The sequence below is a fragment of the Paraburkholderia lycopersici genome (genome assembly GCF_900096975.1).
GTDB classification, from domain to species: domain Bacteria; phylum Pseudomonadota; class Gammaproteobacteria; order Burkholderiales; family Burkholderiaceae; genus Paraburkholderia; species Paraburkholderia lycopersici.
The window spans coordinates 57,672-141,378 of sequence record NZ_FMYQ01000020.1 but is presented as its reverse complement, the minus strand read 5'-3'; the positions used below and the strand labels follow the sequence as shown (position 1 = coordinate 141,378).

The following is an 83,707-nucleotide window of genomic DNA, read 5'->3' as shown; positions in this document are numbered from 1 at the left end:
TGGCACCCGTGACCGTGATGGCCAAAGGAACGCCGCGCGCATCTACGACGATGTGCCGTTTCGACCCGAGCTTGCCCCGGTCTGTCGGGTTGGGGCCGGTTTCCTGGCCCCCCGGGGGCTGGAAACACTGGCGGCATCAAGACTCGCCCGTTCCCAATCAATCTGGTCATGCTCACGCAAGCGGCGAAGCATCGCCCGATGCAGCTTCTCCCACACGCCTGCGGCTTGCCAGTCGCGTAGTCTTCGCCAGCAGGTCATCCCGCTGCCGAAGCCCAATCCTTTCGGCAAGTATTCCCATGGAATACCTGTTTGCAGGACATACAGGATGCCGTTCAATGCTGCGCGGTCGTCCACCGTCCGGCGGCGGCCTCCTTTGGGCGACGGCGTGAACACCGGAATCAGCGGCTCAAGCGCTGCCCATAACTCGTTACTGATTTTTCGTCTGGCCATACCGCCAGGATATGGCTTTCATGGCTTCACGTCCAGGTTGTGTTAGCCGCTCTTAGTCCCGAGCCTTTTCCGCCTCCTGATACAACTCGCGCAGCGACTGCCCGAAGGTGGCGTCGACATCGCGCAGCACGCCCGCGCGCGTGAACATGGCCACGGGTGGCAGCGTCCAGTCAAGCGTGTAAGGCACGATCGCCACGCCCGCGAAGTGCACGAGTTCCTCGGCAATGTCGGCGGGTACGATCGACACGGCGCTGTCATTGGCGACGATCATTTCGCCAATGAGCCGCGCCGTGTAGCTCTCCACGATAGGCACGGGCGGCGCGACGCCCGCGTGCAGAAAAAGATCGGAGATCTGTTCGCGTATGGGCGTGTGCGGCGCGCCGAGTATCCAGTCGAGTTCGACGAGCTTTTGCCAGTCGAGCTTGTTGCGCGCGAGACGCGCAGCAAGCCGACGGCTCGCGATGAGCCGCGGCTTTTGCTGATGCAATACCTCGAAGCGCAACTGTGCGACGTCGACCGCGGACGAGGCGCGCCCGATCACGATATCGAGCGTGTGGTCGCGCAACTGCGGCAGCAGCGCATCGCTCGTGCCTTCGTGGATCGTCATGGTGATGCGTTGCGGCAGCCGCGACTGCGTGAGGCGGATCGCGGACGCGAGCGTGCGCCCCGAGATGAAAGGAATCACGCCCACGTGCAGCCGCGCGGCGTGGCCCGCCACCACGGCTTCGATGTCGCGCGCGAGGTGATCGAGGTCGTGCAGCATGGCCTGCGCGCGCGCGAGCACGACGTTGCCGAGCGCCGTGGGCGTCATGCCGCGCGACGAGCGTTCGAAGAGCGGCGCGCCGAACATGCTTTCCAGTTCGGTAAGCGCGTTGGTGACGGCGGGCTGGCTCGTTGCCATGTGCTCCGCCACGCGCGTGAGCGAGCCGTGCTGGCGGATCTGCAGGAGCAGGACCAGATGGCGCATTTTCAGGCGCGTATTCAACCGCCTCGTTACTTCGTCGATGCTGAAAGACACGATACCCCGGGTATCAGAAAAAAATGATGGCGCCATACTAAATCAAAATGGCGGGCTTATGACGGCACTCTAGAATCGCCTCATCCGAACACGCCGCAGTCGCGCCGGCCTCCAGCCGTGCGAGCCGGCTCCATTATCGAGTGAGGAACATGAACAAGACCGATCGTCAGGCCGCTCTGGAATATCACGCGTTTCCCACGCCGGGCAAGATCTCGGTGACGGCCAGCAAGCCGCTCGTCACCCAGCGCGACCTCGCGCTCGCCTATACGCCGGGCGTGGCCGTCGCCTGCGAGGAAATCGTCGAAGATCCGCAGAACTCGTTTCGCTACACGAGCCGCGGCAATCTGGTGGGCGTCATCACGAACGGCTCGGCCGTGCTGGGCCTCGGCAATATCGGCGCACTGGCCTCCAAGCCGGTGATGGAAGGCAAGGCAGTGCTCTTCAAGAAGTTCGCGGGCATCGACGTGTTCGACATCGAGGTCACCGAAAGCGATCCCGACAAGCTCGTGGACATCATCGCGAGCCTCGAAGCGACGTTCGGCGGCATCAATCTGGAAGACATCAAGGCGCCCGACTGCTTCACGGTCGAGCGCAAGCTGCGCGAACGCATGAAGATTCCCGTCTTCCACGACGATCAGCACGGCACGGCCATCACCGTTTCGGCCGCGTTCCTGAACGGCCTGAAAGTGGTGGGCAAGGATATTTCGAAGGTCAAGGTCGTGACATCGGGCGCAGGCGCCGCGGCGCTCGCGTGTCTCGATCTCATGGTCGATCTGGGTCTGCCGCTCAAGAACATCTGGGTGACCGATATCGACGGCGTGGTCTACCAGGGCCGCACGACGCTGATGGACCCGGACAAGGAACGCTTCGCGCAGGACACGTCCGCGCGCTCGCTTTCCGAAGTGATCGAAGGCGCAGACGTGTTCCTCGGCCTTTCGGCCGGCGGCGTGCTGAAGGCCGACATGGTCAGCAAGATGGCCGACAGGCCGCTGATTCTCGCGCTCGCGAACCCGACGCCCGAAATCTTCCCCGAGATCGCGCTCGAAGCGCGCCCGGACGCGGTGATCGCCACGGGCCGTTCGGACTTCCCGAACCAGGTCAACAACGTGCTCTGCTTTCCGTATATCTTCCGCGGCGCGCTCGACGTGGGCGCAACGACCATTACGCGCAAGATGGAAATCGCGGCCGTGCATGCGATCGCGAAACTCGCCGAAGAGGAACTGAACGACTCCGTGGCCGCCGCATACGGCGCCTACGATCTGCGGTTCGGCCCGAAGTACCTGATTCCGAAGCCCTTCGATTCGCGCCTGATCGTGCGTATCGCGCCGGCGGTGGCAAAGGCCGCCATGGAAGACGGCGTGGCCACGCGTCCTATCGACGACTTCGGTGCGTACACGAACGAGCTGCAGCAGTTCGTCTATCACTCGGGCGCGTTCATGAAGCCGATCTTCGCGGCCGCGAAGCAGTTCGTGCGTGACGGCGGCAAGTCGCGCATCGTGTTCGCCGAAGGCGAGGAAGAGCGCGTGCTGCGCGCGGTGCAGGTGATCGTCGACGAGAAACTCGCGCGCCCGATCCTGATCGGTCGCCCCGAAGTGCTGCTCGCCCGCATCGAGAAGTTCGGTCTGCGCCTGAAGCTCGGCGAGGACGTCGAGGTCACGAATCCCGAGTACGACGAGCGCTTCCACCAGTACTGGACGACTTACTGGGAACTGCGCTGCCGCGACGGCATTTCGAAGGAAATGGCGCGCGTGGAAATGCGCCGCCGCCTCACGCTGATCGGCGCGATGCTGGTGCGCCTCGGCGACGCGGACGGCATGGTGTGCGGCACGGTCGGCGCGTATCACGATCACCTGCGCTTCGTCGACGAAGTCATCGGCATGCGCCCCGACGCGAAGACCTACGCGGCGATGAACATCCTGCTGCTCGACAAGCGCACGGTCGCGATCGTCGACACGCACGTGAACGACAATCCGAACGCCGAGCAGATCGCGGAATTCACGCTGGCGGCGGCGCGCCAGATGGAATGGCTCAATCTCGCGCCGAAGGTCGCGCTGCTTTCGCGTTCGAATTTCGGCTCCGGTAGCTCGGCTTCGGGCGCGAAGATGCGCGAAGTGCTCAAGCTCGTGACGGAAAAGAATCCCGATCTGGAAATCGACGGGGAAATGCACGGCGACTGCGCGCTCGACGAAGCGTTGCGCCTGCGCATCCTGCCGCATTCGAGGCTCAAGGGCGCGGCGAACCTGCTGGTGTGCCCGAACGTGGACTCGGGCAACATCGCCTACAACCTGCTCAAGACGGGCGCGGGCAGCAACGTGGCGGTCGGACCGTTCCTGCTGGGCGTGAACGCGCCTGTGAACGTGCTGACGTCGAGCTCGACGGTGCGCCGCATCATCAACATGGCCGCGCTGACCGTGCTGCAGGCCAATCGCGACTGAGCGTGAAAGCGTGAATGGGACGCATGTGACGCGTCCCGACGAAAGCGCGCGATGGCCCGAGGCCATCGCGCGTTTTTTTTTGCGCCGAAGGTTCAGGCCGCCGATCCGGCGAGCTTGTCGTCGATCAGCCGGCAGGCGGCGCTGTAACCGCCCATCAAGGCGTCGATATCGGAATTGAATGGAAGTCCGGCGGCGTCGCCGACTTTCAGCGCCTGCGCGGGAAAGACGGAAGGGTCGTTCGCGGCGATTCTCACCATGGCCGCGTAACGCGGGTAGAGAGGGCGTTTGATTTCGGAGCGTTCGAGCGGGACCGAGCCATTCGCTTCGACGCTGACCTGGATCGCGTAGCCGCGATATTCGTAAGTGCGATTCATGACTGCGTTGCCGTGCTGGTTGCAGCTTGCAAGCGTACGGAAGCCGGCTTAAGTCAAGCTTACGAAAATATTGAATAAACCGGAATGGACCTTTGCTTCGTTACGCATGAATCGAAGCAAGGCGAAAGGTAGCGAAAGGAACGGGTTAGACAGGACCGCAAAGGATTCCATCCTGCCAGGAAAGTTGTGCGCATGCTCTCCGGCTTAAGGTTCTCTTCAGCCAGGTGCTGGCACGATCGTCTAACCCCACGCAGCTTCGCGTGTTGCCATGTGCCGGACATTTGCATGGCGTAGGGTGGAGCCAGCCAGACTGGATATCGTTGTCCAAGTAACTTGCTGGAGCGCAGCCCCATGAAGCCGCCGACCGTTCGCCTGCAAGCGTACCTGTTCGTCGCTTCGCTTTCGGCGATGCTGATTCAGGTCGCCGTGTTCGTTTCCATCATGCTGTTGCACGTGCCGGAGCGCGCCTTCGAATCGACGCCGTTTCGCGCGGCCGTGCTCGCCGCGCTGGGCTGCGCGATGCTTGTCGTGCGCAGGCAGCGTCTGCGCGTCGCGCGGGAGGCCGATTCCCGCAGCCGCAGCCAGGCGAAGCTGCGCGCCGCACGGGCAGCGCGCGCCTCGATGCGCGCGGCTGCCCAGCCGCTGCGCGCTCGCCACCCCGCGCCCGCGGCGCGTACCGGGGCGAGCTTCAGCCGTCGACGGGCGGTGCGGGCATTTCCAGGTTGAGCTGATAGAACGCGGCGTCGAGCCAGCGGCCGAATTTGAACCCCACTTCCTTGATCGTGCCCGCGTGCGTGAATCCCAGTTTGGTATGGAGGGCGATGCTTCCGGCATTGGCGGCGTCGATGCAGCCTACGACCACGTGAATCTGGCGTTCGCGGGCACGCCGGATCAGTTCGTGCAGCAGGCGCTCGCCCAGCCCGCGGCCGCGATGGTCGCGGTGCACATAAACGCTGTGCTCGACCGTGTACTTGTTGGCGGGGAATGCGCGGAACGTGCCCCAGCTCGCGAAGCCGAGCAGCGTGCCGGCCGCGTCGACCGCGCCCACTACAGGAAAGCCGTTTGCGCGCTTGGTGCCGAACCAGGCGGCCATCGCCTCGGGCGGACGCGGCTTGTAGTCGTAGAGCGCCGTTGAGTTGACGATCGCGTCGTTGAGGATCTCGAGAATCGCTGGCGCATGTTCCGCTTCGTGACAGTCGATGAAGCGCACGTCATCGTTGCGTGACTTCGAATTCATAGGGAATCCTGTTTAAATGAAAAGGGTGGCGGTTTCGCCATATGGCGTCGATTTGGCGTCCATTCAGGTGCGGCCCATGTCGCAGATGGCAACGACGTAGCGCGCGGCACGTATGCCTGGATTGCTGAAAATCAGCGGGTGTTCGAGCCGCATGGCGAGGCAGTCGCCTGGATGAAGCGAATGCCGTTGATCGCCTAGCTCCACATCGATGCGTCCTTCCCTCACCCAGACCTGCTGGTGAATCACATTTTCGCGGCCGCCGGTTTCGTAGGCAACGCGCGCGCCGGCCGGGAAATCCACCTCGACGAGCTGGATCGGCGACGGCCAGTTGGGCGGCGACACGCTCCTGCGCGTGTAGCCCGACTGCGGATCGCGCCACTGCGCCTGCTGTTCGCGCCGCACCAGGGGCTCCGCGGGCGCGGTTTCGCCGGTCGCGCCAAAGAGGCTCGCCATCGACACGGAGAGACCCGCCGCGAGCTTCTCGAGCACGACCGCGGTGGGGCTCGCGCCGCCGCGCTCGATCATGGAGATCATCGAGCGGCTCACGCCGCTGCGCGCGGCCAGCGCATCCAGCGTCAAGCCGCGGGTGGAGCGCAAGTCGCGCACGCAGCGGGCGATTCGCTCGTTGATTCCCGTGTCGGTCGAATTGTCCATCGGCTCGAATTCCAAGATAATGGATTGATTGTCCATCAAAATGGAAATTGAGGTCAAGAAAAAGCGCGCGACCCGAGACCCGGGCCGCGCGCTCAGGGCGTCACGGCTTTTCCGGCAAGAACCAGTTCATCACGAGCGCGCAGATGCCGCCGGTGGCGACGCCCGACTCGAGCGCGTTCCTGAGCGCGTGCGGGAGGCTCGTCAGGATTTCCGGCACCTGGGAGACGCCAAGGCCCAGCGCCAGCGAAACGGCGATGATGAGCAGGGCGCGGCGGTCGAGGCGAACGCCCGCGAGAATGTTGATGCCCGACGCGGCCACCGCGCCGAACATCACCATGGCCGCGCCGCCCAGCACGGGCTCGGGCACGGCCTGCAACACGCCGGCCACGGGCGGGAACAGGCCCAGCAGAACGAGCATGCCCGCGATCCAGAGGCCCACGTGGCGGCTGGCGATGCCGGTGAGCTGGATCACGCCGTTGTTTTGCGCGAACACGGAACTCGGGAACGTGTTGAAAACGCCGGCCAGCAGCGAACTGAAACCGTTGACGAGCACGCCGCCCTTGATGCGGCGCATCCACACGGGGCCCTCGACCGGCTCCTTCGAAATCTTGCTGGTGGCCGTGACGTCGCCGATCGCTTCGAGCGAGGTGACGAGGTAGACGATCAGCATCGGCACGAAGAGCGGCCACGAGAAGCCCAGGCCGAAGTGCAGCGGCGTCGGAATCTGGAACAGCGCGGCTTCGCGCGCGCCCGTGAAGTCGAGGCGGCCAGTTGCGCCCGCAACGATATAGCCGATGGCGAGCGCGATGACGAGCGCGGTGCTGCGCACCCAGACGACAGGCACGCGATTGAGCGCGATGATGGTGCCGAGCACGAGGCCGGAAAGCATGAGGTTCCCGACGCTGGCGAAATTGCCCTTGGCGATGGCGCCATAGCCGCCGCCCATGCTGACGAGGCCGACCTTGATGAGCGTGAGGCCGATCAGCAGCACGACGATGCCGGTGACGAGCGGCGTGATGAGGCGCTTGATGAAGGGCAGGATGCGCGAAACCGCCATTTCGACGAACGAGCCCGCGATGACGACGCCGAAAATCGCGGCCATCACGGTTTCGACGGAGGTGCCCTGTTTGACCATCAGGCTGCCGCCCGCGATGAGCGGGCCGACGAAGTTGAAGCTCGTGCCCTGGACGATGAGCAGGCCCGCGCCGAGCGGCCCCACGCGCTTGCACTGAAGAAACGTGGCGATGCCGGAGATGACGAGCGACATCGAGACGATGAGCGTGGTGTCGCGGCTGGAGACGCCCAGCGCCTGGCAGATCAGGAGCCCCGGCGTGACGATGGGCACGAGGATCGCCAGCAGATGCTGGAGCGCGGCCACGAACGCGAGGGTCGGGGCGGGGTGGTCGTGGCCGTAGACGAGATCGTGGGCAGGTTCAGCGTCGTCGGCGCCGCGGGAAGCGGGCCGGGCGGATGAGGCGGATTGCATTGCGAGACCGGTGAAAAGGGAGGTGAAGCAAGGGAGGTGAAGCGGAAAAGTCCGGCATTTTAACGGATGGCGGTGGCGGACTTTCGGCGCGGCCTCTTCGGGGCGCGCCGTTCGACGGCGCGCCATCGGCGCGTTACCTGCCGTTGCGCGCGCGGGCCTGTTCGGCGAGCGCCTTGTAGTCGTAGGTGGGATAGAACTCGGTGCGGTAGCCGCCCCACGCGGTTTCCTCGATCGCGCGGTTCACTTCGCGCAACCGGTCGGCAGGCACGCGCAGCGTCACGACCTGGCCGATGCCCATCATCACGTACCACGAGACCACTTCAACGCCGGGCGGCGGAAAAGCCTTGTAAAAACCCTGCTCGGCCAGTTGCTGATTGATTTTCGGCAGGGGCTTCGACTCGTCGTGTTTCAGGAATATCGTGAGAAGGAAGGTGCCGTCGCCGGCGGGCGCGGCGGGCGGCGGCCCTCCGGCGTTCGTTTGCGCGGCGGCGGGCAACGGGGCCAGCATGGCGGCGGCGGCGGTCAAGGTGGCGCCGGCAATCCATTTGCGTACGGCATGCATCGGCTTTCTCCTGAATCAGGTGGGCACAAGAGCGGGGAAACCGGTTGCGGCGAACCGGGCAAGTTGCTCGCATCATGCCACCGGCGTTTGCCGCGCGCCGCGACCTCATGCAGTGCCCCGCAACGCACAGGCCCGAAAGCGGGGCCGCGGCAGCAACGCCGATAGCCCTTACAATAGGGCCGGTCCTCACATGCCTGCCAAACGAGCCCATGACACGAGATCCTCGCCTCACCCTGAACGCGCGCCAGCAGGAAATGCTCGAATGGGTGCAACGCGACGGCTTCGTTACGGTCGACGATCTCGCCTCGCATTTCGACGTCACGCCGCAAACGATTCGGCGCGACGTGAACTGGCTCGCCGACATGAATCTGCTGCGCCGCTATCACGGCGGCGCGAGCCTGCCCACGAGTTCGGAGAACGTCTCGTACAGCGCGCGTCAGCACATGTTCCATGAGGAGAAGCGGCGTATCGCGGCGCTCGCGGCTCAGCAGATTCCCGATCAGGCGTCGCTTTTCATCAATCTGGGCACGACGACCGAGGAAGTCGCGCGGGCGCTCAATCATCATCGGGGCCTGCGCGTCGTCACGAACAACCTCAACGTGGCGAGCCTGATGAGCGGCTATCCCGACTGCGAAGTGATGATTACGGGCGGCGTCGTGCGGCCTTGGGACAAGGGCATCGTCGGCGAGCACACCATCGACTTCATCCGCCAGTTCAAGGTGGATTACGCGATCATCGGCACCTCGGCCATCGAAACCGACGGCACGCTGCGCGACTTCGACACGCGCGAAGTGCGTGTGGCGCAGGCCATCATCGAGCACGCGCGCACGGTCTACCTCGTAGCGGATCATTCGAAAGTTGGCCGCCCGGCGCTCGTGCGCCAGGGGCATCTGAGCCAGATCCACGCGCTTTTCACTGACCAGCCGCTGCCCGCCGAAATGAACGAGGCGGTCGTGGCGGCGGGCACCCAGGTTCACGTCGCGGCCTAGCCTCGCGACGGCCGTTTTCCCTCCGCGCCGGCTCGGCGCGTTTTCCCGATTCCCTCTCCCAAGCGCGGCGCACTTCTCGTCCGGGCCTCCCGTCGAACAACGCAAGCGATTCGATCCCTATTTTCGTTTTCGCTCGGATGCGCGCATTTTGGGCGCGGGCGTCCGCCAAATCGAACCTTTACTTTTTCGTTTATGTTCGATAAATTTCGAATTCGAACATTTTGAGGTTCGATTTTCTTTCAGGGACAGCAGGTGACTCAACAGAACCGGTACGATCTGCTCGTCGTGGGCGGCGGGATCAACGGCGCGGGCATCGCGCGCGACGCGGCCGGTCGCGGCCTGTCGGTGCTCCTTTGCGAGCAGGACGATCTGGCCTCGCATACTTCATCGGCCAGCACCAAACTGATTCACGGCGGATTGCGCTATCTCGAGTACAAGGAGTTCGGGCTCGTGCGCAAGGCGCTGCAGGAGCGCGAAACGCTGCTGCGCGCCGCGCCCCACATCATGTGGCCGCTGCGTTTCGTCATGCCGCACATGCCCAACCTGCGTCCCGCATGGCTCATTCGCATGGGCCTCTTCCTGTATGACCATCTTGCGAAGCGCGAACTGCTGCCGGGCTCGCGCGGCATCGACATGCGCCGTCACGCGGCGGGCGCGCCGCTCGTCGATTCGATCCGGCGCGGCTTCGTCTATTCGGACGGCTGGGTGGACGACGCCCGCCTCGTCGTGCTCAACGCGCTCGACGCGAAAGAGCACGGCGCGCAAATTCTCACGCGTACGAAGCTCGTTTCGGCACGCCGCGCGCACGGCGAATGGCAGGCCGTCCTGCGCCGCCCGGACGGCAGCACCTTCGACGTGCGCGCGCGCGCCGTTGCCAATGCGGCCGGCCCCTGGGTGGGCGAGGTGCTGCACGGCGCGCTCGGGCGCGGCGCGCAGCACAGCGTGCGCCTCGTGAAGGGCAGCCACATCGTGACGAAGCGCCTGTTCGATCACGATCACGCATACATCTTCCAGAACCCGGACAAGCGCATCATCTTCGCGATTCCGTATGAACACGACTTCACGCTGATCGGCACGACCGACGTCGAATATCGCAACGACCCCGCGAAGGTCTCGATCGACGGCGACGAAACGCGCTACCTGTGCGAGTCGATCAACCGCTACTTCAAACGCAAGATCTCGCCCGCCGACGTGCACTGGACCTACTCGGGCGTGCGCCCGCTGCTCGAGGAAGAGGGGGCGGTCAACGCGTCCGCGGTCACGCGCGACTACAAGCTCGAACTCGACGACGCGGCTGGCGCACCGCTTCTTTCGGTGTTCGGCGGCAAGATCACGACCTTTCGCAAGCTCGCGGAAGAGGCTTCCGGCCTTCTTTGCCGCGCGCTCGGGCATACCGCGCCTTCGTGGACCGCTGGTGCGCCGCTGCCGGGCGGCGACATTGCCCACGCGCGTTTCGAGCCTTTTGCGCAGGATTTCGCGAAGCGCCATGCGTGGCTGCCCGCTGCGCTCGCGCGCCGCTATGCGCGCGCCTACGGCACGCGCGCAGAGCATCTCGCCGGCAGCGCCCGATCGCTCGCGGATCTGGGCGCCGAGGTCGCGCCTGGCATCTACGAAGCCGAGTTGCGTTATCTGCGCGACGCCGAATGGGCCACGCGCGCCGAAGACGTGTTGTGGCGCCGCTCGAAGCTTGGCCTCCATGTCGCGCCGGGCACGCTCGACAGCGTGGCTGCCGCGATCGACGGCTGGTTTGCCGCAACAAGCGCGACGGCGACCGCGCAGCACTGAAGTTCGCCGGCTTCACGCAACGCGTTTTATGCAACGTCAAGCAGTCCCCACGCGCCGTTCCTTGCGGCGCGTAATCACAACTACGTACAGATGGAGATGAGAGACATGCAGGAACAGTACATTCTTGCGCTCGACCAGGGCACCACGAGCTCGCGCGCCATGCTTTTCGATCGTCAGGGCAACATCGTTTCGATCGCCCAGAAGGAGTTCGAACAGATTTATCCGCAGCCGGGCTGGGTCGAGCACGATCCGCAGGAAATCTGGTCGACGCAGGCCGGCGTAGCCGCCGAGGCCGTCACGCGCGCAGGCCTGAACGGCACCAATATCGCCGCGATCGGCATTACGAACCAGCGCGAAACCACCATCGTCTGGGACCGCGAGACCGGCCATCCCATCTATAACGCCATCGTCTGGCAGGACCGCCGCACGGCCGACTTCTGCGACTCGCTCAAGGCGCGCGGCCTCGAAGAGACTGTGCGCGCGAAAACCGGTCTGCCAATCGATTCGTATTTCTCGGCAACGAAAATTCGCTGGATTCTCGACAACGTAGACGGCGCACGCGAGAAAGCTCGCCAGGGCAAGCTCGCCTTCGGCACGGTGGACAGCTGGCTCGTGTGGAACTTCACGAAGCACGAGCTGCATGTGACCGACGTGACGAACGCGTCGCGCACCATGCTCTTCAACATCCACACGCGCCAATGGGACGACGAGCTGCTCGACGCGCTCGAAATTCCGCGCAGCATGCTTCCCGAAGTCCGTTCGTCATCCGAAGTTTATGGCCCAACCAGGACCACGGTGTTCGCCTCGAAGATTCCGCTTGCCGGCATCGCGGGCGATCAGCAGGCGGCGATGTTCGGCCAGATGTGCACGAGCACGGGCATGGTGAAGAACACCTACGGCACGGGCTGCTTCCTGATGATGAACACGGGCACGAAGCCTATCGAGTCGAAGAACAATCTCGTGACCACGATCGCGTGGCAGATCGGCGACGAGATCAACTACGCGCTCGAGGGCAGCATCTTCATTGCGGGTGCGGTAGTGCAGTGGCTGCGCGACGGCCTCGGGATCATCAAGAGCGCGCCGGAAATCGAGGCGCTCGCGGCGAGCGTGCCGCACACCGACGGCGTGTACCTCGTGCCGGCCTTCGCCGGCCTCGGCGCGCCGCACTGGAACGCGCATGCGCGCGGCACGCTGTTCGGCGTGACGCGCGGCACGACTTCGGCGCATCTCGCGCGCGCGGCACTCGATTCGATCGCGTACCAGTCGCTCGACGTGCTCGCGGCAATGGAAGCGGACTCGGGCATCAGCGTGGGCGAGTTGCGCGTGGACGGCGGCGCGAGCGCGAACAATCTGCTCATGCAGTTCCAGGCCGATTTGCTCGGCGTGAACGCGGTGCGCCCGAAGATCACCGAAACCACGGCGCTCGGCGCGGCTTACCTCGCGGGCCTCGCAACCGGATACTGGCAAAACGTGGGCGAGCTGCAGAACCAGTGGAAGCTCGACCGGCGCTTTGCCCCGGCGATGCCTTCCGCGCAGGTCGATGCGTGCCGCGCGGGCTGGCGGCGCGCGGTGCGCGCGGCCAAGGCATGGGCCGACGACGCGAACTGAGCACCACGTTCGTCGTTTTCAGTCACCAGGCATAACGAACTAACATAACCCGCGACTGGTTTGCATGCGCCTCGTGCGCGGCTGCCGCGCGGGCAGAGAGACACAAGAGACAATTATGTCACCCTATATTGCGGAGTTCATCGGCACGGCGATTCTCGTGCTGCTCGGAAACGGCGCCGTGGCCAACGTGCTGCTCGCGAAAACGAAAGGCAAGGGCGCCGACCTCATCGTGATCGTGATGGGCTGGGCCATGGCCGTATTCGTGGCGGTCTACGTGACCGCTTCGTTCAGCGGCGCGCACCTCAACCCGATCGTGACGATCAGCCTCGCGCTGGCGGGCAAGTTCGCCTGGGCGAAAGTCGGCGGCTATATCGCGGCGCAGATGCTCGGCGGCATGGCCGGCGCGCTGCTCGTATGGCTCGCGTATCGCCAGCACTTCGCGAACGAAATCGACCCGGACCTCAAGCTCGCGGTGTTCTGCACGGCGCCCGCCATTCGCAGCATCAGGCACAACGTACTGACGGAGGCGATCTGCACCTTCGTGCTGATCCTCGGCGTGCTCTATCTGGCCGCGCCCCAGGTGGGGCTCGGCGCGCTCGACGCGCTGCCGGTGGGGCTGCTCGTGCTCGGCATCGGCATTTCGCTGGGCGGCCCGACCGGTTATGCGATGAGCCCGGCGCGCGATCTCTCGCCGCGCATCGTGCATGCGTTGCTGCCCATCCCGGGCAAGCGCGACAGCGACTGGCGCTATGCGTGGATTCCGGTGCTCGGGCCGCTCGCCGGCGGCGCTGCGGCTGCCGGACTCTATCATTATCTGCATGCGATGAACTGATCCCGCCTTCGAGCACTTCGAAAAGAGGTGCGTTGCAGTGCAAAAAAAAGCCCGCGAACGCCGCGCCGTTCGCGGGCTTTTGTATTGATGCGCCACGGCGGCGCACGGAGTGGCAACCACGCGCGATCCGGTTTCGCTATCGCCCCATGCTGCTTTCGGATTGTTCGGCTATTGCGGCGCACCTATATTGGCTGGGCACCGCACATCGGCATCTGGAAACCCCGCATGAAGCGGGCGTCGCTGCACAAGGAGGGAGGCGCAATGAATCAGCTGGACCTGAAGAACCGCGTGATGGTCGTGACAGGCGGCGCGCGCGGCCTGGGCTATGCGGTTGCGCAGCGCGCGCTGCGCTCGGGCGCGGTGGTCGCGCTCTGGGATATCGATGCCGCGCGGGTCGAACGCGCGCGCGTCGAATTATCCGAGCTCGGCAGTGTTTCGGCGGTGGCGGTCGAACTGACCGATGAAGCTTCGGTGGAGGCAGCCGTACAGCAAACCGTGACGGCGCACGGCGCAATCCACGCGCTCGTGAACAGCGCGGGCATTACGGGCGGCAACGGCCTCACGTGGGAACTGCCCGTGGACGTGTGGCGGCGCGTAATCGAAGTGAATCTGATCGGCTGCTATCTCACCTGCCGGGCCGTGGTGCCGTGCATGATCGAGCAGGGCTATGGGCGCATCGTCAATATCGCATCGGTTGCGGGGAAGGAAGGCAATCCAAATGCTTCGCACTACAGTGCATCGAAGGCGGGACTCATCGGGCTCACCAAGTCGCTCGGTAAGGAACTTGCGACAAAAGGCGTGCTCGTCAACGCGGTGACGCCGGCCGCGGCGAAGACCGAAATCTTCGATTCGATGTCGCAACAGCATATCGACTACATGCTCTCCAGGATCCCGATGAACCGTTTCCTGATGCCGGATGAAGCGGCTTCCATGATCGTCTGGCTCACGTCGGAAGACTGCGCGTTCAGCACGGGCGCGGTATTCGATCTTTCGGGCGGCCGCGCGACATACTGAGAGAGGCGGGAAATACGCGCACGCTGATTCACTACAAGGAGCTACGTCACATGGCTATGCCAACCATCAAACACGTGCGAGCCTTCACCGTGCGCGGCGGCGGTGCCGACTATCACGACCAGCCCGACGGCCACTGGATCGACGACCATATCTCCACACCCATGGCGCGCTACCCCGAGTATCGCCAGAGCCGCCGATCATTTGGCATCGACGTGCTTGGCACGCTCGTCGTGGAAGTGGAGGCGAGCGACGGCACGGTGGGCTTCGCGGTCACCACGGGCGGCGAGATCGGGGCGTTCATCGTCGAAAAGCATCTCGCGCGCTTTCTCGAAGGGCAGCGCGTGACCGATATCGAGAAGATATGGGACCAGATGTATTACGCCACGCTTTACTATGGGCGCAAGGGCGTTGTGCTCAACACCATTTCCGGCGTGGATCTCGCGCTTTGGGATCTGCTCGGGCAGATCCGCAAGGAGCCGGTGTATCAACTGCTGGGCGGCCCCGTGCGTGACGAGTTGATGTTCTATGCCACCGGCGCGCGTCCTGACCTCGCGAAAGAGATGGGATTCATCGGCGGCAAACTGCCGTTGCTGCATGGTCCGGCAGAAGGTGAGGAAGGCCTACGGCAAAACGTCGAACTGCTTGCCACGATGCGCGAGCGCGTGGGTGACGACTTCTGGCTCATGTACGACTGCTGGATGAGCCTCGACGTGCGCTATGCCACGCGCCTCGCGCAGGCCGCGCACGAGTATGGCCTCAAGTGGATCGAGGAATGCCTGTCCCCCGACGATTACTGGGGTTACGTCGAACTGCGCCGCAACGTGCCGCGCGGCATGATGGTCTCCACCGGCGAGCACGAGGCTACCCGCTGGGGTTTTCGCATGCTGCTCGAAATGGGCTGCTGCGACCTGATTCAGCCCGACGTGAACTGGTGTGGCGGCATGACCGAGCTCATCAAGATATCGGCGCTCGCCGACGCGCACAACGTACTGGTCGTGCCGCATGGGTCATCGGTGTACAGCTATCACTTCGTCGTGACACGCCATAACTCCCCGTTCGCCGAGTTTCTCATGATGGCGCCGAAAGCCGACAAGGTCGTGCCGATGTTCACGCCGTTGCTGCTCGACGAACCGGTGCCCGCGAAAGGGCGGCTCAAGGTGCCGGACGCGCCGGGCTTCGGCGTACGGATCAATCCGGACTGCAAACTTTCACGGCCGTACACTCACTGAGATACCTTGGGCGCATCAGCCGGGAATCGACGGTCAAGAGGAGAGACACGTGCTGCTCAAGGACAAGGTGGTGATCGTCACAGGCGGTTCGCGCGGCATCGGCCGTGCCATTGCGATTGCGAGCGCCCGCGAGGGCGCCGACGTCGCGATCAACTACTGGGGCGACAACGACGCCTCGTACGGGCGCCGCTCGGCGATCGACGAGGTGCTCGGCGAAATCGGGCGGCTGGGCCGCCGCGCGATCGCGCTGGAAGGCAACGTGGCCGCGCCGCAAACGGGTGTGGACCTCGTGCGCCAGACGGTGGAGCGCTTCGGCAAGGTCGATGTGCTCGCAAGCAATGCCGGCATCTGCCCGTTCCATTCGTTTCTCGACATGCCGCCCGCCGTGCTCGAGCGCACGATAGGCGTGAATTTGAACGGGGCCTTCTACGTGACGCAGGCCGTCGCGCGCCAAATGAAGGATCAAGGAACAGGCGGCGCGATCGTGGCGACGAGCTCGATCAGTGCGCTTGTCGGCGGCGGCATGCAGACGCATTACACGCCCACGAAAGCGGGCGTGCATTCGCTCATGCAGTCGTGCGCGATTGCGCTCGGGCCGTATGGCATACGCTGCAATTCGGTGATGCCGGGCACGATTGCCACGGACCTCAATGCCGAGGATCTGAGCGACGAGCGCAAGCGCGAGTACTTCGAAACGCGCATTCCGCTGGGCAGGCTAGGCGCGCCCGAAGACGTGGCCGAATGCGTGGTGTTTCTCGCCTCGGACCGCGCGCGCTATGTGACGGGCGCAGCGCTGCTGGTGGACGGCGGGCTTTTCGTGAACCTGCAGTGAAACTTCGGTGAACGTATCAATGAGATGCCGGAATGGCAGCGTGGGAACCATTGTGAACGATGTCGTCCCTCTTGAAGGGCTGCGAAAAGCGCCGCAGCAGGCCGACGAAATGTTCGGCGGGCTCGGCGAGCGGTTCGTTCTTGCGCGTGAGCACGCCATAGCCCGGCAAGCTCTTGCCGATTTCGAGCGGCAGCACGACGAGCAGCTTGCCGCGCACGTGGTCGCGTACGACCGACTCGGGCAGCATGGCGACGGCGTCGAAACTTTCGAGCAGTTGCAACGTAGCGAAGATCGAGGCCGACTCGGTGAGATTGACGGGCGTGCCGAGTCCCGCGCGCGCCAGTTCGCCTTCGAAGAGTTCGCGCGCGGGACTGGCGATGGGCTGGGCCACCCATGGCCAGTCCATCAGTTCGGCGAGCGTGATCTGTTCGCGGCGTGCGAGCGGATGGCGGGCGCGCACCACGAGCACGAGCGTTTCGCGCGCGAGCGGTTCGAAGCTGAAATCGTTGTGCTGCAGTGGCGTGGTGAGCCGCCCGAGCGCGAGATCGACATCGCGGCGATGCAGCAATTGCACGACCTGATCGCTCGTTTCGCCGAGAATGCGCACGTGGAGCAGCGGCCGTTCGGTCTTGAGCGTGGCGACGGCCTGCGCGAGCAGATCGGGCGCGGCCCCCATGATCGCGCCTACGGTGAGCTGCCCGTGGCCGCCGCGGCGCTTCACGTCGAGGTCTTCGGCGAAGCGGGTGAGCTCGGCGAGCGCACGGCGCGCATAGGCAAGTGTGACGACCCCGAGTGCCGTGGGCTGCATGCCGCGCGCGTTGCGCTCGAAGAGCCGGAAGCCGAACGCTTCTTCGATGTCGCTCAGCATGCGGCTGGCGCTGGGTTGGGCGACGTTGATGGTATCGGCGGCCTGATGGACGTTGCGTGTGTCGTCGAGTGCGACGAGCAGGGCGAGATGCTTGAATCTGAGCCGGTTGACGAGCGCGACGACGGCAGTTTGATGATTCATGGAGCGATCCGGTTTGTGTATCGCCCGATCCCAACATCGGATTGGTTGGCTATCGATGCGGGAATTATAGTCGGATCACTGCGTCGCTAACCACGTAAAAACGCGCACCGCGGCGCGCAGCGTTGCCAGGGCAAATACCGAGGCGACTTGCGCGCCAACCGCATGCCGACAACAGGCTGGACGGAGACACGATCATGGAGACAATTGCGTTTCGCATGCAGCTCGATCCCGGCAAGCGGGGCGAATACGAGCGGCGTCACCGGGAAATCTGGCCTCAACTCACGAGCGCGCTGCGTGAAGCGGGCATGAACGATTACCGCATCTTTCTCGACGAAGCGACCTATCAACTGTTTGCCGTGATCGAGCGCCGCGACGATCACACGATGACGGCGCTGCCCGAATTGTCCGTCATGCGCAAATGGTGGGATTACATGGCGGACCTCATGCAGACCGACGCGCATAACGTGCCGTTGCAGCAGCCGCTCGTGCAGGTCTTTCAGTTGCCGTGAGCTTACGCGAGGAAGATGCCATGCAGGTCGTCGATCCGCACGTCCACTTCTGGAACCTCGATACGCATCATTATCCGTGGCTTGCGAATCCGGGCACGTCGTTCGCAGGCGATGCGCGCGAACTCAAGCATAACTATCTGCCCACCGACCTGTTGCGCGAGGCGGGCGACATCGACGTGCTCAAGGTCGTGCACGTCGAAGCGAATCATGATCCGGCGGACCCGGTCGAGGAAACGCGCTGGCTGGAATCGATCGCGGACAACGCGGCCCATGCAGGAGCGGCGCGCGCGCTGCCCGACGCGATCGTCGCGGCCTGCGACCTGAGTGCGCCCAATGCGCCCGCGGTGCTCGAAGCGCATGCCGCGTTTGCGCGCACGCGCGGCATTCGGCAGATCCTCAACGTCCACGAGAACAAGCTGTATGACTATGTGGGACGACACTACATGCGCGAGGCCGCGTGGCGCAAGCATTTCGCGCTGCTGGAGCGGTACGGTCTGTCGTTCGACCTGCAGCTTTATCCTTCGCAAATGGAAGAGGCTGCCGCACTCGCGCGCGAGCATCCCGGCATTCAGTTCGTGGTCAATCACGCGGGCATGTTCGTGGACCGCGACAGCCCGGCCGGCTACCGCGCGTGGCGCGAGGGACTGTGCGCGCTCGCGGCGTGCCAGAACGTGGCCATCAAGATCAGCGGGCTTGCGATGTTCGACCATGAGTGGAGCGTCGAAAGCCTGCGTCCTTACGTGCTTGCATCGATCGATATGTTTGGCGCGGATCGTGCGATGTTCGCGTCCAATTTTCCGGTGGACCGTCTCTTCGGCGGGTATTCGAAGCTTTGGCATGCCTATGCGTCGACCGTGAGCGACGCGAGCGATTGCGAGCGCGGAGCGTTATTTCGCGGTAACGCCGAGCGCATTTACCGAATTTGAGTGTGCGCGCAACGACATGGAGACAGCCGTGGAAGCAGAAGCAAAGGTCTGGGCCGAGGGGACGCCGCGTCTCGAACTGCGTCACGCGAGCAAGTCGTTCGGTCGCGTGCGTGCGCTCATCGACGGCAGCCTGAGACTCATGCCCGGAGAAATACATGCGTTGCTGGGCGAAAACGGCGCGGGCAAGTCGACGATCGTGAAGATACTGGCGGGCGTGTACCGGCCCGATGGAGGCGAGCTGTACATCGACGGCGTGGAGCGCCAGTTCTCTACGCCCGCACAGGCGCGCGACGCCGGCATTGCAGTAATTTATCAGGAGCCCACACTGTTCTTCGATCTGTCGATTGCGGAGAATATCTACATGGGGCGCCAGCCCGTGGATCGCTTCGGCCGCATCGATTACGACACGATGCACCGCGAAGTGGCAGCGCTGCTCGCGTCGCTCGGCGTCGAACTGAAGCCCGCGCAGCTCGTGCGCGGCCTCTCGATCGCGGATCAACAGGTGATCGAAATTGCCAAGGCGCTTTCGCTCAATGCGAGCGTGCTCATCATGGACGAGCCCACGGCTGCGCTCTCGCTGCCCGAGGTCGAGCAGCTCTTCACGATCGGGCGCAAGCTGCGCGATCGCGGCGTGGCGATTCTCTTCATCACGCACCGGCTGGAAGAGGTGTTCGCGCTCACGCAGCACGTAACGATCATGCGCGACGGCGCCAAGGTATTCGATGCGCCTACGGCCACGCTCAAGACCGAAGACATCGTTGCGAAGATGGTGGGGCGCGACCTCGCCACGTTCTATCCGAAGGCGGACGTGCAACCCGGCGAGGTGATGCTGCGCGTGCGCGGCCTCACGCGGCGCGGTGTGTTCAAGGACATTTCGTTCGATGTGCGCGCGGGCGAGATCGTCGCGCTCGCGGGACTCGTGGGCGCGGGGCGAAGCGAAGTCGCGCGAGCCGTCTTCGGCATCGACCCGTACGATGCCGGGCAGGTCCAGATCGCGGGAAAGCCGCTCGCGGCTGGCGCGCCCGCTTCCGCCGTCAAGGCGGGGCTCGCGCTCGTGCCTGAAGACCGACGTCAGCAAGGTCTCGCGCTCGAACTGAGCATTGCGCGCAATGCGTCGCTCACGGTGCTCGGGCGGCTGGTGCGCTTCGGTCTCATCTCGACGGGCCGCGAGGTTCAGCTTGCCGGGCAGTGGGGCACACGGCTGCGCCTCAAGGCGAGCGACCTCAACGCGCCGGTCGGCACGCTTTCGGGCGGCAATCAGCAGAAGGTGGTGCTCGGCAAGTGGCTCGCCACCGGGCCGAAGGCGCTCATCATCGACGAGCCCACGCGAGGCATCGACGTCGGTGCCAAGGCTGAAGTCTATGGCGCGCTCGCCGAACTCGTGCGCGAGGGCATGGCGGTGCTGATGATTTCGAGCGAGTTGCCCGAAGTGATTGGCATGGCGGACCGCGTGCTCGTCATGCACGAAGGCCGCATCACGGCCGACATCGCCCGCGCCGATGCCAGCGAGGAGCGCATCATGAGCGCCGCGCTCGGCGAGACCGACATCCACCTGGGGCACGCGGCATGATGCGCCATTCGACTTCCCCCCACCCCTTGCACGGCGGCGAGCGGCATATGCAGCGGCGCAACGCGGGCGCGCTCGCTGAAGCACTGGCGCGCAGCCGCGAGACCACGCTCTTCGTCGTTCTGCTGCTGATCGTTGGCGGCACGGCGCTCGCGCGGCCGCAATTCCTCAACTTGCAGAACCTGCGCGACGTGCTGCTCAACGTCTCCATCGTGAGCCTCCTCACGGCGGGCATGACGATCGTGATTCTGATGCGCCATATCGATCTTTCCGTCGGCTCGACCGTCGGCATCAGCGCTTATGGGGTGGGCAGTCTCTACGTGGCGTTTCCGCACATGCCCGTGCTGGGGGCGCTCGTCGCGGGACTCGCCATCGGGCTCGTTGCGGGCGCAATCAACGCGATGCTCGTGGCAGTGGGGCGTGTGCCGTCGCTCGTCGCGACGCTCTCCACGCTCTACATTTTTCGCGGTGGCGATTACGCGTGGGTGCATGGTGGCCAGATCAACGCAACCAGTTTGCCCGACGCGTTTTCGCGTCTCGCGACCGGCTCGGTGCTCGGCATTCCGGTGCTCGCGCTTATCGCGCTCGTGCTGCTGGCCGTGCTTTCCGTATACCTCAAGCAGTTCCGTCCCGGCCGTGAGTACTACGCGATCGGTTCGAATCCGGAAGCGGCGCGGCTGGCCGGCATCAACGTGGAGCGCCGCGTGGCCACGGGCTTTCTGATCAGCGGCGCAATCGCGGGTTTTGCCGGTGCGCTGTGGCTCGCGCGCTTCGGCACCGTGGACGCGAGTACCGCGAAGGGCATCGAACTACAGGTCGTGGCCGCCGCCGTGGTGGGCAGCGTCGCGATCACGGGCGGCGTGGGCACGATACTGGGCGCGACGCTCGGCGCACTCGTGCTAGGCGTGATCAGCATCGCGCTCGTCGTGCTGCACGTCTCGCCATTCTGGGAGCAGGCGATTCAAGGCGCGCTGATCGTGGCCGCCATCGCCGCCGACACGCTGCTTGCCCGCTCCGTAGCGAAACGCATGATGAGGAAACGCGACCATGGCTAGGAACGCCCCGAAACCCGACGCCGCGCTGCTCACGCGCAAGCCCGGCTTGCCGCTCAGCTGGGAAGCGCTGCTCGTCATCATCCTGGTTGCTTCGCTCGCGGCGGGTCGCGTGCTGTCGCCTGTCTTCCTGTCGAGCGCGAATATCAGCAACGTGCTGGCCGATCTCACCGAAGTCGCGCTCATGGCATTGCCGATGACACTCATCATCGTCGCCGCCGAGATCGACCTTTCGGTGGCCTCGGTGCTCGGCGCATCGAGTGCGTTGCTGGGCGTGCTCTGGCATATGGGCCTGCCAATGCCGGTCGCCATGGCGCTTGTGCTGGTTGCGGGCGGGCTCGCTGGACTTTTCAACGGGCTCGTGATCGTGAAGCTCAACTTGCCGTCGCTCGCGGTGACGATCGGCACGCTCGCGCTCTTTCGGGGGCTTGCATACGTGCTGCTCGGCGATCAGGCGATTGCCGATTTCCCGCCCGCTTATACGCTTTTCGGCATGAGCGACCTGGGCGGTACGTTCATTCCGCTGCCGTTCCTGATCGTCGCGGCATGCGCCATCGTGTTCACGATCGTGCTGCAGGCCACGGCGTTCGGGCGCAGCCTTTATGCGGTCGGCGCGAACAGCACGGCTGCATCGTTCTCCGGAATCGACGTACCGAAGATCAAGCTGCGGCTGTTCGTGATGTCCGGCGTGATGAGCGCGCTAGCGGGCATTGTTTACACACTGCGCTTCACGAGTGCGCGTGGCGACAACGGCGAGGGCTTCGAGCTTTCGGTGATCGCGGCGGTACTGTTTGGCGGTGTGAGCATTTTTGGCGGCCGAGGTTCGATGTATGGTGTGCTGCTTTCGCTGCTGATCGTAGGCGTACTGAAGAATGCGCTCACGCTCGTCGATGTTTCGAGCGAGACGCTCACGGTCGTGACCGGTGCGTTGCTGCTTGCTTCGGTGCTGATCCCGAATCTGGCGGCGCGTTGGCGCACGATGCGCGACAGGCGCGCGCTCGCGCGTGCGGCATAGAAGAAGGCGGGCAAGCGCGTGGACGTACAGGCTAAACAGGTAGATGAAAAGAGACCACGCAGGGACATAAGCAGGCAGTCAATCAACCGGACGCGTCCGGTACCATCGAGGAGACGACTCATGAGGAAGCCAGTACGTCACGTGTGCACGGTACTGCTGTGCGCGATGCTAGTGGGCGGCGGTGTCGCGGCGCACGCGGCAGGCATCAAGGAAGGGCTGAAAATCGCCTTCGTGCCCAAGCAGATCAACAACCCCTACGAGGTGATCGCCGATAACGGCGGTCTGGACGCAATCAAGGAGTTCAAGGGCGAAGGCAAGGCGGTCGGCCCTTCGGACGCGGGCGCGTCCTCGCAGGTCTCGTATATCAACACGCTCACCACGCAGCATCAGGACGCGATTGTCATCGCGGCCAATGATGCGAATGCGCTTGTGCCGTACCTGAAGCGCGCGATGGACCAGGGCATCAAGGTCGTGACGTTCGACTCGGACACTGCGCCCGAGGGGCGGCAGATCTTCGTGAACCAGGCGAATGCGGAAAGCATCGGACGCGGCCAGATTCAGCTCGTCTCCAGGCTGATGGGCAACGAGGGCGAGTTCGCGATTCTCTCGGCCACACCTAACGCGACAAACCAGAACACCTGGATCAAGTGGATGCAGGAAGAGCTGAAAAAGCCCGAGTATTCGAAGATGAAACTCGTGAAGATCGCCTACGGCAACGACGACGACCAAAAGTCTTTCGTGGAGACGCAAGGTTTGCTGCAGGCGTATCCGAACTTGAAGGCGATTGTCGCACCCACATCGGTCGGCATCGCCGCGGCGGCGCGCTATATTTCGTCGTCGCCGAGCAAGGGCAAGGTGGTGGTGACGGGCCTCGGCACGCCTAACCAGATGCGCGCATTCGTGAAGAACGGCACCGTGAAGGCGTTCCAGCTTTGGGACCCGGGCGCGCTCGGTTATCTCGCCGCCTATGCGGCGGCCAATCTCGCCTCGGGCACGATCACCGGCAAGGAAGGCGAGTCCTTCGAAGCCGGCAAGCTCGGCAAGCGCACGATCGGCAAGAGCGGTGAAGTGATTCTCGGACCGCCCACGACGTTCGACGCTTCGAATATCGACAAATTCAATTTCTGATTCCCGATTGCGGCCGGATTGGCACGTAGTGCGAAGCGACCCGGCGGTGCCGGGCCGTTTGCCATTGGTTGCTCCGAAGCGCGCCGCGGCGACGCCACATGCCAGGTGAAGGCCGGGAAGCGAACGCGCTCGTCTATTGACCGTTCCGGCAGGTGGCGTGTGCCGTATCAGCATACAGAGTGTTCTCGTTCTGGCTTCGCCGCGTGGGGGCGAGCCAGGGAGGACCACGCAATGGCGACTTGACGCGCGGGAAACGGACCAGCCTGGCAGGAGGCGCCCTCGAAACGGGAAGTATGGCTCGCCAGCAATTTGACAGGACGCTGAAATTTGGCTGTAAGTGACCCCTGTTAGAGTTCACGAACGCAGTTGTCTTTCGTGGCAGTCAACACAAGAGCGACTTCTCATGGCTATCGTCCGCGCGTGCTGGCTCATTCTCGCGCTGCTTTTCAGCGCTCCCGTCTGGGCGTACCAGACGCGTATCGTCTCGATCCCCAGCGTCGCGATGCAGCGCTCGTTCGACGCGACGGTCGTGTTGCCCGACGACTACGCGGGCGGCAACCACGCCGCACGCTTTCCGGTGATCTACGTGCTGCACGGCTCGGGCGGCAGCTACGCCGACTGGACCTCGAACACCCGTATCGGCCAACTCGCCGACCGTTATCACGTTGTACTCGTGATGCCCGACGGCGGCCACGAAAGCTGGTACATCGACAGCCCCTTCGATTCGAGCAGCCGTTATGAAACGTATGTGGGCAGCGAAGTCGTGTCGTATATCGACACGCATTTCCGCACGCTCGCCACGCGCGACGCGCGCGCGATCACAGGCTTGAGCATGGGCGGTTTCGGCGCGCTGCGCATCGCGCTTGACCGGCGCGAGACGTTCGGCGCAGCCGGCAGCATTAGCGGCGCGGTCGATCCGCGCAACTGCGAAGACGAGCCCGGCATCGATCACGTGTTCGGCGATCCCACGCGACATGCATCGGTCTGGAACAGCAACGCCATCGTGGACAGCGCGCAGGACTTCGAGCACGCCCATATCGCGCTCACCATCGACTGCGGCGTGAGCGACTACTTCGTGCAGTCGAATCGCACCCTGCACGAACGGCTAGTCGAACTCGGCGTGCCTCACGACTACGCGGAACGCCCAGGCGGACACACATGGTCTTACTGGTCGAACTCGATCCGCTACCAGGTGCTGTTCTTCGCCACCGCGTTCCGGCATGCCGGTTGGCATCCGCAGGTCGTTTGATTACTTAGGACTCGCGTGCGTGTTCCGGCGCGCTCAACCCCCCTGTTCGCATGCGTGCGCGGTTTCTTCTGCGCTTTTCCGACCTCTGCGGCACGTGGTTTGCGAAAATCGCGACGTACGTGCTCGCCGACGCGATCCGTCATACGATTTCGAGGCGCGCAAGTTCGGGCACCAGGCACCGCGCTTGCTGCGATAGCCTGGCAGGGGCGGGAGGATTCGCTTCCGACCAGATGCCGGGCATCGAGCGACCGCGTGCGGCGCCGGGGCGCGGCGACCACCCTTGAGCCGGCTGGAACCGGATACAGGAGGACGTCATGCTTCAATACGCTGTCATTTTCTTCATCATCGCGATCATCGCGGCCGTATTCGGTTTCGGCGGCATCGCGGCAGGAGCGGCATCCATTGCCAAGATCCTGTTCTTCATCTTCCTCGTGATTTTCCTCGTCACGCTACTGCTCGGCGTTGTAAGACGCGGATAACCAGCGCGACACGCGTCGCAGCCAGCCTGCGCGGGCTGCGGCGCCGCGCAGGCCGTGAGCCCTTCACGCGATCGTATCCACTACGCCTCCGTCCACGCGCAATGCCGCCCCCGTCGTTGCGGACGCTTCTTTTGAGCATGCGTAGACGATCATGTTTGCCACTTCCTCCACGCTCGCCGCGCGCCGGATGATGGAAGAGGCGCGATGCATCTGCACGAATTGCGCCGCGACTTCCTCGACGGTTTTCCCCGATGCGGCCACTTCGTCCTTGAGCATCTGCGCCACGCCTTCGGAAAGCGTGGGTCCCGGCAGCACCGAATTTACCGTGACGCCGGTGCCCGCGAGGCGCTTCGCGAGACCGCGAGCGAGCCCCAGCTGCGCGGTTTTTGTCATGCCGTAGTGGATCATGTCGGAGGGAATATTCAAAGCCGATTCCGACGAGATGAAGACGATGCGCCCCCAACCGCGCTTGACCATCGTGTTCGCATAGGCACGCGAGAGGCGCACGCCCGACATGACGTTCGTTTCGAAGAAACGCAGCCATTCGGCATCGGGAATGTCGAAGAAGTCTTGCTGCTGAAAGACGCCGAGATTGTTCACCAGAATATCCACTTGCGGATGCGCTTTCACAAGTGCATCGCACCCCTGAGCATTCGAAAGATCGCCGACGAAACCCTGCACGCGCGCACCGGGCGCTACCTCGCGCAGGGCGGCTTCGGCTTCGCGCACGTTTTCGGCGTGACGGCTGCTGACGATCACGTCGGCGCCCGCAATGGCGAGGCCTTTAGCTGCCGCGAGACCGATTCCGGCCGCCGAGCCGGTCACGAGCGCGAGTTTTCCGGTGAGATCGATGTTCATTCTGGCTCCTTGTGTGGGAAGGCGCGGCGTAGCGCACGGACGTCGAGACGGGAAACGGCAGTGTACTGCGCAGGGGCGTTGGCGTCTCCTCAAACTCCCATTGCCGGGTCGCTCACACTGTCCTTTCCGGTTTCGACGCGGCCCGCAAAGCGTCTTGCGACGCCGTTTTCCGCGCTGAGCGTGAAGTCGTACCACCCTCCGGAGTCCGCGAGCATCCACTTCGCCTGAACCTGCTCGCCGGCGCGCAATCCATAGGTCCAAGGTCCGTCGCTGCGGTACGCGTTGGACGCGACGACGATAGTCGATGCTTCGCGACCGCGATTTGCCATGCTCAGGACGATCGCGTTGCTGGCAGCGTCGTGGCGCACGCGCATCTCGGGATCTGGCCCGTGCGCGGCCGCGCGAAGATTGCCATCGAAGGTACGAAGCAAGCCGTTCGGCCCTGGCACCCACAGGCGGTATGCGCCATTGTCCGAGGCGGGGGGCGTCCACGTGTCACGCAACGTTTTGCCTGCTTCGACGGTGTAGCGGCGCGGCGTCCTGTCGAGGTGAAGGCGGTCGTACACGTGGAATACGGCGCCCGCCGTTCCTTCGTTACCAAATTCGAGCCGAACCTCGTTTCGGCGACCGTCGATGACGGCATCCACGTAAAGGCGATATGGCAGCGCGCGCGAGGGCCGCGCCATTCGCGCCTGCTGCGGCACGGCTTGCGCGCCGGGCGGCGGAACTGGCACGGGATTGAGGGCGTTTTGCTGCGCGTTCTGCGCGTCGGCCTGAGACTTCGACGGTGCCGGGAATGCGTGCGACAGCCGTTCGTTCGGTGTGCTGAAGTTGAACGCGGAGGTGAGATCGCCGAACACGGCGCGTCGCCACGGGCTGATGTTTGGCTCGCGCACGCCGAAGCGCAGTTCGATGAAGCGCAGCACCGACGTGTGATCGAAGACCTCGGAGTCGACGTAGCCGCCGGTGCTCCACGACGAGACGACGATCATCGGTACACGCGGCCCGGGCCCGAACGGCAGACCGTCGGGCTTGACCGGCATGCTGTCGCCGGGCGGGTTCGGCACCGTGAAGTACTCGTGGCGTGTACTGGCCGTGGACTTGCCGGCGTAGACGCCGTCTGCGATCAATGAAGGCGGGCACGGCGGCGGCATGTGATCGAAGAAGCAGTCGTTTTCGTCGTAGTTCACGAAGAGTACGGTCTTGCTCCAGATGTCCGGCCTTTGCGTAAGCACATCGAGCAGCTTCTGCATGTAGTAAGCACCCTGGCCCGGCGTCGAGACGGCGGGATGCTCGGTGTAGGCCTGCGGAGCGATGATCCAGCTTACCTGGGGCAACTGGTTCGCCGCGATGTCGTCTTCGATTGCCTGCAGAAAGCCGCCATCGGGCATCGTATTGCCGATGCCTTTGTACAGCGGCGCGCGTGTCTCCATTTCGCTTTTCCACGGCAGATTGGGCGAGCCTTCGATTGCCTCGTGAGTCTTGCGATAGCTCGCGAACCCGACGAGCGGATTGTCCGTGTAGTTATCGGGCTGATTTTCGTAGACCTTCCACGTTATGCCTGCTTCTTGCAGGCGTTCTGGATAAGTAGTCCATTTCAGGCCGGCAGCCGCCCCGCCGATGTTGTCCCAACCGTCGTTGTCGATGACGGCATGAGGCGACGCGGTGGGGCCGTTCGTGCCACTGAACACGAAGAGCCGGTTCGAGTTGGTGCCGCCGTGCAGCGAGCAATAGTAGGCGTCGCAGATCGTGAAGGCATTGGCGAGCGCGAAATGAAACGGCAGGTCGGCGGCCTGAAAATAACCCATCGAGGCGTCGCCCTTGAACTTCGGCCAATGTGTCATGCGGCCGTGATCCCATGCGGCGTGCGCGTCGGCCCACATGTGTGCGCCGCCCGCGAGCAGCGCATTGCCTTCGCGGCTGTCGAGATAGAACGGCAATAGCATGCGCGTGCCGTCGCTTTGCTCCCAGATTTGCGCGCCTTCAGGCAGCGGAATCGTGATGCGGTCCGAGAACCCACGCACACCGGGAAGGGTGCCGAAATAGTGATCGAACGCGCGGTTCTCTTGCATGAAGACCACAATGTGCTGAACGTCGGCAAGAGTGCCGGTTGCGTTGTTTGCGGGAATGGCGAGCGCCCGCTGGATGGCGGGTGGAAAGAGGTTGAGTGCCGCCCCCGCTGCGGCGGCGCGCAGGAAGTCACGGCGGTCCATCGATGTCATGGTGAGCTCGCGTTCTTCTCGTTGTACTCGCAAGCGCCAGCATGACACGTTGGCGGCGAAAATGCGCAAAACGGGGAAGTTTCGAAACCATGCGCGAATTGAGCCGTCGCACGGCCATATGGTTCGATATGCTCATTAAATGAGGAGAGGCGATACGGCCCGCCATGAGACAGGCCGTTTCCGTCAGAGCTTCACGCCGCCGGCTTCAGGCGGCTCGCTACCCGGGGCTTCCAGCGGCAGGCTCGTCGCATCGTCGCTCCAGTAGGGCTCGCGGCCGTAGTACTGATGTACGGAACTGGCCCAGGTGCGGTCGGCCATCGAGGGCCAGTGGCCCTTGTCGAAGCCGGGCGCGTTCTTCACGCGCCCGGAGTCGAGCGCGATGACGAAACACTTTCGGTCCGCATCGAGCGTGAGCGCGTTCCATGGCACCGCGAGCAGTTTGTCGCCGATGCCGAGAAAGCCGCCGCTCGACATCACCATATAGGCAATGCGGCCGCTCTCGACGTCGAGCATGATCTCCTTGACCTTGCCGACTTCGTCGCCGTCCGAACTCAGCACGCGATCGCTGTCGAGCGTGCTGGCGGCCATGATCCCGGGGCCGGGGCCCGGCGTCGCCGAGCGGTCGCGGCCGACAATGCGCGCGCCGTCGCCGCTGCGCGGCGCGGAACCGTGTGGAGTTTGCGAGTAGGCCATGATGTTCTCCTTGTCCATGGGGAGGGGGGGCCGGGCGCATGGATGCGCGTGGCCCATGCCCGGGAAGTCAGTTGCTCTTGCCGCCGCCGTCGATGCCCGCGCCCCTGCGCCACACTTCCTTGCCTTGCTGTGAGAGTTCACCGCTGCTGTGGGTCGCGTCGGGGGCCGTGCCGTGCACGGCCATCTCTCCGCCGGGCGGTTCCAGGGCGCGCTGTTTCTCGCGCTTGCGCTGCGCCACGCGTTCGTCGTGCGAGCGGCCTGCGTATTCACTCATGTCGGTCCTCCGTGCAGTCAGCTTGAGGGTTCGATCCCATACCGGCGCACATGCCGGCCACGCTGTTGCTCCAGCATCGGCCATGCCTCGACGTGAACGGTACGCGCATCGATCATCAGGAAACCGAATCAACATGAACGATTGGGGATGTGATTGGGGATGTGCCTCATGCGCCTGTAAAAATCGCGCGAAGCACGACAACGATGATGTAAATCGTTCATACGGCGCCGCAGTCCTTCGATCCCGTCAGGGCGCAGCCACGCGCCGCAGAATGTCGAGCAGTTGCGAGACTGCGAAAGGCTTGCGCAGGAAGCCCACGACGTCTGCGTCGGCGGGAGGGGTGACGAGGGCCGAGACGAGCACGAGCGGCACGTTCGCGAGCGTGGTGCTGCGCCGCATGGCACGCATGAGCGCGAGGCCGTCCATGCGGGGCATCATGCAGTCGGAGATCACCACATCGGGTGGATCGTCGAGCGCACTTTGCAACGCGTCGGAACCGTCTCCCGCAGTTCTGACCCGATAACCTTCCTGACCGACCAGTTCCTTGAGCGCATCGAGTGCGTTGGTGTCGTCGTCGACGAGCAATACGGTAGCCATACGTCTTTTACCTGAGCGGCGCGGCCGATCGCGGCGGCCGTGCCTTTGTTCTTCGCGAGCGCATCGCGGCGGACCGAGCGTGCCCGGCGGTCGGTGCGAAGCGCGCAATTTATGTTCCCAGGACGGCTGGCGCGGACAGGGTGCGTCGGTTCATTCCTGCGCCGCCGAGTCTCGTTGGGCGTTGCCGGGCTTACGCAGTCGCGCCGCGATGATCGATGCCGACACCTCGGGAAAACTGCCGAAGACCTCGTCGGGCAGGTGTTCCAGGGCTTCGATCACCTCGTGCGGCGCGCCGCTGCGTTCGGCGCTTTTGATCAGTGTGGCCAGGTGTGCTGGCCAGTTCACGCGCTCCAGTGCGTGCAGCACGCGCGCGCTCAGCGCTTCGGCGTCGGCGCGCGCTGTGCCGTGACGGGTGCCGTGGGTCGTATCGCAAGCGGGCTTCATCGGTGTCTCCTCGAAGGTCGGACGCTCCTCCGCAGGTAGCATTCCTGCCCTGGTTTCCCGTTTGGGCATTTTTTACCAGCACAGCGGGCACGGGACGGGCGGCGGCCTGCGCAGGGGTGGCACGCAACCGGGCTTGCTTCGATTTCAGGCGGGCAGTTTGTCGGCGAGAACGTCGGCGCGGCGGATCTGGGGCGGCGCGGCGAGCAGTTCGCCCGCATGCGCCATCAGGGCTGCGGCGACCTGGCCGTTCAAATGGGCGTCGCGGCCGGCCGCATCTTCGAACGCGTCGAAGATTGCAAACGTACGGGCATCGAAGCGCACGCCGAACCAGACCGGCGTGGCAGGCTCGGCATCGACCAGCGGCTTCGCGCTCGCGAGAAAGGCCGCCAGTTCCTCTTCCTTGCCGGGCTGCGCGTGCAGCTCGACGTACAACGCATGCTTGGTCATGACAAGGCTCCTTGGACTCCAGTTAATACGGCGTGGCGTCTCAGGCATGGTCGCGGGCCTTCGGGGCATTCGTCAAGCGCCGGGATCGATTCGGCGAAAGAAACAGTGGGGACGCGAATGTTTTTCGGAACGATGCCGTAAACTCGGGCATATCTTCGGACCCCACCATGATTAGCCATGCAGCACCCCGTAAAGCGCGTGGCGGCTGGCCATGGCCTCAGGCGAACCGCTGCACATGCTAGATCCGGTCAATATTCTTCTCGTCACAGTGCTTTCGAGCATCATGAGCCTGTCCATCCTCGGTTCGCTGCGGCCTGCGGGGATTCCCGGCGTCGGGCGCTGGATCGGCGCCTATGTGATGGCGAGCGTGGCGCTGCTGCTCGCGGGCCTCCAGCGGTTGGGCGTGCCCGTTCTCACCGTCTTCGTTTCGAATACCTTGCTGGCGCTTGCCATCGTGCGCGTGTTCGAAGGCTGTCGCCAGTTCTTCGGGCTTGAGCCGCGCGTCCCGCTCGCCTACGCGGGAATCGTTGCGCTCGCAATGGGCATCGCCTGGTGGTATTGGGTCACGCCGAGTCTCGGCGCGCGCGTAGCGGTCGTCTCCGCTTTTCACGCTGCCATCTACACGTCGATCGGCTGGCTTGCGCTGCGTTGCCGGCCGCCTGGCCGCCCCGTATACAGCTATCGCTTCGTGATGCTGGCGGCATGGCTTGGCGCCTTCGCGCACGCGTTGCGCGGCGCGATGTATGGCGGCGGCTTCGTGAAGCAATATGGGTTGCTCGACTTCACGCCGCTCAACGTGGCATGGCTCGCGCTTGGCATTCTCGTCCTGCCGTCGCTCTCGATCGGCATGGTTCTGCTCGCACACGACCGCATGGCCGAGCGCCTCGAACGGCTCGCGAACCAGGACGAGTTGACGGGCGCCCTCACGCGTCGCGCCTTTCTTGCCCAGGCGGGGGCACTGCTCGATGCCGCGCGCCTCGAGGGCCAGCGCGTCGCGCTGGCCATTGTCGATATCGACCACTTCAAGTCCATCAACGACCGCTACGGGCATGCCGCAGGGGACCGTGTCCTTGCGCAGTTCTGCCGCATCGCGATGAGCGGTGTGCGCAATTCGGACCTGTTCGGCCGCCTGGGCGGTGAGGAATTCGGGCTGTTCTTCGTGGGTGTGGCGCGCGACGATGCCGTAAGACGCCTTGATGAACTGCGCGTTTTGACTCTCTCCGTGCGCCGCGGCGCCGATGCGAGTCTGCACGAATCCACGCAGGGCGGCCACGAAGGCCTCACGTTCAGCGCCGGCGTGGACGAGCTTCAGGCGCAAGACACACTCGCCACGCTGATGGCGCGCGCCGACGCCGCGCTTTATGTCGCGAAGACGCGCGGGCGCGACCGCGTGGTCGCCACCTGACGTTTTGTCGCTCCGCTTCGCGCGATCTATGCGATGTGAATGAGTGCGTGCGCCCTTAGCGGCGCGCCGCGCAAAACCTTGTCAATTCTCCATGCGCCACGCATAGTTGCGCGCCACGAAAGCCGTAATAGCGCTGTTTTTAAACGATAATTATCCATGGCGCGACTGACGTTTCGTGCAACGAAAGGATATTTTCGCTACACGACGTGCATGGCCTCGATGGCCTTCGTGGCGCGCCTCCTATTTCGAACAGGCGTTTCTTCCCTTGTAACCAGTGGCGATCACGCAAAGCGCGATTCGTGCGGATATGAAGGCGCCTGCTCCCGGCGCCCGGCGCCCGTATTGGTTTCCGAAATCGCGCGCGCCTTCGTTCGCGCTTTCGTTCGAAGCACCGCAATCAAGCGCGCTCTGGCGCCGCCGGACGGGACCGCCCCCGCCGCGCGCCGCGACTCACGCGCTCGCCAGCCGTCGCGACACCCACATTCAAAAGTCCGTTGCCGGGACGTTCACGTCATGCCCCATCGCGCGTGTCGTCTCGTTGCGGACGCATTACGGGCCTGCCTTCCGGAAATCGTTCTAACCAGGCAAGTCGCCACCGGGGCAGGCTTTCAACCACAAGGAGCCTGAGATGAAAGTTGGCAGCAACTGGCGTAGCGCACATAACAACGATGCAGCATTGCCCGCATTCCTCGCCGCACGCGTGGATCGCTATTACACCGAACGCGTGCAGGAAAGCTGGTCCGGGGGGCACATCATGAAGGGTCGCGTTGCGGATGCCGACGCCTTGCACCTGTCGAGCAACGATTACCTTTCGATAGCGCGGCATCCCGAGATTCTCGATGCAATGTGCATGAGCATCCGCTCGGAAGGCAACGGGCTTCTGATGTCCGGCGTGTTTTTGCACGGCGACGATTGCCCGCAACTCGCGCTCGAAGACCGCTTCGCGACATACATGGGGGCTGAAGCGAGCGTGCTGTGCCAGTCGGGCTTTGCGGCGAATACGGGCCTTATCCAGTCGATCGCCAATGCGCAGACGCCGGTGTACGTCGACATGATGGCGCATATGTCGCTGTGGGAAGGCATACGCAGCGCGGGCGCGCGCGCAATCAGCTTCTTCCACAACGACGTCGATCATCTGGAGCAGCGCATCCAGCGCTACGGGGCGGGCATCGTGATCGTCGATTCGGTGTACAGCACGAACGGCAGCGTGGCGCCGCTCACGGCCATAGCCGACGTGTGCGCCGAGCACGACTGCGTGCTGGTCGTCGACGAATCGCATTCGCTCGGCACGCACGGCCCGCACGGCGCGGGACTCGTGGCCGAACTCGGACTCGCCGACCGCGTGCATTTTCGCACTGCCAGTCTCGCCAAGGCCTTTGCGGGGCGCGCCGGCATCATCAGTTGCTCGCGCCGCTTTCAGGAGTATTTCAAGTGTGAGGCGCTGCCCGCCATCTTCAGTTCGACGCTGCTGCCTCATGAAACGGCGGGTCTCGCGGCGACGCTCGACGTGATCGAGCGCGAAGACTGGCGCCGTGCGCGCGTCGCGGCCAACGCGCGATACGTGCGCGCGCGCCTTGCCGAACTCGGCTACAACCTGAACGGCAGCGAAACGCAGATCATCGCGCTCGAAGCCGGGCCGGAACCGCAGACGATCATGCTGCGCGACGCGCTCGAAGCGCGCGGCATCTTCGGCTCGGTGTTCTGTGCGCCCGCCACGGCGCAGAACCGCTCGCTCGTGCGGCTTTCACTGAATGCGGCGCTGGGCGAGCAGGAACTCGAGCGCCTCGTCGACGTGTGCGAGGAGATTCGCGACGAAGTGCAAATGTGGAACTGGCCGTCCACGCGCCGCAACGAGCGCCATGCGGGTCGCGCGCGCGGGCGCGTGCCGCAGGCCGTAGTGAACATGCCGATGGTGGCCGTGGCGGCCTGAATCATGCGCGGTTGAGGCGGCGTGGAGCGAGACAGCGTTGGCGTGGGGAGCAGCCCGAACACGGGCTGCATTCGGGTCCGGGAATCAGGGCGAATCCCACGCCGCCTGGATCTCGCGATCGAGCTGGTCGAGATGCTTGTCGTAAGGCAGGACATTGTCGAGCGCGAGCCCCGCGGGCTTCTTCACGACGGCATAGAGGTAGCGCCGGTCGCCGTGAAATTCGGAAGCGGCGTGCATGTACGGCTGCCACTCCACGCACTGCGCCGGGTAATAGCCTTCGGTGAGCCAGAAATAGGGCAGGCTGCGTCGGCTGTCGAGCTCCGCGAGGAAGCTTGCGGGCGCACCTTGTTCGACGGCGATCTCGCGCACGCCGCGCAGCGATTCGTCGGTGTGGATGACGAGCAGGTAGGGCGTGCCGACGCCGTCGAACATCAGCAGTCCGTGCGGTTGGTACGAGAGATAGTGTTCGACGATGCCCAATGAATCGGCAATATCTTTCACATGCGTGGCGAGCGCATGATCCTTGAGGAAGGCGTATTCGGAAACGGCGAGCGCATCGAGCACCGTGCTGCAGCAGCGGTCGAAATACGCGCGCTGCATGTCGCGGATCGCCTGATTCAGCGTTTCCACCGCATCGACTTCATGCTTGCGGATGAAACGGTCGATCAGCCCTTCGTTGAAGCTTTTTACGGCGACGTGTTCGTCGGCCTTGCCCGTGAGCACGATCTTCTTGATCGACGGGTCGTCCATGCGGCGGCAGAACTCCATGCCGTTCAACTCCGGCATGTCGTAATCGACCACCACGACCGAAACCGACTCGAATCGCGCAGCGTTATGCACGAGGCTACGTATCGCGTCTACGCGCATGGCGATTACCTGGTGTGCGTCGTTTTCCTCGGTGCGGTCGAGGTAGCGGCTGAAGATCGGCTCCGACGCGCGGTCTTGCGCCGCGCGGCCGTTGAGAAATTTCAGCGCTTCGTTGGGCGAACTGAAAAGGCGAAACGCCAGGTCGGGTTCGAGTTGCAGGCTCAGGTTCGAAAGGAACGCGGCGCTGTCGTCGACGAACGCGACGGTGGTCGGATAGGAGAACGGCTGAATGGCTTTCGTCATGGCGCTGGGAATGTCAAAACGAACTCGGTGTATTCGCCTTTTACGGAAGAGCAGGTGATTGCCCCTCCCATCGCTTGCATGACATCGCGGCAGAATGCCAGCCCGATTCCTGTTCCGAGCGTCACGTCATCGGTGGCGGTTGTCGAAGTATAAAAGCGCGTGAAGATGTGCGGCAAGACTTCAGGGGAAATACCGGTGCCCGTGTCGCTGAAAATCAGCCGATTGGACCGTTGCCCTGATTCAAGACGAATCGAAATTTGCGCACCCTCGATGCTGCCCATATGCCGGAAGGCATTTTTGAACAAATTGAATAGCACGTGAACGGTGAGCATTTCGGACCCGCGAAACGCGAAATCAGGGCGCAAATTGCAGATTACGCGGCGGCGATCGCCTTCGCGAAACGGAAAGCGGGCGAGCGCGGTTTCCACGCAATGCGCGATAGAACACATCGTTGCGCTTTGCATGTTGCCGCCGGTGAAGCGCGCCGTGGCGAGCAGCATGTCGATGATGGCGTTCGAATGCAGTGCTTCCTGCTCGATGCGGCTAACCACGCCTTGCATGGAATGCAGATGCGCCACGCGTATTTTGGGCACGGGCAGGCGGTTGCGCTGGGCGAGTTGATACGTGTCGAGCAGCGCCGGCAGGTAGCGCATGAGGCCCGCGGCGCCCACGCGTATCGCCACGAGCGGCGTACGCAGTTCGTGCGCCACGCTGCCCGCCGTGGCCAGCATGGCGCGCTCCTGTTCGATCTGGATGCGGTCCTGATCGTAGTTGGCCACGGCGCCGATCGCCACCGCGAACGAAAAAATCGCGAGATGCGTGAAGTAGTTCGGGCCGAGGACGATGGGGTAGGTGGTGAGGCAATACGCGAGCACGGCAAGGCTGATGCCCACCAGAAATTGCAGCACGAGCATGAGCCAGTCGAGCAGCAGCACCATCACGAACGCTGCGATGAGCGCGCTTTCCACCCAGACTTCGTTGCCGTTGTTTTTGAGCAGCATGAAGGTGAAGAAGAACGGCAGCGCGTAGAGCGTGGCGCAATACCAGTACCAGGGCAGCAGTTTCTTCAGCGGCGCGGGCCAGCGCTCGAACGCGAGAATGGGCAGGAAAACGAACGAGCCGATCAGGCGCAGCGTGAGGTTTTCATAGGGCTGCGGAAAAAGGTCTTTCCAGACGTAGTAGTAAAGCGGAAAGCCCACGCTTGCGACGACGGCGAGCGGGCGCATGCGGCGCTTCACGTATTGCAGGTTGCGCAGCGCGGGCGCGAAGGCGCGCACGAAGCGCGGACGCATCGACGCCCAGGCTCGCCTGAGTTGTAGCGAGGTTCTCGAAACGTTCATCGGGATGGAATCGCTCATCGTTCTGGCCCGCGCGCGGTGCGGCCGGTCTTTTTGCGTCTCGTGGTGCTTCCCCGTTTTCTGGTTTGCCGGCCGTGGCGCGTGGCCGCTCCCCTTCTGAGCGCGGTAAGGAAAGACAATATCACCAAAGGATGGCAACGATGCAGCGGGTTTTGGCCCTTGGGCGGGCGTCGTCGTTCGATGGGGTGGGGTGTTATGCGTGCCGCATCGGTTGGCGGCGCGTTTGCGCGGCGATCTCGCGTGCTCGTGCTTCTTCGCGCGACCTTCAGGCCGCGGGCGTTCGCGCCGTGCAAACGAACTGCGCGATGGCGTCGTCGAGTGGCTCTCGCGCGTCGCGATGCGGGGAGTGTCCACCCTGAGCGAGGGCGTGGACGCGCGCATGCGGCACGGCCGAGCCGATCGCCTCGACTTGCGCCATGGTGCCGTAGTGGTCGTCGACGGCCTGGATGGCGAGCAAGGGCGCCCGGATCGCAGCGAGTTCGCCGACGATGTTCCAGGACCGGAAAGCCGGGGCGAGCCAGATATCGTTCCAGCCGTAGAAGGCGGAATCGACATCGTCGTGATAGCGCGCGAGTATTTCGCGCAGGCGGGTCGTTTCGTACGCAACTTTTGCCTCGGCGATGCTTTGCACCGAGATGTCTTCCACGAACACGTGCGGCGCAATCGTCACGGCGCCCGCGAGTGCGGCGGGAAAGGCGGCCGCGTAGAGCAGGGCGATGGAAGCGCCGTCGCTATGACCGATCAGCCACATGCGCGCGCGTTCGGCGGCGCTCAGGCCGAGCGCGTCGAGGAATGCGGGCAAGACGTCGCGCGCCTGCCGCGCCATGAAATCGACGGGCCATTTCACGCCTGGCGCGCGCGGCGTGGAGCGGCCGTAACCGGGACGCGAATAAACGAGCCCGCGCATGCCGAGACGCTCGCAGAGCGCTGCCGGCCAGTCCTTCCACATCGCGATCGAGCCGAGTCCTTCGTGCAGGAACACGGCGAGCGGTGCATCGGCGTCTGCCGTGCCGGTCCAGCGGTATTCGATGCGCAGCGCGTCGCGCGCGGCGGTGGCGGGCAGATCGGCGAATTGGCTTTCGTGCATGGACTTGTTCATTCGATCACGACAGAAACTGCTGACGCAGCCGGAAACGCTGGATTTTACCGGTCGCAGTCTTCGGCAGGTCGTCGACGAACACGATATCGCGCGGATATTTGTGCGGCGCGAGCCGCGTCTTGACGAACGCCTTCAACTGCTCGGCCAGCGCTTCGTGCGACGTATCCCGCACCTCGTGCCGAAGTACGACGAACGCGCACGTTTTCACGAGTCCGCCCTGATCGACCCCGATTACGGCCGCTTCGAGCACCGCGCCGTGTTGCGCGAGCACCATTTCCACTTCGATGGGCGAAACGTACTGGCCGCTCACCTTGAGCATGTCGTCGCTGCGGCCCGCATAGACATAGGCGCCTTCCGGCAGGCGCCGATATTTGTCGCCGCTCTTCACCCAGTCGCCAAGAAAGGTTGCGCGCGACTTCTCGCGATTGCTCCAGTACATCACGGCCGCGCTCGGCCCGCGGATGTAGAGGTCGCCGATTTCGCCGTCGGGCACGGGCCGTCCGGTCTCGTCGCGCAGCTCGATTTCGTAGCCGGGAACAGGGCGGCCCGTGGTGCCGTATTCGACGGCGCCTGGGCGATTCGAGAGGAAAATGTGCAGCATTTCCGTCGAGCCGAGGCCGTCGAGAATGTCGCTGCCGAAATGTTGCCTGAAGCGCTCGCCGAGTTCGCGCGGCAACGCCTCGCCCGCGGAAACACAGACGCGCAGCGCGACGTCCTCGCGTGCAGGCAGGTTGGGCGAAGCCATCATGCTCGCATAGAGCGTGGGCACGCCGTAGAACACCGTGGGCCGATGCTCGACGAGGCGCGCGAATACGGCGTTGGCGGTGGGGCGTTCGGCCATCAGCACCGTTGTCGCGCCGACCGAGAGCGGAAACGTGAGTCCGTTGCCGAGCCCGTAGGCAAAGAACAGCTTCGCCGCGGAAAACACGACGTCGCTTTCTCGTATGCCGAGAATGGGCTTCGCGTAGGTCTCGACGGTCCAGTACAGATTGGCGTGCGTGTGCACCGTGCCTTTGGGCTTGCCCGTCGATCCCGATGAGTAGAGCCAGAACGCGATGTCGTCGCAGCTCGTTTGTGCAGCGCGCGACGCCGGCTCGGCGCACGCGATAAGCTCGGCGAGGACGCGCGGCGCCTTTGCCGTGCCGGCGTTACGCGTGCCGGCGTCACGGAATGCGTCCACCGGCGGTTGCGAGACGATTAGTTCGCAGTCCTCGCATTGTGCTTCCTCGACCGCCGCGCGGACGACGGGCAATACCGCGCCCGACGCGATCACCACACGCGCACGGCTGTGCGTGAGCATATAGACGTAGTCGGCCGACGTGAGCAGCGTATTGACGACCACCGGCACGATGCCGGCATAGAGTGCGCCGAGAAACGCGATGGGCAGTTCGATGGTGTCGAGCATCACGAGCAGGATGCGCTCCTCCGCGTGGACGCCGAGCGCGCGCAACGCGCCCGCGAAAAGGCGGGCTTGCGTTTCGAGTTCGCCGTAGTTCAGCGTATGGGTGTCGTCGATGTAGGCGGTTTTTGCGGTACGCGCCGCATTGAGCGAGAACAGGTGCGTGGCGAAGTTGAATTGCGCAGGCGGCGGCACGGCTGCGCGCGCCGGGGAAGTTGCCGCGGCCGCGGCGTGTTCGGGCGGCACTGCTTGGGTTTCCACGGGTTTGTCTCCGCTCTGTCTGCCTCGGCCGGTTCGGTATCGGCAACGGGTTGCGCTGCGCGTTACCGTGCTTCGGGCATGTTGCGTTGGCTAGTTTCCGGCCGGTTTGTCGCGGTGGGGCGGTGCACCGCCACCGCGCGCAGACGTCTCAGGCCGCCATTTGTCGTCAATTCGCCTTTTGGCGGAAAATTAGCGGTTCGTAAAATACATGTCAAGCACTATAGTGCATAAGTGTGGTTTTATAGATCTCCGAAAATGAAGCAAACTTACACTGCTGAACTTCCGGCGGAAGCCGACGATACCGCGCGCGGCGAACGCACCGAGCGCGATCCGTTTCTGACGGCCATGGGCGAGCGCGTGCGCATGCTGCGCGCCCGGCGCGGCATGACGCGCAAGACGCTGGCGGTGGAGACCGGACTTTCGGAGCGGCACCTGGCGAATCTCGAATCGGGTGTCGGCAACGCGTCCGTGCTCGTGCTGCGGCAGATCGCGAACACGCTGAACTGCCCGCTCGCGGAGGTCATCGGCGACGTCACGACTTCGTCGGCCGAGTGGCTTCTGATCCGCGAACTGCTGCAGGGGCGCGATCCCGCGGCACTGCAGCGCGCGCGCGTCGCACTCGCCGAGATGTTCTCTCAGGCACCCGCCGATCCCCATCGCAATGACCGCATCGCGCTCGTCGGTCTGCGCGGCGCGGGCAAGTCCACACTTGGGCGCATGCTCGCGCAGGAACTGAAAGCGCCGTTTGTGGAGCTCACGCGGGTTATCGAGCAGCTGGCGGGCTGCCCGCCTTCGGAAATTCATTCGCTGTACGGCGCGAGCGCTTATCGCCGCTATGAGCACCGTGCGCTGGAGGCCGTGATCGCGGAACACCCGCGCGCCGTCATCGCGTCGCCGGGCGGCCTCGTTTCCGAGCCCGCCACCTTCAACGTGCTGCTCGCGCACTGCTTCACGATCTGGCTGCAGGCCACGCCCGAAGAGCACATGCGCCGTGTCGTGGCGCAGGGCGACCTGCGACCGATGTCGGGCAACCGCGAGGCGATGGACGACCTCAAGCGCATCCTCGCCGGGCGCAGCGAGCTGTACGGCCGTGCCGACATGACCTTCGACACCAGCGAAAAGACGCTCGCCGATGCCTATCTGCAGTTGCGCGACCGCCTCGCCGCGCGTTTGGGCGCTGAAGCGCCGCCCATCGACTGAGCCGGAGGAGCCTGCGCGGCATTCGGGGTTTACCCGTCGCATGCATTAAAATGCAGTATTGTGCTTTACATGAGGAATTCATTGCACTATGGTTCATCAATACGAAGTGCAAAGGAGACGCTCATGGCCGCAGTCGAAATCGCCCTTGCCCCGCAGCGGGTCGATTACCGCACCGACCCTTCGCAGTACCGCCACTGGAAGCTCACGTTCAATGGCGCCGTTGCAACGCTCGGCATGGATATCGCTGAAGACGGCGGCATTCGCGACGGCTACAGGCTGAAACTGAACTCGTACGACCTGGGCGTCGATATCGAACTGCACGATGCGCTCCAGCGCATCCGCTTCGAGCACCCGGAAGTGCGTACGGTCGTGCTGACCAGCCTGAAGGACCGCGTGTTCTGCTCGGGCGCCAACATCTTCATGCTCGGCCTTTCCACCCATGCGTGGAAAGTCAACTTCTGCAAGTTCACCAACGAAACGCGGAACGGCATGGAGGATTCGTCGCGTCATTCGGGGCTGAAGTTCGTTGCAGCCGTGAATGGGGCCTGTGCCGGCGGCGGCTATGAACTGGCGCTCGCCTGCGACGAGATCATGCTCGTCGACGACCGCTCCTCTTCGGTCGCGCTGCCGGAAGTGCCGCTGCTCGGCGTGTTGCCGGGCACGGGCGGCCTCACGCGCCTCACCGACAAACGCAAGGTACGCCACGACCGCGCCGATATTTTCTGCACCTTGGCGGAGGGCGTTCGCGGCGAGCGCGCGAAGGCTTGGCGCCTCGTGGACGACGTCGTGAAGCCGAACCAGTTCAATGAGGCGGTGCAGGCGCGCGCGCTCAAACTGGCCGCCACGAGCGATCGCCCGGCCGATGCGAAGGGCGTGACGCTCACACGCGTCGAGCGCATGGAACACGAAAGCGGGTTGAGCTATGCGACCGTCGACGTGGCGATCGACCGCGCGAAGCGCACCGCGACATTTACCGCGAAGGCTCCCGCCACGGCAGTTGATTCGGATATCGAAGCGATTGTCGCCGCCGGCGCATCGTGGTGGCCACTGCGGTTCGCCCGCGAACTGGACGACGCGATTCTCACCATGCGCACCAACGAACTCGACATCGGAACGTGGATACTGAAGACCGAGGGCGACGCTCGAGCCGTGCTCGCCGCCGACGCCGCGCTGCTCGCGCACCAGGATCACTGGTTCGTGCGCGAGACCATCGGCATGCTGCGCCGCACGTTCGCGCGTATCGATGTTTCGTCGCGCTCTCTGTTCGCGCTGATCGAGCCGGGCTCGTGCTTCGCGGGCACGTTCGCCGAACTTGCATTCGCGGCCGATCGCACGTACATGGCTGCATTGCCGTCGAATGAAGACGAAGAGCCGGCCATCACGCTATCGGAAGCGAATTTCGGCCTCTTTCCGATGGTCTCGCATCAATCCCGGCTCGCTCGCCGGTTTTATGAGGAAGCCGAACCGATCGACGCCGCGCGCGCGAAGATCGGCGAGCCGGTCAGGCCGGTCGAGGCCGAGCGTCTTGGGCTCGTGACGGCTTCGCCCGACGACATCGACTGGCCCGACGAAATCCGTCTCGCGCTGGAAGAGCGTGCAGCCATGTCGCCCGACGCGCTCACGGGACTCGAAGCGAACCTGCGCTTCAACGGCCCCGAGACGATGGAAACGCGGATTTTCGGGCGCCTCTCCGCCTGGCAGAACTGGATTTTCAACCGCCCCAACGCCGTTGGCGAGAAAGGCGCGCTCAAGGTGTACGGCAAGGGCAGCAAGGCGCAGTTCGACGTTGCCCGCGTCTGATATCCGCATCCGCCGCCGCATTTGCCGAACGTGCCGCAAGGAACCGAAATGTCCACGATCAACTACAGCGAAAAGATCCCGAACAACGTCAACCTCGCCGACGACCGGGCGTTGCAGCGCGCGCTCGAGCAGTGGCAACCCAATTTCCTCTCGTGGTGGGGCGACATGGGCCCGGACGGCTCGCACGGCTACGACGTCTATCTGCGAACGGCGGTGAGCGTGGATCCGGGCGGCTGGGCGCACTTCGACCATGTGAAGATGCCCGACTATCGCTGGGGCATCTTCCTCACGCCGGGCGAAGCCGACCGCAAGATCCATTTCGGCGCCCATAAAGGGGAGGCGGCATGGCAGGACGTGCCGGGCGAACATCGCGCCAACCTGCGCCGCATCATCGTCACGCAAGGCGACACGGAACCCGCTTCGGTCGAGCAGCAGCGTCACCTCGGTCTGACCGCTCCGTCCATGTACGATCTGCGCAACCTGTTCCAGGTGAACGTGGAAGAGGGGCGGCACCTGTGGGCGATGGTCTATCTGCTGCATCGCTACTTCGGCCGGGACGGTCGTGAGGAAGCCGAAGCATTGCTCGAGCGCCGGTCGGGCGACGACGACAACCCGCGCATTCTCGGTGCGTTCAACGAAAAGACGCCGGACTGGCTGGCGTTCTATATGTTCACGTATTTCACCGACCGTGACGGCAAGTTTCAGCTTTCCGCGCTTTCCGAGTCGGGTTTCGATCCGCTCGCGCGCACGACGAAGTTCATGTTGACGGAGGAAGCGCATCATATGTTCGTCGGCGAGTCGGGCATTTCGCGTGTCGTGCAGCGCACCGCGCAGGTCATGAACGAACTGAAGACCGACGACGTGAAGCGCCTGCGCGCCGCCGGTGTGATCGACCTCGAAACGATCCAGCGCTACCTGAATTTTCACTACTCGGTGACGATCGACCTGTTCGGCGCCGACCAGTCGTCAAATGCGGCCACGTTCTATAGCTCGGGTCTCAAGGGCCGCTATGAGGAGGGCAAGCGCGACGACGATCACCAGCTCGAAGGCCAGCAATACCGGTTGCTCGACGTGCAGGACGGCAAACTCGTCGAACGCGAACTGCCGATGCTCAATGCAATGAACGAGGTGCTGCGCGACGACTACATCAAGGACTCCGTAGCGGGTGTGAACCGCTGGAACAAGGTGCTGGAAAAGGCCGGTATCGACAAACGCCTCACCGTGCCGCACAAAGCGTTCAATCGCCAGATCGGCACCTTCGCGGGTGTGCGCGTTTCACCCGACGGCCGCGTAATCGACGAGGCCGAATGGGCGGCGAACGAAGCGAAATGGCTGCCAGGCGCGGAGGACCGCGCTTACGTCGCCTCGCTCATGGGCCGCGTGGTCGAGCCGGGCAAGTTCGCCAGCTGGATCGCGCCGCCGGCCATGGGCATCAATCGTCAGCCGATTGATTTCGAATACGTGCGCTTCAACTGACGGGAAAGGCGGCGTGCACCATTCGCTTCGCGCGCCGTAGCGGGAGACAAACATGAACGGTCCGGTACCCGTGGAAATACTCAGGCAGCACCTGATCGATCCTGAAATCTGCATACGCTGCAATACGTGCGAGGAGACGTGTCCCATCGACGCGATCACGCACGACGGCGCCAACTATGTGGTCAACGCCGACGTCTGCAACCGCTGCATGGCCTGCGTGCCGCCATGCCCGACCGGCGCGATCGACAACTGGCGCAACGTGCTCAAGGCCGACGCATACAGCATCGACGAACAGTACGCGTGGGACGAGCTTCCCGCGCAAAATTCGTCGGTGGGCGCGCTAGTGGAAGCGCAGGCGCCGGGCGCGACAGGCGAGGCTCAAGCCCCGCCCGCTGCGGTCGACGCGCCTGTCGCGGCCTCCGACATGGTGCGCGGCTCGACCGTGCCGCCATGGTCGGCCGCGCGGCCCTATGTCCATCTCTACACGCACAAGGCGCCGACCACGGCAATCGTGGTCGGCAACTACCGCCTCACCGACGACGCCACGGAAAGCGACATCCATCATATCGTGCTCGACTTCGGCGCAATGCCGTTTCCGGTGCTGGAGGGACAGTCGATCGGCATTCTGCCGCCGGGCCTAACCGCCGACGGGCGTGCCCACCATGCGCGCCAGTACTCGATTGCGAGCCCGCGCGACGGCGAGCGCCCCGGCTACAACAACGTTTCGCTCACGGTGAAGCGCATCACGTGCGATCACGGCGGCAACGCAACCGAAGGGGTGTGCTCGAACTACCTCTGCGACCTGAAAAAGGGCGACGTGGTGACCGTGATCGGGCCATTCGGCAATACTTTCCTCATGCCGAACCATCCGGGGTCGCACCTGCTGATGATCTGCACGGGCACGGGTTCCGCGCCCATGCGCGCGATGACCGAATATCGCCGCCGCCGCCGGCTCAAGGGCGCGACCGGCAAGCTCATGTTGTTCTTCGGCGCGCGCACGCAGCAGGAACTCCCCTACTTCGGATCCCTGATGAATCTGCCGAAGGATTTCATCGACATCAATCTGGTTTTCTCGCGCACGCCCGGCCAGCGCAAGCGCTATGTGCAGGACGCCATGCGCGAGCGCGCCGTGGACGTCGCGCACCTGCTCGACGACACCAGCACGCATATTTACGTGTGCGGATTGAAGGGCATGGAAGAAGGCGTGCTGCAGGCGCTGCGGGAGATCGCCGAAACGCATGGCATGGACTGGGAGGCATTGTGGGATCGCCTCAAGCGAGAAGGGCGGCTGCATCTCGAGACGTATTGAAACATCGGGTGGCAGACAATGAATCGAGGCCTTCGTCGAAGTACGCGGCAGGTTTAAGCACGGTCGTTCGAAAGACGTTACGATGGCGGCTCGGCGTGCGCGAACAGACGCGCGCTTTCAGACGGAGACCGCCTCGATGAACCTCGTTGCAGATTTGCCCGCCGGCCTGACCGGCCTCGAACAGTTGCAGCGCATGCTGCAAGGCGGGCACCGCCCGTCCATTGGCGAAACGCTCGGCTTCGAACTCGTCGAAGTGGAGGAAGGGCGCGTCGTGTTCGCCGGCACGCCCGGGTTTCACGTGTACAACCCGATCGGCACGGTGCACGGCGGCTACGCCGCCACGCTGCTCGATTCGGCCTGCGGATGCGCCGCGCATTCGCGCCTCGGCCCGAATCAGGGCTATACCACGCTGGAACTGAAAGTCGCCTATCATCGGCCCATGACCGCCGACACCGGGCTCGTGCGCGCCGAAGGGCGGGTGCTCAGCTTCGGCCGCCGCGCCGCCTTCACGGAGGCCAGCATCACCGACGCGCAGGGCAAGCTCTACGCGTCCGCCACGTCCACGCTGCTCGTGTTCGAGCGCTGACACGTTCGCGCCGGGCACGCCGCTCGCTTCGTCTGCCTTGCGCTGAAGTCGCGTGCATCACACGCGCGCGCGTCGCGAATCCGGCGGCGATCCTGCACTGGGCGGGGCCGCTTCGAGCCGGGTTCCCGCCATGCAAAGGAGAGCACATGCGAGCCGATGCCCCCAGCCTGCATACCCGGCGACGCCTCGTCGCGTTGCTCGGCGCCGCACTGTGCGGCACGTTCGTGCGCGCGAGCGCGGTGCGGGCGGCAGGGGGCGCTGCGGCGTCCGCTAGCGCATCGCATGTTCCGGCTCGCGGCGCGCCGGACCTCGAAACCGTCGCGACGTTCGGCGACGACTTTCGGCTCGTCGGCATCGGCGTGACGCGAGGCGGCCGCGTATTCGCCACCGCGCCTGCTTCCGCCAGGCGTTCGCGCTACAGCCTCGTGGAAGTCGATCTGCGCAGCGGCGCGCTGCTGCCGTTTCCGGATGCGGACTGGAACCGCTACAAGCCGGGCAAGCGCGGCGATCGTCAGTGGATTTCCGTCCAGGCGCTCTGGGTGGACGAACGCGACCGGCTGTGGGCGCTGGATTCGTCGCTGCCCTCGGTCGATCATCGCATCCAGCCGCCCAAGCTCGTGCAGTTCGATCTGGATACGCGCGAGATGGTGCGCACTTACACGTTCGGGCAGGCAGTGACGCCGAAGGATTCGATCAACGACGTGCGCATCGACCTGCTTCATGGTTACGCGTTCATCAGCAACGCGGGCAACCAGGGTGGCATCGTCGTCACGAAACTGAGCAACGGAGAGTCGCGCCTCGTGCTCGCAGGTGACCGTTCGAGCGTTTCCGATCCGCGCGAGCATCTCATGTTCGGCGATCGCGTGGCGCGCAAGCCCGACGGCAGCGTGCTCGTGCTGCAGACCGATGGCGTCGCGCTTTCGCCGCAACGCAACTGGGTCTACTACCGGCCGCTCACCGATCACCACTACTGGCGCGCGCCCACCGACGCGCTGATAGACGAAACGCTCGCGCCGGCCGCGCTCTCGCGGCGCGTGGAGGCCCTCGGCGAACACGCGCTCACGGGGGGCTTGCTGATGGGCGGCGACGGCACGCTCTATGGCGGTGACCTCGAACATCGCACGGTGGTGGCGTTCAAGCTCGTCGAACGCGGCGGCAAGGCCGCACTCGAGGCGCGCACGCTCGTGAACGAGTCGCAGCGGGTCTCATGGGCCGATGGCTTCGCACTCCAGAACGATTATCTGTATTTTGCCGATTCGCATCTGCATGAGCTGGACAACTTCTCGAACGGCTATCCGCGCCAGGGGCGCTTCACCATTTTTCGCGTGAAGCTGCCGCCGCAGCCGCCCGGCACATTCGCGGGATGAGAGGTCGTTCGCGGCCCGCGCGAGCCGCACGGCCCGCGAACGACGGCGCTTTTCGCGCGAGTCAGATCACCGCGTGCGCTTTGTCCTCGATGAGACGCACCAGTGTTTGCAGCATGCGGTTCGCGGGCGTCGGCACGCCAAGCGCCGCGCCGCGCTGCACGACGTAGCCGTTGAGGTGATCGATTTCGGTGCGCTTGCCGCGCGCGAGATCCTGCGCCGTGGACGAGTACTGGCCCGGCATCGTTTGCGCGATGCGTGTCACGGCGCCGCCCATGTCGGGGGGCAGCGTCACGCCGTCGGCCTCGGCGACGGCCACGCATTCGCCCACGACGTCGCGCATCGCTTCGCTCACACCGGCGCCCTGAACGAGGCGTCCGTAAGGCAGTTGCGTGATGGCCGAGAGCGCGTTGTACGCGCAGTTGACGATCAGCTTGGCCCAGAGCGCCCCGCGCACATTGGTCGAGATTTCCGTCGGCACGCCCGCGTCGATGAGTGCGCGCGCGGCGGCGTCGCTCGTGCGCGACGGCTCGATCACGAGCTCGCCGCGGCCGTGATGGCGCACGTGGCCGGGGCCGGCCATTTCGGTGGCGACATAGACGACGGCGGCCGCCACGTCTTGCTCAATCACGCCGCGCAGGCGGTCCGCGTTGTCTGCGCCGTTTTGAAGCGTGAGCACGAGCGTATCGGCGCCCAGATGCGGCTTGATTGCGGCGCCCGCGCTTTCGGTATCGGTCGATTTCACGCAGAACAGCACGAGCTGCGCGCCCGCGACGGCGGACGCTTCGGTGCTCGCCGTGAGATGCGGCGGGCCGATCCGTTCGTCGAACTGCTGGGCTTCGAGGCGCAGGCCGTCTCGCGCGATGGCCTCGACGTGCTGCGGCCGGCCGATCAATATCACATCGTGTCCTGCGCGCGCGAGCATGCCGCCGTAAAAGCAGCCCACTGCGCCCGCGCCCATGACGGCAACTTTCATTTGCGTTTCTCCTGAGTAGCGTGCGAACTTCGGTGCGGCGGGAGCGTTCAGCGCAGCTCGAACCCGAGCGCGTTGAGCGCTTCGCGCAGGCGGTCGCGGCCGTGCAGCGACTCACGGCTGCGCCAGCGCGCGAGCGAACGCGAGGTCCAGCCCGCCGCGCTCAGTCCCTGCGATGTCTGGAAGCCACTCATTATTTCGTCGTACTGTGTAATGGCCGCCGCTTGCGAGGGCGCATCGTATTGCTCGCGATGGAGCACGACCGCCTGCGGCAGACGCGGCTTCACCTCGGCGGGGCGCGTTTCGTCGGGATAGCCCACGCACATGCCGAACACGGGCAGCACGCGCGGCGGCAGGCCGAGTTCCGCCGCCACCTGCTCGGGCCGATTGCGGATGCCGCCGATATACACGGTGCTCATGCCGAGCGATTCGAGCGCGACCACGGCATTTTGCGCGGCGAGCGCTGCGTCGATTATGCCGACGACCAGCGTTTCCAGGTAATGCAGACCCTCGACGCTCGCGCCGCTGCGTGCCCCGGCTGCTTCGAGCCGAGCGAGGTCGGCGAGCCATACGAGAAAGAGCGGTGCCTCACGGACGTGCGACTGGCCGCCGGCAAGTTCCGCGAGTCGCGCCTTGCGCTCGGGATTTTCTATTGCGACCACGCTCCACGTTTGCAGGTTCGAAGAAGTGGAGGCGGATTGTGCCGCGGCGATCAGCGTTTCGAGTGTGCCCTCGGGCAGCGGACGGTGGGCGTAGCTGCGCACCGAGCGGTGCGCCAGCAGCGTGTCGAGCGTGTCGTTCCAGCTCGGCAGCGGCGCGGACCAGGGCGTGCCATAGCGCACTTCGAGGGCGCGCATGGCCTTCGCTATATCGGCGGGGAGATCGGGCGCGGCGGCGGTGGACATCGAGGTTTCTTCTCCGGCGAATGGCGGGTGAATCGGGGCATGTTCCTGTTCATTGACGGACGAGCGGAACAGATGCGCAAGCGCCGTATGGTACATGGCTCGCGCGATCGGCGCTGCCGTCCGCTGGCACGGCGCGAGGCGCGCTCCAGCAAATTTTGCGCGCCGCAGCTATCATTTGCACTTGCGCGGTATTCGCGCGGCATCTGCACCATGTTCGCGCGCGTTCGAGCTTCTTTCGCGCCGCAGTGCCTTCTTTTTCCTTCTTTTTGCTTTCGGCCGTCTTCGGCAGCGTTGTCTGCCGTTTCTTTCGGGAGGTCGTCCCATGTCCGTTGAATCTCCGAATGCGTCGCCGGTCTGGTTCGTGACCGGCTGTTCGACCGGCTTTGGCCGCGAGCTTGCTCGCGCGGTGCTCGCGCGCGGCTGGCGCTGCGTCGCGACTGCGCGCAATCAGGCGTCGCTCGGCGATCTCGCGCCCGAGGCCGGGGAGCGTCTGCTGCCCGTTTCGCTCGACGTGACTGACGCCGCGCAGATCGAGGCCGCCGTCGCCGCCGCGCAAAAGCGGTTCGGCACCATCGATGTGCTCGTCAACAATGCGGGCTACGGTTATCAAAGCTCGATCGAAGAGGGCGAGGAACGCGAGATCCGTGCACAGTTCGACGCCAACGCATTTGGCCTCTTCGCGCTCACGCGCGCGGTGCTCCCCGGCATGCGCGCGCGCCGCAAGGGGCACGTCATCAACATCACGTCGGTGGCGGGGCTCGCGGGCTTTCCGGGGTCAGGCTATTACGCGGCCTCGAAGCATGCGGTGGAAGGGTTCTCCGATGCCTTGCTGGCGGAGGTCGGACCGCTCGGCATCAAGGTGACGTGCGTGGAGCCCGGGCCGTTTCGCACGGACTGGGCGGGCCGCTCGCTCGTGCAGACGGCGAGCCATATCGACGACTACGCGCAGACAGCCGGCGCGCGCATGAAGCGCACGGCCGAAAGCAGCGGGCATCAGCCCGGCGACCCGGCGCGCGCGGCCCAGGCGATGATCCGCATCACCGAAGTCGAGGACCCGCCGCGGCATCTCGTGCTGGGGGCGTTCGGCGTGGACGCGGTGGCGAACCGCTTGCGCGCGGCGCTTGCCGATATCGAGGCGTGGCGCGCGCTGAGTCTCGGGACGGATTTCCCGACGGAAAGTTGATCGCCCGGCTCACGCGGTCGCGATCATCAACGTGCCGGTGGCGACGAGCGCCCCGCGCCAGAGCCAGTCGAAATTGATCCAGCCGCGACGTAGCACGCCGAGCCCGAAATACTCGTAGGCGAGCAGCGCGATCGCGGCGGTGGTGGCGAGAGTTGCGAGCATATGCAGCAGCGTGAACGCGACCGCAAGCGCAAGCTCGCTCGTCGCAATGCCGGCCGCGCCGCCGCATAGCGGCAACATGGCCGGCATCAGCATCAGTCCCGCGCCGTGCATGGTTGCCATCAACGCCGACCATGCCGCGAGCCCGGCGAAACCCGCGGTCATCCCCACGCGCGCGCGGTGCCGGTGCCCATACGCATGCTGCCAGACAGCCCAGCCGATCAGAAGCGCGCCCAGGCCCCAATGCAACGCGGTGCCGGGCAGCCGAGCGCCCAGCACCGCTGTCGAAGTCGTGAACAGCAGGATCGATGCGGCATGGCCGAGCGCGATAGGCGGCAACGCGAGCAGCAGCGCCGCGCGACTGCCGCGTTGCAGACCGAGCGCGGTTGCGAAGAGCCAGCCCATTGCCGGGTTTACGCCGTGAAAGACGCCGCTGCCCACCACGGCCGCCCATGCGCCCCAATGCGCGCCGAAGAATGCCTCCATGCAATGCTCCCGCGCTATGGATAGCAGTACGAATCAGATGAGCAATCGCCGCCTTCCAGCCGGATCTGGTGCGGCCGGTGCGACTTCGGCCACTCGATGAAGAATCGCTCGTCGAATGCGAGGCCGCCTTCGGGCGCGGCGTCGAGTTTCACCATCCAGCCGTCGATGCCCTCGGGATAGAATTGCGCGTCGATCGCGCCATAGAGCGAGTTGCTGAAATAGACGCGCCGGCCGTCGCGGCTCACTTCGACCATCTGCGGGCCGCCGTTGAGCGCGCGCTCCCGCGCATGGGGATGCGCGGCACGCGCCGCGATGCCGCCGACGCGCACGCTGCCGGTCAGGCGAGGGTGCTCCGGGTCCGATACGTCGTATTGGCGCAAGTCGCCCGTCCCCCAGCACGCCACATAGAGGAAGCGGTCGTCGAGCGAGAGCGCGATATCGGTGACGAGCGGCGGCACGGCCGCAAAGCCCTTGAGCATGGGCGGCAGATGCTCGGGGTCGGCGGGTTCGGCGGGAATCTCGATGATCTTGCGCGCGGCCCACTGGTCGCCATCGCGATACCACTGCCAGATCGAAGCCGAGAGGTCCTTCAGGCTGATAACGGAATTCACGAAGCCGTAGGGGCGCGTGGGGTTGTGCGCGGGCCGCAGTTCGAACACGAGCTGGTTTTCGGCGCCGAAATCGAGAACCTGTTTGTGCTGGCGCGTGTGCAGGTCCCAGAAGTGCAGGCGATGCCCATACTGGCCGCCGAGCAGTACCTCGGGCACGAGGCCGTTTTCGAAGGCCGCGGGCAGGCCCCATTCGCTCGTTACGAGCGTGTCGTAGCCGAGATGCCACCACCCGTCGTAGGCAAGCTGTTGGGGGCCGCGATCGATTTCCCATTGGCCGAGGATGTCGAAGCTCTCGTGGTCCATCAGAAAGATGCCGCCGGGCGCTTCGCCTTGCGCGTTCGCGAGCGATGTCACATAAATGCCATCCGGCCCGCAATGGACCGTGTGGGGCCGCGTGTAGCCCGCGCGTTGCGCGACGCTTTCCGGCTCGTGCACGCGCGCGATACGCGGGCGGCGCGGGTCGGGCTTCGTGTCGACGATGTGAATGCGCGACGAGCGAAGTCCGGGCACCACCAGATAGCGGCGCTCGCTGTGCGCATGCGGCGCGTTGGGGCACAGGCAGGAGCTGCAGGCGTTCCAGCCGAAATGATGGAGCTCGTCGCCGACGTTGGGCATCGGCAGGCGATGCACGATGCGCCCGAACTCCGGCGAACGCGGGTCCAGATCGATCACGTCGAGCGAATCGGGCACGCTGCGCGTGGGGTCGAAACTGGCGACATATGCCAGCGTTTCAGGCGGAGCGTCGCCTGCCATGCGCGCAGACGGGTAGAACGTCGGGTCCGGTTGCCACGTGGCCATTGCTGTCTCCTCATCGCCGATTCGGAAGAGCCCCTATCATGCGCCAAAGTGCGACAGTGCGTTCTACGAACGTGCCATATTCCATGCGAATGGAAGCTTATGCGCCGAGGCGATTATCTGTTCCATGAAAACAGTGAATTCGCGTCGGCGGCATTTATTCGCGGCGCCTACCTTCCTAGACTTCTACTCAACGGATGCAGACAAGCCACTGCGCCGATTCGATCAAGTAACTGGAGGTAGTCATGAAATCGCTCATCAAGGCCGTTGCGCTTGCTGCTGTGCTTGCGGCGCCGGTCGTTTCTTTCGCCCAGTCGCAAGGCAGCAATGGTCCGGTGACGCGCGCGCAGGTGCGCAACGAACTCGCGCAACTTGAAGCCGCCGGCTATCGCCCATCCGCGAACGACCTCTATTATCCCAATGACCTGCAAAAGGCCGAGGCTCGCGTGAACGCGCAAACAGGCGGCTATGGTCCGGCCACGAGCGGCTCGTCGCAAAGCGGCTCGCGCAGCGACGGCGCCGTTAGCAGCTATTCGCCGCCGGTGTACAACGCGCACTGAGTTGACGGCAGATGCGCCGTCAGTTGGCGGCGCATCTCGATGCAAGGCCCGCAGGCGCGCGATGGCGCGCCGCGGGCCTTTTTAACTGGCGCAAGGCGTAAGGCGCGCGCTGCTTCGTGTTCGCCAATCTTCGCGCGCGGACTCGATAATTCCGTTCGACAGCGCGGGATCGTCGCGCAGATGCGCGAGCACAACCGCGCTTGCCATCGCGGCCCGGCCAGCGCCGCGGCCGGACAGCCGGCCGCCACGTTGTCGCGATGCCCCGGCGAGAGATGGCGCGACGCGTAACGCGCGAGATCGGTATCGCCGCTTTCGCTTTGCGCGAACACGTGGGCGAGCGTTTGTGCGTCCGGCTAGTCCGTCGATTTGAAATAGCCGTGGAAACTGCCGCGCGTGAGGCCCGCGGCGCTCGTCACGTCTGCGACCGTCATCGCGTCGTGGCCGCTGCCGACGACGCATTTTCGCCTTGCTGGGCAGCCGCCTGCTGATTGCCTTCCCAGCCGCCGCCCAGCGCGAGGAAGAGGCGCACCTGGTCGAGCGCGACCTGGCCTTCGGCGGCCGCGACCTGCGCGTGCACGCTGGTGAGCGTGCGCGTGGCGTCGAGATCGGAGAGGAAGGGTTCGCGGCCCGCCGCATAGAGGCGATGCGTTTCATCCGCCGACTGCTTCGCGGACAGATAAGCGGTACGCAGCGACTCGGCGCGCTGATCGTCGGCGGCGTAGGTGGCGAGGCTCGACTGCGTTTCGCGCAGCGCGTTGAGCACCACGCCATCGAAGTGCGCGAGCGCGCCGCCCGTCGCGGCCTGAGCCGCGCGCACGCGGGCGCGCTGGCCGTTGGCGGGGAACGTCCAGTTGATAAGCGGTCCGAACGACCAGCTATTGGTCTTGGAAGAGAACAGATCGCCCGCAATGCCGACCGTGCCCACGCCCGCGCCGAAGCTCACGTCGGGGTACATCTCGGCGATCGCCACGCCAATCCGCGCGGTGGCCGCCGCGAGCTGGCGCTCGGCTTCGCGCACGTCGGGGCGGCGCTTGAGCAGCGCTGCGCCGTCGCCCACGGGAATCGGCTGCTTGAGCTTGGGCAGGCGGTCGCATGCGAGCGCCGCCGGCGGCAGATCCCTCGGCGCGCGCGCGAGCAGCATGGCGAGCTGATATTGGGCCACGCGGCGGCGGCCCTCGAAGCGCGGGATGTCGGCGGCGAGCGTGTCGGCCTGGGTCTGGCCGCGCGTCACGTCGGGCTGGTTGCCGCGCCCCGCGTCCCGCAGACGCTTCGTGAGCACGACGCGCTGCTTTTGCAGCGTCAGCGATTCCTGCGCGATGGCCAGCTCTTCGGCGGCCGAGCACGACTCCACATAGGCCTGCACCACGTCGGCGACTACCGTGATACGCGCGAGATCGGCGGCGGCCTCGACGGCGGCGTCGTCGGCGCGCGCGGCTTCCACACCGCGCTTGAGCTTGCCGAACAGATCGAATTCATACGACACGTTGATGCCGAGGTTGCCCAGGTTCTCGACGGGCAGCTTCTCGAACACGAGGTACTGTTCGCCCGATTCCTGCGCGCGCTCAACCGCGGCGGTCGCGCTGCCCGAGAATCCGCCCTGTGCGTTGGCCACATCGACGGCGGCGCGCGAGCGCGCGAGATTCGCGGCGGCCACGCGCAGGTTCGTATTCGACTTCAGCGCCTCCTGCACGAGGTCGTTGAGCGTGGGATCGTCGTAAAGCTGCCACCAGTTGGCGGGTACGCCCAGTTGCGAAACCGGCGCGCGATCCGCGCCATCAATCGACCCTTGTGCGAGCGGCGCGTTGACGACGGCGTCCTGCGGCAGCCGGTAATCGGGACCGAGCGTTATGCATGCGCCCAACGCGAGCGCGAGCGGCGTGAGCGCGAAGGTGCGCCAGAGACTGCGGCGTGTCATTGCGAAGCTCCGCCAGCCCGGGACGCGGCCTGTGAAGCAGCGGGGGCGCTCGCGCCCGAAGCAGGCTGCGCGGCGACGGTTGCGCCTGCGTTATCCGCACGGCTTGCGTGCCCGTCGTTGCGCGCGTCCGCGCGCACGGCCACGGTTGCCGTGCGGCCCGCGATCATGCGGAAGTCTTCGGGCACTTCGTCGAGTGCCACGCGCACCGGAATACGTTGCGCGAGACGCACCCAGCTGAACGCGGGATTCACGTTCGGCAGCAGGTTGGGGCTCGCCTGGCGGTCGCGGTCCTCGATCGCGGCGACGATGCTCTGCACGTGGCCGCGCAACGGGCGCGACTCGCCCATCACGGCGATATCCACCGGCTGGCCGATATGGATGCCGTGCAGGCGCGTTTCCTCGAAGTAGCCGTCCACGCGGAACGAATGCATGTCCACCACGGACAGCACGGCGCGCCCCGCCGAGACATATTCGCCCACGCGCGGCGCGCGGTCGTTCAGATAGCCGTCCACGGGACTCACGATGGTTGTGCGCGCAAGGTTCAGCTTCGCGGTGTCGACCTGGACCTGGGCGTCGGCGGCGGCCGCTTCGCCTTGATCGACGCGCGTGCGGCTTTCCTCGAGCGTTTCGGCAGCCACGAGATTGCCGAGCGCGAGGTTGCGCGCGTACTCGCGCTTCGCCTGTGCGAGCGTCGCCGTGCGCTGCTCCAGAGTGGCCTGCGCGAGGCGCAGCGCGAGCGTGTAGCGGGCCTGGTCGATCACGAACAGCACCTGGCCTTGCCTGACCTGCTGGTTGTCTGCCACCTGCACGGAGGTGATGAGGCCGCCCACGTCGGGCGCGACCTGGATCACGTCGGCGCGCACGTGGCCGTCGCGCGTCCACGGCGAGAACATGTAGTAGTTGACGATGCGCCACAGCACGAGGGCGGCGACCACGACGATGATGAGCGTCAGCAGGATCCTTCCTGCGGAGAACCAGGTTTTTTTCACGTTCACGTTAGTTCACGAAGCGATGCGACACGATGATGACGGCAGCCAGCACGAAGACATAGATGCCGAGATCGAAAATGGAACGATGCCACACGAGCCGGTAAAAGCCGACGCGCGTGAGCACTTTGCCGATCACGACGTTGATGAGGTACGCGATCAGCATCAGCACGAGCACAGCGGGCACGAACACGCCAAAAATATCGATTTCGCCGATCATGGTGCGGGTTTCAAAACAGGGTGAGTGGCGCGCGGGCTCATGTCGTGGCCTCCGGACTGGAAGGCGACTGGGCCGAGGACGCCGGATAGAGCGAGAGCCGCAGCCCGACGAGCGCGTGCAGCGTGTCGCGCAGCGAACGCTGCGAGACGAGCGCGCGCGAAGCGGGCTGGGCGTCCGCATCGGCCGCGGTGGCGGGGGGGAATTGCGCGCGCGCGCGGGCCGCGACGCGGCGCAGGGCGTCGTCGATGGTGGCGAGCAGCGCGGGCGGCGCGTCCTGGCGCTCGCTCTCTCGCGCGCACCGCGCGTAGTGGTCGCTCACGCCGGCCAGCACGCGGTCGATCGCATCGGGGACGTCGCCGTCGAGCTTGCGCCGCGAGCGGCGCAAATCGAGCGCGTTGAGCGCGATGCGCAGGTCGCGGAAGCTTTCGATCGACGGATGGCGATGTTCGTCGGAGGCCGCGAGACGCGGGATGAGTTGCATGAGCCGGTCGAGCATGCGCGAGGCGAGGTTGCGCTGGTCCTCGATCGGCGTGGGCGAGGCCGAGAGCGCGACGTCGCTCCAGCTCGAACGCAGGAGGCGGCGTGCGGCGAGCTCCGCGCCGAACGGGCGCGCGGCGCGCGTCCACAGATAGGCGAACAGGAGGCCCGCCACACCGGCGATATTGCTGTTGAGGAACACGAGAAAGTCGGCCTCGTAGGCGCTCTGCACGCTGATGAAGGTGGCCGTGTTCACGGCCACGAGCATCGTCATCATGTTGAAGGCCGGGCGTGGAATGAGCGTGCCGATCAGGATGAACGGGCCTGCGAAGAGCAGCACGAGCATCGCGAAGTCGTGCACCTTGGGCAGCGCCACGAACAGGTAGAGGCCGGCGAACAGCACGCTCGCCGCCGTGGCGAGGAAGAAGCGGAACACCATGGGCGCGGGTTCGTCGAGCGCCGCGAAGAAGCAGCAGGCCACGGCCGCGAGCGTCACCGCACCCGCGCCGTCGTGCCAGCCCGAACTCACCCACAGCCAGCAGGCCGCGAGAATCGCGGTTACGGGCACGAAGCACGAGAACAGCATGAGACCGCGATCATAGAAGCGCTCCGTGCCGCCGAGCCGCCAATGGCGATAGCGTGGCCGCCATGTGCCCGCTTCGTGCGCGATGAGCGCGCGCAGCGCGCGGCAGTCCTGCCAGACGTCGATTACCTGACCGAGCCGCCACAGCGCGTTCGAGAGCAGCGCGCCTTGCCAGTTCGCGAGCGCGTCGCGCGTGGGTTGCAGTGCCGCGATGCGCGCGCGCAGGTTGTCGGCGGTCGGGTCGCCCGCGTCGTCGTGCATGTCGGCGGCGCGCGTGGGCAGCGGCTCTTCGAACCAGCGGGACACGTCGCCGAGCAGGTCGTCGAGGCCTTCGGGCCACACGTGCAGGTCGCGGCGCAGGGCGATGAGCGGGTCGGCGAGCGCGGAAATCATCGGCAGAAAAAGCTGCATGCGCCCGCGCAGCGATTCGGCGCGCGCGAGGACCTCGGGGTGCGTGTGGTCGTAGCTCAACTGGCTCAACAGGAATTCGAGCTGGTTCACCGTTGCCGCAAGCCGCTGGCGGCACGCTGAAACCGCTTTGCCAGCGATCTTGCCCGAAAACGTTTCACTGCCGTACCAGGCGGCGTCGCGGAACCACGCATCGGCGCGCTCGATCAGCGTGGGCGCGAGGCGGCTGGGCAGGATCGTGCTGCCCACGACGCTCGCGCAAATGATGCCGAGCGTGATTTCCTCCGTGCGCGCGATGGCCACGTCGAACACGGTGGCGGGATCGGTAACGGTCGGCAGCGCGATGAGCGGCATCGTGTAGCCCGCGAGCATGAATACGTAACTGCGCGCCGTGCGGTCGGAGATCGCCAGATACAGCAGCGTTCCGGTCCAGGTCGCGACGATCACGGAAAAGAGCAGCGGTGTCTCGACGAAGGGCGGCACGAGCGTGATCGCGGCCGCCGCGCCGAGCGCCGTGCCGAGCGCGCGATAGAGTGCTTTGGAACGCGTGGCGCCCACGAAGGGGTTCGAGACGATGTACACGCTCGCCATCGCCCAATAGGGGCGCGGCAACTGGAATACGAGCGCGATGTAGAGCGCGAGCATCGACGCGATGAAGGTCTTGACCGAAAAGAGCCAGTCGCGGAGGGAGGGGTAGGTCATGAGTCCGCTTTCTGCTTTCAGCCGTGCAAGGCCTGATCGTTTTGATCGGTCCCGGTGCCGGACGCGACGGCATTGAATGCGTTGAGCACGCGCAGCGTCGCTTCGAGGTCGGCGCGGGTCACGCCCTTGAGCACGCGCGCGCGCAGCCCCCGCAGTTCGTCCTCCATGCGGGCCGTTACGACGCGGCCTTCATTGGTCAGCGTGATCGTTTTTGCGCGGCGGTCGTCGGGGTCCTCGTCGCGGCGCACGAGGCCTGCGGCGCAGAGCTGGTCGAGCAGGCGCACGAGCGAAGGGCCTTCTATGCCGACGTGTTCCGCGAGCGTCACCTGGCGCACGGCTTCGCCGAGACGCCCGGCCGTGAGCAGCGGCGCCGCGCAGGCTTCGGAAACGTTGTACGCGGTGAGGGCGCCGTGGGTCGTGCGCCGCCATTTGCGTGCCGCCACGACGAGCGTGCTGCTGACGGCGAGGCGTAAAGTATGAAGATTCGACATCGGCGGATGATAGCCCAAGGCTATTCGATAGCAAACTATCTTTTTCTTTCGCAGCGCCACGTCCGGATGGTATGCGAGTCGTGGGCGGACTGCTTCGCGCGTGATGCGCAAGTGATGCGTGCGGCCAACAGCCAGGCCGCGCGCGCCTGTTTAATACGTGCTTACGTGTTCGACCAGCTCGAAAGCAGGGCGGGAAGCTGCGCCATGGCGGTGAATACCTGCGCCACGCCCGCTTCGCGCAGCGCCCCGGCGCTGCGGTGGCCGGGCTCTGCCGGGCTGTAGCCGAAGACGGTGGCGCCGGCCGCGAGGCCCGCGCGCGCACCGGTGACCGTGTCCTCGATCACCGCGCAGCGGCCCGGCTGCACGCCCAGACCTGCCGCCGCCGCGAGATAGACGTCGGGGTGCGGCTTGCTGCGCGGCGTTTCGTGGCCGCTGTAGATATGGCTCTCGAAGCAATCGATGAGGCCCACCTTGCGCAACTGCAGTTCGACTTTGCGCCGGTCCGCGCCCGAGGCGACGGCGATGCGTCCATCCATTGCCGCATGCACGGCGCGTACGGCCGCGGGGGCGCCCGGAATCTCCACGAGATCGCGCTCGAGCGCATCGTTGCGGCGCACGCGAAAGCCCTCGAGCCAGGCATCGGTGATCGCGAAGCCCGTATGCGCCTCGATGCGCGTCGCTTCGTCTTTCACGGCCTTGCCGACGAAGATGGCCATGGCTTCGTCGACGGTGAGCGTCCAGCCGAGTTCGTCCAGCATCTGCGTGAGCACCACGTGGGTAATGCGTTCGGAGTCGACCAGCACGCCGTCACAGTCGAACAGGACGGCGTCGAAAGGGATGGGGGGCATCGTGTGTCTGCGTTTGCCTGGTTGCGCTGGAGTGCTTGCGCTCGCTAGCGGCGCGCGCAAGTGCGCGATGATAACCGGACTGGCGAAAAGGCGTCGGCTTCTCGGGCAGGCGCGCGGTGTGCCGCCTGGGTGGCGAATGGTCAGGTGACGGATGGCGCAGCGACACTGACTGCAATATTTGGCGGCATGGCGCGCGACGGTGGACAATACCCGTCTCCGAGCTTCTTCGCTTAACCGCTGCCATGTCCGCCGACGAAAAGAATCGCACCGCCGCCGCCATCACCGAGCTTCCGGGGCACGCCAGTTACACGCAGTTCGCCGACCGCTACGCCGAGCAGGCGCCCGTCAAGCCGCATAACGCGTTATACGAGCGGCCTGCCACGCGTTCGCTGCTTGGTCCGGTGGCGGGGCTCGACTTGCTCGATGCGGGCTGCGGGCCCGGCATCGTGAGCGCGGAGCTGGCGCATGAGGGCGCGCGCGTGCAGGCCTTCGACGTTACGCCCGCGATGGTCGAACTGGCGAAGGTCCGTTGCGCGGGCCTCGCTGTCGAGGTATCGCCGGGGGACCTCGCGCAGCCGCTCGACTGGCTTGCGAGCGCCGCGTTCGATCGCATTGTGTGCTCGCTGGCGCTCGACTACGTCGAGCATCTCGTGCCGACGTTTCGCGAGTTTCACCGCGTGGCGCGCCCCGGCGCGCTGCTGGTGTTTTCGATGGCGCATCCCATGCGCGACTGGATCGACACGCGCACGCGCGGCTCGCGCACCTACTTCGAGACGGCGCGCTTCGGCTTGCACTGGGGCGGCTTCGGCGAACCCAAGCCGTGGGTGGAAGCGTTCAGGCGGCCGCTCGCCGACCTCTTCAACGCGCTGACGGAAACCGGCTGGATCATCGACCGCGTGCTCGAGCCCGTGCCGCAGCCGGAAATGAAGGCGGTGTCGCCGGCGCTGCACGCCGAACTGACGCAGGCTCCGGCGTTCATCTGCGTGCGGGCGCGGCGCGTTTGAGCGGCTAACGGTCTGCCTGGCAGGCGGCTTAGCGTCGCGCTTCGCGCGAGCTGGCCGAGAGCGACTCTTCCAGCGCGGCCACGCCGGCGGGCAGATCGACCTTGACCCCCAGATCGCACATCGTGCGGCCAAGCGCGTGCACGGTGCGAAAGAGATTGTGCTCGCGGCACTGTTCGCCCATCTGCCCGATGCGAACGATTGGGAGCCCGAACGATCCGGCTATCTCGACCTGATATTGCTGCGAGATGTGGTTGCACACCTCGTGCGCCGTTGCCCCTGCGGGCAACGCAATGCCGACCACCGAATTCAGGCGGCAGGTCTGCGGCGTATACAGCGCGAGGCCCAGTGCGCTCACGCCGCTTTGCAACGCGAGCGAGCAGCGCAGATGGCGCGCGTAGCGCTTCTCGAGCGTTTCCCTGCAAACGAGGCGTAGCGCTTCGTGCAGCGCCAGCACGCCCGAGACGGGCGCCGTGTAGTGATAGCCGGCGTTGTGCCAGAAGTTCTCGGCGAGCATGGCGTCGAGGCACCAGTGTGTGTTCGGCGCGGTGCGCGTGCGCACGCGCTCCCAGGCGGCGTCCGAGAAGGCGATCAGCGAAACGCCGGGAATCGACGAAAGCCCTTTTTGCCCGCCCGTTATCACGACGTCGATGCCCCAGCCGTCCATTTCGAGCGGCATCGTGCTGAGCGTGCAGACGGCGTCCACCACCACGAGCGCGCCGGCGGCCTTGGCGATCTGCACGATTTCCCTGAGCTCGCGATTCCAGACCGTGTTCGACGTTTCGCCGTGCACGATCGTGACGACGGCCGGACGCGTGCGCTCGATGGCCTGCGTTACGGCCTCGAGCGAAGCGATATCACGGTCGGCCACGTCGAGCGTGGTGACTTCGGCACCCACGCGGCGCGCCATTTCGGCCATGCGCGCGCTGAAGAAGCCGTTGACGATGGAGAGCACGCGCGTGCCGGGCCACGCGAGGTTCGAAATCGCCATTTCCATGGCGGCCGAGCCGGGGCCAGCCACGCCGAGCACCCAGTTCGAACGCGTCTGGAACACGTAGCGCGCCATCGTCTTCACCTGATGAATGACGCGCGCCATGGTGTCGCCGAGGTGATTGATGACGACGGTGTTGGCCTTGGCCACGGCATCGGGAATCGGCACGGGGCCCGCGCCCATCATGAGGAGCGGCTCCTCGGGAAGGATGCGGTCGAGCGTCTCGACGGCGGGGCAAGGGACAGGCGCGGCCTCGGCCGCGGCCGCCGCTGTGCGCGAAGTGGCCAGCGGATCGGGGTGGAGCGCGTTGTCGTTCATTTCGGGTACCTGGTTTGACCTGGAAGTCGGTTGCGTGGGAGGCGCGCTGTCGCGGCCATCAGGCAGTGTTGTGCGGCGCGGCGGTACTGACCATGTACAGTTGCGCGGAATTTTCCTGAACAGTCGTTCGGGCGCCGCTTCGGCGTTCGGCGCATCGCTCTATAATCGAACGCATCGCCGGATAATGCAAGGAAGGCCGCGTATGTCGCAATTCGCCGTGGACAACCCGTTTCTTGAAACGCTTGGCGTGTGCGTCGCGCAGTGGCGCGAGGGCTATGCGGAGCTCGTGATGCCCATCGACGCCTCGAAGCTCAATCGACAGGGCGTCTTGCAGGGCGGCGCCATCGCTACGCTGCTCGATGCCGCGGCGGGCTACGCGGGACTCTTCGCGCCAGCCGGCGAGCCGCCGCGCCACGGCTTCACGCTCTCGCTCACGACCAACTATCTCGACAAGGGGATTGGCCGGTTCGTGCGCGCCAAGGGCTTTCTCGAGCGCGGCGGACGCTCGATCTTCTTCGCTCGATCCGAGGCGTGGGTGGATGACCGTTTGCTGATTGCGAGCGCTCAGGGGACCTTCAAGTATTCAAGAACGTCCTGATTTTCGATCGGGGAAATTGAATCGGCATCCGAAATAATTTCGCAAGTGACTGCCGCGCCGGACGCGGGGGCGCCGGATGCGCGCATGCGTCGTCGGGACTATTCCGGCTTGCACGGTTCGATTATGGAAAAAGCCGGGAGCCAGTAAGGTTTCTTGCTCCTGGATTGGAAATTGGTTGATTGGATGGCGTCTGGGGATTGCGAATTCAAGAGGCCGGATTTAAAAATTGAAATTTAACGATCTGGAAATAAAATTTTCTTGTAAATCAATGATTTGTCGTGATTTGTATTTAGGGTTTTCCCTCCCATCTATTATCGATCGTGGAATTCGTTAAGCGGGCGGATGTCGTCGGAAGTTTTTCCGATCTCCTTCGATTTGCCTGTTGGGTGGCAATGCCAGTTAAAACAAGCTTCGTGGTCTCCGGGAAAGTCTGATTTTTCCTGCCCCCCACAACCGCGTCAGCCGGGCATCCCAAGCTGGGGAGTCACGTACTGCGGTACGCGGTTCGATTTTTCCGGAAATTTTCAACGCGCTTTCGCGCCCGCCTCTCAATTGACCCATGCCAATACTCCCGCCGATATCGGAGAAAATCCACAGTTGCAGTAGAAAGCGATTATTGGTAGCATCCGCCCGTCGCTGATTCGGGCCGGTCCACCTTTCCGGTACGGAATGCAGCGAACGGGGCAGGCGGATTGCTTGCGCAACAGAATCTGTAACTCAACAGATTCTCCGAACTCAGCCGCCTATCAGGGCGCTGATACACGCCGGGCCCCGTCACGTCTTTTTTCTGGTGCTCGTCGTGGTCGTTCTCCAAGGCAGGTGTATTGGGGTGCTGTTCGTTTGCGCAGGTCATGCCGTCTGACCGGTTGACCCGAAAACAATCGAGGAGCTCCTGATGACGTTGTCCCGCCTTACCGCCGTTTCCTTGGCCGCCGCGCTGCTCGCATTGAGCGCAAGCGCGAACGCCGACACCGTGAAGATCGCCATTGCCGGCCCGTTCAGCGGCCCGGTCGCCCAGTACGGCGACATGGTCAAGGCGGGCGCGCTGACTGCGATCGAGCAGATCAACGCCGCTGGCGGCGTGAACGGCAACAAGCTCGAAGCCGTCCTGATGGACGACGCATGCGAGCCGAAGCAAGCCGTCGCCGTCGCCAACAAGATCGTGTCGCAGCACATCCAGTACGTGGTCGGCCACGTCTGCTCGGGTTCGACGATTCCGGCTTCGGACATCTACGAGAACGAAGGCATCGTGATGGTCACGCCGTCGGCGACCGCGCCGCAGCTGACCGAAGGCAAGAAGCGCCAGTTCGTCTTCCGCACCATCGGCCGCGACGACCAGCAAGGCCCCGCCGCCGCCGCTTACATTATCAACAAGGTCAAGCCGAAAAAGGTCGCGATCCTGCACGACAAGCAGTCGTACGGCCAGGGCATCGCCACGTCGGTGAAGGTCGCGCTCGACAAGGCGCATATTCCCGTCGTCGTGTTCGAGGGCATCAACGCCGGTGATTCGGACTACTCCGCAGTCGTCACGAAGCTCAAGTCGCAAGGGGTGGATTTCGTCTACTTCGGCGGCTACCACCCCGAAATGGGCCTGCTGATGCGCCAGTCGCGCGAACAGGGCGTGAAGGCCACGTTCATGGGACCGGAAGGCGTGGGCAACAAGGACGTGACGGCGATCGCCGGCCCGGCCTCGGAAGGCATGCTCGTCACGCTGCCTGCCGACTTCGCGTCGGACCCCGCCAACGCTAGGCTCGTAAAGGCCTTCGCCGACGCGAAGCGCGACGCAAACGGCCCGTTCCAGATGCCATCGTATGCGGCGGTCGAAGTGATCGCCGACGGCATTGCTGGCGCGAAGAGCACCGACCCGACCAAGGTCGCGGCCTACCTGCACAAGAACGCGTTCAACACGCCGATCGGCAAGGTCGAGTACGACGCGCAGGGTGACCTGAAGTCGTTCCGCTTTGTCGTCTACACGTGGCACAAGGACGCCACCAAGACCGCCGCGAACTGATCCCGCGCTGCACGCCGTGCATGCCTTGCCGCCCGAGGCGGGGCATGCAATGCGGTTGTGCGCGCGACGAAAATAAAAGGATCAACCCGTTTCAAGGCTCTCTTACCGGCTTCACGGCCGCGTGGCTTACGCATGAATGATTTTCTTCCGCAGTTCACCCAGCAGCTCGTCAACGGGCTCACGCTGGGCGCGATCTATGCGCTGATCGCCATCGGCTACACGATGGTCTACGGCATCATCGGCATGATCAACTTCGCTCACGGCGAGATCTACATGATCGGCGCCTATGTGGGCCTCGTCACGCTCACGGCCATCGGCACCTCGGCGGGTTATCCGCTGCCGCTCGTGCTGGGCGCGGCGCTCATCGTCTCGGTGGTCGTCACCGGGCTCTACGGTTTCGCGGTCGAGCGCGTGGCGTATCGGCCGCTGCGCGGCGGTCCGCGCCTCGTGCCGCTCATCTCCGCGATCGGCATGTCCATCTTCCTGCAGAACTACGTGCAGATCGGGCAGGGCGCACGCGACGTGTCCGTGCCGATGCTCATCTCGGGCGCGCTCGATTTCAACATGGGCGGCAACTTCGACGTGACGATTCCGTACTCGCGCATGCTGATCGTCGGCGTGACGATCGTGCTCATGATCGCGCTCACGCTCTTCATCTCGCGCTCGCGCATGGGCCGCGCGTGCCGCGCCTGCGCCGAGGACATGAAGATGGCCAACCTGCTCGGCATCGACACGAACCGCGTGATCTCGTTCACGTTCGTGCTCGGCGCGATGCTCGCGGCCGTGGGCGGCGTGCTGATCGGTCTCACGATCGGCAAGCTCAATCCGTATATCGGTTTTATCGCGGGCATCAAGGCGTTTACGGCGGCGGTGCTCGGCGGCATTGGCAGTATTCCGGGCGCGATGCTCGGAGGCGTGCTGCTCGGCCTCGCCGAAACCTTCGCCTCCGGCTACATGCCGGCCGAGTACAAGGACGTCGTGGCGTTCGGCCTGCTGGTGCTCGTGCTGCTGTTCCGTCCCACCGGCCTGCTCGGCAAGCCGGACGTCGAAAAGGTGTGAGGGCGCAATGAGTCAGACTGTTTCGGTAACGGCGCCCGCACAGGGCGCCACCTCGTCGCAAACGGTGAAGGGCGCGCTTGCCGCCGCCGTCGCGACCTTCATCCTCACGGCGCCCGTCCTTGGCCTGCAGCTCACGCTCGACGGCTATCAGGTCGTGCTGCAGCAGCACTGGCGTCCTGTGTGGATCGCGGCCGCCGTGGTGTTCGTGTTCCAGCTCGTCAGGCCGATGTTTGCGCGCGCAACGAGTGCTGTGCGCTTGCCCAGGGCGCCCGCGCTCGGCGCGCGCCAGCAGCGCGTGGCGATCTGGGTGCTGCTCGCGTTCGGCGCGGTGTTTCCGTTCATGGGATCGCGCGGCGCCGTGGACGTCGCGACGCTCGCGCTCATCTACGTAATTCTCGGCCTCGGCCTGAACATCGTGGTGGGCTTTGCGGGCCTGCTCGACCTGGGCTACGTGGGTTTCTACGCGGTTGGCGGCTATACGTATGCGCTGTTCAACCAGTACTTCGGCTTCACGTTCTGGGAATGCCTGCCGCTCGCCGCGCTCGCGGCGGCCACGTTCGGCTTCGTTCTCGGTTTTCCGGTGCTGCGTTTGCGCGGCGATTATCTCGCCATCGTCACGCTCGGCTTCGGTGAAATCATTCGCCTGCTGCTCAACAACCTCACGAGCATGACGGGCGGACCGGACGGCATCTCGGGCATTCCGAAGCCCACCGTGTTCGGCTTCGAAATGGCCCGCCACGCGAGCGTGGAAGGCGCGAAGACCTTCAACGAGCTGATCGGCATCGAGTACAGCGGCGAGCACATGGTGATCTTTTTGTACCTGCTCGCGCTCGTGCTGGTGGCGTTCACGCTATTCGTCACGAGCCGCCTGCTGCGCATGCCGATGGGCCGCGCATGGGAAGCGCTGCGCGAAGACGAAATCGCGTGCCGCTCGCTCGGCCTGAATCCCACGCGCATCAAGCTCTCGGCGTTCACGCTGGGCGCTTCGTTCGCGGGTCTTGCGGGGGCGTTCTTCGCCGCGCGCCAGGGGCTCGTGACGCCCGAGTCGTTCACGTTCATCGAGTCGGCGCTCATTCTCGCCGTGGTGGTGCTGGGCGGCATGGGTTCGCAGCTTGGCGTCGTGCTCGCTGCGATCCTGCTCACGGTGCTGCCCGAAGTCGCGCGCGGCTTTGCCGAGTACCGCATGCTGATCTTCGGTCTGGTGATGGTGCTGATGATGATGTGGCGTCCGCAGGGGCTGCTGCCCGCGAGCCGTCCGCACGTGGAGTTGCCGCAATGAGCGAACAGGCGTTGTTGAGAGTAGCGGGGCTGCAGATGCGCTTCGGCGGCCTGCTGGCCGTGGACGGCATCGACTTCGACGTGCGTCCGAACGAGGTGTTCGCCATCATCGGGCCGAACGGCGCGGGCAAGACCACGGTGTTCAACTGCGTGGGCGGTTTTTACAGGCCGACCGCCGGCGACATCGTGCTCGACGGCCATGCCATCACGGGCCAGCGGAGCCACCAGGTCGCGCGCCGCGGTCTCGTGCGCACGTTCCAGAACATTCGTCTCTTCAGGCAGTTGACGGTGCTGGAAAACCTGATGGTCGCGCAGCACCTGAAGGTGAACCGCAACATGCTGAGCGGCCTCTTCGCGACGCCCGCGTACCGCCGCGCCGAACGCGCCGCGCTCGAGCGCGCCGCGTACTGGCTCGAGCGCGTGGGCCTGAAGCAGGTGGCGAACCGCGAGGCGGGCACGCTCTCGTATGGCCATCAGCGCCGGCTCGAAATCGCGCGCTGCATGATCACCGATCCGCGCCTGTTGATGCTCGACGAGCCCGCTGCCGGGTTGAACCCGCAGGAGAAGGTCGAGCTGCAGCAGATGGTGGACGGCTTGCGCAACGAGTTCGGAATCTCCGTACTCCTGATCGAGCACGACATGAGTCTCGTGATGGGCGTGTCGGATCGCATTCTCGTGATGGAGCACGGCAAGCCGATCATGATCGGCAAACCCTGCGAAGTGCGAAACGACCCGCGCGTGATCAAGGCGTATCTCGGAGAGGACTGATGCTGAAGCTGGAAAAGGTCCATACCCATTACGGCGCGGTGGAAGCGCTGGCGGGCGTGTCGATCGAAGTGAACAAGGGCGAGATCGTTACGCTGATCGGCAGCAACGGCGCCGGCAAGACCACGCTCATGATGACCGTGTGCGGCACGCCGCGCGCCTCGTCGGGACACGTGATGTTCGAAGGGCAGGACATCACGCGCATGCCCACGCACGAAATCATGCGCAAGGGCATGGCGATTTCGCCCGAAGGCCGCCGCGTGTTTCCGAGCCTCACGGTGCTCGAAAACCTGCAGATGGGCGGCTTCTTCGCCTCGCAGCATGAAATCGATGCGGGCATCGAGCACGTTTTCAAGCTGTTTCCGCGCCTCAATCAGCGCGCGAAGCAGCGCGCGGGCACGATGTCGGGCGGCGAGCAGCAGATGCTCGCCATTGGCCGCGCGCTCATGAGCAAGCCGCGTTTGCTGCTGCTCGACGAGCCCACGCTCGGTCTCGCGCCGCTCGTGATTGCGCAGATCTTCGACATTATCCGCACGATCCGCGAGGAAGGCGTGACAGTGTTCCTCGTCGAGCAGAATGCGAACAAGGCGCTGCACGTGGCCGATCGCGGCTATGTGCTGGAAACGGGGCGCGTGGTGCTTGCCGATAGCGCCGACAACCTGCTCGCCAACGACGACATCAAACGCGCTTACCTGGGCGGTTGACCGTCCTGCGCGGAGGTGGTCCCGGCCCGCGCAGCGTAGGCTGCGCGGGCTTTTTTCTGCACGCCAATCGCGTAGGTCAATCGCCGCGCGTGATGGCGAGCTGCGCGATCAGGCGCATCAAGTCGGCCTGGCGGCGCGTGGCGGTTTTCGCGAACACGTGATGCAGATGGGTGCGCACGGTCGAGGGTAAAACACGCAGCGCCTCGGCGACGTCTTTCGGGTTGCGTCCTTTGCCGACCTCGCAGGCCACGCGCGCTTCGGCGGGCGTGAGGCCGAACAGCGCGACGAGCCGCGTTTCCACGCCGCGCCGCGCCGACTGCGGATCGATCACGATCAGCATGGCCGTGCCGCGAGTCGAGCCGTGTGCGAAGGCGGCATGCCGGTGCGCGCCGAGTGGCGAGACCAGCGCCTGGAGCGGCTCGTCGGGAGCGGGGCGGGCGATCAGCATCGCGCCGCCCGTGCGCGCGTCGTGGCCCGCCGCGCGCGCAATCAAGCCGCGCAACTGATGCGAGGCCGTGGCCGACGAAGCGCCGAGCACGTTGCGCTCGCAGCGCAATCCGCTCGCGTGCGCGAGCAGCGTCGTGGCGGCTCGATTCGCGAAGACGATGTGCGCGTCGGCGTCGACGATCAGCACGCCATGCGCGAGCGCGTCGAGCGCGTCCGTGCCCGCATGCGCGCTTTCGTCGTGCGATGACGGCGTGGTGTGCCGCTGCACGCGCAGTGCATTGCGCACATGCGGGAGCAGCGCGCGCAACGCGTCCAGTTCGTCCTCGCTGTAGAAACGCGCTTCGAGGCGCAGCGCGCCGAGCACGCCGGCCGCGCCGCCTTCGCGCAGGACGTTCGCGAACGCTACCGTGTGGATTGCCTGCGGGCGCACCCACTCCTGCACGAAGGCGCTGCGCTCGTGGCTGGCCTGAGGGCGGATCATCGTGTCGGTGACGAGCGTGCCCGCGGCCCAGCGGCGCACCTGCGGAATGAGCGGGTCGAGGCCGCCATAGTGCTGCGCATACGAATGGGCAAACGAAGCGGCGATGCCCTCCCAGCGGTCCAGCGAAAACGCGCTTTCGGGAGATAGCACGGTGAGGTTCACATGTTGCGCGCCGACTCGCTGTGCGATACGCGCACAGACGTCCGGCCAGCGCCCGACGTCGAAGGCAGCGTCGTAGATCGCCTCGATGAGGCCGCCTGGTCCGGTCGGATCGCTGGACGTCGCAGATGAGGCATGCGCGTTGCCTACGGGCGTATCGGTGGCGGCAGCATGTGCCGCCGTTGCGGGCCCCATGATGGTCTCCGGGCTGTGGATTCGTGACGGCAGAGGTCGAAGGGCATGCTCGCGACGTCACACAGGGCCATGTGGCAACGCAGCGACGCGGGCCGGGCTCGCAGCGCACGACCACGTTTGCAAACGGCAGGCGGGAGGGGCTGCGCTGCAGCATCCCGATGCGCCTCTCTCAAGGCATAGACGATAGAACCTACGATTCGCTTTCGTCGGCGCCGATTTCGCTTTTCGTTACATCCGATGCATTCCGGGGACTGGACAAGCGCGCCGCGCTCACGATAATTGAGCGTCCCGCACGAGGCGCCGCACGGGGAAAAGGCGCCGCGCGCCGCGCACGCCGTCGCGAGAACGAAGCGCGGGCGGACGACGAATCAGTGAAACCGGAGAGTCTTTGGATGTCTGAAGAGTACGAAGTGCATGGACCGCACGACCACGCCGTCGAACATGCCGCGGCGGGCCACGGCGGGCATGGGGAAGGCGACCCGTTCCCGGGCCGCATGGCCGTGATGACCGCGATCCTCGCCTCGATCGGGGCGATTTTCGCGTACCAGAGCGGCAATAGCGAGAATCTCGCGCTCTACTACAAGAACGAAGCGGCGATTCACAAAACCGAAGCCGCGAATCAATGGGCCTATTACCAGGCGAAAGGCGAGAAGCAGAATCTTGCGGAGCTGGGCGCGGCGCTCGCCTCGCTCGCGCCGGATTCGGACGCCGCGCAGCGCCGGTTCGCCAGCGACGCCGATCGTTATCGCCAGCAGAAAGAGCCGATCCGCGCCACGGCGGAGGCGCTTGAAAAGACCGTCGCGCAAGACGACGCGCTAAGCGAGAAGCTGCTTCACGGGCATCACCGCTGGGCGCAAGCCACCACGCTCATCCAGATCTCGATCGCGCTGACGGCGATTACGCTGCTCACGCGTCGGCGCTGGCTCCTGAACGCCTCGGTGGGCGTGGGCGTCGTGGGCGTAGGGCTGGGGGCGTGGGCATTCTTCGGCGGCTGAACGGACGCGGGCGGTGAGGCGGTCCGCGCTCCACTACCCACCGCAGACGATGGCCGTGAGCAGCAGCGGCACCACCGATTGCACGGTGGCGTCGCTATTGGCTTCGCGCACGCGCGAGCGCACCTTTTCCGCGGGCGCGGACACGACGACGCCGTAGAGCGGCGACGCGATCTCCTTGCCCGCGCCGCGCTTGAAGAGCGTGTCGCCGGGGTCGTAGCCCAGCACCACGTAAATCGGAAAGCCGAACGCGCTCAGGCGCGTGCCGCGCACGGGGCGAAACGCGTTGACCGAATTGGCCTCGACGCGGCTCGGTTGCGGGTCGATCGATTTGTCGTCGATGAGCGACGATATGAACGTGTGGGGATCGGACTTGCAGTCGAACTGCTGATCGCGCGCGCCGGTTGAGGTTTGCGCATGCGCGAAGACCGGGATCAGCAGGGCGGCGAGCGTGGCGAGCCAGGTTAAGGCGGTGGCCCACAGCGTGGCGGCCGAAAACGTGAATACCACGGAAATTGGGTGCTTGGTCATGGCTACGAGCAGGCTATGCCGGGGGGAGAAGACCGCTTGACTCCATTCGACACCCAGACTTCGTCCATGTTCAAGTGGCGCGGCACAAAAATTGCGCAGGACGTGCGCCCGCGCACATCCTGATGCGGGTTGGGGGGTTACAGCATCGATTTCGCCTGGCTCAGGATCTTGTCGCAGACCTGTTTCGTGGCCGCCTCTTTCAGGCCGCCGCCGCTGAGGTCGAGCTTCTGGCCGTTGCCGGCCGTGAGAATGCCGCTCGTGCCCTGCGTATAGCCGCTATCGGTGGTGTTCTGGCCGCCGGGCAGCTTGCCGAGCAGCGAGTCCTTGACGTTGCCCGCGGCATCGGCGTTCAGATAATTGTTCTGGATGCAGTATTGCAGCACGCCCGTGACGTTGCCGAGACTGTTGGACGTCAGCGACGGCGCCGAAAGCGCGCTGCCGAGCCCCCCCATATTGCCGAGCGCGCCCTGTGCCGAACCGCTGTTGTTGCCGCCCTGGTTGAGGAGGTTGCCGAGTTGGGCCTGTGCGGCGCCCCAGGGCGCGAGCAACGCCAGCGTCAGGGTAGCCGTCAACGCCGTGGCGATGCGCGGTGCAGAGGTTTGCATACACGATTCTCCGTGGTGGTCGGTGCCTTCTTACTATAAACGGATTCGTCCGCGCGGCTTCGCTGCATGACGCTGTGCGCGAGCGTTTGGGCGGTTGCCCGGAACGGGCCCGATAGGGACAGCCGGGATAATGCCGGTTGCATGCGCGTGTCATCGCCGCGTCATTTGTTGCATGCACAACGATGGTTGCAAGGCGCGAACGAGACGCTCGTCGAAGCCCGCTTCGCTTCAAGTGGTATGCATGCATCGTGGGCGGCGCGAGAGCGCGGAAAGTGCGCGGACGAGCAACGAAGGAACCTGTTACAAGTGTATCGATGATGTAAAGCATCATGTTTACAGGGCTTTTCAGCAATATTCACGCTGATCCAAGGTGGAGTTTGTTTCTAACCGTAACACTTATTACGGCCCTCCTCATCGGCTGGTTTCAGGTGGTATGCTTCCTGCACAAATTCTCCCTTGCACGAGTGAGACCACGTGTATTGCGTCAATACCGTGAATGGACGCACTGCGAGAGTGCGATTCGCGACGCAAATGAACACGTCATATAAGCATATGGTGCAACCGAGCTAGCCAACGCGGACGTCAAGATCCGCAAGCAAGTGCTCCGTCACTGCAGCCCCGGTCCGGCTGCGTGGAGAACAGCATGAATTTCGAAGAACTGAGCGACGACGAGTGGATGCAGATCTGCTCGCTCGTATCAGATGAACCTCCCATTCGACTCAATCGGCGCGGCCGTCCTCGCGCCGAACCGCGAGTCGTGGCCAACGCCGTGCTATGGATTCTGACGACCGGTGAGTCGTGGTCGCGTTTGCCCGCGCGTTATCCGTCCGGTCCCACGTGCCGGCGCCGCTTCGAGGAATGGCACGTGAGCGGCACGCTGCTCGAACTGGTCGAGCTGCTGTCGCAGCGCGGGCGCAAGTTCGTCTATGTGCCCCAGCCGGCGCAGGCGGATACGCAACCGGTTGCGGTCGCGGTCGAAGAGGTGTCGGCCGAGGACGATGGTCAGCCGGCCGTGTACTGGAAGAGCCCCGAAGCATGGCAGGCTCCCGCCGCGCTCGCCGACGCGCCGCTCGCCGATCCCATGGAGAGCATGATGCAGCAGCTCGCGGGCGGCGAAGCGGCAGTGCCCGCTTCGTTTGCCTCGCCGGCCACGGCCGAACGGAGCGCCCAACCCGGCGCGCCGCTCGCGCCCGCCCGCGTGAGCAAGCCGGTGGCGACCCGCGCGATGCCGCGCGAAGAGCGCGGCACGACGCATCGCGGCGCACACGCGGCGGGCTTGGCAGTGCAGGTCGCCGAATGGCGCGGCTACACGATGAGCCTGACGGTGCAGCCGGTGCGCAACCGCATGTTTCGCGGGGCCGTGGAAATCCTCAAGGATGGCAGGCGCCTCGAGCGGTCGGGCCTGATCGGTCCGCCGTTCCAGGACCGCGAATCGGCGCGGAATTTCGCCTTCGACTGGGCGCGCGAATGGGTCGAGCGCGAAGGTGCGGCCGAGTCCACATCGGGCGCTTCCTTTCCGGTCTCGCATCCCGCCAGGCATTCCGCTGCAAAAGGTGTTGCGCAGAGCGTTCCGCAGGCCGCGCTGGGGGCTGCTGTGCCGCCTGCGCAAAGCAGCGCGAGCGCGACACGCGGCGGCGACGCGTCGAGCGCCGTCATCACGCGTTCGTTGCCCCCGGCCGTGCCCGGCAGCGTGCGGCTCGCGCCGCTGCAACGCTACACCGCCACGGGCACGCTGCTTACCGGCAGCGACGCGCGCGACGCCAGCAATGCGGCGTCCGGCAGCGCCGAACGCCGTCCCGCGGGAACGCGCTACCGCACGCTGGCGCGCTGAGACTGCGGGCTGCGCGCCGGGGCGCGCAGCCTTGCCTCATCTACTTCACTTACTGCCTGCCGTACTGATCGTCGAGACGCACGATATCGTCTTCACCGAGATACGAGCCCGACTGCACCTCGATGATCTCGAGCGGCATCTTGCCCGGATTTTCCAGTCGATGCGCCACGCCAAGCGGGATGTACGCTGATTCGTTTTCCGAAACGATGAAGCGTTCTTCCCCGCGTGTGACGAGCGCCGTGCCGCGTACGACTACCCAGTGTTCCGCGCGGTGGTGGTGCATCTGCAGCGAGAGGCGCGCGCCCGGTTCGACGACGATGCGTTTGACCTGGAAGCGTTCGCCGCTGTCGACGCTATCGTAATGTCCCCACGGACGATGCACGAGTCGGTGCGCCACGGCTTCGTTGCCGCGCTGCTGCTTGAGGCGCTGCACGACCTTCTTGACGTCCTGGGCGCGCGAGCGGTCGGCGACGAGCAAGGCGTCGGCGGTTTCCACGACCACGAGGTCCTTCGTGCCGAGGCAGGCGACGAGGCGGCCGTCGGAATGCGCGAAGGTGTCGCTTGCGCCTTCGAACATCACGCGTCCGTGCGCGACGTTGCCTTCGTCGTCCTTCGGCGAGACTTGCCACACGGTGTCCCACGAGCCGAGATCGGTCCAGCCGGCCGTGAGCGGCACGACCACGCCGCTTGCGACCGCGGGGTCGCCGGCGAGCGGCTCCATCACGGCATAGTCGATCGAGTTCGAGGGCGCGCGCGCGAACGCCTCACTGTCGACGCGGAAGAAGTCGCCGTCTTCCTTGCCATGCTCGATGGCTTCCGTGCACGCCGCGTAAATCGCGGGCTGGAAGTGGCGGATCGCCTTGAGCCAGGTCGAGGCGCGCACGATGAAAATGCCGCTGTTCCACCAGTAGCGCTGCGAAGCGACGTATTGCTGGGCCAGCTCGAAATAGGGCTTTTCGACGAAACCGTTGAGGCGCCGCGCGCCGTTCGGTTCTGCGTTCGCGAGCGGCTCGCCTACGTGAATGTAGCCGTAGCCCACTTCGGCGTGCGTGGGTACGATGCCCATCGTCACGATCTGGCCGTTCGCCGCATGCCGCACGCCTTCGGCCACGGCGTTCCGGAATGCGTCGAGGTCGGCGAGCGCATGGTCGGCCGGCATCACCACGAGGATGCCGTCTTCGTGTGCGCCGACCACCGACATGGCGGCGATCGTGAGCGCGGGCGCCGTATCGCGGCCCACCGGCTCGAGAATCAGACGCGCACGTTTGCCTGCTGCGCGAACCTGATCGGCAGTGGTGAAGCGGTGTTCTTCATTGCAGACGATGAGCAACTGTTCCGCGAGCGTCACGCGCTCGGCCAGCGCATCGAGGCGCCCCGCCGTGTTGGCGAGCAGCGACTGCTCGCCAACGAGATTGATCATCTGCTTCGGATATTGCTCGCGCGACAGTGGCCACAACCGCGAGCCCGCGCCGCCTGCAAGCACGACAGGACATACCTGCAATGCATTGCGCGCTTCGGTCCGCGTCTGCGACGCCTTTGCCGACGCCGTTGCGGAATCCGTATCCGTCATCTCGCTCTCCTGTAAAAGGTATCGGTGCTGCGATTTGTAGCATGCTTAAAATCGTCATAAATAGAGTCGTAAAGAAGAAAACAGAAAATATTCGGATTAAATTTAAATCGCGCATCCGTCACATCGGAATCGCGATGAAAAATCGAATAAAAATTCCGCATGGCGTCTTCGCAATTTCTTGTCGGAACCGGAAATCACGACGCGAATCAGGAAAAATGTACCTGCAAGCATGCGCGTACCGGCCGTAAGACAAGCGGGTTCCGGAAATATTTCCCGAAAAAATTCTCAAAAAAATGACCCGAAAGAGGCGAAACATTTGGAGATATTTTTGAGCCTTGCGGTCGGAATTTTTATCGCGCTTTATTAGGGTTTATTCGGATCCGAATTAGCGGCGCCATGCGTTTTATCGGCGACGCACTCCCAGAAACTCCTGAAGCGATCGACCATGGGCAGCAGCGCATGGCCGCGATTCATTCCTTTAACCCGAGGTGCCGGACATGCTCAGCGTTCTAGCCAGAATCTTCGACGTTGCCGCCATCGCCGCTGGCGCGCTGCTTGCGGCCGCCCTGCACCGCGGCCAGGTCTCGCCGCTCGCCGACGCGGAAAGCGTGGCGCTCGCGTTCAACTGCGTACTCGCGATCTGGATGTTCCCCGCGTTCGGCATTTACCAGTCGTGGCGAGGCAAGTCCCTCTACGGCCTCTTTGCGCGCGTGTGCGCCGCGTGGCTCGCCGTGGAAGGCACTGGCGTGCTGCTGAGCTTCAGCGTGCACCGCGCCGATTCGCTCTCGCGCCTGTGGCTCGCCTGGTGGGTCGTCGCCTCGGTGGCGCTGCTGATCGTTTCGAAGGCGCTCGTGCACATGGTGCTGCGTGGCATTCGCCGCGAGGGCTACAACCAGAAGGCCGTGGCCGTGGTGGGCGGTCCGCGCTATGGCCGCTTCCTCGTCGAGCACATGCGCCATCACCCCGAGGCGGGCTTTCACCCCGCGCTCGTATTCGACGAGGACAACGACGCGGACGGCGCCGCCGCGATCGACGGCGTGCCTGTGGAGCGCAACCTGCAGGCCATGCTCGAATTCGTGCGCGAGAACGGCGTGCGCGAACTCTGGCTCGCCCTGCCGATCACCAAGGAGCGCACGATTCACCGCATCGTCACGGCTTTGCGCAACGACTTCGTGAACATTCGCTTCATTCCGGACGTGCGCAGCCTCTCGTTCTTCAGTCAGCCCGTCGTCGACTTGCTGGGCGTGCCCGCGATCAATCTCGCGGCCTCGCCGGTCACGGATCTGCGCGTGCTGCCCAAGCGCGTATTCGACATCGTGTTCGCGGGCGGCGTGCTGGTCGCGCTCGCGCCGCTGCTCGCCGCGATCGCGCTGGCCGTGAAGCTCACGTCGAAGGGACCGGTGTTCTTCAAGCAGCGTCGCAAGGGGCTCGACGGCAACGAATTCGAAATCTACAAGTTCCGCTCGATGAAGGTCCATGCGGAAGCGGCGGGCCAGGTCACGCAGGCTCGCCGCAACGATCCGCGCGTCACGCCCGTGGGCGCGTTCCTGCGCCGCACGAGCCTGGACGAGCTGCCGCAATTCATCAACGTGCTCAAGGGCGAGATGTCGGTGGTCGGGCCGCGCCCGCACGCGCTCGCGCACGACGACATCTACAAGGATCTCGTGCGCGGCTACATGGCGCGTTATCGCATCAAGCCCGGCATCACGGGCTGGGCACAGGTCAACGGCTATCGCGGCGAGACCGACCGCGTGGAAAAGATGCGCGACCGCGTGCGCTTCGATCTGCACTACATGCAGCACTGGAGTTTTGCGCTCGATCTGCGCATCGTGGCGATGACGATGTGGAAAGGCTTCGCAGGACAGAACGCATATTGAGGCGAAGCGAGTGCGCGTCGAGCTCGTGCTTGTGCGCGCAACGTTTCGCATGACACGAAGAACCAATCACTCTTGAGGTGGGCATGAATCTGACGATCATTGGCAGCGGTTATGTGGGTCTCGTAACGGGTGCTTGTCTTGCCGACATCGGCAACGACGTGTTTTGCCTCGACGTCGATGCACGCAAGATCGAACTCCTCAATCAGGGCGTTGTGCCGATTCACGAGCCGGGCCTGCAGGAAATCATCGAACGCAACCGGCGCGCGCGGCGGCTCACGTTTTCGACCGACGTCGAGGCGGCCGTCGCGCATGGCGACGTGCAGTTCATTGCCGTGGGCACGCCGCCCGACGAGGACGGCTCCGCCGATCTCCAGTACGTGCTGGCGGCCGCGCGCAACATCGGCCGTCACATGAAAGGGTTCAAGGTCGTGGTGGACAAGTCCACGGTGCCCGTGGGCACGGCCGCGCTCGTGCACGACGCGATCGCCTCCGAACTGCGCAAGCGCGGCGAGAGCCACATGTTCTCGGTGGTGTCGAACCCGGAGTTCCTCAAGGAAGGCGCGGCCGTGGAGGACTTCGCGCGGCCCGACCGCATCGTGCTCGGCTGCAACGACGACGTGCCCGGCGAGCGCGCCCGCGAAGTGATGAAGCGGCTCTATGCGCCGTTCAACCGCAACCACGAGCGCACGCTCTACATGGACGTGCATTCGGCGGAATTCACGAAGTACGCGGCCAACGCGATGCTCGCCACGCGCATCTCGTTCATGAACGAACTCGCGAATCTCGCGGACCGCGTGGGCGCCGATATCGAGGCGGTGCGCCGCGGCGTGGGCTCCGATCCGCGCATCGGCTACGACTTCCTCTATGCGGGCTGCGGCTATGGCGGCTCGTGTTTTCCGAAAGACGTGAAGGCGCTCATGCGGACCGCAGAAGATTTCGGCGAGCCGCTGCAGATCCTGCGCGCCGTGGAGTCCGTCAATGAAGCGCAGAAGCAGGTATTGGCGCAGAAGATCGTCACGCGCTTCGGCTCCGACCTCGCGGGCCGCACGTTCGGCGTCTGGGGTCTCGCGTTCAAGCCGAACACCGACGACATGCGCGAGGCGCCGAGCCGCACGCTCATCGCCGAACTGCTCGCGCGCGGCGCGAGCGTCAAGGCCTACGACCCCGTTGCGACGGACGAGGCCAAGCGCGTTCTCGCGCTCGATCTCGCGCGCGCGCCGGAACAGCAGACGCGGCTTTCGTTCGTGCACGACGCGATGGAAGCCGCGAGCGGCGCGGATGCCGTTGTCGTCGCGACGGAGTGGAAGGTGTTCAAGGCGCCGGACTTCGACGCGCTCAAGTCGCATCTGAAGATGCCGATCGTCTTCGACGGCCGCAATCTCTACGACCCGCACGCGCTGCAGGAACTCGGCATCGAGTACCACGCCGTGGGCCGCGCGAGCGCGACCCAGGCGAGCCGCGCCCGCGCCGAAGTCGCCGCCACGCAGGCGCTGGCCTGAGCCGCCGCGGGACTTCGCGCAACGCGACACGTAAAGGAAGGGAGTCACGCGACCATGATCAAGGACGTGCTCATCGTCTGCCATGCCAATGTTTGCCGCTCGCCCGCGGCCGAGCAGCTCTTTCGGGCACGCCTGCGCGAGCAGAGAGGCGCACGGGCGGGCGAGTTTCATTCGGCGGGCCTGCGTGCGCGCGACGGCGACGACATGGACCCCGTGATGCAGTGGCTGCTCGCCGAGCGCGGCGTGCAGGTGGGCGAGCATCAGTCGCGCCGCCTCACGAGCCGCCTCGTGCGCTGCGCCGATCTCGTGCTGGTGACGGAGCGCCGCCAGGTGGCCGAGGTCGAGCGCATTGAACCGACCGCGCGCGGCAAGGTGTATGCGCTCGGTAACTGGGAGAACTCCGATGTCGCCGATCCGCATGGTCTCCATGAGTCGGCGTATCGCGACAGTCTCGAATTGATGGATCGCATGGTTAAGGGATGGCTGAGCCGAATATGCCAATGACAAAACTGAAACTGATGGCGGCGGTCGCGTTGAGCGCCTTCGTTTCCGCGTGCGCAACGGCGCCCGGCAACTATCTCGACACGTCGAGCCTGAAAGAAGAGCCGAACAACCAGCCGCAGCAGCAATTCAACGTGCAGCTCATCACCGCGCAGGTGGTGATGCAGCAGGCGCAGGCCGCCGCGGCGGCGCCGAAAGAGGCGCTGCCGCCCTCGAAATTCACGAGCGCCGCCAATTACGTCTATCACATCGCGCCGCAGGACATTCTCGGCGTGACCGTGTTCGACCACCCGGAGCTCTCGACGCCGCAAGGCTCGACGTTCTCGACGGGCGGCAACACCACGCAAACCGTGGGGCAGGCGCTCACGCAGCCCTACACGAACGCGCTGCCGGGACAGGCCGACCCCTACGGGCAGACCGTGGCCAGGGACGGCACGATCTTTTTCCCGTTCGTGGGCCGCATCATGGCCGCGGGCAAGACGCCCGGCCAGATACGCGACCAGCTTGCAGCGGGACTCGGGCCGTACGTGAAGAATCCGCAGGTGGATGTGCGCGTGCTCGCGTATCGCAGCCAGAAGGTGCAGGTCACGGGCGACGTGAAAACGCCGGGCCCGCTCGCCGTGAGCGACGTGCCGCTCACGCTCGTCGACGCGATTACGCGCTCGGGCGGCACGACCGACAACGCCGACATCAACCGCGTGCGTCTCACGCGTGGCGGCAAGCGCTACGTTCTCGACGCGAACCGCATGCTCGACGGCGGCGATTCGAGCCAGGACGTGATGCTGCAGGACGGCGACGTCATCAATATTCCAGATCGTTCGGATAGCAGAATATTCGTCATGGGCGAGGTGAAGACGCCGATGCAGACGGGCCTTATCCGCGGCAACCTCACGATCGCCGATGCGCTCACGCAGGCGGGCGGCATTCTCGATACCGACGCGAACCCGCGCCAGATCTTTGTGATGCGCGGCATGAAGGACAACCCAACGCAGCCGGAAATCTACCGGCTCGACATGACCAAGCCCGACGCGATCATGCTTTCGTCGCAGTTCCAGCTCAAGCCGCTGGATGTGGTGTACGTGGGCACGGCCGCTTCGACGACCTTCAACCGTGTGTTGCAGCAGGTGCTGCCGACCATCCAGACCGTCTTCTACCTGAAGCAGATCACGCGCTGAGCGCGCGGGACCGACGAGCTTCGGAAGAAGATGCGAAGAGCAACACCTGATAAACGGGATCGAATCGTGAGCACTCAAGCCAATAGCCAGGCGGCCCCGGCGGCCCGCACCGAGGAAGAGGACGTGGTCCTCGGCCAGTTGCTGCGCGTCATCATCGACGACATCGGCTGGCTCATCGCCATCGCTGCGGCGGTCGTCGCCATCGCCGTGTTTTACTGCTATGTCGCGAAACCGGTCTATACGGCCGACACCCAGGTGCGCGTGGAGCCTTCCGACTACACGTCGCAGGCCCTCACACAAACGCAAACGGGCGCGAACATCAGCTCGGGACCCTCGTCGGGCAGTCTGCCAACCGACGCCGAGATCCAGATGATGAAGAGCCGCAGCGTGGTCGAGCCGGTCGTGAAGCAATTCAAGCTGAACACCACGGTCTCGCCGGTCACGCTGCCCGTGATCGGCAGCCTCGCCGCGCGGCTCGCCACGCCGGGCACGCCTTCGCGTCCGTGGTTCGGCCTCGCTTCGTATGCGTGGGGCGGCGAAGTGGCGGACATCGACTCGATCGAGGTTACGCCCGACCTCGAGGGCAAGAAGCTCACGCTCACCGCGCTCGACAGCGGCCGCTACGTGATCTCGACCCCGGACGGCGCGCGCCTGCTCGAAGGCGCCGTGGGTCAGGTCGAGCAGGGCGGCGGCGTGAAGCTGCTCGTGAACAAGCTCACGGCGCGCCCCGGCACGCGCTTCACGGTCGTGCGCATGAACGACCTCGACGCGATCAGCGCGTTCCAGAACGCGATCCAGGTCCAGGAGCAGGGCAAGCAGACGGGCGTGATCGACATTTCGCTCGAAGACAACGACCCCGGGCACGCAGCGGCGGTGGCCAACGCGGTGGCGCAGTCGTATCTGCGCGAGCACGTGGCCACCAAGCAGGCCGACGCGAGCAAGATGCTCGATTTCCTGCGCAGCGAGCAGCCGCGCCTGAAGGCCGATCTCGAGAACGCCGAAGCGGCGCTCACGGCTTACCAGAGCAAGTCTGGGTCGATCAACGCGAGCGACGAAGCGAAGATCTACCTTGACGGCAGCGTGCAGTACGAGCAGCAGATTTCGGCGCTGCAACTGCAGATCGCCTCGCTGCAACAGCGCTTTGGCGACCAGCATCCGGTGCTGATCGCGGCGCGCCAGCAGCTCGCACAATTGCAGGGCGAGCGCGCGAAGTACGACACGAAGTTCCGCGATCTGCCCGCAACCGAGGTGAAGGCCGTGCAACTGCAGCGCGACGCGAAGGTGGCCGAAGACATCTACGTGCTGCTGCTCAATCGCATCCAGGAGCTCTCCGTGCAGCGCGTGGGCACGGGCGGCAACGTGCATATCGTCGATCCGGCCATGCGGCCCGGCAAGCCTTCGAAGCCGAAGAAGCTGCTTATCATTTCGGCGGCGTCGCTGCTCGGCGTCATTCTTGGCACCGGCTTCGTGCTCATGCGCCGCAACATGTTCAAGGGCATCGTCGATCCAGACCAGATCGAGCGCGCGTTCCAGTTGCCCGTGTACGGTCTCGTGCCGCTTTCGCCGGAACAGACGGCGCTCGAAAAGCGCGCGCCCGTGCGGGGCGGCACGCGCCTGCGCGAAGTGCTCGCCAACGCGCACCCGAAGGACCTCACGGTCGAAAGCCTGCGCAGTCTGCGTACGTCGCTTCAGTTCAGCGTGATGGACGCGCGCAATCGCGTAGTCGTACTGACGGGTTCGGTGCCCGGCGTCGGAAAGAGCTTCCTCACGGCGAATCTTGCCGTGCTGCTCGCACATTCGGGCAAGCGCGTGCTGATGATCGACGGCGACATGCGCCGCGGCGCGCTCGAACGCTATCTGGGCGGTCCGCAGGAAAACGGTTTCTCCGAACTGCTCTCGGGGCAGATCGCGCTGGACGAGGCTATTCGCGCGACCGAAGTGGACAACCTGCACTTCATCTCGTGCGGTCGTCGTCCGCCCAATCCTTCGGAGCTCCTGATGTCGCCGCGTCTCGGCCAATACCTCGAAGGTCTCTCGAACCGCTACGACGTGCTGCTCATCGATACGCCGCCGGTACTCGCGGTGACCGATGCCGCCATCATCGGCGGCCACGCGGGCTCGACTTTTCTCGTGCTGCGCTCGGGCATGCACACAGAAGGCGAAATTGCCGACGCGCTCAAGCGTCTTCGCAACGCGGGTGTGCGCGTGCAGGGCGGCGTGTTCAACGGCGTGCCGGCGCGTACGCGGGGCAACTACGGCTATGGCTACGCGAATGTGCGCGAATACCTGAGCGCATGACGCGCGCGCAGCCCGGAAAAGCAAAGGAGAACACGAGATGAAAGTAACCGTGCTCGTGCCGACGTATCGGCGTCCTGACGATCTGTCGCGCTGTCTTTCGGCGCTCATGCGCCAGCAGCGAGCGCCCGAGCAGATCGTGGTGGTCGCGCGCGCCGACGACGAGGCGACGCACGCATGCCTCGCCGGGCATGTCACGCCGCGCGTGCTCAACGTGGCGGTGGCCATCGTCGAGGAGCCGGGTCAGGTGGCGGCGCTCAATCGCGGCATCGAGGCCGCGACGGGCGACGTGATCGCCATCACCGACGACGACGCCGCACCGCGCGCCGACTGGGTGGCGCGCATCGCCGCGGCATTCGAAGCCGACCCGAAACTCGGCGCGTTGGGCGGCCGCGACTGGGTGCACGAAGGCGGACGCATGCTCGACGGCGAGCGCACGCTGGTCGGCAAGGTGCAGCGCTCGGGCCGCATCGTCGGCAACCATCATCTGGGCATCGGAAGCGCGCGCGAAGTCGATCTGCTCAAGGGCGCGAACATGAGCTATCGCCGCGAGGCAATCGGCGACCGGCGGTTCGACCGGCGCTTGCGCGGCAGCGGCGCGCAGACGCACAACGACATGGCCTTCAGCATGAGCGTGAAGCGCGCGGGCTGGAAGCTCGTGTACGACCCCCTCGTGGCTGTCGATCACTACCCCGCGCCGCGCCCGGGCGAAGACCCGCGCAACGCGCAGACGCTCGCCTCGATCCGTAATGCGGCCTACAACCTGCATCTGATCCTGCTTGGCCATCTCACGCCGCTGCGCCGGGAAACTGCCTGGTGGTGGTATGCGCTGGTTGGCACGCGCGTCTATCCTGGCCTCGTGCATGCGGGCCTGAGCGCCTTGCGCGGCGGCTCCGCAGCAGCGGCCTTTGCCCGCTGGCGCGCGGTGCGCGGCGGTGCACGAGAGGCGCGCCGCGCGCTCGTCTGAGCGGCGCGGCCAACCACTACACGGAGGACCCCGAATGAGCGGCACGCAAGTCCACGTCCACCTTTTCCATGGCGCCGATCCGCGCCGCTATCGCAAAGGCGAGAACATCGGCAGCCTGTATGGCTACCATCACGCGGAATCTGCGGAATTCGCGCTCAACTATGCGCAGGACGCGAGCGAGAGCACGCCGGTGCGCTTCATGCGTCGAGGGCTGAAGGCCGCGCTCGGCTTCGACTTCGTCCACGCATGGCGAAATCGCCGCGCCATTTTGCAGTCCGATGTAA

At 65.0% G+C, this 83,707-nt stretch carries 77 protein-coding genes and 1 pseudogene (1 of these 78 running past the window's edge); 43 read left to right on the top strand and 35 right to left on the bottom strand.

Annotated features, from left to right (window positions below; genetic code table 11):
- Together BLU17_RS20945 and BLU17_RS20940 are read right to left on the bottom strand one after the other, a co-directional pair.
- Window positions 1-450: pseudogene (locus BLU17_RS20945) on the bottom strand (IS5 family transposase); the annotation flags it as partial.
- A gap of 52 nt (window positions 451-502) precedes the next feature.
- Window positions 503-1,417 carry a LysR family transcriptional regulator gene (locus BLU17_RS20940; protein WP_425434116.1) on the bottom strand — a complete coding sequence of 305 codons (915 nt, stop codon included), beginning with the start codon at window positions 1,415-1,417 and terminating at the stop codon, window positions 503-505.
- 200 nt (window positions 1,418-1,617) lie between these two features.
- Between BLU17_RS20940 and BLU17_RS20935 the strand changes: the two genes are divergently transcribed.
- On the top strand, window positions 1,618-3,903 hold the full coding sequence (locus BLU17_RS20935) for an NADP-dependent malic enzyme (protein WP_092000656.1): 2,286 nt from the start codon (window positions 1,618-1,620) through the stop codon (window positions 3,901-3,903).
- Between the two features lie 92 nt (window positions 3,904-3,995).
- Here the strand turns inward: BLU17_RS20935 and BLU17_RS20930 are convergent, their stop codons facing one another.
- Complete coding sequence (locus tag BLU17_RS20930; RefSeq protein WP_092000653.1) at window positions 3,996-4,277, bottom strand: hypothetical protein; 282 nt, start codon at window positions 4,275-4,277, stop codon at window positions 3,996-3,998.
- Window positions 4,278-4,628: 351 nt separating this feature from the next.
- Here BLU17_RS20930 and BLU17_RS20925 point away from each other — a divergent pair, with 351 nt between their 5' ends.
- Window positions 4,629-5,003, top strand: a complete 375-nt coding sequence (locus BLU17_RS20925) for a hypothetical protein (RefSeq protein ID WP_092000651.1) — start codon at window positions 4,629-4,631, stop codon at window positions 5,001-5,003.
- On the opposite strand, the gene BLU17_RS20920 is transcribed toward BLU17_RS20925, so the two are convergent.
- The 4 genes from BLU17_RS20920 to BLU17_RS20905 all read right to left on the bottom strand — a co-directional run bounded on the left by BLU17_RS20920 (window position 4,966) and on the right by BLU17_RS20905 (window position 8,216).
- Window positions 4,966-5,514: a GNAT family N-acetyltransferase gene (locus BLU17_RS20920; protein ID WP_092000648.1), complete on the bottom strand. Its 549-nt coding sequence runs from the start codon at window positions 5,512-5,514 to the stop codon at window positions 4,966-4,968. The genes BLU17_RS20925 and BLU17_RS20920 overlap by 38 nt on opposite strands.
- Window positions 5,515-5,577: 63 nt before the next feature.
- A complete protein-coding gene (locus BLU17_RS20915; RefSeq protein WP_092000646.1) occupies window positions 5,578-6,168 on the bottom strand; it encodes a helix-turn-helix domain-containing protein in 591 nt (196 codons plus the stop codon).
- Between the two features lie 100 nt (window positions 6,169-6,268).
- Window positions 6,269-7,654, bottom strand: a complete 1,386-nt coding sequence (locus BLU17_RS20910; RefSeq protein WP_092000643.1) for a nucleobase:cation symporter-2 family protein — start codon at window positions 7,652-7,654, stop codon at window positions 6,269-6,271.
- Between the two features lie 133 nt (window positions 7,655-7,787).
- A complete protein-coding gene (locus tag BLU17_RS20905; RefSeq protein WP_092000640.1) occupies window positions 7,788-8,216 on the bottom strand; it encodes a hypothetical protein in 429 nt (142 codons plus the stop codon).
- A gap of 209 nt (window positions 8,217-8,425) precedes the next feature.
- Here BLU17_RS20905 and BLU17_RS20900 point away from each other — a divergent pair, with 209 nt between their 5' ends.
- The 7 genes from BLU17_RS20900 (at window position 8,426) to lra1 (ending at window position 16,505) form a co-directional block, all read left to right on the top strand.
- Window positions 8,426-9,205: a DeoR/GlpR family DNA-binding transcription regulator gene (locus tag BLU17_RS20900; protein WP_092000637.1), complete on the top strand. Its 780-nt coding sequence runs from the start codon at window positions 8,426-8,428 to the stop codon at window positions 9,203-9,205.
- 252 nt (window positions 9,206-9,457) lie between these two features.
- Window positions 9,458-10,990: a glycerol-3-phosphate dehydrogenase gene (glpD, locus tag BLU17_RS20895; protein ID WP_092000634.1), complete on the top strand. Its 1,533-nt coding sequence runs from the start codon at window positions 9,458-9,460 to the stop codon at window positions 10,988-10,990.
- A gap of 105 nt (window positions 10,991-11,095) precedes the next feature.
- Window positions 11,096-12,598: a glycerol kinase GlpK gene (glpK, locus tag BLU17_RS20890; RefSeq protein WP_176929155.1), complete on the top strand. Its 1,503-nt coding sequence runs from the start codon at window positions 11,096-11,098 to the stop codon at window positions 12,596-12,598.
- 115 nt (window positions 12,599-12,713) lie between these two features.
- Window positions 12,714-13,430, top strand: a complete 717-nt coding sequence (locus tag BLU17_RS20885; RefSeq protein WP_092000702.1) for an MIP/aquaporin family protein — start codon at window positions 12,714-12,716, stop codon at window positions 13,428-13,430.
- Between the two features lie 261 nt (window positions 13,431-13,691).
- Window positions 13,692-14,444 carry an SDR family NAD(P)-dependent oxidoreductase gene (locus BLU17_RS20880; RefSeq protein ID WP_092000699.1) on the top strand — a complete coding sequence of 251 codons (753 nt, stop codon included), beginning with the start codon at window positions 13,692-13,694 and terminating at the stop codon, window positions 14,442-14,444.
- Window positions 14,445-14,494: 50 nt separating this feature from the next.
- Entirely contained in the window at window positions 14,495-15,673 is a 1,179-nt protein-coding gene (rhmD, locus tag BLU17_RS20875) for an L-rhamnonate dehydratase (RefSeq protein WP_092000628.1), read from the top strand.
- A 49-nt stretch (window positions 15,674-15,722) separates the two neighbouring features.
- Window positions 15,723-16,505 (top strand): L-rhamnose 1-dehydrogenase Lra1, encoded by a 783-nt coding sequence (gene lra1 / locus BLU17_RS20870; protein ID WP_092000624.1) that lies wholly within the window; start codon window positions 15,723-15,725, stop codon window positions 16,503-16,505.
- A 16-nt stretch (window positions 16,506-16,521) separates the two neighbouring features.
- Here the strand turns inward: lra1 and BLU17_RS20865 are convergent, their stop codons facing one another.
- The gene (locus BLU17_RS20865; protein ID WP_092000621.1) at window positions 16,522-17,514 is read right to left on the bottom strand and encodes a LysR family transcriptional regulator; all 993 of its coding nucleotides are present in this window, start codon (window positions 17,512-17,514) and stop codon (window positions 16,522-16,524) included.
- Window positions 17,515-17,708: 194 nt separating this feature from the next.
- Between BLU17_RS20865 and rhaM the strand changes: the two genes are divergently transcribed.
- The 8 genes from rhaM (at window position 17,709) to BLU17_RS20820 (ending at window position 25,439) form a co-directional block, all read left to right on the top strand.
- Complete coding sequence (rhaM, locus tag BLU17_RS20860; RefSeq protein WP_092000618.1) at window positions 17,709-18,023, top strand: L-rhamnose mutarotase; 315 nt, start codon at window positions 17,709-17,711, stop codon at window positions 18,021-18,023.
- 20 nt (window positions 18,024-18,043) lie between these two features.
- Window positions 18,044-18,949, top strand: coding sequence for an amidohydrolase family protein (locus BLU17_RS20855; protein ID WP_092000615.1), 906 nt, complete (start codon window positions 18,044-18,046; stop codon window positions 18,947-18,949).
- Between the two features lie 28 nt (window positions 18,950-18,977).
- Window positions 18,978-20,519: a sugar ABC transporter ATP-binding protein gene (locus BLU17_RS20850; protein WP_245746952.1), complete on the top strand. Its 1,542-nt coding sequence runs from the start codon at window positions 18,978-18,980 to the stop codon at window positions 20,517-20,519.
- Window positions 20,516-21,571, top strand: coding sequence for an ABC transporter permease (locus tag BLU17_RS20845; protein ID WP_092000610.1), 1,056 nt, complete (start codon window positions 20,516-20,518; stop codon window positions 21,569-21,571). Before BLU17_RS20850 ends, BLU17_RS20845 begins: the two co-directional genes overlap by 4 nt.
- Window positions 21,564-22,583, top strand: coding sequence for an ABC transporter permease (locus tag BLU17_RS20840; RefSeq protein WP_092000607.1), 1,020 nt, complete (start codon window positions 21,564-21,566; stop codon window positions 22,581-22,583). The genes BLU17_RS20845 and BLU17_RS20840 overlap by 8 nt, the downstream gene beginning before the upstream one ends.
- A 120-nt stretch (window positions 22,584-22,703) precedes the next feature.
- The gene (rhaS, locus tag BLU17_RS20835; RefSeq protein WP_092000604.1) at window positions 22,704-23,711 is read left to right on the top strand and encodes a rhamnose ABC transporter substrate-binding protein; all 1,008 of its coding nucleotides are present in this window, start codon (window positions 22,704-22,706) and stop codon (window positions 23,709-23,711) included.
- A gap of 403 nt (window positions 23,712-24,114) precedes the next feature.
- The gene (locus BLU17_RS20830; protein ID WP_092000602.1) at window positions 24,115-24,960 is read left to right on the top strand and encodes an alpha/beta hydrolase; all 846 of its coding nucleotides are present in this window, start codon (window positions 24,115-24,117) and stop codon (window positions 24,958-24,960) included.
- Window positions 24,961-25,274: 314 nt separating this feature from the next.
- Complete coding sequence (locus BLU17_RS20820; RefSeq protein WP_028203076.1) at window positions 25,275-25,439, top strand: DUF1328 family protein; 165 nt, start codon at window positions 25,275-25,277, stop codon at window positions 25,437-25,439.
- A gap of 63 nt (window positions 25,440-25,502) precedes the next feature.
- Here the strand turns inward: BLU17_RS20820 and BLU17_RS20815 are convergent, their stop codons facing one another.
- The 7 genes from BLU17_RS20815 to BLU17_RS20785 all read right to left on the bottom strand — a co-directional run bounded on the left by BLU17_RS20815 (window position 25,503) and on the right by BLU17_RS20785 (window position 30,974).
- A complete protein-coding gene (locus BLU17_RS20815) occupies window positions 25,503-26,297 on the bottom strand; it encodes an SDR family NAD(P)-dependent oxidoreductase (protein ID WP_092000596.1) in 795 nt (264 codons plus the stop codon).
- An 89-nt stretch (window positions 26,298-26,386) separates the two neighbouring features.
- On the bottom strand, window positions 26,387-28,519 hold the full coding sequence (locus tag BLU17_RS20810) for a phosphocholine-specific phospholipase C (RefSeq protein ID WP_092000594.1): 2,133 nt from the start codon (window positions 28,517-28,519) through the stop codon (window positions 26,387-26,389).
- Window positions 28,520-28,702: 183 nt separating this feature from the next.
- A complete protein-coding gene (locus BLU17_RS20805) occupies window positions 28,703-29,212 on the bottom strand; it encodes a PRC-barrel domain-containing protein (protein ID WP_092000697.1) in 510 nt (169 codons plus the stop codon).
- Window positions 29,213-29,279: 67 nt separating this feature from the next.
- Window positions 29,280-29,486 (bottom strand): hypothetical protein, encoded by a 207-nt coding sequence (locus BLU17_RS20800; protein WP_092000592.1) that lies wholly within the window; start codon window positions 29,484-29,486, stop codon window positions 29,280-29,282.
- Window positions 29,487-29,732: 246 nt separating this feature from the next.
- The gene (locus BLU17_RS20795) at window positions 29,733-30,083 is read right to left on the bottom strand and encodes a response regulator (protein WP_092000589.1); all 351 of its coding nucleotides are present in this window, start codon (window positions 30,081-30,083) and stop codon (window positions 29,733-29,735) included.
- Between the two features lie 150 nt (window positions 30,084-30,233).
- Window positions 30,234-30,527 (bottom strand): DUF2795 domain-containing protein, encoded by a 294-nt coding sequence (locus BLU17_RS20790; protein ID WP_143189304.1) that lies wholly within the window; start codon window positions 30,525-30,527, stop codon window positions 30,234-30,236.
- Window positions 30,528-30,671: 144 nt separating this feature from the next.
- Window positions 30,672-30,974 (bottom strand): putative quinol monooxygenase, encoded by a 303-nt coding sequence (locus BLU17_RS20785; protein WP_092000584.1) that lies wholly within the window; start codon window positions 30,972-30,974, stop codon window positions 30,672-30,674.
- Between the two features lie 211 nt (window positions 30,975-31,185).
- On the opposite strand from BLU17_RS20785, the gene BLU17_RS20780 reads away from it, so the two are divergent.
- Together BLU17_RS20780 and cqsA are read left to right on the top strand one after the other, a co-directional pair.
- Window positions 31,186-32,379, top strand: a complete 1,194-nt coding sequence (locus BLU17_RS20780) for a GGDEF domain-containing protein (RefSeq protein WP_245746950.1) — start codon at window positions 31,186-31,188, stop codon at window positions 32,377-32,379.
- Between the two features lie 628 nt (window positions 32,380-33,007).
- Window positions 33,008-34,309: an alpha-hydroxyketone-type quorum-sensing autoinducer synthase gene (gene cqsA / locus BLU17_RS20775; RefSeq protein ID WP_092000581.1), complete on the top strand. Its 1,302-nt coding sequence runs from the start codon at window positions 33,008-33,010 to the stop codon at window positions 34,307-34,309.
- A gap of 84 nt (window positions 34,310-34,393) precedes the next feature.
- Here cqsA and BLU17_RS20770 read toward each other — a convergent pair whose 3' ends face one another.
- The 4 genes from BLU17_RS20770 to BLU17_RS20755 form a co-directional block, all read right to left on the bottom strand.
- On the bottom strand, window positions 34,394-35,419 hold the full coding sequence (locus BLU17_RS20770) for a response regulator (RefSeq protein WP_092000579.1): 1,026 nt from the start codon (window positions 35,417-35,419) through the stop codon (window positions 34,394-34,396).
- Window positions 35,416-36,777 carry a sensor histidine kinase gene (locus tag BLU17_RS20765; RefSeq protein WP_245746949.1) on the bottom strand — a complete coding sequence of 454 codons (1,362 nt, stop codon included), beginning with the start codon at window positions 36,775-36,777 and terminating at the stop codon, window positions 35,416-35,418. The genes BLU17_RS20770 and BLU17_RS20765 overlap by 4 nt, the downstream gene beginning before the upstream one ends.
- A gap of 265 nt (window positions 36,778-37,042) precedes the next feature.
- The gene (locus tag BLU17_RS20760; protein WP_245746948.1) at window positions 37,043-37,864 is read right to left on the bottom strand and encodes an alpha/beta fold hydrolase; all 822 of its coding nucleotides are present in this window, start codon (window positions 37,862-37,864) and stop codon (window positions 37,043-37,045) included.
- Window positions 37,865-37,880: 16 nt separating this feature from the next.
- Window positions 37,881-39,521 carry a benzoate-CoA ligase family protein gene (locus BLU17_RS20755; protein ID WP_092000690.1) on the bottom strand — a complete coding sequence of 547 codons (1,641 nt, stop codon included), beginning with the start codon at window positions 39,519-39,521 and terminating at the stop codon, window positions 37,881-37,883.
- A gap of 270 nt (window positions 39,522-39,791) precedes the next feature.
- Here BLU17_RS20755 and BLU17_RS20750 point away from each other — a divergent pair, with 270 nt between their 5' ends.
- From BLU17_RS20750 to BLU17_RS20725, 6 genes are all read left to right on the top strand, one after another.
- Window positions 39,792-40,736 carry a helix-turn-helix transcriptional regulator gene (locus BLU17_RS20750; protein WP_092000573.1) on the top strand — a complete coding sequence of 315 codons (945 nt, stop codon included), beginning with the start codon at window positions 39,792-39,794 and terminating at the stop codon, window positions 40,734-40,736.
- 123 nt (window positions 40,737-40,859) lie between these two features.
- Window positions 40,860-42,536, top strand: coding sequence for a 2,3-epoxybenzoyl-CoA dihydrolase (gene boxC, locus BLU17_RS20745; RefSeq protein WP_092000571.1), 1,677 nt, complete (start codon window positions 40,860-40,862; stop codon window positions 42,534-42,536).
- A 48-nt stretch (window positions 42,537-42,584) separates the two neighbouring features.
- Window positions 42,585-44,012: a benzoyl-CoA 2,3-epoxidase subunit BoxB gene (boxB, locus tag BLU17_RS20740; RefSeq protein WP_092000568.1), complete on the top strand. Its 1,428-nt coding sequence runs from the start codon at window positions 42,585-42,587 to the stop codon at window positions 44,010-44,012.
- Between the two features lie 52 nt (window positions 44,013-44,064).
- On the top strand, window positions 44,065-45,321 hold the full coding sequence (gene boxA, locus BLU17_RS20735; protein WP_092000566.1) for a benzoyl-CoA 2,3-epoxidase subunit BoxA: 1,257 nt from the start codon (window positions 44,065-44,067) through the stop codon (window positions 45,319-45,321).
- A gap of 136 nt (window positions 45,322-45,457) precedes the next feature.
- The gene (locus tag BLU17_RS20730; protein WP_092000563.1) at window positions 45,458-45,907 is read left to right on the top strand and encodes a PaaI family thioesterase; all 450 of its coding nucleotides are present in this window, start codon (window positions 45,458-45,460) and stop codon (window positions 45,905-45,907) included.
- Between the two features lie 146 nt (window positions 45,908-46,053).
- Window positions 46,054-47,274: an L-dopachrome tautomerase-related protein gene (locus BLU17_RS20725; protein ID WP_092000560.1), complete on the top strand. Its 1,221-nt coding sequence runs from the start codon at window positions 46,054-46,056 to the stop codon at window positions 47,272-47,274.
- Window positions 47,275-47,335: 61 nt separating this feature from the next.
- On the opposite strand, the gene BLU17_RS20720 is transcribed toward BLU17_RS20725, so the two are convergent.
- Together BLU17_RS20720 and BLU17_RS20715 are read right to left on the bottom strand one after the other, a co-directional pair.
- Complete coding sequence (locus tag BLU17_RS20720; protein ID WP_092000557.1) at window positions 47,336-48,247, bottom strand: ketopantoate reductase family protein; 912 nt, start codon at window positions 48,245-48,247, stop codon at window positions 47,336-47,338.
- A gap of 47 nt (window positions 48,248-48,294) precedes the next feature.
- The gene (locus tag BLU17_RS20715; protein WP_245746947.1) at window positions 48,295-49,149 is read right to left on the bottom strand and encodes an NADPH-dependent oxidoreductase; all 855 of its coding nucleotides are present in this window, start codon (window positions 49,147-49,149) and stop codon (window positions 48,295-48,297) included.
- A 322-nt stretch (window positions 49,150-49,471) separates the two neighbouring features.
- On the opposite strand from BLU17_RS20715, the gene BLU17_RS20710 reads away from it, so the two are divergent.
- Window positions 49,472-50,332: an oxidoreductase gene (locus BLU17_RS20710; RefSeq protein ID WP_092000685.1), complete on the top strand. Its 861-nt coding sequence runs from the start codon at window positions 49,472-49,474 to the stop codon at window positions 50,330-50,332.
- 9 nt (window positions 50,333-50,341) lie between these two features.
- Here BLU17_RS20710 and BLU17_RS20705 read toward each other — a convergent pair whose 3' ends face one another.
- The gene (locus BLU17_RS20705; RefSeq protein WP_092000555.1) at window positions 50,342-50,977 is read right to left on the bottom strand and encodes a hypothetical protein; all 636 of its coding nucleotides are present in this window, start codon (window positions 50,975-50,977) and stop codon (window positions 50,342-50,344) included.
- A gap of 14 nt (window positions 50,978-50,991) precedes the next feature.
- The gene (locus tag BLU17_RS20700) at window positions 50,992-52,386 is read right to left on the bottom strand and encodes a selenium-binding family protein (protein ID WP_092000552.1); all 1,395 of its coding nucleotides are present in this window, start codon (window positions 52,384-52,386) and stop codon (window positions 50,992-50,994) included.
- A 242-nt stretch (window positions 52,387-52,628) separates the two neighbouring features.
- Here BLU17_RS20700 and BLU17_RS20695 point away from each other — a divergent pair, with 242 nt between their 5' ends.
- The gene (locus BLU17_RS20695; RefSeq protein ID WP_092000549.1) at window positions 52,629-52,943 is read left to right on the top strand and encodes a DUF4148 domain-containing protein; all 315 of its coding nucleotides are present in this window, start codon (window positions 52,629-52,631) and stop codon (window positions 52,941-52,943) included.
- Window positions 52,944-53,296: 353 nt separating this feature from the next.
- Here BLU17_RS20695 and BLU17_RS34575 read toward each other — a convergent pair whose 3' ends face one another.
- The 7 genes from BLU17_RS34575 to BLU17_RS20660 all read right to left on the bottom strand — a co-directional run bounded on the left by BLU17_RS34575 (window position 53,297) and on the right by BLU17_RS20660 (window position 59,573).
- Complete coding sequence (locus BLU17_RS34575; protein WP_143189305.1) at window positions 53,297-53,374, bottom strand: TetR family transcriptional regulator; 78 nt, start codon at window positions 53,372-53,374, stop codon at window positions 53,297-53,299.
- Window positions 53,371-54,858, bottom strand: coding sequence for an efflux transporter outer membrane subunit (locus BLU17_RS20685; protein WP_092000543.1), 1,488 nt, complete (start codon window positions 54,856-54,858; stop codon window positions 53,371-53,373). The genes BLU17_RS34575 and BLU17_RS20685 overlap by 4 nt, the downstream gene beginning before the upstream one ends.
- Window positions 54,855-55,847, bottom strand: coding sequence for an efflux RND transporter periplasmic adaptor subunit (locus BLU17_RS20680; protein ID WP_092000682.1), 993 nt, complete (start codon window positions 55,845-55,847; stop codon window positions 54,855-54,857). The genes BLU17_RS20685 and BLU17_RS20680 overlap by 4 nt, the downstream gene beginning before the upstream one ends.
- 7 nt (window positions 55,848-55,854) lie before the next feature.
- Window positions 55,855-56,064 (bottom strand): DUF1656 domain-containing protein, encoded by a 210-nt coding sequence (locus BLU17_RS20675; RefSeq protein WP_027818583.1) that lies wholly within the window; start codon window positions 56,062-56,064, stop codon window positions 55,855-55,857.
- 37 nt (window positions 56,065-56,101) lie between these two features.
- A complete protein-coding gene (locus tag BLU17_RS20670) occupies window positions 56,102-58,234 on the bottom strand; it encodes an FUSC family protein (RefSeq protein WP_092000541.1) in 2,133 nt (710 codons plus the stop codon).
- A 17-nt stretch (window positions 58,235-58,251) separates the two neighbouring features.
- Entirely contained in the window at window positions 58,252-58,725 is a 474-nt protein-coding gene (locus BLU17_RS20665; protein ID WP_092000680.1) for a MarR family winged helix-turn-helix transcriptional regulator, read from the bottom strand.
- Window positions 58,726-58,886: 161 nt separating this feature from the next.
- The gene (locus BLU17_RS20660; protein WP_092000538.1) at window positions 58,887-59,573 is read right to left on the bottom strand and encodes an HAD family hydrolase; all 687 of its coding nucleotides are present in this window, start codon (window positions 59,571-59,573) and stop codon (window positions 58,887-58,889) included.
- 242 nt (window positions 59,574-59,815) lie between these two features.
- Here BLU17_RS20660 and BLU17_RS20655 point away from each other — a divergent pair, with 242 nt between their 5' ends.
- Window positions 59,816-60,577 (top strand): class I SAM-dependent methyltransferase, encoded by a 762-nt coding sequence (locus BLU17_RS20655; RefSeq protein WP_092000535.1) that lies wholly within the window; start codon window positions 59,816-59,818, stop codon window positions 60,575-60,577.
- A 28-nt stretch (window positions 60,578-60,605) separates the two neighbouring features.
- On the opposite strand, the gene BLU17_RS20650 is transcribed toward BLU17_RS20655, so the two are convergent.
- Window positions 60,606-61,751: a pyridoxal-phosphate-dependent aminotransferase family protein gene (locus BLU17_RS20650; protein ID WP_245746954.1), complete on the bottom strand. Its 1,146-nt coding sequence runs from the start codon at window positions 61,749-61,751 to the stop codon at window positions 60,606-60,608.
- A gap of 334 nt (window positions 61,752-62,085) precedes the next feature.
- Here BLU17_RS20650 and BLU17_RS20645 point away from each other — a divergent pair, with 334 nt between their 5' ends.
- The 6 genes from BLU17_RS20645 (at window position 62,086) to BLU17_RS20620 (ending at window position 68,298) form a co-directional block, all read left to right on the top strand.
- Window positions 62,086-62,481: a PaaI family thioesterase gene (locus BLU17_RS20645; RefSeq protein ID WP_092000528.1), complete on the top strand. Its 396-nt coding sequence runs from the start codon at window positions 62,086-62,088 to the stop codon at window positions 62,479-62,481.
- An 895-nt stretch (window positions 62,482-63,376) separates the two neighbouring features.
- The gene (locus tag BLU17_RS20640) at window positions 63,377-64,492 is read left to right on the top strand and encodes a branched-chain amino acid ABC transporter substrate-binding protein (protein ID WP_092000525.1); all 1,116 of its coding nucleotides are present in this window, start codon (window positions 63,377-63,379) and stop codon (window positions 64,490-64,492) included.
- A gap of 132 nt (window positions 64,493-64,624) precedes the next feature.
- Complete coding sequence (livH, locus tag BLU17_RS20635; RefSeq protein ID WP_092000522.1) at window positions 64,625-65,551, top strand: high-affinity branched-chain amino acid ABC transporter permease LivH; 927 nt, start codon at window positions 64,625-64,627, stop codon at window positions 65,549-65,551.
- A 7-nt stretch (window positions 65,552-65,558) separates the two neighbouring features.
- Window positions 65,559-66,830, top strand: coding sequence for a high-affinity branched-chain amino acid ABC transporter permease LivM (locus BLU17_RS20630; protein ID WP_092000520.1), 1,272 nt, complete (start codon window positions 65,559-65,561; stop codon window positions 66,828-66,830).
- Complete coding sequence (gene livG / locus BLU17_RS20625) at window positions 66,827-67,597, top strand: high-affinity branched-chain amino acid ABC transporter ATP-binding protein LivG (protein WP_092000517.1); 771 nt, start codon at window positions 66,827-66,829, stop codon at window positions 67,595-67,597. The genes BLU17_RS20630 and livG overlap by 4 nt, the downstream gene beginning before the upstream one ends.
- Entirely contained in the window at window positions 67,597-68,298 is a 702-nt protein-coding gene (locus tag BLU17_RS20620; protein ID WP_092000514.1) for an ABC transporter ATP-binding protein, read from the top strand. The genes livG and BLU17_RS20620 overlap by 1 nt, the downstream gene beginning before the upstream one ends.
- A gap of 76 nt (window positions 68,299-68,374) precedes the next feature.
- Here BLU17_RS20620 and BLU17_RS20615 read toward each other — a convergent pair whose 3' ends face one another.
- Window positions 68,375-69,580 carry a helix-turn-helix transcriptional regulator gene (locus BLU17_RS20615; protein WP_092000513.1) on the bottom strand — a complete coding sequence of 402 codons (1,206 nt, stop codon included), beginning with the start codon at window positions 69,578-69,580 and terminating at the stop codon, window positions 68,375-68,377.
- Between the two features lie 392 nt (window positions 69,581-69,972).
- Here BLU17_RS20615 and BLU17_RS20610 point away from each other — a divergent pair, with 392 nt between their 5' ends.
- Complete coding sequence (locus tag BLU17_RS20610; RefSeq protein WP_092000510.1) at window positions 69,973-70,575, top strand: DUF4337 domain-containing protein; 603 nt, start codon at window positions 69,973-69,975, stop codon at window positions 70,573-70,575.
- Window positions 70,576-70,608: 33 nt separating this feature from the next.
- On the opposite strand, the gene BLU17_RS20605 is transcribed toward BLU17_RS20610, so the two are convergent.
- Together BLU17_RS20605 and BLU17_RS20600 are read right to left on the bottom strand one after the other, a co-directional pair.
- Window positions 70,609-71,103, bottom strand: coding sequence for a hypothetical protein (locus BLU17_RS20605; protein ID WP_092000507.1), 495 nt, complete (start codon window positions 71,101-71,103; stop codon window positions 70,609-70,611).
- 137 nt (window positions 71,104-71,240) lie between these two features.
- Window positions 71,241-71,708 carry a YjjA family protein gene (locus BLU17_RS20600; RefSeq protein WP_092000505.1) on the bottom strand — a complete coding sequence of 156 codons (468 nt, stop codon included), beginning with the start codon at window positions 71,706-71,708 and terminating at the stop codon, window positions 71,241-71,243.
- A 643-nt stretch (window positions 71,709-72,351) separates the two neighbouring features.
- Between BLU17_RS20600 and BLU17_RS20595 the strand changes: the two genes are divergently transcribed.
- Complete coding sequence (locus BLU17_RS20595) at window positions 72,352-73,539, top strand: transposase (RefSeq protein ID WP_092000502.1); 1,188 nt, start codon at window positions 72,352-72,354, stop codon at window positions 73,537-73,539.
- Between the two features lie 49 nt (window positions 73,540-73,588).
- On the opposite strand, the gene BLU17_RS20590 is transcribed toward BLU17_RS20595, so the two are convergent.
- Window positions 73,589-75,109 (bottom strand): mannose-1-phosphate guanylyltransferase/mannose-6-phosphate isomerase, encoded by a 1,521-nt coding sequence (locus BLU17_RS20590; RefSeq protein ID WP_092000499.1) that lies wholly within the window; start codon window positions 75,107-75,109, stop codon window positions 73,589-73,591.
- 497 nt (window positions 75,110-75,606) lie between these two features.
- Here BLU17_RS20590 and BLU17_RS20585 point away from each other — a divergent pair, with 497 nt between their 5' ends.
- The 7 genes from BLU17_RS20585 to BLU17_RS20555 all read left to right on the top strand — a co-directional run.
- Window positions 75,607-76,986 carry an undecaprenyl-phosphate glucose phosphotransferase gene (locus BLU17_RS20585; RefSeq protein WP_092000498.1) on the top strand — a complete coding sequence of 460 codons (1,380 nt, stop codon included), beginning with the start codon at window positions 75,607-75,609 and terminating at the stop codon, window positions 76,984-76,986.
- A gap of 83 nt (window positions 76,987-77,069) precedes the next feature.
- Window positions 77,070-78,485 (top strand): UDP-glucose dehydrogenase family protein, encoded by a 1,416-nt coding sequence (locus tag BLU17_RS20580; protein ID WP_092000496.1) that lies wholly within the window; start codon window positions 77,070-77,072, stop codon window positions 78,483-78,485.
- 54 nt (window positions 78,486-78,539) lie between these two features.
- On the top strand, window positions 78,540-78,989 hold the full coding sequence (locus tag BLU17_RS20575; protein WP_092000493.1) for an arsenate reductase/protein-tyrosine-phosphatase family protein: 450 nt from the start codon (window positions 78,540-78,542) through the stop codon (window positions 78,987-78,989).
- Window positions 78,986-80,161: a polysaccharide biosynthesis/export family protein gene (locus BLU17_RS20570; RefSeq protein WP_092000491.1), complete on the top strand. Its 1,176-nt coding sequence runs from the start codon at window positions 78,986-78,988 to the stop codon at window positions 80,159-80,161. The genes BLU17_RS20575 and BLU17_RS20570 overlap by 4 nt, the downstream gene beginning before the upstream one ends.
- Before the next feature lie 63 nt (window positions 80,162-80,224).
- Window positions 80,225-82,459, top strand: a complete 2,235-nt coding sequence (locus BLU17_RS20565) for a polysaccharide biosynthesis tyrosine autokinase (protein WP_176929156.1) — start codon at window positions 80,225-80,227, stop codon at window positions 82,457-82,459.
- Between the two features lie 37 nt (window positions 82,460-82,496).
- A complete protein-coding gene (locus BLU17_RS20560; RefSeq protein ID WP_092000487.1) occupies window positions 82,497-83,423 on the top strand; it encodes a glycosyltransferase family 2 protein in 927 nt (308 codons plus the stop codon).
- Window positions 83,424-83,457: 34 nt separating this feature from the next.
- Window positions 83,458-83,707, top strand: partial view of a glycosyltransferase gene (locus BLU17_RS20555; protein WP_092000484.1) — the 5' portion only. It continues 896 nt past the right edge of the window; 250 of the gene's 1,146 nt are visible here — the first part of the coding sequence; the start codon lies at window positions 83,458-83,460; its stop codon lies beyond the right edge, outside the window.

Bases quoted from the DNA above. Each gene is read 5' to 3' on its own strand.
- BLU17_RS20780 (WP_245746950.1), top strand. From the start codon at position 31,186: ATGGCCTCAGGCGAACCGCTGCACATGCTAGATCCGGTCAATATTCTT.
- BLU17_RS20700 (WP_092000552.1), bottom strand. From the start codon at position 52,386: ATGGCCACGTGGCAACCGGACCCGACGTTCTACCCGTCTGCGCGCATG.
- BLU17_RS20810 (WP_092000594.1), bottom strand. From the start codon at position 28,519: ATGACATCGATGGACCGCCGTGACTTCCTGCGCGCCGCCGCAGCGGGG.
- BLU17_RS20570 (WP_092000491.1), top strand. From the start codon at position 78,986: ATGACAAAACTGAAACTGATGGCGGCGGTCGCGTTGAGCGCCTTCGTT.
- boxB (WP_092000568.1), top strand. From the start codon at position 42,585: ATGTCCACGATCAACTACAGCGAAAAGATCCCGAACAACGTCAACCTC.
- BLU17_RS20905 (WP_092000640.1), bottom strand. From the start codon at position 8,216: ATGCATGCCGTACGCAAATGGATTGCCGGCGCCACCTTGACCGCCGCC.
- BLU17_RS20795 (WP_092000589.1), bottom strand. From the start codon at position 30,083: ATGGCTACCGTATTGCTCGTCGACGACGACACCAACGCACTCGATGCG.
- BLU17_RS20820 (WP_028203076.1), top strand. From the start codon at position 25,275: ATGCTTCAATACGCTGTCATTTTCTTCATCATCGCGATCATCGCGGCC.
- BLU17_RS20610 (WP_092000510.1), top strand. From the start codon at position 69,973: ATGTCTGAAGAGTACGAAGTGCATGGACCGCACGACCACGCCGTCGAA.
- BLU17_RS20935 (WP_092000656.1), top strand. From the start codon at position 1,618: ATGAACAAGACCGATCGTCAGGCCGCTCTGGAATATCACGCGTTTCCC.
- BLU17_RS20855 (WP_092000615.1), top strand. From the start codon at position 18,044: ATGCAGGTCGTCGATCCGCACGTCCACTTCTGGAACCTCGATACGCAT.
- BLU17_RS20670 (WP_092000541.1), bottom strand. From the start codon at position 58,234: ATGACCTACCCCTCCCTCCGCGACTGGCTCTTTTCGGTCAAGACCTTC.
- glpK (WP_176929155.1), top strand. From the start codon at position 11,096: ATGCAGGAACAGTACATTCTTGCGCTCGACCAGGGCACCACGAGCTCG.
- BLU17_RS20630 (WP_092000520.1), top strand. From the start codon at position 65,559: ATGAGTCAGACTGTTTCGGTAACGGCGCCCGCACAGGGCGCCACCTCG.
- rhaS (WP_092000604.1), top strand. From the start codon at position 22,704: ATGAGGAAGCCAGTACGTCACGTGTGCACGGTACTGCTGTGCGCGATG.
- BLU17_RS20865 (WP_092000621.1), bottom strand. From the start codon at position 17,514: ATGAATCATCAAACTGCCGTCGTCGCGCTCGTCAACCGGCTCAGATTC.
- BLU17_RS20930 (WP_092000653.1), bottom strand. From the start codon at position 4,277: ATGAATCGCACTTACGAATATCGCGGCTACGCGATCCAGGTCAGCGTC.
- BLU17_RS20720 (WP_092000557.1), bottom strand. From the start codon at position 48,247: ATGAAAGTTGCCGTCATGGGCGCGGGCGCAGTGGGCTGCTTTTACGGC.
- BLU17_RS20925 (WP_092000651.1), top strand. From the start codon at position 4,629: ATGAAGCCGCCGACCGTTCGCCTGCAAGCGTACCTGTTCGTCGCTTCG.
- BLU17_RS20605 (WP_092000507.1), bottom strand. From the start codon at position 71,103: ATGACCAAGCACCCAATTTCCGTGGTATTCACGTTTTCGGCCGCCACG.
- BLU17_RS20910 (WP_092000643.1), bottom strand. From the start codon at position 7,654: ATGCAATCCGCCTCATCCGCCCGGCCCGCTTCCCGCGGCGCCGACGAC.
- BLU17_RS20770 (WP_092000579.1), bottom strand. From the start codon at position 35,419: ATGACGAAAGCCATTCAGCCGTTCTCCTATCCGACCACCGTCGCGTTC.
- BLU17_RS20650 (WP_245746954.1), bottom strand. From the start codon at position 61,751: ATGATGGGCGCGGGCCCCGTGCCGATTCCCGATGCCGTGGCCAAGGCC.
- BLU17_RS20800 (WP_092000592.1), bottom strand. From the start codon at position 29,486: ATGAGTGAATACGCAGGCCGCTCGCACGACGAACGCGTGGCGCAGCGC.
- BLU17_RS20840 (WP_092000607.1), top strand. From the start codon at position 21,564: ATGGCTAGGAACGCCCCGAAACCCGACGCCGCGCTGCTCACGCGCAAG.
- BLU17_RS20915 (WP_092000646.1), bottom strand. From the start codon at position 6,168: ATGGACAATTCGACCGACACGGGAATCAACGAGCGAATCGCCCGCTGC.
- BLU17_RS20620 (WP_092000514.1), top strand. From the start codon at position 67,597: ATGCTGAAGCTGGAAAAGGTCCATACCCATTACGGCGCGGTGGAAGCG.
- BLU17_RS20615 (WP_092000513.1), bottom strand. From the start codon at position 69,580: ATGGGGCCCGCAACGGCGGCACATGCTGCCGCCACCGATACGCCCGTA.
- BLU17_RS20750 (WP_092000573.1), top strand. From the start codon at position 39,792: ATGAAGCAAACTTACACTGCTGAACTTCCGGCGGAAGCCGACGATACC.
- BLU17_RS20580 (WP_092000496.1), top strand. From the start codon at position 77,070: ATGAATCTGACGATCATTGGCAGCGGTTATGTGGGTCTCGTAACGGGT.
- livG (WP_092000517.1), top strand. From the start codon at position 66,827: ATGAGCGAACAGGCGTTGTTGAGAGTAGCGGGGCTGCAGATGCGCTTC.
- BLU17_RS20575 (WP_092000493.1), top strand. From the start codon at position 78,540: ATGATCAAGGACGTGCTCATCGTCTGCCATGCCAATGTTTGCCGCTCG.
- BLU17_RS20940 (WP_425434116.1), bottom strand. From the start codon at position 1,417: ATGCGCCATCTGGTCCTGCTCCTGCAGATCCGCCAGCACGGCTCGCTC.
- BLU17_RS20760 (WP_245746948.1), bottom strand. From the start codon at position 37,864: ATGCACGAAAGCCAATTCGCCGATCTGCCCGCCACCGCCGCGCGCGAC.
- BLU17_RS20675 (WP_027818583.1), bottom strand. From the start codon at position 56,064: ATGATCGGCGAAATCGATATTTTTGGCGTGTTCGTGCCCGCTGTGCTC.
- rhaM (WP_092000618.1), top strand. From the start codon at position 17,709: ATGGAGACAATTGCGTTTCGCATGCAGCTCGATCCCGGCAAGCGGGGC.
- boxC (WP_092000571.1), top strand. From the start codon at position 40,860: ATGGCCGCAGTCGAAATCGCCCTTGCCCCGCAGCGGGTCGATTACCGC.
- BLU17_RS20685 (WP_092000543.1), bottom strand. From the start codon at position 54,858: ATGACACGCCGCAGTCTCTGGCGCACCTTCGCGCTCACGCCGCTCGCG.
- BLU17_RS20880 (WP_092000699.1), top strand. From the start codon at position 13,692: ATGAATCAGCTGGACCTGAAGAACCGCGTGATGGTCGTGACAGGCGGC.
- BLU17_RS20805 (WP_092000697.1), bottom strand. From the start codon at position 29,212: ATGGCCTACTCGCAAACTCCACACGGTTCCGCGCCGCGCAGCGGCGAC.
- BLU17_RS20705 (WP_092000555.1), bottom strand. From the start codon at position 50,977: ATGGAGGCATTCTTCGGCGCGCATTGGGGCGCATGGGCGGCCGTGGTG.
- BLU17_RS20885 (WP_092000702.1), top strand. From the start codon at position 12,714: ATGTCACCCTATATTGCGGAGTTCATCGGCACGGCGATTCTCGTGCTG.
- BLU17_RS20640 (WP_092000525.1), top strand. From the start codon at position 63,377: ATGACGTTGTCCCGCCTTACCGCCGTTTCCTTGGCCGCCGCGCTGCTC.
- BLU17_RS20900 (WP_092000637.1), top strand. From the start codon at position 8,426: ATGACACGAGATCCTCGCCTCACCCTGAACGCGCGCCAGCAGGAAATG.
- BLU17_RS20725 (WP_092000560.1), top strand. From the start codon at position 46,054: ATGCGAGCCGATGCCCCCAGCCTGCATACCCGGCGACGCCTCGTCGCG.
- BLU17_RS20830 (WP_092000602.1), top strand. From the start codon at position 24,115: ATGGCTATCGTCCGCGCGTGCTGGCTCATTCTCGCGCTGCTTTTCAGC.
- BLU17_RS20585 (WP_092000498.1), top strand. From the start codon at position 75,607: ATGCTCAGCGTTCTAGCCAGAATCTTCGACGTTGCCGCCATCGCCGCT.
- BLU17_RS20715 (WP_245746947.1), bottom strand. From the start codon at position 49,149: ATGTCCACCGCCGCCGCGCCCGATCTCCCCGCCGATATAGCGAAGGCC.
- BLU17_RS20710 (WP_092000685.1), top strand. From the start codon at position 49,472: ATGTCCGTTGAATCTCCGAATGCGTCGCCGGTCTGGTTCGTGACCGGC.
- BLU17_RS20790 (WP_143189304.1), bottom strand. From the start codon at position 30,527: ATGAAGCCCGCTTGCGATACGACCCACGGCACCCGTCACGGCACAGCG.
- BLU17_RS20590 (WP_092000499.1), bottom strand. From the start codon at position 75,109: ATGACGGATACGGATTCCGCAACGGCGTCGGCAAAGGCGTCGCAGACG.
- BLU17_RS20765 (WP_245746949.1), bottom strand. From the start codon at position 36,777: ATGAGCGATTCCATCCCGATGAACGTTTCGAGAACCTCGCTACAACTC.
- BLU17_RS20655 (WP_092000535.1), top strand. From the start codon at position 59,816: ATGTCCGCCGACGAAAAGAATCGCACCGCCGCCGCCATCACCGAGCTT.
- BLU17_RS20600 (WP_092000505.1), bottom strand. From the start codon at position 71,708: ATGCAAACCTCTGCACCGCGCATCGCCACGGCGTTGACGGCTACCCTG.
- BLU17_RS34575 (WP_143189305.1), bottom strand. From the start codon at position 53,374: ATGACGGTCGCAGACGTGACGAGCGCCGCGGGCCTCACGCGCGGCAGT.
- rhmD (WP_092000628.1), top strand. From the start codon at position 14,495: ATGGCTATGCCAACCATCAAACACGTGCGAGCCTTCACCGTGCGCGGC.
- BLU17_RS20730 (WP_092000563.1), top strand. From the start codon at position 45,458: ATGAACCTCGTTGCAGATTTGCCCGCCGGCCTGACCGGCCTCGAACAG.
- cqsA (WP_092000581.1), top strand. From the start codon at position 33,008: ATGAAAGTTGGCAGCAACTGGCGTAGCGCACATAACAACGATGCAGCA.
- BLU17_RS20595 (WP_092000502.1), top strand. From the start codon at position 72,352: ATGAATTTCGAAGAACTGAGCGACGACGAGTGGATGCAGATCTGCTCG.
- BLU17_RS20920 (WP_092000648.1), bottom strand. From the start codon at position 5,514: ATGAATTCGAAGTCACGCAACGATGACGTGCGCTTCATCGACTGTCAC.
- livH (WP_092000522.1), top strand. From the start codon at position 64,625: ATGAATGATTTTCTTCCGCAGTTCACCCAGCAGCTCGTCAACGGGCTC.
- BLU17_RS20845 (WP_092000610.1), top strand. From the start codon at position 20,516: ATGATGCGCCATTCGACTTCCCCCCACCCCTTGCACGGCGGCGAGCGG.
- BLU17_RS20560 (WP_092000487.1), top strand. From the start codon at position 82,497: ATGAAAGTAACCGTGCTCGTGCCGACGTATCGGCGTCCTGACGATCTG.
- BLU17_RS20645 (WP_092000528.1), top strand. From the start codon at position 62,086: ATGTCGCAATTCGCCGTGGACAACCCGTTTCTTGAAACGCTTGGCGTG.
- BLU17_RS20815 (WP_092000596.1), bottom strand. From the start codon at position 26,297: ATGAACATCGATCTCACCGGAAAACTCGCGCTCGTGACCGGCTCGGCG.
- BLU17_RS20660 (WP_092000538.1), bottom strand. From the start codon at position 59,573: ATGCCCCCCATCCCTTTCGACGCCGTCCTGTTCGACTGTGACGGCGTG.
- boxA (WP_092000566.1), top strand. From the start codon at position 44,065: ATGAACGGTCCGGTACCCGTGGAAATACTCAGGCAGCACCTGATCGAT.
- BLU17_RS20665 (WP_092000680.1), bottom strand. From the start codon at position 58,725: ATGTCGAATCTTCATACTTTACGCCTCGCCGTCAGCAGCACGCTCGTC.
- BLU17_RS20785 (WP_092000584.1), bottom strand. From the start codon at position 30,974: ATGACCAAGCATGCGTTGTACGTCGAGCTGCACGCGCAGCCCGGCAAG.
- BLU17_RS20695 (WP_092000549.1), top strand. From the start codon at position 52,629: ATGAAATCGCTCATCAAGGCCGTTGCGCTTGCTGCTGTGCTTGCGGCG.